103 protein-coding genes and 1 riboswitch (2 of these 104 only partly in view) are annotated in these 115343 nt (G+C 43.3%); of the genes, 32 read left to right on the plus strand and 71 right to left on the minus strand.

Annotation, left to right across the window (positions count from 1 at the left end):
- Positions 1 to 625, plus strand: partial view of a LytR/AlgR family response regulator transcription factor gene (locus LKX84_RS02965; protein ID WP_228235627.1) — the 3' portion only. Its footprint begins 131 nt before the window's first position; only the last 625 of its 756 coding nucleotides appear in the window; its start codon lies beyond the left edge, outside the window; it ends in the stop codon at positions 623 to 625.
- A 91-nt stretch (positions 626 to 716) separates the two neighbouring features.
- Here LKX84_RS02965 and LKX84_RS02970 read toward each other — a convergent pair whose 3' ends face one another.
- On the minus strand, positions 717 to 1907 hold the full coding sequence (locus LKX84_RS02970; protein WP_228235628.1) for an LETM1-related biofilm-associated protein: 1191 nt from the start codon (positions 1905 to 1907) through the stop codon (positions 717 to 719).
- Positions 1908 to 2074: 167 nt separating this feature from the next.
- On the opposite strand from LKX84_RS02970, the gene LKX84_RS17920 reads away from it, so the two are divergent.
- The 3 genes from LKX84_RS17920 to LKX84_RS02980 are packed head-to-tail and all read left to right on the plus strand — an operon-like array spanning position 2075 to position 4826.
- A complete protein-coding gene (locus LKX84_RS17920; RefSeq protein WP_262909054.1) occupies positions 2075 to 2773 on the plus strand; it encodes a DUF4331 domain-containing protein in 699 nt (232 codons plus the stop codon).
- Positions 2774 to 2778: 5 nt separating this feature from the next.
- Complete coding sequence (locus tag LKX84_RS17925; protein ID WP_262909055.1) at positions 2779 to 3480, plus strand: DUF4331 family protein; 702 nt, start codon at positions 2779 to 2781, stop codon at positions 3478 to 3480.
- Positions 3481 to 3539: 59 nt separating this feature from the next.
- Positions 3540 to 4826, plus strand: coding sequence for a tetratricopeptide repeat protein (locus tag LKX84_RS02980; protein ID WP_228235629.1), 1287 nt, complete (start codon positions 3540 to 3542; stop codon positions 4824 to 4826).
- 88 nt (positions 4827 to 4914) lie between these two features.
- Here the strand turns inward: LKX84_RS02980 and LKX84_RS02985 are convergent, their stop codons facing one another.
- Positions 4915 to 5454, minus strand: a complete 540-nt coding sequence (locus LKX84_RS02985) for a mechanosensitive ion channel family protein (RefSeq protein ID WP_228235630.1) — start codon at positions 5452 to 5454, stop codon at positions 4915 to 4917.
- A gap of 66 nt (positions 5455 to 5520) precedes the next feature.
- Here LKX84_RS02985 and LKX84_RS02990 point away from each other — a divergent pair, with 66 nt between their 5' ends.
- Positions 5521 to 6504 carry a CorA family divalent cation transporter gene (locus LKX84_RS02990; RefSeq protein WP_228235631.1) on the plus strand — a complete coding sequence of 328 codons (984 nt, stop codon included), beginning with the start codon at positions 5521 to 5523 and terminating at the stop codon, positions 6502 to 6504.
- A 157-nt stretch (positions 6505 to 6661) separates the two neighbouring features.
- The gene (locus LKX84_RS02995) at positions 6662 to 7309 is read left to right on the plus strand and encodes an OmpW/AlkL family protein (RefSeq protein WP_228235632.1); all 648 of its coding nucleotides are present in this window, start codon (positions 6662 to 6664) and stop codon (positions 7307 to 7309) included.
- A gap of 64 nt (positions 7310 to 7373) precedes the next feature.
- Here LKX84_RS02995 and LKX84_RS03000 read toward each other — a convergent pair whose 3' ends face one another.
- From LKX84_RS03000 to LKX84_RS03070, 15 genes are all read right to left on the minus strand, one after another.
- The gene (locus LKX84_RS03000) at positions 7374 to 8174 is read right to left on the minus strand and encodes an anti-sigma factor (protein ID WP_317206453.1); all 801 of its coding nucleotides are present in this window, start codon (positions 8172 to 8174) and stop codon (positions 7374 to 7376) included.
- Complete coding sequence (locus tag LKX84_RS03005; protein WP_228235633.1) at positions 8171 to 8698, minus strand: RNA polymerase sigma factor; 528 nt, start codon at positions 8696 to 8698, stop codon at positions 8171 to 8173. The genes LKX84_RS03000 and LKX84_RS03005 overlap by 4 nt, the downstream gene beginning before the upstream one ends.
- A gap of 33 nt (positions 8699 to 8731) precedes the next feature.
- Positions 8732 to 9037, minus strand: a complete 306-nt coding sequence (locus LKX84_RS03010; protein ID WP_228235634.1) for a GNAT family N-acetyltransferase — start codon at positions 9035 to 9037, stop codon at positions 8732 to 8734.
- Positions 9034 to 9252, minus strand: a complete 219-nt coding sequence (locus LKX84_RS03015) for a (4Fe-4S)-binding protein (RefSeq protein ID WP_228235635.1) — start codon at positions 9250 to 9252, stop codon at positions 9034 to 9036. Before LKX84_RS03015 ends, LKX84_RS03010 begins: the two co-directional genes overlap by 4 nt.
- Before the next feature lie 98 nt (positions 9253 to 9350).
- A complete protein-coding gene (locus LKX84_RS03020; RefSeq protein ID WP_228235636.1) occupies positions 9351 to 9974 on the minus strand; it encodes a YceI family protein in 624 nt (207 codons plus the stop codon).
- A 175-nt stretch (positions 9975 to 10149) separates the two neighbouring features.
- Positions 10150 to 10836 carry a DUF2490 domain-containing protein gene (locus LKX84_RS03025; protein ID WP_228235637.1) on the minus strand — a complete coding sequence of 229 codons (687 nt, stop codon included), beginning with the start codon at positions 10834 to 10836 and terminating at the stop codon, positions 10150 to 10152.
- Positions 10833 to 12758, minus strand: a complete 1926-nt coding sequence (locus LKX84_RS03030) for a S9 family peptidase (protein WP_228235638.1) — start codon at positions 12756 to 12758, stop codon at positions 10833 to 10835. Before LKX84_RS03030 ends, LKX84_RS03025 begins: the two co-directional genes overlap by 4 nt.
- A 65-nt stretch (positions 12759 to 12823) precedes the next feature.
- Positions 12824 to 16108: an amidohydrolase family protein gene (locus LKX84_RS03035; protein WP_228235639.1), complete on the minus strand. Its 3285-nt coding sequence runs from the start codon at positions 16106 to 16108 to the stop codon at positions 12824 to 12826.
- Positions 16109 to 16221: 113 nt separating this feature from the next.
- Complete coding sequence (locus LKX84_RS03040; RefSeq protein WP_228235640.1) at positions 16222 to 17493, minus strand: metal-dependent hydrolase family protein; 1272 nt, start codon at positions 17491 to 17493, stop codon at positions 16222 to 16224.
- A 10-nt stretch (positions 17494 to 17503) separates the two neighbouring features.
- A complete protein-coding gene (locus LKX84_RS03045; protein WP_228235641.1) occupies positions 17504 to 18928 on the minus strand; it encodes an amidohydrolase family protein in 1425 nt (474 codons plus the stop codon).
- Positions 18928 to 19503, minus strand: coding sequence for a YdeI/OmpD-associated family protein (locus LKX84_RS03050; protein ID WP_228235642.1), 576 nt, complete (start codon positions 19501 to 19503; stop codon positions 18928 to 18930). Before LKX84_RS03050 ends, LKX84_RS03045 begins: the two co-directional genes overlap by 1 nt.
- Before the next feature lies 1 nt (position 19504).
- On the minus strand, positions 19505 to 21127 hold the full coding sequence (locus tag LKX84_RS03055; RefSeq protein ID WP_228235643.1) for a M1 family metallopeptidase: 1623 nt from the start codon (positions 21125 to 21127) through the stop codon (positions 19505 to 19507).
- A gap of 3 nt (positions 21128 to 21130) precedes the next feature.
- Complete coding sequence (locus tag LKX84_RS03060; RefSeq protein ID WP_228235644.1) at positions 21131 to 22465, minus strand: M28 family metallopeptidase; 1335 nt, start codon at positions 22463 to 22465, stop codon at positions 21131 to 21133.
- 104 nt (positions 22466 to 22569) lie between these two features.
- Positions 22570 to 23754 carry a nuclear transport factor 2 family protein gene (locus LKX84_RS03065; RefSeq protein ID WP_228235645.1) on the minus strand — a complete coding sequence of 395 codons (1185 nt, stop codon included), beginning with the start codon at positions 23752 to 23754 and terminating at the stop codon, positions 22570 to 22572.
- Complete coding sequence (locus LKX84_RS03070) at positions 23751 to 25961, minus strand: bifunctional alpha,alpha-trehalose-phosphate synthase (UDP-forming)/trehalose-phosphatase (RefSeq protein WP_228235646.1); 2211 nt, start codon at positions 25959 to 25961, stop codon at positions 23751 to 23753. Before LKX84_RS03070 ends, LKX84_RS03065 begins: the two co-directional genes overlap by 4 nt.
- A gap of 102 nt (positions 25962 to 26063) precedes the next feature.
- On the opposite strand from LKX84_RS03070, the gene LKX84_RS03075 reads away from it, so the two are divergent.
- Positions 26064 to 27863, plus strand: a complete 1800-nt coding sequence (locus tag LKX84_RS03075) for a glycoside hydrolase family 15 protein (protein ID WP_228235647.1) — start codon at positions 26064 to 26066, stop codon at positions 27861 to 27863.
- 66 nt (positions 27864 to 27929) lie between these two features.
- On the opposite strand, the gene LKX84_RS03080 is transcribed toward LKX84_RS03075, so the two are convergent.
- The 8 genes from LKX84_RS03080 to rhuM form a co-directional block, all read right to left on the minus strand.
- On the minus strand, positions 27930 to 29735 hold the full coding sequence (locus LKX84_RS03080) for an acyl-CoA dehydrogenase family protein (RefSeq protein ID WP_228235648.1): 1806 nt from the start codon (positions 29733 to 29735) through the stop codon (positions 27930 to 27932).
- Between the two features lie 43 nt (positions 29736 to 29778).
- Positions 29779 to 30129: a four helix bundle protein gene (locus tag LKX84_RS03085; RefSeq protein ID WP_228235649.1), complete on the minus strand. Its 351-nt coding sequence runs from the start codon at positions 30127 to 30129 to the stop codon at positions 29779 to 29781.
- A 38-nt stretch (positions 30130 to 30167) separates the two neighbouring features.
- Positions 30168 to 31358, minus strand: coding sequence for an acetyl-CoA C-acyltransferase (locus LKX84_RS03090; protein ID WP_228235650.1), 1191 nt, complete (start codon positions 31356 to 31358; stop codon positions 30168 to 30170).
- 84 nt (positions 31359 to 31442) lie between these two features.
- On the minus strand, positions 31443 to 33848 hold the full coding sequence (locus tag LKX84_RS03095; RefSeq protein ID WP_228235651.1) for a 3-hydroxyacyl-CoA dehydrogenase/enoyl-CoA hydratase family protein: 2406 nt from the start codon (positions 33846 to 33848) through the stop codon (positions 31443 to 31445).
- A 15-nt stretch (positions 33849 to 33863) separates the two neighbouring features.
- Positions 33864 to 34313, minus strand: coding sequence for a MarR family winged helix-turn-helix transcriptional regulator (locus LKX84_RS03100; RefSeq protein WP_228235652.1), 450 nt, complete (start codon positions 34311 to 34313; stop codon positions 33864 to 33866).
- 558 nt (positions 34314 to 34871) lie between these two features.
- Complete coding sequence (locus tag LKX84_RS03105; protein WP_228235653.1) at positions 34872 to 36641, minus strand: AMP-dependent synthetase/ligase; 1770 nt, start codon at positions 36639 to 36641, stop codon at positions 34872 to 34874.
- 127 nt (positions 36642 to 36768) lie between these two features.
- Positions 36769 to 40461 (minus strand): phosphoribosylformylglycinamidine synthase, encoded by a 3693-nt coding sequence (gene purL / locus LKX84_RS03110; RefSeq protein ID WP_228235654.1) that lies wholly within the window; start codon positions 40459 to 40461, stop codon positions 36769 to 36771.
- 130 nt (positions 40462 to 40591) lie between these two features.
- Entirely contained in the window at positions 40592 to 41575 is a 984-nt protein-coding gene (rhuM, locus tag LKX84_RS03115) for a virulence protein RhuM/Fic/DOC family protein (RefSeq protein WP_228235655.1), read from the minus strand.
- A 247-nt stretch (positions 41576 to 41822) separates the two neighbouring features.
- On the opposite strand from rhuM, the gene LKX84_RS03120 reads away from it, so the two are divergent.
- Positions 41823 to 43415: an amidohydrolase gene (locus tag LKX84_RS03120; RefSeq protein ID WP_228235656.1), complete on the plus strand. Its 1593-nt coding sequence runs from the start codon at positions 41823 to 41825 to the stop codon at positions 43413 to 43415.
- 78 nt (positions 43416 to 43493) lie between these two features.
- On the opposite strand, the gene LKX84_RS03125 is transcribed toward LKX84_RS03120, so the two are convergent.
- From LKX84_RS03125 to LKX84_RS03135, 3 genes are all read right to left on the minus strand, one after another.
- Positions 43494 to 44396: a helix-turn-helix domain-containing protein gene (locus tag LKX84_RS03125; RefSeq protein ID WP_228235657.1), complete on the minus strand. Its 903-nt coding sequence runs from the start codon at positions 44394 to 44396 to the stop codon at positions 43494 to 43496.
- Between the two features lie 58 nt (positions 44397 to 44454).
- Positions 44455 to 45297, minus strand: a complete 843-nt coding sequence (locus LKX84_RS03130; protein WP_228235658.1) for an SDR family NAD(P)-dependent oxidoreductase — start codon at positions 45295 to 45297, stop codon at positions 44455 to 44457.
- 118 nt (positions 45298 to 45415) lie between these two features.
- A complete protein-coding gene (locus LKX84_RS03135; protein WP_228235659.1) occupies positions 45416 to 46627 on the minus strand; it encodes an RsmB/NOP family class I SAM-dependent RNA methyltransferase in 1212 nt (403 codons plus the stop codon).
- A gap of 59 nt (positions 46628 to 46686) precedes the next feature.
- On the opposite strand from LKX84_RS03135, the gene LKX84_RS03140 reads away from it, so the two are divergent.
- Positions 46687 to 47718 carry a WD40/YVTN/BNR-like repeat-containing protein gene (locus tag LKX84_RS03140; protein WP_228235660.1) on the plus strand — a complete coding sequence of 344 codons (1032 nt, stop codon included), beginning with the start codon at positions 46687 to 46689 and terminating at the stop codon, positions 47716 to 47718.
- Positions 47719 to 47778: 60 nt separating this feature from the next.
- Here the strand turns inward: LKX84_RS03140 and LKX84_RS03145 are convergent, their stop codons facing one another.
- The 8 genes from LKX84_RS03145 to LKX84_RS03180 form a co-directional block, all read right to left on the minus strand.
- Entirely contained in the window at positions 47779 to 48132 is a 354-nt protein-coding gene (locus LKX84_RS03145) for a DUF6515 family protein (RefSeq protein ID WP_228235661.1), read from the minus strand.
- Positions 48133 to 48241: 109 nt separating this feature from the next.
- The gene (locus LKX84_RS03150; protein ID WP_228235662.1) at positions 48242 to 48682 is read right to left on the minus strand and encodes a hypothetical protein; all 441 of its coding nucleotides are present in this window, start codon (positions 48680 to 48682) and stop codon (positions 48242 to 48244) included.
- Positions 48675 to 49208, minus strand: a complete 534-nt coding sequence (locus LKX84_RS03155) for a hypothetical protein (RefSeq protein WP_228235663.1) — start codon at positions 49206 to 49208, stop codon at positions 48675 to 48677. The genes LKX84_RS03150 and LKX84_RS03155 overlap by 8 nt, the downstream gene beginning before the upstream one ends.
- A 33-nt stretch (positions 49209 to 49241) precedes the next feature.
- The gene (locus LKX84_RS03160; RefSeq protein ID WP_228235664.1) at positions 49242 to 49784 is read right to left on the minus strand and encodes an RNA polymerase sigma factor; all 543 of its coding nucleotides are present in this window, start codon (positions 49782 to 49784) and stop codon (positions 49242 to 49244) included.
- Between the two features lie 375 nt (positions 49785 to 50159).
- The gene (locus LKX84_RS03165; protein WP_228235665.1) at positions 50160 to 51986 is read right to left on the minus strand and encodes an ABC transporter ATP-binding protein; all 1827 of its coding nucleotides are present in this window, start codon (positions 51984 to 51986) and stop codon (positions 50160 to 50162) included.
- Positions 51987 to 51989: 3 nt separating this feature from the next.
- The gene (locus LKX84_RS03170; protein WP_228235666.1) at positions 51990 to 53696 is read right to left on the minus strand and encodes a phospho-sugar mutase; all 1707 of its coding nucleotides are present in this window, start codon (positions 53694 to 53696) and stop codon (positions 51990 to 51992) included.
- 61 nt (positions 53697 to 53757) lie between these two features.
- Complete coding sequence (locus tag LKX84_RS03175) at positions 53758 to 54705, minus strand: glycosyltransferase family 2 protein (protein ID WP_228235667.1); 948 nt, start codon at positions 54703 to 54705, stop codon at positions 53758 to 53760.
- A 42-nt stretch (positions 54706 to 54747) separates the two neighbouring features.
- Positions 54748 to 55269: a DUF4199 domain-containing protein gene (locus LKX84_RS03180; RefSeq protein WP_228235668.1), complete on the minus strand. Its 522-nt coding sequence runs from the start codon at positions 55267 to 55269 to the stop codon at positions 54748 to 54750.
- 158 nt (positions 55270 to 55427) lie between these two features.
- Here LKX84_RS03180 and LKX84_RS03185 point away from each other — a divergent pair, with 158 nt between their 5' ends.
- Positions 55428 to 55679 (plus strand): type B 50S ribosomal protein L31, encoded by a 252-nt coding sequence (locus LKX84_RS03185; protein ID WP_228235669.1) that lies wholly within the window; start codon positions 55428 to 55430, stop codon positions 55677 to 55679.
- Positions 55680 to 55780: 101 nt separating this feature from the next.
- The gene (locus LKX84_RS03190; RefSeq protein ID WP_228235670.1) at positions 55781 to 56956 is read left to right on the plus strand and encodes a GlmU family protein; all 1176 of its coding nucleotides are present in this window, start codon (positions 55781 to 55783) and stop codon (positions 56954 to 56956) included.
- A 7-nt stretch (positions 56957 to 56963) separates the two neighbouring features.
- On the opposite strand, the gene LKX84_RS03195 is transcribed toward LKX84_RS03190, so the two are convergent.
- Positions 56964 to 58610, minus strand: a complete 1647-nt coding sequence (locus LKX84_RS03195; RefSeq protein WP_228235671.1) for a SulP family inorganic anion transporter — start codon at positions 58608 to 58610, stop codon at positions 56964 to 56966.
- Positions 58611 to 58938: 328 nt separating this feature from the next.
- Here LKX84_RS03195 and LKX84_RS03200 point away from each other — a divergent pair, with 328 nt between their 5' ends.
- The 4 genes from LKX84_RS03200 to LKX84_RS03215 all read left to right on the plus strand — a co-directional run bounded on the left by LKX84_RS03200 (position 58939) and on the right by LKX84_RS03215 (position 63247).
- Positions 58939 to 59520 carry a hypothetical protein gene (locus LKX84_RS03200; RefSeq protein WP_228235672.1) on the plus strand — a complete coding sequence of 194 codons (582 nt, stop codon included), beginning with the start codon at positions 58939 to 58941 and terminating at the stop codon, positions 59518 to 59520.
- 41 nt (positions 59521 to 59561) lie between these two features.
- Positions 59562 to 60623 (plus strand): sensor histidine kinase, encoded by a 1062-nt coding sequence (locus LKX84_RS03205; protein WP_228235673.1) that lies wholly within the window; start codon positions 59562 to 59564, stop codon positions 60621 to 60623.
- Positions 60620 to 61345, plus strand: coding sequence for a LytR/AlgR family response regulator transcription factor (locus LKX84_RS03210; protein WP_228235674.1), 726 nt, complete (start codon positions 60620 to 60622; stop codon positions 61343 to 61345). The genes LKX84_RS03205 and LKX84_RS03210 overlap by 4 nt, the downstream gene beginning before the upstream one ends.
- 87 nt (positions 61346 to 61432) lie before the next feature.
- Positions 61433 to 63247 (plus strand): CocE/NonD family hydrolase, encoded by a 1815-nt coding sequence (locus tag LKX84_RS03215; RefSeq protein WP_228235675.1) that lies wholly within the window; start codon positions 61433 to 61435, stop codon positions 63245 to 63247.
- Positions 63248 to 63257: 10 nt separating this feature from the next.
- Here the strand turns inward: LKX84_RS03215 and LKX84_RS03220 are convergent, their stop codons facing one another.
- The 13 genes from LKX84_RS03220 to LKX84_RS03280 all read right to left on the minus strand — a co-directional run bounded on the left by LKX84_RS03220 (position 63258) and on the right by LKX84_RS03280 (position 75477).
- Complete coding sequence (locus LKX84_RS03220) at positions 63258 to 64115, minus strand: hypothetical protein (RefSeq protein ID WP_228235676.1); 858 nt, start codon at positions 64113 to 64115, stop codon at positions 63258 to 63260.
- 146 nt (positions 64116 to 64261) lie between these two features.
- Entirely contained in the window at positions 64262 to 64687 is a 426-nt protein-coding gene (locus tag LKX84_RS03225; protein WP_228235677.1) for a sulfur reduction protein DsrE, read from the minus strand.
- Between the two features lie 2 nt (positions 64688 to 64689).
- On the minus strand, positions 64690 to 65088 hold the full coding sequence (locus tag LKX84_RS03230; RefSeq protein ID WP_228235678.1) for a DoxX family protein: 399 nt from the start codon (positions 65086 to 65088) through the stop codon (positions 64690 to 64692).
- An 11-nt stretch (positions 65089 to 65099) separates the two neighbouring features.
- Positions 65100 to 66728 carry a bifunctional metallophosphatase/5'-nucleotidase gene (locus LKX84_RS03235; protein WP_228235679.1) on the minus strand — a complete coding sequence of 543 codons (1629 nt, stop codon included), beginning with the start codon at positions 66726 to 66728 and terminating at the stop codon, positions 65100 to 65102.
- Between the two features lie 52 nt (positions 66729 to 66780).
- On the minus strand, positions 66781 to 67158 hold the full coding sequence (locus tag LKX84_RS03240) for a hypothetical protein (protein WP_228235680.1): 378 nt from the start codon (positions 67156 to 67158) through the stop codon (positions 66781 to 66783).
- A gap of 112 nt (positions 67159 to 67270) precedes the next feature.
- Positions 67271 to 68359, minus strand: a complete 1089-nt coding sequence (locus tag LKX84_RS03245; RefSeq protein WP_228235681.1) for a hypothetical protein — start codon at positions 68357 to 68359, stop codon at positions 67271 to 67273.
- The gene (locus LKX84_RS03250; RefSeq protein WP_228235682.1) at positions 68343 to 68576 is read right to left on the minus strand and encodes a hypothetical protein; all 234 of its coding nucleotides are present in this window, start codon (positions 68574 to 68576) and stop codon (positions 68343 to 68345) included. The genes LKX84_RS03245 and LKX84_RS03250 overlap by 17 nt, the downstream gene beginning before the upstream one ends.
- Before the next feature lie 204 nt (positions 68577 to 68780).
- Positions 68781 to 69647: a polysaccharide deacetylase family protein gene (locus tag LKX84_RS03255; RefSeq protein ID WP_228235683.1), complete on the minus strand. Its 867-nt coding sequence runs from the start codon at positions 69645 to 69647 to the stop codon at positions 68781 to 68783.
- A gap of 29 nt (positions 69648 to 69676) precedes the next feature.
- Positions 69677 to 70723, minus strand: a complete 1047-nt coding sequence (locus LKX84_RS03260; protein ID WP_228235684.1) for a DUF6090 family protein — start codon at positions 70721 to 70723, stop codon at positions 69677 to 69679.
- Positions 70724 to 70822: 99 nt separating this feature from the next.
- Positions 70823 to 72868 carry an amidohydrolase family protein gene (locus LKX84_RS03265; RefSeq protein ID WP_228235685.1) on the minus strand — a complete coding sequence of 682 codons (2046 nt, stop codon included), beginning with the start codon at positions 72866 to 72868 and terminating at the stop codon, positions 70823 to 70825.
- A gap of 221 nt (positions 72869 to 73089) precedes the next feature.
- Entirely contained in the window at positions 73090 to 73971 is an 882-nt protein-coding gene (ygiD, locus tag LKX84_RS03270) for a 4,5-DOPA dioxygenase extradiol (protein WP_228235686.1), read from the minus strand.
- 67 nt (positions 73972 to 74038) lie between these two features.
- A complete protein-coding gene (locus LKX84_RS03275) occupies positions 74039 to 74563 on the minus strand; it encodes a YceI family protein (RefSeq protein ID WP_228235687.1) in 525 nt (174 codons plus the stop codon).
- Between the two features lie 86 nt (positions 74564 to 74649).
- On the minus strand, positions 74650 to 75477 hold the full coding sequence (locus tag LKX84_RS03280; RefSeq protein ID WP_228235688.1) for a helix-turn-helix transcriptional regulator: 828 nt from the start codon (positions 75475 to 75477) through the stop codon (positions 74650 to 74652).
- Between the two features lie 216 nt (positions 75478 to 75693).
- On the opposite strand from LKX84_RS03280, the gene mtaB reads away from it, so the two are divergent.
- On the plus strand, positions 75694 to 77022 hold the full coding sequence (gene mtaB / locus LKX84_RS03285) for a tRNA (N(6)-L-threonylcarbamoyladenosine(37)-C(2))-methylthiotransferase MtaB (RefSeq protein WP_228235689.1): 1329 nt from the start codon (positions 75694 to 75696) through the stop codon (positions 77020 to 77022).
- Positions 77023 to 77071: 49 nt separating this feature from the next.
- On the opposite strand, the gene LKX84_RS03290 is transcribed toward mtaB, so the two are convergent.
- A complete protein-coding gene (locus LKX84_RS03290) occupies positions 77072 to 77365 on the minus strand; it encodes a GNAT family N-acetyltransferase (protein ID WP_228235690.1) in 294 nt (97 codons plus the stop codon).
- A gap of 161 nt (positions 77366 to 77526) precedes the next feature.
- On the opposite strand from LKX84_RS03290, the gene LKX84_RS03295 reads away from it, so the two are divergent.
- Together LKX84_RS03295 and LKX84_RS03300 are read left to right on the plus strand one after the other, a co-directional pair.
- Positions 77527 to 78189, plus strand: a complete 663-nt coding sequence (locus tag LKX84_RS03295) for an alpha/beta hydrolase (RefSeq protein WP_228235691.1) — start codon at positions 77527 to 77529, stop codon at positions 78187 to 78189.
- A gap of 50 nt (positions 78190 to 78239) precedes the next feature.
- The gene (locus tag LKX84_RS03300; RefSeq protein ID WP_228235692.1) at positions 78240 to 79211 is read left to right on the plus strand and encodes a lytic transglycosylase domain-containing protein; all 972 of its coding nucleotides are present in this window, start codon (positions 78240 to 78242) and stop codon (positions 79209 to 79211) included.
- 3 nt (positions 79212 to 79214) lie between these two features.
- Here the strand turns inward: LKX84_RS03300 and LKX84_RS03305 are convergent, their stop codons facing one another.
- The 4 genes from LKX84_RS03305 to LKX84_RS03320 form a co-directional block, all read right to left on the minus strand.
- Positions 79215 to 79874, minus strand: coding sequence for a peptidoglycan DD-metalloendopeptidase family protein (locus LKX84_RS03305; protein WP_228235693.1), 660 nt, complete (start codon positions 79872 to 79874; stop codon positions 79215 to 79217).
- A gap of 119 nt (positions 79875 to 79993) precedes the next feature.
- Positions 79994 to 80641: a hypothetical protein gene (locus tag LKX84_RS03310; protein ID WP_228235694.1), complete on the minus strand. Its 648-nt coding sequence runs from the start codon at positions 80639 to 80641 to the stop codon at positions 79994 to 79996.
- Positions 80642 to 80643: 2 nt separating this feature from the next.
- A complete protein-coding gene (locus LKX84_RS03315; protein ID WP_228235695.1) occupies positions 80644 to 80874 on the minus strand; it encodes a DUF2188 domain-containing protein in 231 nt (76 codons plus the stop codon).
- Positions 80875 to 81154: 280 nt separating this feature from the next.
- Entirely contained in the window at positions 81155 to 81670 is a 516-nt protein-coding gene (locus LKX84_RS03320) for a DUF2892 domain-containing protein (RefSeq protein WP_163635391.1), read from the minus strand.
- Between the two features lie 168 nt (positions 81671 to 81838).
- On the opposite strand from LKX84_RS03320, the gene rpmH reads away from it, so the two are divergent.
- Positions 81839 to 81997 carry a 50S ribosomal protein L34 gene (rpmH, locus tag LKX84_RS03325; protein WP_072882462.1) on the plus strand — a complete coding sequence of 53 codons (159 nt, stop codon included), beginning with the start codon at positions 81839 to 81841 and terminating at the stop codon, positions 81995 to 81997.
- A gap of 92 nt (positions 81998 to 82089) precedes the next feature.
- Positions 82090 to 84942: a carbamoyl-phosphate synthase large subunit gene (gene carB, locus LKX84_RS03330; protein ID WP_228235696.1), complete on the plus strand. Its 2853-nt coding sequence runs from the start codon at positions 82090 to 82092 to the stop codon at positions 84940 to 84942.
- 12 nt (positions 84943 to 84954) lie between these two features.
- Here carB and LKX84_RS03335 read toward each other — a convergent pair whose 3' ends face one another.
- A complete protein-coding gene (locus LKX84_RS03335; protein ID WP_228235697.1) occupies positions 84955 to 85557 on the minus strand; it encodes a hypothetical protein in 603 nt (200 codons plus the stop codon).
- 299 nt (positions 85558 to 85856) lie between these two features.
- On the opposite strand from LKX84_RS03335, the gene LKX84_RS03340 reads away from it, so the two are divergent.
- The 4 genes from LKX84_RS03340 (at position 85857) to LKX84_RS03355 (ending at position 92202) form a co-directional block, all read left to right on the plus strand.
- A complete protein-coding gene (locus tag LKX84_RS03340; RefSeq protein ID WP_228235698.1) occupies positions 85857 to 86261 on the plus strand; it encodes a hypothetical protein in 405 nt (134 codons plus the stop codon).
- Between the two features lie 147 nt (positions 86262 to 86408).
- The gene (locus tag LKX84_RS03345; RefSeq protein WP_228235699.1) at positions 86409 to 87494 is read left to right on the plus strand and encodes an efflux RND transporter periplasmic adaptor subunit; all 1086 of its coding nucleotides are present in this window, start codon (positions 86409 to 86411) and stop codon (positions 87492 to 87494) included.
- Between the two features lie 21 nt (positions 87495 to 87515).
- On the plus strand, positions 87516 to 90764 hold the full coding sequence (locus LKX84_RS03350; protein WP_228235700.1) for an efflux RND transporter permease subunit: 3249 nt from the start codon (positions 87516 to 87518) through the stop codon (positions 90762 to 90764).
- 10 nt (positions 90765 to 90774) lie between these two features.
- Positions 90775 to 92202, plus strand: coding sequence for a TolC family protein (locus tag LKX84_RS03355; RefSeq protein ID WP_228235701.1), 1428 nt, complete (start codon positions 90775 to 90777; stop codon positions 92200 to 92202).
- A 119-nt stretch (positions 92203 to 92321) separates the two neighbouring features.
- Here the strand turns inward: LKX84_RS03355 and LKX84_RS03360 are convergent, their stop codons facing one another.
- The 6 genes from LKX84_RS03360 to gndA form a co-directional block, all read right to left on the minus strand.
- Positions 92322 to 92726: a Dabb family protein gene (locus LKX84_RS03360; protein WP_228235702.1), complete on the minus strand. Its 405-nt coding sequence runs from the start codon at positions 92724 to 92726 to the stop codon at positions 92322 to 92324.
- A gap of 51 nt (positions 92727 to 92777) precedes the next feature.
- Positions 92778 to 93146, minus strand: a complete 369-nt coding sequence (locus tag LKX84_RS03365) for a DMT family protein (RefSeq protein ID WP_228235703.1) — start codon at positions 93144 to 93146, stop codon at positions 92778 to 92780.
- A gap of 58 nt (positions 93147 to 93204) precedes the next feature.
- Positions 93205 to 95229: a S9 family peptidase gene (locus LKX84_RS03370; RefSeq protein ID WP_228235704.1), complete on the minus strand. Its 2025-nt coding sequence runs from the start codon at positions 95227 to 95229 to the stop codon at positions 93205 to 93207.
- A 67-nt stretch (positions 95230 to 95296) separates the two neighbouring features.
- Positions 95297 to 96223 carry a mechanosensitive ion channel family protein gene (locus LKX84_RS03375; RefSeq protein WP_228235705.1) on the minus strand — a complete coding sequence of 309 codons (927 nt, stop codon included), beginning with the start codon at positions 96221 to 96223 and terminating at the stop codon, positions 95297 to 95299.
- A 129-nt stretch (positions 96224 to 96352) separates the two neighbouring features.
- Positions 96353 to 97204: a ChaN family lipoprotein gene (locus LKX84_RS03380; protein WP_228235706.1), complete on the minus strand. Its 852-nt coding sequence runs from the start codon at positions 97202 to 97204 to the stop codon at positions 96353 to 96355.
- Between the two features lie 19 nt (positions 97205 to 97223).
- Positions 97224 to 98636 carry an NADP-dependent phosphogluconate dehydrogenase gene (gndA, locus tag LKX84_RS03385; protein ID WP_228235707.1) on the minus strand — a complete coding sequence of 471 codons (1413 nt, stop codon included), beginning with the start codon at positions 98634 to 98636 and terminating at the stop codon, positions 97224 to 97226.
- 168 nt (positions 98637 to 98804) lie between these two features.
- On the opposite strand from gndA, the gene zwf reads away from it, so the two are divergent.
- Both zwf and pgl read left to right on the plus strand, forming a co-directional pair.
- Positions 98805 to 100337, plus strand: a complete 1533-nt coding sequence (gene zwf / locus LKX84_RS03390; RefSeq protein ID WP_228236077.1) for a glucose-6-phosphate dehydrogenase — start codon at positions 98805 to 98807, stop codon at positions 100335 to 100337.
- Between the two features lie 79 nt (positions 100338 to 100416).
- Positions 100417 to 101142 carry a 6-phosphogluconolactonase gene (gene pgl / locus LKX84_RS03395; protein WP_228235708.1) on the plus strand — a complete coding sequence of 242 codons (726 nt, stop codon included), beginning with the start codon at positions 100417 to 100419 and terminating at the stop codon, positions 101140 to 101142.
- Here pgl and LKX84_RS03400 read toward each other — a convergent pair.
- The 6 genes from LKX84_RS03400 to LKX84_RS03425 form a co-directional block, all read right to left on the minus strand.
- A complete protein-coding gene (locus tag LKX84_RS03400; RefSeq protein ID WP_228235709.1) occupies positions 101123 to 101668 on the minus strand; it encodes an acyl-CoA thioesterase in 546 nt (181 codons plus the stop codon). The genes pgl and LKX84_RS03400 overlap by 20 nt on opposite strands.
- A gap of 2 nt (positions 101669 to 101670) precedes the next feature.
- On the minus strand, positions 101671 to 102036 hold the full coding sequence (locus LKX84_RS03405; protein WP_228235710.1) for a 6-phosphogluconate dehydrogenase: 366 nt from the start codon (positions 102034 to 102036) through the stop codon (positions 101671 to 101673).
- A gap of 12 nt (positions 102037 to 102048) precedes the next feature.
- Entirely contained in the window at positions 102049 to 103350 is a 1302-nt protein-coding gene (rmuC, locus tag LKX84_RS03410) for a DNA recombination protein RmuC (RefSeq protein ID WP_228235711.1), read from the minus strand.
- Positions 103351 to 103638: 288 nt separating this feature from the next.
- Positions 103639 to 104418 (minus strand): ABC transporter ATP-binding protein, encoded by a 780-nt coding sequence (locus LKX84_RS03415; RefSeq protein ID WP_228235712.1) that lies wholly within the window; start codon positions 104416 to 104418, stop codon positions 103639 to 103641.
- Entirely contained in the window at positions 104418 to 105449 is a 1032-nt protein-coding gene (locus LKX84_RS03420) for a FecCD family ABC transporter permease (protein WP_228235713.1), read from the minus strand. The genes LKX84_RS03415 and LKX84_RS03420 overlap by 1 nt, the downstream gene beginning before the upstream one ends.
- Positions 105450 to 106607 (minus strand): ABC transporter substrate-binding protein, encoded by a 1158-nt coding sequence (locus LKX84_RS03425; RefSeq protein ID WP_228235714.1) that lies wholly within the window; start codon positions 106605 to 106607, stop codon positions 105450 to 105452.
- A gap of 55 nt (positions 106608 to 106662) precedes the next feature.
- A riboswitch (cobalamin riboswitch) is annotated at positions 106663 to 106887 on the plus strand.
- 68 nt (positions 106888 to 106955) lie between these two features.
- On the opposite strand from LKX84_RS03425, the gene LKX84_RS03430 reads away from it, so the two are divergent.
- A complete protein-coding gene (locus LKX84_RS03430) occupies positions 106956 to 108818 on the plus strand; it encodes a TonB-dependent receptor plug domain-containing protein (protein WP_228235715.1) in 1863 nt (620 codons plus the stop codon).
- 31 nt (positions 108819 to 108849) lie between these two features.
- Here LKX84_RS03430 and LKX84_RS03435 read toward each other — a convergent pair whose 3' ends face one another.
- Entirely contained in the window at positions 108850 to 110322 is a 1473-nt protein-coding gene (locus LKX84_RS03435; RefSeq protein ID WP_228235716.1) for a S41 family peptidase, read from the minus strand.
- Between the two features lie 213 nt (positions 110323 to 110535).
- On the opposite strand from LKX84_RS03435, the gene LKX84_RS03440 reads away from it, so the two are divergent.
- From LKX84_RS03440 to LKX84_RS03455, 4 genes are all read left to right on the plus strand, one after another.
- On the plus strand, positions 110536 to 111045 hold the full coding sequence (locus LKX84_RS03440) for an RNA polymerase sigma factor (RefSeq protein ID WP_108422966.1): 510 nt from the start codon (positions 110536 to 110538) through the stop codon (positions 111043 to 111045).
- Positions 111032 to 111451, plus strand: coding sequence for a hypothetical protein (locus tag LKX84_RS03445; protein ID WP_228235717.1), 420 nt, complete (start codon positions 111032 to 111034; stop codon positions 111449 to 111451). The genes LKX84_RS03440 and LKX84_RS03445 overlap by 14 nt, the downstream gene beginning before the upstream one ends.
- Positions 111452 to 111463: 12 nt before the next feature.
- Positions 111464 to 112003 (plus strand): DUF4252 domain-containing protein, encoded by a 540-nt coding sequence (locus tag LKX84_RS03450; protein WP_228235718.1) that lies wholly within the window; start codon positions 111464 to 111466, stop codon positions 112001 to 112003.
- 115 nt (positions 112004 to 112118) lie between these two features.
- Positions 112119 to 112658 carry a DUF4252 domain-containing protein gene (locus tag LKX84_RS03455; RefSeq protein WP_228235719.1) on the plus strand — a complete coding sequence of 180 codons (540 nt, stop codon included), beginning with the start codon at positions 112119 to 112121 and terminating at the stop codon, positions 112656 to 112658.
- A 417-nt stretch (positions 112659 to 113075) separates the two neighbouring features.
- On the opposite strand, the gene purB is transcribed toward LKX84_RS03455, so the two are convergent.
- On the minus strand, positions 113076 to 114419 hold the full coding sequence (purB, locus tag LKX84_RS03460; RefSeq protein WP_228235720.1) for an adenylosuccinate lyase: 1344 nt from the start codon (positions 114417 to 114419) through the stop codon (positions 113076 to 113078).
- A 46-nt stretch (positions 114420 to 114465) separates the two neighbouring features.
- Complete coding sequence (locus LKX84_RS03465) at positions 114466 to 115038, minus strand: hypothetical protein (protein WP_228235721.1); 573 nt, start codon at positions 115036 to 115038, stop codon at positions 114466 to 114468.
- 31 nt (positions 115039 to 115069) lie between these two features.
- On the opposite strand from LKX84_RS03465, the gene LKX84_RS03470 reads away from it, so the two are divergent.
- Positions 115070 to 115343, plus strand: partial view of a heme-binding domain-containing protein gene (locus LKX84_RS03470; RefSeq protein ID WP_228235722.1) — the 5' portion only. Its footprint extends 179 nt past the window's final position; 274 of the gene's 453 nt are visible here — the first part of the coding sequence; its start codon is at positions 115070 to 115072; its stop codon lies beyond the right edge, outside the window.

The following is a 115343-nucleotide window of genomic DNA, read 5'->3' on the forward strand; positions in this document are numbered from 1 at the left end:
TCCACACCCCGATCTGATCTTTTTGGACATCCAATTATCGGACGGACTTTCGTTCGAAATCTTCGATGTGGTAGAGGTGAAAAGTGCCATCATTTTTACCACTGCTTATGACGAATATGCACTCCAAGCTTTCAAGTTGAACAGCATCGATTATCTCCTAAAACCGATCGATGATGAAGAGCTCGAAACGGCTGTAAAAAAGTACCGGAATTTTAAACCGGAAAGCCAAAAAATTTCGGTCGATTTTAACGACATAAAAAAGCTTTTGGTGAACCCCTTGGAGCGTGAATACAAAAAACGATTTACGGTGAGGGTAGGGCAACATTTGAAGATCATCAATGCCGATGATGTGGAATGTTTTTACAGTGAGAACAAGGGTACCTATGCGGCCACTTCCGATGGTAGAAATTATTTGTTGGATACCACCCTTGAACAATTGGACGAGGAACTTTCGCCTCAATTATTTTTCAGGGTCAGTCGTAAATTCTATGTGAACGTCAACCACATAGGAGACATCATTTCATACACCAATTCAAGGCTCCAGATCAAGTTGAACCGCTTTAACGAGCAGGAAATCATAGTAAGCAGGGAGCGCGTAAAAGACTTTAAGTTATGGTTGGAATGATGTAATTCAATATCCTGATAATCAGTATAAATATAAAATTAAAAAAGCCACTATAAGTTTTTCTTATAGTGGCTTTTTTGAGTGAAAAACACTAGTTTTCCTCTATTCTGTTGTCGTCAAAAGCAGATGGAAGCAGTTTGGGGATAAGCTTGATGAAAATGGGCAGGAGAACTGCTCCGCCGGGCAACATAAAAATGGCCAAGGAAGGAATGCTTTTAAATATGTCGAGCAGTTGGTTTTGTACTTTTTTCTTCTCTTCGGCACTCAGATCTTTTACGGTAGATTTGGATAAAAGTGCGACCAATTCCCTACTTTCGGCAAGTTCTTTTTTGAGTCTTTTGCTGTTTCTCAAAATGAGTTTGCTTACGTTTTTGGACATCCCTTCATAGAATTGGACGGCCAAATTTTTGTCGTTCAAATAGGCGATTTTTTCTCGATTTTTTTCGAAGAAATCCATCACAAAATCGAGCTCGATTCGCACCTCTTTTTCGGTCTTCCCAAGGTTCTTTCCAAGACCAAAAATATAGTCCGATTCGGTATAGTCAATTGACTTATCTTCCCATATGGTCAAGCAGGCCATATCCAAAAAATAATCCTTCTCAAAAGCGTTGAAATTTTGATCCAAAAGGTCAAGATACGAGCCATCAAATTTTGCCTTGTCGAGGTCTACAAAACTCAAAGATGAACCTAATAATTGGATGAGTTTTGCATCGGTTTCATGTTCCTCTTTTGAGTTCAATGCATGGTAAGCAATGTTGATCGTGACATATTCCAAAAGTTGGCCGTGTTGTTTCACATTCATTTTACCTTGGAGGTAGATCATGAAGATCAACACATCAACATAGAGCAAAGAATTGGTCAAGCTATTTCCAAAGGCACGGTTGAAGGTATTGCCACTCAAGTAGATCCGTGAATCGATTAATTTTTCCAATTGTGCCTCGGTTTTGGTACCGGTCAAAATCTTGTTCAGGAATGAAATCCTTCCCACTTCCAACGATTGGTAATAAGCAAAAACGGTATCCACAAAAAGGGTAAAATCTGTTTTTCCCTTTTCAAAAGTATAGGTGAAATAAAGGGCGGTAAGGAGGTTAATCTTGGCAATTTCATCTTCACTAAGGATGTGTTCCACCTCAAGAAAGGAGGGTATGCCAAGGTGGACCCCATAAATAAAACCATGTTCTTTTAGGTCTTGGTATAGGCTTTCAAAGTTCTCATAGGGAGAGGACTCCTGGTCAACCAAGTGACCAAACTTATTGATCCATCCGGAGGCAGAGGGGTTCATTGATCCAAATTTGCGGGTCAAAGTAAAACAAAATATAGGACATTCTTAGGATGATTTCCTTGTAGGACCATGAAAATTAGGTTAAGATTTTTTTAACAGAAAAAACCAAACCACTCTACAAAAGGTTCCGTAGGTAGGGGTGTATGAAACTTAAAACTTACATCATTATGAAACAATCATTCAAATTTACTTTAGGTTTATCTGGCTTAGTTGTGGTTCTTGCCGCCTTGGTAGCAGCGGACCACATCGATGCTCCTTCATCGGCTGGAACCACTGCGGATATTGCCGATTTTTATGCATTTGAACCAACGGAAGGTTCCAATAACACCGTATTTGTTGTTGACTTGCAATCCAATGTCTTGCCAGATTTGGCATATGGAACCTTTGATGAGGAGGTGTTGACCGAAATCAATATTGATTTGGATGGCGACCTGGTTGAAGATAGGGTTATCCAAGCCATTGCTAGAAATGGAAGGATGTACTTTTTTGGACCAACGACCCCATCACAAACAGGACTTTCAAGTATGATCAACACAGATTCGCCATTGGGAGATGTGGAAATTTCAGGTTCAACTGCAATTATGGAGACCACAGATAGTGGAGTTTCCCTTTTTGCCGGTCCTAGACAAGATCCCTTTTTCTTTGATTTTTTTCAGTTCAATGCGGTCATTTCACCTGAACTGGATTCTGCACCTGGCGGATTCCTTCCCGCAGGGGAGGCAGCTGATACCTTCGACGGGGCCAATACCATGTCTATCATAGTGGAAATTCCCAATAGCATGCTTGGTACACCCACTGCCACCAATGCGTTGGGACTTTCGGTATATAAAACTTGGGTAACAACTAATAAAAACAATAAATCATGAAAGGTATGAAACTTAGATATTTAAATTACTTGACAGCTGTTGTGTTGGGTTCAATTTTATTGGGATGCAGTGACAATGATAATTCCTATATGTATGACGACATGATGGATGATGATATGAGCGTAGACTTTTCAGGAACTTTTGTCCAAGTTGATCATTTGGGAAGACCAGGGATCAATACCACCCTAAGTTATGATATGGAAGGGCAACCCAGTATCAAGGATGCGCATAATACAACAATTCCCTCAGAAATGACCGCTGCGTTCCAAGCTGGATTTCAAGCACGGTTGGAACAGTACCATGATGTGTATGCCATAAAATTGGGATTGGATCCCGCCGATGTGAATTATGAAAACAACATTCTTGGGTTGGATGCGGCTACTTTGACCACTGTTTTGGCAGCCGATGTTTTGGAAGTGGCACCAAATCTACCAACTACCTATTTTGATCCTGGTACTGACTTTGACAATGATGGACGGATCCTTGTGCCGGATGGTGATGAAGTGGCCTTGACGGGAAGACGACCCAGTGACGATATTATTGATGTGTCGTTGATCCTGTTCTTTGGCGGGATGGAAGGAAATCGCTTTAGTGGGCAAGATTTAGATGATGATGGCATGGCCGATCTACCAAGGCTTACCTCTGACGGCGTTTCATTGACCGCCACCATATCAACAATGTTCCCCTATTTGGGAGCTCCTGAGTAATTGCTATGAAAGGGAAGAGGGAGGGGAGCAATCCCCTCCTTTTTTAAAACAACAACACCATGAAAAATATTCATTTGAAAAATATAGCCTTGATCATTGCTTCATTTTATTTAATGTCCTGTGATCAGGAAGTTGGGTTTAAAACCAAACGATTGGATTATGATCGGTATTTGGCCCAAAACAGTATGGAACCAACCTCCAAATATTTTGAGCTTTGGAATAATAAGATCAAACCTGACAGCTTACAAGTACTAAGTCTTGTCAACGTTTCAGGTGAGTATGATCGCTTTTTTAAAGGAACGGGAGATATTGAGTTTCTGAAAAAGGCGGAACGGTCATTAAAAAAGGCAGTTGAGGTAGCGGCGGTTGGCAAAGCAGGTTATTTAAGGGCATTGGCCCGTAATTATATTTCCCAACACAGATTTAGGGAAGCATTGGATTTAGCAACCAGAGCTAGGAGTTTTGATAGCGGCGTCAAAGAATCCCAATCTCTTTTGTTCGATCTTCAAATGGAATTGGGCAATTACGATCTGGCCAAACAATATCTGGACAGTACCCAGAACATGTCCGATTTTGGATATTTGATACGTGTTGCCAAATGGAACGACCATAAAGGTGATTTGGATACCGCTATTCGGTTTATGGAAAAAGCAAAGCAAAAAGCCGAATCATCAAAAAATAGGGGTCTGTTATTATGGTCCTATTCCAATTTGGCCGATTATTATGGTCATGCCGGACGCATTGAAGAATCCTACAACCTCTATCTCAAAACCTTGGAACTCGATCCATACAGCGCCCACGCCAAAAAAGGAATAGCTTGGATTGTCTATTCCCACGAACGGAATGGACATGAAGCTCTTAGGATTTTGGATTCCATCATCCACAAAAACAAATCCCCGGAATATTATCTATTAAAAGCAGAAGTGGCTTCATATTTGGAAGATGACATGACTCATGTTCAGGCACTTGACGACTTTTATAGACTTGTGTTGAATAAAAAATATGGGGATATGTACAATGCTTACACCGTTGATTTTTACTTGAATCTAGATTTTAAAGAGAAAGCTTTAGACATGGCACAAGAGGAAGTTAGGAACAGGCCCACTCCAGAATCGTATGGATGGTTGGCATACAGTTTACTTAAAAAAGGGGAGAAAGAAAAAGCCCTTGAATTGGTCGAAGACCATATTGCAAACGAAACTTTTGAGCCTGCCATACTTTATAGGGCAGCAGAAATTTACAAGGCAAATGGAAAATTCCAAAAAGTAGAAGCCTTAAAAAAAGAACTTATGGGGTCCGTATATGAACTTGGACCGCTAATGGAATCCCAGATTGTTGGATTGTAAGGAAGAAAATTGATGGTGGTGCAGAGATTTGATTGATCTGTGCTTGGTTGTTGTTTAGCAGGCGCCATGGTAATTTCCATGGCGTTCGCTATGATGGATTTTCTTCAATTGAGGAAGTTTCTTCATCCTGTTTCAATATCTCAATACCCTTTTGGATGACCAGGTTCGTGGGGATGGTGATACGTCTACCATCATCTGTCCGCATAAAAAGATAAAATCCGCTGATGTCCTCCACTTTGCCGGTCCAATCAAAATCCTTGTCCATGACCCGTATACGGTCACCAAGTCGTAAAGGATGGCTAAAAAACAAGATCACACTGGCGGTCAGGTTGGAAAGTATAGACCATTGCGCTACAAAACCGATACCCACAATGGCAAGTATGGAGGAAAGGAAAAGCGAAAAATCCTTCAGGTTAACACCCCAGATCAAGGAAATACCCACAAAGGCCAAGATATAGAACAACAGGTTACTCAGGTAGAAAATTATTTTTCTACTGTTCATGTCAATGGAACTGGTCTTCCCATATCTTCTAATAGCTCTTCTGCTTAATGTGTTGAGCGTGAGGATGATCACCAGGTGAATTACGGTGAGCAAAATTTCGGTCTTAAAGGACATTGGGTCTATCATGGGGAGTTCTTGTAAATTTGGATTAACTTATGGTCTAAACTACAAATAACCCGTTTCACTTATACTATGATGGAAACAGAATTTGAAAAAAATACGTGGGTCATCAACTACTCCCCAGAAGGCTATTACAATCGCAAATTTTCTCTCACAGAAGACACCAAACTATGCAAAGGGGACAACTCGATCACTTGGGTGAATACCTATGGATTGGAATTTATGGATGAGTTCCGGACCATGGTGAGTGGCAATGATCTTGATGATTTCTTGCTCAGATTGCTTCTTAACCAAAAGATGGGCAACAAGGTCATCGAATTGGAGGAACAGTTGTTTGTAGCGGCCCGGATCGTGAAAACAGAACACCATAATTTGGAATCCGAACAGATGTTTTTTATTGTGGCAAAGGATTTTGTTTGGTGCATACAGGAAAAATGGGGCGATCATTTTGATTGGATCCGAAACCGGATTTTTGAAAACAAGGGCATCATCCGTAAAAAGAAGGCAGATTATCTTTTGTTCTTCATCCTGGAAACCCTGATATCCAATTACAAGGAGAAATATGAGGAACTGGTTTTGATGAACAATACCTTGGATGCCATTATCAAACAAGAGCCAACGCCTGAGTTTATGTTCGAGGTGGAGCAAAAAAAGGCAATGATCAACGAGTTTAAAAGGGCTTCCCACGGTATCAGGGACATCGTAATCAAATTGGAAAGGGTCAAGGTAAAAGGCTTTCATAATAAATATTTCAGTGAGCTTAGGGAGCAAATCGGTGGCTTGATCAACGACATCGATTCCGATATCATGGAACTGGAAAGCCAGATCAACCTCTTTTTCAGCGTTCAGGGACATCGCCTCAACGAAGTGATGAAGACCCTGACCATATTTTCCGTCATCTTTATACCATTGACGTTTATGGCGGGCATCTATGGAATGAATTTTGACAATATTCCTGAATTGAAATGGCCGTACGGCTATTTTATCCTCCTTGGCCTTATGTTGATTGTCACTGTCATCTCCGTCATCATCTTTAAAAGGAAAAAATGGTTTTAGAGGTTCTTTCTTGATTTTATAGGCCTGTTTTCTGGATTCCATTCTAATTCCATGAGATTGGTTTGAAAAGTGTTTTCTCTGAAAACTGGCCAATGATAAACATCATATTCTTGGAATATTCCACTTGGTAGTTTTGTCACATCTTAAATATTCTACAATGAGAAAGACAATACTTTTAGCAGTGGCAACACTATTGGGGTTTTCAAATTTGATGATGTCCCAAGACACACCAACAACCGATTTTAGCAAATGGCAATTTAGATTGAGGGGCATTGTGGTTTCCCCGGATGAAAGTGCCGATATTGAGGCCATTGGCGGGGATGTGTCCATATCTACTGCTGTTGTCCCAGAGTTTGATATCACCTATTTTTTTGATGAGAACTGGTCTGCCGAATTGATTTTGGGCACCACAAAACACGATGTGGAGGCTGTAGACACCGCAGCAGGGAATATTGATTTGGGAAGTGTGTGGCTTTTGCCTCCTACCTTGACCGGGCAATATCATTTTACCGGAGGCAATTTTGTTCCTTATTTGGGTGCAGGGATAAATCTGACGCTTTTTTATGGAGTGGACGAAGGACCCGTTGCCGATGATGTAGAGTACGATACCGCTGTTGGGTTTGCTCTTCAAGGTGGCTTTGACTACATGCTGAACGATAAATGGTTTTTAAATTTTGATGTAAAAAAGCTATTCCTGAACACTACCGCAACCGTTGATGCTACCACCGCACTTGGTGCCACAGTTGACGCGGATGTGGACATTAACCCATGGATATTCGGATTTGGAGTGGGTTTAAAACTATAAGTTGTTTTTTTAGGTCAATTTTGAATGCCAAAAGCGGTCGGGAATATTCCCGACCGCTTTCTTTTTATCTTCCAACTGCCCCCAAAGTGTAGAGTTGTTCCAGGGTGGGAGATTCGCTGCCACCATCGGGTTCCAGGGTGATGCCAAATGCTTCGGAAGTATTGGGGTTTTCCAATACGAACAATTTATCGTTTTCACCTGAAAAATCATTCAATAGACCAATACTGGTAGGGGTAAGCGGGTCCAATTTTAGCGACCATACTTGATAGGTGTAACCTGCAGGGGGTTCCGGAAGGCCTTGGGCATCTATGATGACCTTGCTATCTTCCCTGTTCCAATAGGCTTTTGCATAGGAAGAGGGCGAAACAGTTTGACCGCCCAATGTAATGACCGTTACGTTTTGATCCCTCAATTGTTCTAAAAGGGACTCTTTGCGAACAATGGCCTCTTGGGTATTGGACAAGGTTTCTTCCAACCTCAATTTATCTTGACTAGAAATTTCGATTTCCGATTTTAGGTTTCGGTTTTCAGAATAGAGCCAGAACAGGCCAATGGCCAAAATGATAGAGGCGGCCCACCCCAAATAAGGGGTCCATAGCGCCTTCCTTTTAGATTGCACAGGGGTGAATTGAATGGTATTGTTCAATTCGGCTTTTATTTTTTCAAAACCGTTCTCGGGCATTTTTGGGGAAACAGAGGCAGTAAGTTTCAAAATGGCAAGTTCAATAGCTTCAATTTCCTTCTGAATCTCAGGATATTGAAGCGCATAGTGCTGCACCTCCAAATTTTGCTCAGGCGTTAGTGCGCCTGCAACATAGAGTTCCAAAATTCCTGATGCTATGTATTTATCAACCTCCATGCTCATGCCATGTTTTTCCTGATTTCGGAAATACAGCTCCTTAACCTAGTTTTTATAGTGCCAATGGGAGTTTTCAACTCTTTTGCCACCTCTTTTTGTGTAAATCCTTTAAAATAAAGCAAATCTATCAAAAGGATGCACTTGTCCTTAAGTCCCTTTAAAAGGGACTGCAGGCCAATGGTATCTATTTTGCCGTTCAAATCCTCACTATTTTCATATATACCTACGAGAGTTTCAACGGAGAGGTTTTTCTTTTGATTTTTATGTGATTTTGAACGCAGTTCGTCGATCGCGGTATTCCTGGCTATGTTGATGATCCAAGTGAAAAATCGACCTTTGGATGTGTCGTACTGGTCTGATTTTTCCCAAATCTTGATGAAAACATCATGGCAAAGCTCCTGTGATCTTTCAGGATCCTTTAAAATTACATTGATCACCCCACATATATTGTCCGCATACATTTGGTACAAGGTAGCAAAAGCAGTCTTGTCCTTTTTTTGAAATTGCTGTATGAGGCTGTCCAATTCCATAGCTAGTTGGCTAAAGATATGAAAACTGAAAGGTTATGCAATGTTGATGCCCTTAAGAACCAATTCTTTCCATTCGGGATGGCGTTTGATGTACATGGCCACAAAGGGACAAAGGGGGATGAGGGTCCAGCCTTCTTTTTTGATGTGTTCCAAGGTCTGACGGATGAGTTCCGATCCTATACCCTTGCCCTCATAGGCCTGGGGTACCTCGGTATGGGTAAGGTAGATTTTTTCTTTTGCCTTGATGTATTCGATTTTGGCAATACCCTTTTCCAATACAAATTGAAACTGTTTGGCATCGATATTGTCTTCTAAAATATGATTGTGTTCGGTGCTCATGCTTTCAACTCATAATAGGTTAAAGCTCCTGAAGGACATTTTGAGATCTGTTCCTTTAATTCAGCGGTGGTGGCATTTTCCACGGTTATCCAGGGTCTTGCCTTAGGATTATAGACCTTGGGAAGCATTTTCACGCAGATGCCGGCATGTTGACAGAGTTCCGCTTTCCATACTACCGAGATTTCTCCGTTCGGATATTCCTTTATGTTTTCCATTTGATTCGAGATTGATATAGGTAAGATATGAAAAAAGGCTGCATCGATTGCAGCCTTTTGTCCTTGAGATATATGTTTCGCTGGAAGCACCAGATCGACTACATTTTTTTCAGGAATACGGTTGCATTGATGGCAACATCTTCCCAAGTCTTGCTCACGCCATCAGGTCCTGTGTGTAAAACCTCGCAGGCTTTGTTCAAAGAAGCAAGCGCATCCAATGCGTTCCAGTTTTTAAGGTCCATGGTCCCCGAGAAATTTACATGGCCATCATCAGAAATCACATAGGTCATGGGCAGGTCTGCGGTCATTCCGTTCATGGTCAATTTAACCGAACATTTTTGATTTGCATCAAAAGCGAAGGTCCCTTTTATGGATTGGGTTTCCATCATTTTGTCAAAGAAAAAATGGATGATCTTGGGGTCCCGGGTATTGGTGGTATCGTTCGTGAATAGACTGTTTACGGGAATCGTGAATTGCATGCCATTAATAGTTTCCATTGGGGTCTCGCCACCTTCGTAACTAAGTTCCACTTCTTTAAAAGTACCTCCAACCGGTTTCTTTTCAGTGGTTTTGTAGGCGGTAAAACGGACATTGGTAGAATCTTGTACGATACTGTAAGTTGCAACCGCTTCTTCAGTTTTTTGCTCTTCCTTGCTGGCTTGTTTGCAGCTAAAGGCCGTTACCATGAGTAGCGCCAAAGCTGCTACTTGTATTTTTTTCATTTTGAAATTTTTTAGGTTCAGTACTAAGGTACTTATTATTTGGGCAGGTATCAATCAAATAGGGGTCAATAACACAATTTTAGCAATATAAAGTTGGTGGGTGAAATAGTATTGCCAAACGCTGAATCCATAATGGATAGACCACTTTGGATTTTCCTTTTGCATTATATCGACTTCACTTTTTCTTGAACAACCCCCTCAAATCCGGATTAAAGAAAAAAGCCACCTGAAGCCTGTCATACACCGCATTGGCAAACTGGTTTCGCATGTATCCAATTTGAAGACTACTGTTTTCGGTGATGTTTACGCCAACTGCACCATACAACCTGTTTTGTCCAAAAAGGTCATCCTGGAGATTGATGAACAGTTCATCATAAAAATTGAGAAAGAAGGTGTCCGTTAGCGGCAGGGTCATCTGCAGTCGATATCGGGCCCTGTGTTGGGTGTCCGTTACGTCGCCTAAATCCAAAAAGCGTTGCTCCAAACGGTAGCGGTGCTCAAATAGAAATTCCCAGACTTTATTCTTTAGAATAAATTGCTCAAAAATCCGATGTTCCTTACTATCCACTTCCTCCGGAAATTCAAAAAAGGTATTATCGGTGCCGATATATCCATAACCCATCGTGGCAATCGCATCTGGATTGATGTGATAATTCAGTCCGGTACGTAGTAACAGTTGGTTAAAGTTAGAAGTGGTCTCATATAATCGAATTTGGGCTTCGGTATGGATACTGAACTTTTCAGAAACCTTGTTGGTCCCAAAATACATGTACCATGCGCCGAGCTTGTCCTCTCCCGGTTGCTGGGCCTTTGCAGCCAAGCAACCGAACAAGAACATAAAAACCATTATTTTTTTAATCATAAATTTCCATCTTTAATGGGTGTACCTTCCTCTCCTTCACCTTTGAGGTACACATCCAAAAATTCCAATATTTTACTGTAAGCGGTAATCTGGTTTTCTTTTTTCACAAACCCATGGCCTTCGTCTTCAAACAGTACGTATTCCACGGGAGCACCATTTTTGCGTACCCCTGCCACAATTTCGTCCGACTCGGCCTGAAGCACCCTTGGGTCTTGGGATCCTTGTAATACGATCAACGGCTTGGTCACCTTATCGGTATGAAATAAGGGTGAAATCTGCTTCAACCGAACGGAATCGGCACTATAGGGATCGCCCAATTCTTTATAAAGGGCATCCTTGAATGATTCCCACCAAGGCGGAATACTTTTCAAGGTCCTGATCCAGTTGGTGACCCCAAATAGGTTCACGCCTACATCAAATTCTTCTGGGGCATACGTAAGGGCGGCCATGGTCATGTAACCCCCGTAGGAACCACCAATGATCCCAATTTTTTCCCCATCGATGCCCGGTTGTTGTGCCAGCCAATTTTTGCCTTCCACACAATCCTTAAGGTCTTTGTCACCGTGGTTCAGGTCGTCCATTTGATAGAAAGATTTGCCATATCCACTACTGCCACGGTTGTTCACGGCCAATACCGCATACCCGTGGTTCACTAAATACTGGATAAAGGCACTGAAATTTTGGGTAGATTGGCCTCCCGGGCCTCCGTGTACCCAAACCAAGGCCGGCACTGGATTTTCAGTCGATGCTTGATGGGGTTTGTAATAAATGGCCGGAATTTCAAGTCCGTCAAAGGATTTGAAGCGAATCACTTCTGCCTTGACCAAATCCTGTGCTTGGATTTCAGGATTTAGTACATCGGTCAATTTCGTTTGTTCCTTGGTTTCCAAATTGTACACATACAAATTGGAAGGGGTAAAGGATCCCCCAGCATAAAATCGCATCATGGTTTCATCATCCGAAAAACTTACGCTGGTGATTTCCATGTTTTCCACAGTTGGCAAGTCAATGTTTTTTCCTGTGGCCACTTCCATGACCTCAATGGTGCTCTTAGCGTCTTCATTGATATAGGTAACCTGATAGGTTCCATTGTGGGTGAAATAGCTCCCGACGATGTCCCAGTCACGGGCCATGGCTTTTTCATGGGACCCGTCCTCCATTTTGTACTTCATCAAATAGGCAAACTCGCTGCCATCGTCCGTAGTGTAATAAAAAGCCGAACCATCATGGGAAAAATCTTGGCCACTATTGCCACTTTGGGTTTCGTTGATTTTGGTCAATTCCTTGGTTTCCAAATTATAAAGGAAGAGGTCGCTATCGTTAGTATTGATGGATTTGCTCAAGGAAACAAATTTTTTATCGGGTGAAATGGCGCTGACATCATACCCATCCTCATTTTGATAGACCAATTTAGGTTCCATGGTTCCCAAATCCATTTCGTAAAGATCCATAAAGCGTTTGTCCCTTTTGTTGGAACCGTAAAAGAAAGAGGCCCTGTCCTGTGACCATTGGTAAAACAGGGAGCGGGCACCTTCTTCAGGGGTAAGGTCTTTATGTGTGCCATCGGTTTCCATGACGAAAATGTGGAAAATCTCATCCCCGTTATTATCCATTCGGAAAAGCATCCTCTCATCCTTTGGAAAATAGGAAATGGAATACACGGAAGAACTATCCGATTGGGTTACTGGTACCATTTCACCTCCGGTAGATGGAATAGTGTACATGTTGTAGATGCCCGAGCGGTTGCTAGAGATCAACAACTTGCTTTTGTCAGGGGAAAAACTTCCACCACCAATAGCCTCATTGTCCATCATTTGGCCAATGGTATAGGTTTTCATGGTTTCCGCTATGGAAGGTGTTTTCTCCTCCTTTTTACAGCTCCATATCAGGGCTATGGCGGCAATGGCTATAATTTTTTTCATGTTTTGTTTATTTACATTGATGATATGTACACTTCCTAATTTATAGGAATCAAGGGTCTATGATATCAATTGTGGCCGATAAGGCATCCGCAACCGGGTGTTGTAAAGCTATGCGCTTCTTCATGCCAGGGGAATGCTGTATTGTATTTGTTGTTTTCCCACCAGAATTTGGTGCGTTTTGTTTCTGTATTTCCAATTTCGTCCATGGTTTCTGTATCAAATAAGCGGCCATTAACCATGGTGTATTTCACGGATTCCGAATTTCTAATATCTTCCAATGGATTTTTGTCCAACACAATAAGGTCTGCCAGTTTTCCCACCTTCAAGGAGCCGATGTCATTCCCGGCACCGATATATTTGGCTCCGTTAATGGTTGCGGCATGCAGGGCTTCCATATTCGTCATCCCGCCTTGCTGCAACATCCAAAGTTCCCAATGCGCACCAAGTCCCTGAAGCTGTCCATGGGCTCCCAAATTTACTTTCACCCCTTCGTGAGCTAGATTGGTTACCGTTTTGGAAACAAGGATATGGCCGTTTTCATATTCCTCATCAGGCACCATGGTACGGAACCTTGCACGGGAATCGATGATTTCCCTTGGGGTATATTTCAACAATTTTTCATTTTCCCAAACATTGTCTTTTTGGTAGAAGTAGTATTCTCCACTGGGCCCTCCATAGTTAACAATAAGGGTAGGGGTATAGCCCGAATTACTGGTTTTCCAAAGCTCGGTCACATCTTTATAAACGGGGGCTACTGGAATGTTGTGTTCCACTCCTGTGTGTCCGTCCATGACCATGGACATGTTGGTGTAAAAGGTTGAACCACCTTCCGGTACCACATTGATACCCAATTCCCTTGCTGCTTGCACGATCTGTTGCCGTTGCTCCCTTCGGGGTTGGTTGTAACTTTTTACGGAATGGGCTCCAAATGCCTTGGTTCTACGGATGGCAGATCGAGCATCGTCCAAATTATTGATCACGGCCTTAAAATCCCCATCGGCACCATAAAGGATAATACCTGTGGAATACAATCTAGGACCGATCATGTCACCATTTTTGATGAGTTCGGACATGGCAAAAATAGATTCCGTATTGGCAGATGGATCGTGTGAAGTAGTGACCCCAAAGGCCAAATTTGCATAGAGTTGCCAATGTTTCTGGGTGGTCAATCCATATCTAAAACCTCCCACGTGGGCATGGGCATCCACTATGCCAGGCATGATGGTCTTGCCGGCAACATCGTACACTTTTGCGTTGGAAGGTACATTGATTTCATCCGATTTACCCAAATATTCAATACGGTTTTCATTGACGACAATGGTACCGTTCTCAATGACCTCGTCACCTTCCATGGTGATGATTCGGGCATTGGTGAAGGCAATCCTTCCCGAAGGTTTGTAGGTTTTGGATACCAACCCCACCTTGATGCCGACACTGTCCATTTTGGCCACTTTTTCTGGGGAACCGGGCAAAAAGGTGAACCTGTCCTTAATGTCGTTTTGAAAATAATCCTCTCCCAAAGTCCAAAAAATCTTCTGGCTATCGCTGGACCAATGCAGGTTGATACCGGCATCTTTGGAAATTTGCGAAACAGGAACCGCTTTGGAATTGTTATCAAGGTCTACCTCCTGACCATTGAGCACCAAAGGTGCAATGTAGGCCTTGTGTAAAATGGTGAAGGCAATCCAGTTGTTGTCTGGGCTGGGGACCAATCGGTTGGCGTATTTGGATTTGATATGGGTTCTTTCATCTTTCCCATTCAAATCAACGGATTTCAGCGATTTGGTCAGGTTCCCAAAATAGGTACCTCCCGTTTGGTAGAAAATACGTTTACCATCTTTGGTGTAAACGGGATATTCCCCATCCTCCAGTATCCACTTGGCATTTGTGCCATCGGCATTCATGGTATAGATTCCCGATTTATTGGTAAAAACTCGGCCTTGGTCATTGTTGCCTGATTCTTTTTGATAGGCAATTGTCTTTCCGTCAGGACTAAAGGAAGGAGTTCTGTAAATGCCTTTCTCTGCTGTGAGTTTGGTCATCGTTCCACCAGAAACTGGAATTTTATAAATAGCTCCCAAGTTTTCATCGTTCCAGGTAACAAAGGCAATCGTATTTCCATCAGGTGAAAAGGCAGGTTCAAACTCAAAATCTTCCCCTTTGGTCAAACGGGTAGGTTTTCCATTGGGCAATTTCTTTGCCCAAATGTGCCCCAACGCATTAAAAACCAACGTTTTTTGGTCAGGAGAGGTAACCGCATGCCGAATCACTTTGGCTGTAAATTGGTCAGGTGCCGCTAGTGAATTCACATGCAGGGTTTCCGCAATTTGAATCTTGGCATCGACAGTATATGGGATATTGGTTACTGCCAACGAGTTAATGTCGATTTTGAAGATCTTACCTTTGTTCCAAAAAACGATTTCCTGGTCATTGGGCATCCAACTAAAGTTGGGGTACACCCCAAAAATAGCCCAAGCCTCTTGCTGGTCTTTGCTTAAATCATCAAAAAGGGGCCACTCTTCACCTGTTTCCAAATTGTGAAGAAAGAGAACCGTTTTGGTTCGGACGCGTTTTATAAAAGCAAGGGTTTTGCCATCGTGTGAAATTTGTGGCCTTGCAGCACCTCCTGGACCTCCAGTAACGGTAGTGGTTTCTCCTGTTTCAAAATCATATCTTTTGATGACATAAATCTGTGAGTTGGGGTCTTTGTTGTACTGAAAATAGCCTCCTGGATACACATCTTCACTGTAATACAAATATTTGCCGTCCAGGGAAATTACGGGTTCGTTCACATCTTGCTGGTCGTTCTTTCTTTTGGTCAATTGTATCCCTGAACCTCCCGTGATGTGGTACTGCCAAATTTCCCCGGCACCTAGTGAACGTCCTGAGGTAAAGTGTTTTCGGGCCACCAAGTAGTTGCCATCGGGTAACCAGTAGGAATTGTTCAATAACCTAAAATTCTCTTCGGTAACTTGTTTGGCATTGGAACCATCGGCATCCATCACCCAAATATTGTCCCCGCCGCCAGCATCGCTGGTAAAAGCAATTTTTTTGCCATCGGGACTAAAATGGGGTTGCACCTCAAAAGGAATCCCGGTTCGCAAGGCCTTTGCTTTTCCTCCGGTTATAGGCATAGAATAGATATCACCCAAAAGGTCGAATACAATCGTTTTTCCATCTGGACTTACATCCAGGTTCATCCATGTACCCTCATCTGTGGTAAATTGATGTTCCTTAAAGTTAAATTCACCCTCGGGATTAGCAACATCCCACTTGGTATCATCCTTTTTATCTTGGGAAAAAAGTGAAGTCGATGCCATAAGCACCAACAGGAAAAGAGGCTTTTTCATTTTTGGTCGTTAATTAGTCGCTTAAAGATACCAAAAAGCCTAGCCTGATTTCTTAAAAAGATGTTAATGGATTTACTTCGATGAGTTGAAGCGAATAGGTAAAATCCACTTTATCAATCATTTTTATAGATGACCCCATCCTTCATCACAAACCGGACCTTTTCCATTTGCTTTATATTTTGGGAGGGGTCGCCTTCCACGGCAATGATATCGGCCAAAAAGCCATTTTGAAGAGTCCCTAATCCTTCCAAATGCAAAACCCTTGCATTTACGGAAGTAGCCGCCTGTAATACCTTAATGGGCTCCATTCCGTACTCGACCATAAGTTCCATTTCCCTGTAATTTTCGCCATGTGGAAAGACCCCCACGTCGCCTCCAAAGACAATGTCCACACCGGATTCCAGTGCCAGTTTAAAAGATTTTTTCTTTTGAATGATGCGGTCCGTGTCAGGTTCGGTGCCTTTTTTCCAACCTTTATACTGTTCCGTGGCATCACCTGCCGCCAGGGTAGGGCAGAGAGCTACGTTTTTTTCTTTCATCAGGGCAAAGATTTCTGCGGTACCACCATCACCGTGTTCAATGGTTTCCACGCCACCCATTATGGCACGTCGCATGCCTTCAACTGTCCCGGCATGGGCCACTACATAACGACCTGCCGTGGTTGCCGTGGCTACCATGGCATCAATTTCTTCTTGCAGAAAAGTAGGTTGGGAGGGTTCACCTTTTCCCCAGCGATAATCGACATATATTTTAATAAGATTGGCGCCATTGCCCATTTGAGTGCGGACCTCCTTGATCGCTTCGTCCCTTCCACTCACAGGAACTGCACCAAGGGGTACCGTTACCCCATCATGAAACCCTTTTGGCCCATAGGCCCCAGTCGCCACAATGGCGGGTCCGGCAACCAACAATCGCGGACCGGGAATGATGCCGTCATCTATGGTTTTCTTAAGATAGACATCGGTATACCCAGCACCTTCGGAACCCAAGTCGCGCATAGTAGTGACCCCGGCCATCAACGAATTTTTGGCATGGACCACTCCGCGAATGGCCCTTTCGGTCGGGGATTCCTTCAATACCTGATCGTTCCATTCGGTTTCATTGTAGGGGTGCAAAAGGACATGGGAATGGCCCTCAATGATTCCTGGCATTAAAGTGGTCCCATCCAAATTGATTCTTGTATAAGAATTGGCACGTTTTAACCCATTTTCTGGCCCTGAATACACAATTTTGTTTTCCACTACGGCCACTACCCAATCTGAATGCATCCCTTCCCCATCAAATACCCGATCCGGGACCAATAAGGTCTGTGCCTGTATTGATGTGGTCATCCAAAGTAGCAGTAGTAGGAGGCAGGTGCGGATTGAAAGAAATTTGTTCATCATGGTACTTGTTTTATGGCATTACGGCTTCATCCAAAAGGGTGTTCAATTGCTCTTTGGAAAACACTTGTGTCCCTTTGATGACAGAATATATGTGTTGGGTATTTTCGATATTTTCCAACGGATTGGCATCCAAAATCACCAAATCGGATACTTTTCCTTCTGAAATGCTCCCGTATCTATCGGTTTGCCCTAAAAATTTGGCTCCATTATGGGCTGAGGTCCGAAGTGCCTCCAAAGGAGAAATACCATTTTCAACCATCGCCTGCAGTTCCCCATGCAATGAAATTCCTGGGTAGGTATAGGAATTGAAGGCTCCACTATCCGATCCGGCCAAAAGTTGTACTCCTGCATCATTTAACGACTTGGCCAAATGCCCAAAGAAGGTATCCAGCTCTTTTCTACTTTTTCTAGCCTCTTCGGAAGCAGTTAAAGCGCCACGGATACGACCTTCATAGGTTTTGATAAGTCCTTTTCCCATGAATTTTAAATAAAGGTCATTGCTGTGACCCACTTCATCCAAATAGCTCAAAGTCTTGCCAATATGAAGGGTCGGCACTACAAAGACATTGTTGTCTATTAAGGTTTTGAAGGTGGCTTGGGCCGTACTGTCCGAGTATGCGCCCATCAAAGCTGGCATGGCTCCCCAAAAGCCCATTTCACCACTTTTCAATTTTTCGGTTATCTCCGTTTCGTTGCTGGCGCAGCCTTTCATGATGTAGTATAGGTGTTCAATGCCGTCCATTCCGGCAGCAACAGTTTCATCCAAAGTGACCGTAAAAGGCATATGTCCCGATACGGTAAACCCTCTTTTTTTTGCCTCTTGGATGGATTTCAGATAATTTTCCCCAGAAATTCGGCTATCGTAGATTTTTACAAAATCGACCTTAAGTTTCTCCAAGGAATCAAACGCGTGAACGATATCCTCATCGGTTTCCACTTCCAAGGAACCTGCCCAAGTGGAATTGGGACCATCAATTTTAGGTCCGGCCGTAAAAATGGTGGGACCTACCAATTTCTCGTCAGCAATTTGTTGTTTCCAGTCCATGACCGAATGGGTCAAGTCCCCACCGGCATCCCGCACGGTGGTGATCCCATTGGTAATGAAGAGTTTCAGGAAATTCTTGTTGTTGGCAATCAAGGAATCGCCGCCCCTTAAATGGATGTGGTTGTCCCAAAAGCCGGGCAATACATATTTTCCAGAGGCATCGACGGTGGTATCGGCTGCAAAATCACTTTTGGCACCAGCTTCCAATATGGCCTGTATCTTTCCTTCGGAAAGGTATAGGTCTTTTGGGGCAATGTCCCCAGTTTCAAGGTCGATGACATTTGCATTGGTTATGGCAATATCTGCATGGTGTTTTGCTGTTTTAGTCTGACATGAGGCCAAAAAGATCAGCACTAAACTAAATAGCCAAAATTTTATATTTTCTTTCATTACCACGTATTTCTGGATTTAATGTTTTGCTCCGATAGGGAGATGATTTCTTCGATTCTTTTTTGACGGGTATCTTCCCGTTTGGCTTGGTTCAACCAATACAGGTAACTTTTTCGTTGTCCGCGGGTAAACCCTTGAAAGTTCTGATAGGCTTTCTTGTTCTTTTTGAAAGCCTTTTGAAGATCTTCGGGGACCACACCATTTTCAACATCGTCAAGCACGGACCATGACCCATTTTCCTTCGCCAATTGAATGGCATCCAGACCACTTTGGTGCATGAGTTCTTCTGCCATCAATTCCTCTATGTGGTCTTTATTGACCTTGCTCCAGGTGCTTTTGGGCTTTCTGGGACAGAAATACTGACGTCGTTTTCCATCGCCCAAACTTTTTACGGTGCTATCGATCCAACCGTAACACAATGCCACTCGTACTGCTTCTTCCCAACGCATACTATCCATATGATGATCCACTGCATAAAAGATGAGGTGTATTCCATCCGTCGTTTGATGGTTTTCATGCAACCATTCGCGCCATTCGGCATCGGAAGAAAAGTAATGCTCGTTCAGTTCGTCCAAATCAACGTTTTTCGGTGTCTATGTAAAAGTTCTTATCGATGACCAATTCAGAACCTTCCAATTTCTCTGTTTTCCATTCGGCATTAGGAAAGATCCAATGTTCTTTATCTTCCACAAAAACGCGAATGGGCATATCAAAATCTTCCACAATGTTGGTATATCGATACGTCATTTCATCACCTTCGATTTTGTATTCCAACTTTGGAACCATGGTGGTGCGCAAGTATTGGTTGAAAAATGCCGAAAGGTCCTTGTCGCTTTTTTCGCTCAAATAATTTTCAATCTGAGCAGAAGTAACGGTTTGATGGTAAAAATCTGCATTCAGTCCGCGTAGCATCCGTCTCCAAAGTTCATCATCCTCAACCAATTGTCGAAGGGTATGCAGGATATTGGCGCCTTTGTAGTACATGTCACCTGAGCCACTGGTGTTGACATCGTATGGCCCAATAATAGGTTTATCGTTACGAATATTCGCCCGCGTACCGATCACATATTCTGCGGACGCCTTAGTGCCAAAATGATAATCAAGGTACAGATTTTCGGAATAGGCCGTAAAGCCTTCGTGTACCCACATATCAGCAATGTCTTTGTAGGTAATGTTGTTGGCAAACCACTCATGACCCGATTCGTGGATGATGATGAAATCGAACAGCAATCCCCATCCTGTTCCGGAAAGGTCGCGACCCAAATACCCGTTTGCATATTTGTTGCCATAGGTAACGGAGCTTTGGTGTTCCATGCCCAGATAGGGCACTTCTACCAGTTTAAAACCGTCTTCATAAAAAGGGTAGGGGCCGAACCAATGTTCAAAGGCACGCAGCATCATATCGGCCTGGGTGAATTGCATCTTGGCTTTTTCCAAATTCTCGGGCAGCACATAAAAATCCATGTCCAATAGACCTTTTTCTCCTTGGTAGATTTCATGGAAATGCGCATAACGGGCAATGTTCACATTTACGCCATAGTTGTTGATGGGATTGTCCACAAACCAATGATAGGTCTTGTAATCCCCATTTTCTTCCACCCGTTCCAAACGACCGTTTGATACATCCATCAGATCTTTTGGAACGGTGACACTGATACGCATACTGTCCACTTCGTCATACATATGATCTTTATTGGGCCACCATACACTGGCCCCCAATCCTTGGCAAGATGTGGCCACAAACGGTTGTCCGTTAGCATCCTCTTTCCATGAAAAACCACCATCCCATGGGGCGCGAACCGCTTCCTTTGGGTGACCGGAATATTCAATCTTGATTTCATTGAAATCACCAGGAACTTGCTTTTTCTTTAGGTGAATGAAATGTGCATTTCCTTCTGAAGTAAACTTCAATTTTTTGCCTTCTTGGGTGATGGTCGAAATTTTCATCGGTTCCTGAAGATCAATCTGAAGCACATTGGAAGCTTTCAACACTTTATACCGAACCACGTTATGGCCCGAAAGGAACTTTTCACTGGGATCAACCTTAACGTTCAAATCGTAATAGTGTAGGTCCCACCATTCCCGCTCAGGGGTAATGCTGCCCCGAAGGGTATCCTGTCTTGTGAAATTTTGGGCGGAGCCCGAGTAATGGGCCACCACTAGAATGCTGATGGCGATGAGATATTTGCTGAATTTCATGTTTTATCTAAATATTTTATTTGGGAAAACCACTGGACTTTCGTGTCCGTCCTTGCCAATTGCCGCAACCCCGAAGAAGGAGTTATCCAACACAATGCCCTTCAAAACAAATTCGGTCACATTACCCACAAATCGGGCATTGTCCCAAGTTGGGGAAGTGGTATCTCGCCAATAAATTTTATAACCAACGGCACCGTCTACCTTGCTCCAACGCAATTTGGCATTGGGCTCTACGATTCCGCCTATTTCCACCGTGGTAGGTGCGGCAGGGGCCCAAGCAATGGAGGCCAAATTGATGGCGTTTACCGCAGTCAGTTTTTTGGCATATCCAAAGTTTACGTGCTCCAACTTGTCGCCATATGCGATGCCGTCTTCCACACGGATATCCTGATGTTGCTGGGTGTAATTTTCATGGGCTTCCATGATTCGAATACCCGCAAAACCTGCATCATTAAAAGGTCTGTGGTGACCTCCACGACCAAAACGATCCAATCGGTAGACCATCATTGGGTTCATCTCGGGCATGTATGTTTTGGTAGTGGTGTAAACATATCGAGCCAATTGACGCGAAATGCCATCTACTTCACCACCATAAAAACGGCGGGCATTTCGTTCTTGTTCGGTTTCAGTAGGAGGTACGGGTTCTGAAAAAATGCGAAAATCGACATTGCTCACCACGCCATCAACTCCTGTAATGTTTCCAATCATATCGTTGTTGAGGATGCCCACAACGTCCCATCCTTTTTCCTTGGCATATTCGGCCAATCCTTTTCCGCCGTAAAGACCCTGCTCCTCTCCGGAAAGGCCAACATAAATGATGCTGCTTTCAAATTTATATTTGGAAAGTACTCTTGCAGCCTCAATAGTTCCGGCCATACCACTGGCATTGTCATTGGCACCGGGAGAATCGGAAGTGAAATTGGCCGGATCACTGACCCTGGAATCAATGTCTCCACTCATGATGATGTAGCGGTTGGGATATTTGGTCCCTTTCTGTACCGCAACCACGTTCACTACCCAAACATCATGTACAATTCGGGCATTGTCACCTTTGGGTACCAAGTTTTTTTGGTAGAACACATCCAAACAGTCACTACATTCGGATGAGATTTTCTCAAATTCCGATTTGATCCATCGACGGGCAGCACCAATCCCACGAGTTTTAGAAATAGTATCGCTCAAAGTATGTCTGGTGCCGAAATTCACCAAGGTGGTCACATCTTTTTCAATCCGTTCCGCCGAAACATTGTTGATGATGTCATAAATACGAAGGTCGGTTTGGGAATAAAGCATCGGGATGCTCAGAAGAGCAACCAAAAGCATGGAAAACTTTTTCATTTTAGTAAGGTTTTGTTTCTTAAATGCCCAATGGATAAAGGAGCATAATTTCTTATGATTAATTGAGGTTTAGTTTTGATCCGTTGAAAGTAGAAAAAAAGGGATCAACGTAAAAATGTAACTTTTACAATTTTGCCATTTGCTACTTCATAAATAGCCACAGCAGAGAATGTGGAGCCATTTGCGGTCACCGATTCCTCGTCAATAACCTTGTTCCCGATCACGATCCTATTTTTAATGGAGCAATGCAGATCAGGGGTATTTTCAAAGAAACTTCCATATTGACTTTCCATAGCGGTTTTGCCTTCAGACAAAAGCTGGTTAGGAAAAGTATACAATTTTACATTTTCCGAATAGGTGTCCAAAAAAGCATCAATGTCCCTGGCATTATAGGCATCCAGTTGTTTTTGGACAATTTTGGACGGCGAATCTTCAGCTACGAAGGCCAATCGTGTTTTACTTGAATTAACGGCAATCCGGGAGATTTTGTTGATTTCCTCTTGATCAAAAGTTATCAAGGGTTTCCAATCCACACCATTTTTGATGTTAAAAGTCAAAAGTGATTTTTCATGACCCGTGATAAGGGTGTTTTCATTCAACCAGCTGATATCTTCCTCATTTTCATAGGTTTTTCCAATGATGCTCGTGGCGCCAGAAACCGGGTCCATGGATTTGATTTCCCATTGTTTCTTGCTTTTGTCAATATAGCTGACAAGATCGGTGCCCGGAATTTTATGTAACGATCGCCCCACATTTTTTTGAACGATGCGATGCTTTTTATCCTTCATATTGATGACGGCCAAATCCATTCGATTTTCAACCAAAACCGTGGCCACCAAAAGATCTTTGTTTATCCAAACGTGATACCCAATCTTTAGATTGGTGATTGGGGTGGAGTCGCCAGTTTTCAGGTCGTATTCATACAATCGTTGAAGTCCATCCAAATCCAATCGAATGGCAGAAAAGGAATTTTTACCAGGAATTTTCAATGGGGAATATTCACTGCCCGTTGGGGTGTTGGTCAACCATTTGTAAGTACTTCCTTCATTAATGTTCAATCTTTTTACATCGGTTTGGTCGTCTCTTGTCGAAGCGAACAAAACCGTATCGTCATCCCAAAAAGAAGGTTGGTTGTCATATCCGTCATTATTGGAAATGTTCTTTGGGTTGGACAGAAAAATGGCCGAATTACTAAAGGATAGGTCAAAAAGATAAATTTCGGTATTGGGTTGGGCGCATAATTGGCCTAAACCTAATAGGATTGCTGAAATGAAAATTCTGGAGGTCATGGTTTGGCAAACCGTGTTAAAAGTTCCCGTACTCTTCTTGTATTTTCCACATGGTATCTGGCGTGGGTCTTTTTCAGCCCTACCTTAACCGTTACCGCGGATTCGGGCAATTCTTGGAACATAAATTCATCCGTCCAATCGTCCCCAATGGCAAAGACAAAATCATATTCATCTTCACTCAGCATCCGAGTAGCGGCACGACCCTTGTTCACATTGCTGCTCTTGATTTCCAACACCTTATTGCCATTTAAAACACTAATGTCGTCATTTCCGATCAAACTTCTGAGTACCGTATTAAGCTCGGTGGCCCGCTTTTCACCAAAATCTGGATCAGTGTTCCGATAATGCCAAGCAAGCGAATAGTTTTTCTCTTCAATAAAGGATCCCGGGGTCCGGTCCACAAAAGATTCCAGAACGGGTCTGATCTTGGCCATCCATTCGCCTTTTACCTGTTCCAGCATCTTAAATTCGTGACCTTCTTTGGAAATCCAAACCCCGTGTTCCACGATCATGTTGTATTTTTTGGGAAGAAACCACCGCCCAAAGGTTTGCTTGTCCCTACCACTAATCAGGAACAGGGTAGTATTTTCTTGATTTTGAAGACTATCCAACAACTCGTACAGATCTTCATCAGGGGAAGCTTTTTGGGGATCCTTGTGAAATCCGACCAAGGTTCCGTCATAATCCAAGAACAGTAATCGTTTTTTAGATTTAGCATAGTCCTGACCAATAGTATTCAAGATATCCGTTGACATTTTTTGGGAAACAAACGCTTTCCCGGTATCCCTTTTTTCGTTCAAGGCGCTCATGAATTCCTTGGCCCAGACTTCCACATTGTAGCGCTCCAATCTATTTTGAAGAAACTCGTTTCGGGAAACTTGCTCTTCCACAGGCATATTAATAGCTCTTTTTAAAGTGTCTGCCTGTTCCTCAAAATTGTTTGGGTTGATCAATAGGGCTTCGTTCATTTCATATGCAGAACCGGCCATTTCACTCAAGATCAAGACTCCGGTTTTATCGGTTCTCGTGGCGATATATTCTTTGGCAACCAGGTTCATACCATCCCGAAGCGGGGTCAACCAAGCTATGTCGCTGCTGGTGTAAAGGTCGATCAGGCTTTCAAATGGAAGTGAACGATAAAAGTACCAGATAGGAGTCCAATTAACTGTGGAAAGCTCTCCATTTATACGACCCACCAACTCATCGATTTCCTTTTTGAGCAATTGGTACTGGGGCACGTTGGAACGGGAAGGAACGGCCAAAATAATCAACCTGACCTTTTCCTTGTACTCCGGATATTTGTTCAAGAAATATTCAAAGGCGTTTAAGCGCTTTGCAATTCCCTTGCTATAATCCAATCGGTCTATGGAAAGAATGAGTTTGGTGTCCGGTGCAGAGGCTTTGTGACTATCCAACCGCATTTGCAGGTCACTGCGTTCACTTTCCCTTTTTGAAGAATGCAGGATGGCCGCATCCTTGAATTTTTTATAATCGATACCCATGGGGAAGGAATCCACTTTGATTACCCGGTTATCTTGATAAATTTCATTGAAACTGACATCAAGGCCCAAAAGTCTTCGGACCGAGCTTAAAAAATGTCGTTCGTAATCATACGTATGGAACCCGATCAAATCGGAACCCAACAAACCTTCCAATACTTCTTCCCGCCAAGGTAGCGTTCTAAAGATTTCATAGGAAGGGAAGGGGATATGTAAAAAGAAGCCAATAGTGGTGTCAGGTCTTTTTTCCCGGACCATTTGCGGAACCAACATCAATTGGTAATCGTGGACCCAAATGGTATCGTCTTCATTTGATTTTTCAATAATGGCATCCGCGAATTTTTGGTTCACGGCTTTGTAGGTGTTCCAAAAATCGAGTTCAAATTCGGAATATTCCAAAAAATAATGGAAAAGGGGCCAAACCGTCCTGTTGCTAAATCCGAAGTAAAAACCGTCGATTTCTTCTGCATTGAGGTTGACCTTTGCACAGCCGTTTTCGGCCAATGCCTTGTCGATATCGTCTTCGAGTTCGGGAGGGGTTTCTTCATCGGTGAGCCCCGACCAACCTATCCAGAGGCCATCACTTCCACTGTGAACAGATTTCATTCCGGTGGCCAAACCTCCTACACTTGGAATTGCATTGATGGTTCCATTGCTAATTTGTAATTGTACGGGTAGTCGATTTGAAATAATGATAGTTTTGCCCATAAAAGGATGGTTTTGCCTGCTTTTCGTTTTTAGTTTCTTTAAATTTCGGGAAATTCAACCGTTTAACCAATTTGTTCTAACCCTTTTGAGAATATTTAGCCTATGGATAACTTGAATTATGGAATTATCGGCAACTGCAGGAGTGCGGCATTGATCTCCAAGGAAGGTTCCTTGGATTGGTGCTGTTTGCCTGAATTTGATTCAACTTCAGTGTTCGCCAAATTGCTGGACGAGCAAAAAGGGGGCAGTTTTGAGATACTTCCAAAAGGAAACTATACCGTGGACCAATACTATCATAAGGACACCGCTATTTTGATAACGCGGTTTGCCAATGGTGACGATGTTTTTGAGGTACATGATTTTATGCCGAGACATCATAAAATGAACGGCAAGTATTTGGCACCGCCTGAGATCATCCGGTTTGTGAAGTATATTTCAGGTTGTCCCAAATTTTCGGTGAAGTACGATCCCAAATTGGAATATGCCATGGGGGAGACCAAACACTTCATCAAAAGTGATTTTATTGCCAGTATTACCCATGAACAGAAGTACGACACCCTTTTTCTGTACACCTCTTTCGAAAAAGGCAAAGTATTGGAAGGAAAGGAAATCAATCTAACAGAAGATGGATACTTCCTTATTTGCTATCATGAGAAAATCCTGAAACCGACCACGGAAAAAATGGCCTTGGAGTTGGAAAGGACCAAGGTATATTGGTTGGATTGGGTGGACAAGACCCCGACCTATAAAAAGTTTAACGACCAGATTGTGAGGAGTGCCATTACCCTTAAAATGCTCACGTATGATAAAACAGGTGCCGTGTTGGCGGCAGCAACCACATCCCTGCCTGAAACTATTGGGGAGGTTCGTAATTGGGATTACCGTTTCTGTTGGATTCGGGATGCTTCCATGGTGATTAAGGTAGTATCGGAACTTGGACACAAGAATTCCGCCAAGCGCTTTCTTCAATTCATTATTGACCTGATGCCCGATAAGGATGAGAAGTTGCAGATCATGTACGGCATCAACAAAGAAAAAAACCTGACCGAGATTTCGTTGGATCATTTGGCAGGATATAAGGGATCTAAACCGGTTAGAATTGGGAATGCGGCCTACATGCAAAAGCAGAACGACATCTATGGTATTCTGATGGATGTGATCTACGAACAGATTCGCTCTTTTAGTAACGACATTGAAAATGTGGAAGAACTGTGGAGCATCACCAAAGGGATCGTTTGGATTGTTAGCAACCACTGGCAAGAACCTGACAAGGGTATTTGGGAGTTTAGGGGAGAAGATAGGCATTTTACCTTTTCCAAAGTTTTATGCTGGGTGGCCTTGGACCGGGCTATTAAAGTGGCCAAGATGTTTAGGAAGACGCACAAGATTGAAAAATGGACAGCCTTGGAACAACAGATCAAGGAAGACATCCACAAGAATGCCTGGAACCCTGATATCAATGCCTTTGTACAATCCTACGGTTCCCGTCATTTGGATGCTTCGGTGCTGTTGATGGAATCTTACGGGTTCATCCATGCAAGAGATCCCAAATTTGTCAATACTGTAAAGGCAATAGAGGAAGGTCTGAGCAATGATGGCCTTTTATATCGATACAAGAACGAGGATGACTTTGGATTGCCTTCATCTTCCTTTACCATTTGTACGTTTTGGTTCATCAATAGTTTGTTCAAAATTGGGGAAGAAGAGAAAGCCTTGGAGCAGTTTGAGCGGTTATTGAGCTACAGCAACCATTTGGGATTGTTCAGTGAGGATATCGATTTTAAGACGAAAAGATTGTTGGGGAACATGCCCCAAGCCTATTCCCATTTGGCATTGATCGAATGTGCCATCAATTTTTCCCGTAAAGAAAGTGATGAACGGATTTTGGAGTCCATTAGTTAAATAAAAAACGCCCCAATTTGAGGCGTTTTTCAAATCCTATGGGTTTTCATCCCAGCAAAATTTGAATTAGTCAAAGGTATACCCGTTATCCGCAGCTACCTTGTCCGCAATTTGCGTTCGAAGGGCCACAACATTGGGTTGGTTCGTATACTTGGTGAAGCGTTTCAATCCCATCAACATCATGCGTTGTTCATCACCTTCTGCAAAGGAAACTACGGCTTCCTTGGCTTTTTGTTGGATGATGTCAACGGCCCTGTACAAATACAGTTTGGACATGGCTATTTGGGTTGCTTGGGCTTCTTCACCAAAGCGTTTTGCATTTTTCTCGGTACGAAGAATGGCAGATTCGGCCATATATACCTGGATCAAGATATCCGAAGCGGCCATCAACAACATTTGATGTTCTTCCAAGTCTGGGCCAAATTTCTGCACGGCACTTCCGGCTACCATCAGGAAGACTTTTTTCAAACGGGCGATCATATCCTTTTCTTCAGCAAAAAGAGCTGAAAAATCGGGCGTGTCGAAAGAAGGGATTCCCATCAACTCTTCACCAACGGCAGTTGCCGGACCTAAAAGATCCACATGGCCTTTCATGGCTTTTTTCACCAACATACCAACGGATAACATCCGGTTAATTTCGTTGGTTCCCTCATAAATTCTTGAGATACGGGCATCTCTCCACGCTTTTTCCATAGGCGTATCGGCACTAAAGCCCATCCCCCCAAAGATCTGGATTCCTTCATCCGTGGTTTGTTGCACGTGTTCGGAAACGGCTACTTTCAAAATGGAACATTCGATGGCGTATTCTTCCACGCCTTTAAGTTCTGCTTCTTGGTGAGTGTTACCACTGGCTTCGCGAAGGGTAATTCGATCTTCGATATTTTTGGCAGCTCTATAACAAGCCGATTCATCCACATAAGCATTCGTGGTCATATCGGCTATTTTAGCCTTGATGGCCCCAAAGTTCATGATAGGAGTCTTGAACTGGATGCGCTCGTTGGCATATTTGGTGGCTTCGTTCACAATGCGACGTTGGGCTTCCAAACAGGCAGCAGCCAATTTAATCCTACCGATGTTAAGGGCGTTCATGGCAATCTTGAAACCATTTCCTCTTTCGGAAAGCATGTTTTCCACAGGTACTTTGGTCTCGTTGAAGAACACCTGACGAGTAGAGGAGGAGTGGATGCCCAACTTTTTCTCTTCGTCACCCAAAGTGATGCCATTGCTAGGGTCGTTCTCCACGATGAAACCAGTAATGTTTTTATCGTCCTCGATACGGGCGAATACAATGAACATATTACAGAACCCTGCATTGGAGATCCACATTTTTTGTCCAGTAATGCTGTAATATTTACCATCCGCAGAAAGTACGGCCTTTGTTTTTCCAGAGTTGGCATCGGAACCTGCACCGGGTTCTGTCAAACAATAGGCGCCAAACCATTCGCCAGTGGCCAATCTAGGTACATATTTTTGTTTTTGCTCCTCAGTACCGTACAGAGTGATGGGCATGGTGCCAATCCCGGTGTGCGCCCCAAAGGCGGTACTAAAAGAACCTGTGGCCCCAGAAATGTAGTCGCAGACCAACATTGTGGACACGAATCCCATTCCCATACCACCGTAAGCTTCAGGAACAGCAACGCTCAAAAGTCCCAATTCCCCAGCCTTTTTCATACACTCTTCGGTGTAGGCGTAATCTTTTTTCTCAAATCGTTCCCAATGTGCCCAAAGCTCCCGGTCCACAAATTCCTTGGTGCTTTCGCGCATCATTTTTTGTTCTTCGTTGAGGTCTTCCAAGGTAAACACATCTTCGCAGTTGGTTTCCTTGACCAAGAATTGGCCACCTCTCAATATGTCTTTTTCTGTTGTTTCCATTTTTATGTTGATTAAAGAAGATAGAAAATAGAGGATAGGCTTTTTACAACCTGTTTTGAAACACCATGGTCATCTTTTGCCATTCTTCAATCTTATCTTCAAGTTTGTTTAAATTTTCAGTGTCAATATAGTTACGATGTTTAGCGATTAAAATTTGTGTTCCCAGTTCAAATGAAGACCCCAATGCAACATCAATAAAGTACTTAAAGGATTTATCGGTTCTTGAAGAGCCCTCTGCTATGTTGCTCGGTATTGAAACTGAACACCTGCTTATTTGGGAACTTAAATCATACCGCTCATGCACAGGGAAGTTGAGAAGTAAATCTGAAATATCATTTGCTATTTCCAATCCAAGAGACCAAATCTTCAAGTTTTTATAGTTATGTCTTTTCATTAGGAGGAATCTCTTTTTCTCTATTCTCTTTTCGAATACTAGGATAAAAACTCGTAGATGCCCGCTGCACCTTGACCTGTACCTACGCACATGGTAACCATGCCGTATTTGCCTTTCATGTTGCGCTTCCGCATCTCATCAAAAAGTTGCACGGATAGTTTGGCACCGGTACAACCCAGTGGGTGTCCCAAAGCAATGGCTCCTCCATTAACGTTTACAATTTCTTGGTTGAGTCCAAGTTCTCTGATGACCGCCAATGATTGGGAAGCAAAGGCTTCGTTGAGTTCAATTAATTCGATATCGTTTTTATGCAGCCCAGCTTGTTTCAATGCCTTCGGAATGGCTTTCACAGGTCCAATACCCATGATACGTGGTTCCACACCTGCTGCGGCATAGTTGACCAAACGGGCAATAGGTTCCAAATTGAGTTCCTTGACCATTTCCTCACTCATGACCATCACGAATGCGGCACCATCACTCATCTGGGATGAGTTTCCTGCGGTAACACTTCCATTTGCAGCAAAAACAGGTCTCAATTTATTTAGGGTAGCAACATTGGTATCAGCCCTTGGTCCTTCATCTTTGTTGACAGTATACGTTGTCGTTTCTTTTTTACCAGCGGCGTTCACAAAAGTATGTTCCACTTCAATCGGCACAATTTGATCCTGGAAACGATTTTCTTCTTGGGCCTTCAAGGCCTTCATATGGGAATTGTAGGCAAAAATATCCTGGTCTTCCCGAGAAACATTGAACTGTTTTGCCACTGCTTCCGCAGTTAGGCCCATTCCCCAATAATAGTCCTCATGACCTTCTTTGGCCGTGGCATAATCGGGTGTAGGTTTGTAACCACCCATGGGAATGTAGCTCATGCTTTCCGCACCCCCGGCAATGATGCAATCCGCCATTCCCGATTGGATTTTGGCCGTTGCGATACCGATGGTCTCCAATCCTGAAGCACAGTAGCGATTAACGGTTACTCCGGGAACATCGTCAATATTGAGTCCCATCAAGGAAATCAATCGGGCCATGTTAAGTCCTTGTTCCGCCTCTGGCATAGCATTTCCCACTATCACGTCATCAATGCGTTTTTTGTCCAGTTGTGGCAGTTCCTTCATCATATATTCAATGGTCTCGGCGGCCAATTCATCGGGTCGCTTGAACCTGAACAATCCTCTTGGCGCCTTGCCTACGGCTGTTCTGTATGCTTTTACTATATATGCTGTTTTCATTTTTTTGGATTCTTTGATTTTTGGATTACTGGATAATCAGATGGGTCTGTTCGAATAATCGAACAATCTAATCATCCAGTTCATCTAATTCCTGAGCGGTTTTCCGGTTTTCAACATGTGTTGTATACGTTCCAAGGTCTTTCTTTCCGTACAAAGGGAAAGGAAAGCTTCTCGTTCAAGGTCCAACAGGTATTGCTCTGTCACCAACGTAGGTTCTGATAGGTCTCCACCGGCCATGACATAGGCCAATTTATCGGCAATTTTCTTGTCGTGTTCCGAAATGTAATGACCCGCTTCCATGGAATCGGTTCCAACCAAGAACATACCCAAGGCTTGTTTGCCCAGTACTTTTACGTCCTTACGCTTCACAGGTTTGGTGTAGCCTGCTTCGGCCATCAATTTGGCATGTGCCTTGGCAGTCGCAATTTGTCGGTCTTTGTTGACCACAACCACATCCTTGCCATGTTGAAGGACACCCAAATCAAACGCTTCATAAGCAGAAGTGGATACCTTGGCCATACCAATGGTCAAGAAATATTCTTGCAAAACGTTCAATTCCACATCATTTTTACGGAAGGTATCGGAAGCCCTCAAGGCCATTTCCTTGGAACCACCTCCGCCGGGGATCACCCCAACACCAAATTCCACCAATCCGATATACGTTTCAGCGGCAGCTACTATTTTATCAGCGTGCATGGAAAGCTCACAACCACCACCTAAGCACATGCCGTGTGGGGCTGAAATGGTGGGGATGGAAGAGTATCGCATCCGCATCATAGTATCCTGAAAGTATTTTATGGCCATGTTGAGTTCGTCATATTCCTGCTCCACCGCCATCATAAAGATCATGCCAATATTGGCCCCCACGGAGAAATTGGCTCCTTGGTTACCGATGACCAATCCCTGAAAATCCTTTTCAGCAAGGTCCACGGCTTTGTTCAATCCGGCCAAGACATCACCGCCAATGGTGTTCATTTTGGATTGGAATTCGCAGTTGAGGATTCCATCGCCCAAATCTTCAATGACCACACCACTGTTTTTGAACACTTCGTTGGATTTTCTGATGTTGTCCAAAATGATGAAAGCATCCTGCCCTGGAACTTTCTCCATGGATTTTTTGGAGATGTCATAGAAATAGGTAGCGCCATCTTTTACGGTGTAGAAGGAATTGATTCCGGTAGCCTTCATTTCGGCTACCCATGCGGCCGCTTCCAAACCTTCGGCCTTGATGAGTTCCAGACCTTTTTCCAGTCCCACGGCATCCCAAATCTGGAAAGGACCATGTTCCCAGCCGAAACCGGCCTTCATGGCATCATCTATTTTATAAAGCTCATCCGAAATTTCAGGAATCCTGTGTGTCACATAAGCAAAAAGGGCACCGAAACTTTTTCTGTAAAACTCCCCGGCTTTGTCTTTTCCATTTACCAAGACAGGAAAACGGTCGATAACTTTGTCAATGGTTTTGGTGAGCTCCAAAGTGGCGAACTTTGCACTTTTTTTTGTGCGATAGTCCATGGTGTCCAGGTCCAGGGTGAGAATATCGCTTTTCCCATCATCACCAGTTACCTTTTTGTAGAAACCTTGCCCGGTTTTACTGCCCAACCATTTGTTTTCCATCATGGTTTTGATGAAATCGGGAAGTTGGAAGAGTTCGTGACGTTCATCATCCGTACAGTTTTCACTGATACCATTGGCCACATGGACCAGCGTATCCAACCCCACAACATCTACAGTCCTGAAAGTGGCCGATTTTGGCCTCCCGATTACAGGTCCGGTAAGTTTATCCACTTCTTCCACGGTCATGCCTAGGTCTTTAACGGCATGAAAAAGACTTTGAATACTGAAAATCCCGATGCGGTTCCCAATAAAGGCAGGGGTATCTTTGGCTACCACAGAGGTCTTGCCCAAGAATTGCTCCCCATAACCGTTCAAAAAGTCCAACACTTCCGGTGAGGTTTTCGGACCAGGGATGATTTCAAAAAGTTTTAAATATCTCGCAGGGTTGAAAAAGTGCGTTCCACAAAAATGCTTTTGAAAATCCTCACTTCGGCCTTCACTCATAAAGTGGATCGGAATACCCGAAGTGTTGGAGGTGATCAGAGTACCTGGGGTCCTGTGCTTGTCCAGATTTTCAAAAACTTGTTTTTTAATGTTCAACCGTTCCACCACCACTTCAATGATCCAATCCACTTGGGAAACTTTGGCAATGTCATCTTCCAAGTTTCCGGTGGTAATGCGGTCAGCAAATTTTTGATGGTAGATAGGGGATGGTTTGGACTTGAGTGCGGCAGTCAAGGAATCGTTCACCAAACGGTTACGGACCGCTTTATCTGCCAAGGTAAGCCCTTTTGCCTTTTCTTTGTCGTTAGGTTCACGCGGAACAATATCCAACAACAGAACCTCGACCCCGATGTTGGCAAAATGGCAGGCAATGCCACTTCCCATGATTCCAGAGCCGATTACGGCAACTTTGTTTATACGCCTTTTCATGTGCGGGTTTGTAAATTAATTATTAGTTGTTTTTATATAGATTTTCTTATCGGTGATAAGTTTGTTGATGATATCGATAGTCTTAAAAAAACCATGTAAATCCTGTTCGGATACATGCTCTTTGACCACTTCGTTGAATCGTAACACCACTTCTTTGGAGGCTTCCCTTTTTTCGAGCCCCAACGCAGTGAGATAAATCAAGACTCCACGCCCATCATTTGGGTTGGGTCTTCGTTCTATATAGCCTCTTTCTTCAATCGTCTTCAATATCCTTGACAAGCTTGTGGCTTCCATGCCCATTTTAGGCCCAAGGGTAGTACTGGGTGTGCCGCCTTTTGGGTCCATACTCAACAATGTAAAACCAATTGCCATGGTAAGCTCATGATTTTTAGCCTCTTCATTGTACATTTTGCTTACCGCTTGCCATGTGGCCCGAAGGGCATAATCTATGGTCAAATCTTTCATAGAACCGGTTTGGTGTTTTCAAATATAACAAAATTTATTATGCATGCATAATAAATTAGAGTTAAGAGGATGGTAATTTTTGTCTTGAGGAAAGAAATTGTAGCTAGGTAGGGTAAATAAAGATATTTATACCCTTGAACATGTATTTGGATTCTTCGCTTTGCTCAGAATAATGATAGCACCCTTTATATTAAGATGTCATGCTGAACGCCGTGAAGCATCTAAAACCAATCCTAACAAAAGGAGATTCTTCGTTTCACTCAGGATGACATTGATTATTGTTAACTGTCAATTGTTCATTGCTAATTGTTCACTTGAGGAAGATACTCAAGAATCAAGAAACAAGATATAAGAGGTTTGGGATTCTTGGCCTTGCTCAGAATGACAATAGTGCCAATTGCATCAAAATGTCATGCTGAACACCGTGAAGCATCTAAAACCAATCCTAACAAAAGGAGATTCTTCGTCCCGATAGCTATCGGGATGCTCAGAATGACATTGATTATTGGTGATTGATAACTGTCAATTGTTCATTGCTAATTGAAAATTGCCTTTTGTTCAATATCCATAAATGTCATTGTAAAGCGCGATGTATTTTTCCTTGATAATTTTTCGTTTCAATTTCATGGTAGGGGTCAGGTGGCGGGCATCCACACTCCATACATCGGGTGTTAGGCGGAATGCTTTCACTTTTTCCCATTTGGCAAATTCTTCATTGGCCAAATCCACTTCTTCCTGTAAACGGGCTATCACTTTTTCGTTTTTGACAAGGTCGGCATTATTCAAAAGTTCCATGCCATGTCTTTTGGCCCATTCCCTAACAAATTCAAAATTGGGCTGGATCAGGGCAGCAGGCATTTTTTCACCCTCGCCAATGACCATGATCTGTTCAATAAAACGGGATTGTTTAAATCGATTCTCCAAAATCTGTGGGGCCACATATTTTCCGCCTGAGGTTTTGAACATTTCCTTTTTACGGTCGGTTATCTTTAAAAATCCTTCCGCATCTACTTCACCAATATCCCCGGTATGGAAATAATCCCCGGTCATGACTTCGGCAGTTTTCTCCGTATCTTTGTAATACCCCATCATTACATTGGGGCCTTTGCATAGGATTTCGCCATCCTCGGCAATCTTTACCTCAACGCCATCAATGATCCTTCCCACTGTACCAATTTTCCAGCCTTTGTTGCGTTGGTCGTTTACGGCAATCACAGGAGAAGTTTCTGTCAACCCATAACCTTCCATCACGGGCATTCCGGCAGCTCCGAAAACCCGTGCAAGTCTGGTCTGTAATGCCGCGCTTCCGGATACCATGATTTCCAGATTTCCGCCCAAACCTTCTTTCCATTTACTAAAGATGAGTTTGCGGGCCAATGCCAATTTCTTTTCATACCACCATCCGTTTGCGCCGTAGGGTTCAAATTTGAGACCCTCCTCAACGGCCCAGAAAAACAGTTTCTTTTTAATCCCTGTCAATAAGGTGCCTTTGGCAATGATGGCATCATAGACCTTCTCCAACAATCGGGGAACCACGGTCATGACGGTGGGTTTAACTTCTTTTACATTATCACTGATCTTGTCCAAACCTTCTGCGAAATAGATTTCCACACCGCAATATTGATATAGGTACAAAATCATACGTTCAAAAATGTGACAAACAGGCAAAAAGCTCAAGGCAGTTGCCCCGGACTCAAAAGGCACCCTTTTTTCACTAGTGATAACGTTGGAAACAATATTGTCATGGGATAACATGACCCCTTTTGGTCTTCCCGTAGTGCCGGAAGTGTAGATTAAGGTGGCCAAATCCAAAGGATTGACCGAATCTTTCAATTTTTCAACCTCCTCTTGGTTGGAGGTATCGGCACCCAATTCCAATACAGATTGCCAATTTTTGCAATTGGTCAGTTCGTCAAAGGAATACACTTCCTTCAAATGCTTCAAGTTGGAGCTTATCATCAGCACCTTTTCCAATACTTCGGCACAGGAAACAAAGCAATATTTGGCCTCGGAATGGTTCAAAATGTATTCGTAATCCTCTTCGGAAATAGTGGGATAGATGGGAACCGTTTGTGCCCCAATCTGTAAAACCCCAATATCCATGATGTTCCACTCTGTTCTGTTGGTCATGGAAATGATGGCAACCTTATCATTGGGCTGCACACCCATGCGAAGTAGGGCCCTGCTGATGGAATTTGCCTTGTTCACATATTCCTGAGTGGAAGTGGCTACCCATTTGCCATTGTATTTGGTGACCAATGACTTTTCTAAGGGGCGTTTTTCAAGTTGGTAATAGGGGAAATCAAATAATCGGGTAACAGATTGCATAGTAAGTTTTATGTAAAGCGATTGCAAATTAGCAAATCAGAGCTTAACAAAGAAAACGATTTAACAATTACCATAGGGAAATTTTGAAAAATCCCTAAATAATTCACAATCTGATGTCCTTAAATTACTAATTGTCCAAGGCTTCCAACCATTCCCTTGCATTTACAAAGGCCTGTAGCCAAGGTGAAACCACATCTTGCCTATCCTTTGGATAGTGGGCCCAGTTCCAAGGGAATGTAGATCGCTCAATATGGGGCATGGTCACCAAATGTCTTCCTGTTTTATCGCAAAGCATGGCCGTGTTGTAATCACTTCCATTAGGATTGGCAGGATAGCCTTCATAACCATACTTTGCAACAATGTGGTATTGGTCTTCATTGTGTGGCAAACTGAATTTTCCTTCGCCATGACTGATCCAAACGCCCAAAGTAGTGCCAGCCATGTTCGAAAGCATCACAGAATTGTTCTCCTGAATTTTTACCGAAGTAAAATTGCTTTCGTGTTTGTGCGACTCGTTGTAGGTCATTCTGCCATGCGTCTCATGTTCTGGATTGATGAGATCCAACTCCATGAACAACTGGCAACCGTTACAAATACCCACGGAAAGGGTATCGGGTCTCGCAAAGAAATCCTTCAAGGCCTTATTGGCTTTTTCGTTGTATTTGAAGGCTCCGGCCCAACCTTTGGCGCTTCCGAGCACGTCCGAGTTGGAAAAGCCGCCCACGGCACCAATAAATTGGATATCCTCCAAAGTTTCCCTACCCGTGATGAGGTCGGTCATGTGCACGTCCTTCACATCAAATCCGGCCAAGAACATGGCATTGGCCATTTCGCGTTCCGAATTGCTTCCTTTTTCGCGGAGAATGGCTGCTTTCGGCCTTTCACCACCTCTCGACTGCGCTCGAGATGACAGTTTTCCTGTAAAATTGGAAGGGAAAACATATTTGAGTGGTTGCTCTTTGTAATTGGCATAACGGTCCTTGGCCAAACCATTGGCAGTCTGTTTGCTGTCCAATAAATAGGACGTTTTGAACCAAGTATCGCGAAGTGATTCGATATTTAGGCCGATTTCCACACCATTGTTCTTGATATGCAGAATGTTACCTTTGGAAACGCTTCCGATTTTATTGAATTTGATGCCACTTTCTTCCAAAACTTTTTCGATGGAACTGTCCTTGGATTGAAGTACCACTCCAATATTTTCAGAGAACAATAGTTTGATGATGTCCGATTCGCCAACTGAGGTCAAATCCAGTTCGGCACTAAGGTCAATATCGGCAAAACACATTTCCAACAAGGTGGTAATCAAACCTCCTGAACCAATATCGTGGCCGGCCAAAATTTGTCTGTCCTTTATCAATTGTTGAAGTGTATTGAAAACCGTTTTCACATAGGCTGCATCCAAAACCGAAGGGGCTTCATCCCCAATGCCATTCAAGATTTGTGCAAAGGACGATCCACCCAATTTATGGGCATCTTTGGAAAAATTGATATAATAAATGTCCCCGCCCTCTTTTTGAAGAACAGGTTCGACAATTTTGGTAATATCATCGCAATGTGCTGCTGCAGAAATGATTACGGTACCAGGGGAAAGTACTTCCCCGTCCTTATATTTTTGTTTCATGGAAAGGGAATCCTTCCCAGTAGGCACATTGATACCCAGTTCGATCACAAAATCCGAAAGCGATTTTACCGCCTCGTACAAACGAGCATCTTCACCTTTGTTGCGGCAGGGCCACATCCAATTGGCGGACAGGGAAACGGATTTCAAACCATCCTGTAAAGGGGCCCAGACTATGTTGGTTAACGATTCCGCCACGCTGTTTCTACTTCCAGCAGTTGGGTCGATCAATGCTGATACAGGGGAGTGCCCAATGCTGGTCGCAATCCCTTCCTTTCCTTTAAAATCGAGGGCCATAACGCCAACGTTATTCAACGGCAATTGCAGTGGTCCGGCACATTGTTGTTTGGCCACTCTACCACCCACGCATCGGTCCACTTTGTTGGTCAACCAATCCTTACTTGCCACAGCTTCCAGTTGAAGTACTTGTTCCAAATAATCGTGGAAAAATTCCAACGAATAGGAAAGGACAGGGTAGGTTTGTTGTGATTTGGTGTCGGCCATGATGGTCTTGGGAGAACTTCCAAACATATCCGAAAGTTCCAGGTTCATCGGGGTTTCACCTGTGGTACTGGAGGTAAAGGTGAATTTGTGGTCCCCAGTTACGGTTCCTACCTGATAAATGGGTGAACGCTCCCTTGCGGCCAAACGATCTAACAATGCCATATCTTTTTCACCGATGACCAATCCCATGCGTTCTTGGGATTCGTTGCCGATCAATTCTTTTTTGGATAGGGTAGGGTCTCCGATGGGGAGTTTGTCCGTATCGATTTTCCCTCCGGTTTCTTCCACCAATTCCGATAGACAGTTCAAGTGTCCACCTGCACCGTGATCGTGAATGGAAACGATCGGGTTGTCATGACTTTCCACCAAACCTCGGATGGCATTGGAAGCCCTTTTTTGCATTTCAGGATTGGAACGTTGTACGGCATTCAACTCGATTGCAGAACTGAATTCTCCTGTATCAGCGCTGGATACGGCAGCTCCGCCCATTCCGATGCGATAATTATCACCACCTAGAACGACTATTCTGTCTCCTGTTTTTGGGGTGTCCTTCAATGCCTGTTCGGATTTTCCATACCCAATTCCACCAGCCATCATGATGACCTTATCAAAACCTAATTTTCGGGCTTCTTCTTGGTGTTCAAAGGTCAAAACAGATCCCGCGATCAGGGGTTGTCCAAATTTATTTCCGAAGTCAGAAGCACCATTGGATGCCTTAATCAAAATATCCATAGGGGTTTGGTACAACCAATCCCTTTCTGCCATTCCTTTTTCCCAAGGACGTTCCTGAGCGGAGTCGAACGGGTCTTCCAAACGGGAGTAGGAGGTCATATACACTGCGGTTCCGGCCAAGGGCAGAGAACCTTTTCCTCCGGCCAAACGGTCACGGATTTCTCCTCCAGAACCTGTCGCAGCACCGTTGAAGGGTTCTACCGTGGTAGGGAAGTTGTGGGTCTCCGCTTTTAACGAAAGCACGGAATTGAATTCCTTTTCCTCATAAAAATCAGGTTTATCGGCAGTTTTCGGGGCAAATTGGATGGCTTTTGGACCTTTGATGAAGGCCACGTTATCCTTGTAGGCCGAAACAATATCATTAGGGTGGGCTTCCGAAGTCTTTTTGATCAACTTGAATAGGGAAGAAGGCATCTCTTCGCCATCGATTACAAAAGTCCCGTTGAAAATTTTATGTCGGCAGTGCTCCGAGTTCACTTGACTGAAACCGAACACCTCGGAATCCGTTAATTTTCGACCTAGTTTTTTAGACAATCCTTCCAGATAGTCCACTTCCTCATCACTCAAGGCCAAACCTTCCTTTTGGTTGTAGGCGGCAATGTCCTCAATATCCAAAATGGGCTCGGGAACAATGTTGATGGTAAAAATATCCTGTCCAAGGCTCCTATATTTTTGGGAGAGCATGGGGTCGTAATCCGAAAAGTCTTCTGAAACAGCATGATACTCCTCAATCCGAATGATACCCGAAATACCCATGTTCTGCGTAATCTCTGTGGCATTGGTACTCCAAGGGGTTACCATGGCGGCACGTGGGCCAACAAAAAAGGCGTCGAGTGACGCCGCTTCTATCTTGGGTTGGTTGCCGAACAACCATGTCAGTTTACTGTTGTCTTCCTGAGCAATTTCCTGTGTGGTTTGGACGGCAAAAACCTTGGTAGCCTTGTCCCCAAAAAAATGGATCATACGAGTGGTGCGTTGAGCGGTTTAAGAAAGTGCAAATTTACGATTTTGGAGTGGAAAATAACGTATCGGATTTTGGATTTGTTAACTACCAGTGTTGATAGTGATAGGTGTGGGATGAACAACATTCCTTTTATGTCCTATTTCTATTCAAAATACTGACTGTCAGTTTTTTGACCATTTCCATTTCTTCAGGCTTACTTGAAGCTATGAACAGGGTAAGACTAGCTAAGGTATCGTTGGAAATTATAATGGTTCCATTTTTACGGTACAACATGTTGTTTTCGTTCAAAAACTTCAAAAAGCAAGCCGCGGCGATGCGTTTATTTCCGTCTACAAAGGAATGGTTCTTCACTATAAAATATAGTAACATGGCCGCTTTTTCTTCAATGCTCGCATAGAAATCATTCTTGCCGTACCCTTTGGATATTTGGGTTATGGAACTTTGAAAATTTTGATCTTTTTCTTTCCCGAAAACATCGGAGTCAAATTCACTCTTCATTTGTTTCACCAAACGTTGATAATTTTCCATACTTGGATAATGAGCTTTAACCATGGTACTACCTTTACTATCCAAATTTTCATGGTCGTAATCATCCAAAAGCTCCAATCCCTTTGAAAAATGCCCCAACCACTCATTGTCATCCAATTCGGATTTTGCTTTAATTGCCCTGTGCAGAATAGAAATGCCATTTTTAAGGATTTGTATTTCTTCATTCTTTTGGGCCAATCGCTTTTCGTTCATGGCAAAACCTTTAACCAAATAATCGTTAAGTCTTTTTGTGGCCCATTGTCTGAACTTTGTTCCTTGTATTGATTTTACCCGGTATCCTACCGAGATAATAACATCAAGGTTATAATATTTGGTTACTTGCTGCTGTTGTTTACCTTGTATGGCACCATGTTGGGTGGTATGTGCAAAATTTGCACTCACCACATCCTCATCTAATTCGCCTTCCTTAAAAATATTTCGGATATGTCGTCCGATCACCGTTCTGTCCCTATTAAAGAGATTACCGAGTTGTTCTTGATTCAACCAAACGGTTTCATTGTTAAACTGCACCGATATTTCGGTTTGACCATCATTTCCTTGATAGATTTCTATTTGATTTTCCATGATAGGGTAATTCAAAAATGAACCTTGAATGGCTTGAATATCGTCAAATTATTCCAAAAGGACAGGATGATAGCTTGGAAGAAATTAGGCATATGTTTTTTCAAGGGAAAATTGTGCTTTGGATAAAAAAACAAAGTAGGATTTTGTCGACTTCATAAAATTGCAGGTACAAGTCTTTGGATTGGTGTTGGTTTTCAACTGATTTCATATCTTAGAAGAATTGTAACTAACTCAAATAGCCAACCTTATGAAAAATGCCAAGATCCTGTTGTCCGGGATAATGATCCTGAGCAGTGTCACCTTTGCATCCGCTCAAAAAAAATACTCCAAAAAACAGATTGAAAAACTAAAAAGCGAAGCCGCTGCTATTGTGGAGGCCCATAAAAAGCAGTCCCAAGTGATGGTGGACAAGGTTTTCAGCTTTGCCGAACTCGGTTTTCAGGAAGAAGAAAGTTCCAAGTACCTTACTGGCATTTTGGAAAGCAACGGTTTTACCATCGAGCATTCCATTTCAGGGATTCCAACCGCATGGTTCGCCACGTGGAGCAATGGCGAAGGTCCCGTAATTGCTTTAGGTAGTGATGTGGACTGTATTCCAAAAGCATCCCAATACCCAGGAGTGGCCTACCACAAACCTATTGTAGATGGTGCACCAGGACACGGGGAAGGCCACAATGCCGGTAACCCGTTAAACATTACTTCCGCTTTGGCCGTGAAAGAAATCATGGAACGCGAAAATATTGGTGGCACCTTGATTTTGTGGCCCGGTATTGCCGAAGAATTGGTAGCTGCCAAGGCTTGGTACGTTCGAGATGGCCTTTTTGATAAAATTGATATGTGCATCTTTACCCACGTAGGCAATAACTTGGGTGTTTCCTGGGGACCTACCAGCGGTACAGGACTTATTTCGGTGGAATACCTTTTTGAAGGAGAAGCCGCCCACTCCGCTGGAGCACCTTGGAGAGGCCGTAGTGCCTTGGATGCCGCTGAATTGATGAACATTGGATGGAACTACAAAAGAGAGCATTTAGATCCCTTAAAGCGTTCCCACTCCATTTTTACGGATGCTGGAGACCAACCTAACGTGGTACCTTCCAAAGCTGCCATTTGGTTCTATTTTAGGGATGTGAGCTACGAAGGTATCATGGATATGTATGCCGTAGCCAACGATATGGCCAAAGGAGCTGCTCTAATGACCAGTACGACCATGACTTCCCGAGTTTTGGGTACCGCTTGGCCACGGCACTACAACAAGGTGATTGCCGAGACCATGTACGAAAACATCAAAGATGTGGGACTTCCTACTTGGACAGAAGCCGATCAGCAATTGGCAAAGGCCGTTCAAACTGAAGTAAAGGCCAAAAAAATTGAAGGACTGCCAACAGAATTGTCCGAATTGGGATTACCGGTTTTGGAGCCCATCAGCGGTGGTTCAGATGACATTGGTGATATTTCATGGAAGGTACCTACCGTGACCATGCGTTTTCCTTCCAATATTCCGGGATTGCCAGGCCACCACTGGGCCAATGCCATTGCCATGGCCACGCCTATTGCACACAAAGGGGTAACTGCAGGTGCTAAAGCCGAGGCCATGACCATTTTGGATTTCTTGTTGAAACCGGAATTGTTGACCCAAGCTTGGGATTATTTCAATAACGAACAGACCAAGGAGACCAAATACCAGCCGATGATTGCTGGAGATGATATGCCTCCCGTCTATCTGAACAAGGAAAAACAGGACACCTTCCGTCCTGCATTGGAGAAGTTTTACTACGATGAGACCAAATATGACTCCTATTTGGAGCAATTGGGGGTTGAATATCCTACGGTAAAACCTTAAGGTTACAGAATACCGTTATATCGAGCGCAGTCGAGAACTCAAAAGAGCTTATCTCGACTCCGCTCGATATGATAAAAATTAATTGAATGACGCCCTAAAAGCCAGCGGTGATTGCTTGGTCTTACTTTTGAACAACTTACTGAATGATTGGGAATGCTCGAACCCTAAAGTGTAAGCAATTTCACTGATGGAAAGTTGGGTAGTGGATAATTTTTCCTTGGCTTTCTCTATCAATTTTTCATGGATGTGCTGCTGGGTACTTTGTCCCGTCAAGACTTTAAGCAAACTGCTCAGGTAATTGGAAGAAACATTCAGGGTGTCCGCTACGAATTGGACGGTCGGTATCCCTTTGTCAATGGCTTCCTCTCCGTTGAAATAGGTGTCGAGAAGATTCTCCAACCGAACCAAAACCTCGTGGTTGTTGATCTTTCTCGTAAGAAACTGTCTTTGATAATATCGTTCGGCATAATTGAGCAATAATTCAAGCTGGGCAATGATAATGTTCTGACTGAATTTGTCGATGTTGGACCGATATTCTTGCTGAATATGCAATAAAACATCGACCAAGGTCTTTTCCTCCTTTTCTGAAAGAAATAGGGCTTCGTTGATGGCATAGCCAAAGAATTCATAGTTTTTGATGGTTTTAGCCAACGGGGTATTCCACAAGAAATCAGGATGGATGAGCAACAACCAGCCTGAAGGTTTCCTTTCCATTGGAAGCATTTCAAACTGCAGTACCTGTCTTGGGCCGATGAAACTCAACAAACCTTCATCAAAATCATATTCCTGTTGTCCGTATCTAACTTTGGCCTGTATGTCCCGTTTCAACCCTATGGAATAAAAATTTTGCGTCCAAGTGATTTGCTTTTCAATGGTCTGGTAGTCCACTTGACCATAATTGACCACACTGATCAAAGGATGTTCGGGTTTTGGGAGTGCACAAAAGTTGTGGAACTCACTTAAGGTATTAAAAGTATGCATACGCTATTGATAGGTATGGGGCAAGGAGGAAAGCCTTGCCCCATTTTCAAATTACACATTAATTTTTAAAGTCCGTGGAATAACTCAATGCTTTGTTGGCCTCCAGTGCAGTTTCCAAGGTTTTCAACTTTTGGTGTGCCATGCCATAAGCGTCGCTGCCCAAGAACAAATGTAGGGCGGGGTCATCACTTTCGGCTACCTTGATGAGTACCTCTGCAGCTTTTTCGGGATCTCCGAGTTGGTTTCCGGCAATCTCTTCTTTATGCAAGCGTTCCGATTCCCTAGCTTGGGCATACACATCCATACGGTTTTTGGCCAATTTCAGGGAATCATCGGATAGAAACTCGGTGCGAAAATACCCTGGGTATACCACTGTGGCATGTACCCCAAAAGGTCCTCCTTCAGTATACAAAGCCTCTGTTAAACCAACGACGGCAAACTTTGTTGCACAATACACGCCAAATCCAGGAAAAGTAGCGACCATGCCCCCAATGGATGCAATGTTGAAAAAATGCCCCGATTGCTGTGCCCTTAAATGGGGCATGGACTTACGGATGACGTTCAACAGGCCAAAAACATTCACGTCAAAATTTTGTCTTGATTCCGCATCAGTAATCTCTTCCAACGTTCCATTTTGACCATATCCGGCATTATTGACGACCACATCGAGATGACCAAAAGTTTCCAGTACCTGCGAAATAGAAGATTCTACACTTTCCTCGTCCATTAAATCTACTTGGAGTGGTAGGAAAGCTTCCTGTTTTCCCACGGCATTTTCCAAAGCGTCTAAGCTTCTGGAAGTGGCCGCTACCTGGTATCCGTGGTTCAACAATGTTTTTACCAATGCTAGTCCCAATCCTTTAGAGGTTCCGGTGACCAACCATACTTTTTTTGTGTCCATTTTCTTATAATTTTTATTGTTATGAATTGACACAGCAAAGTTGCCCCGAAACGAGAGGGGAGATGTAGTCTAATCTACGGTTGTTGTAGCCGAAATTTTGAAAAGGGAATGAAACAGATTAAAGTTTCTTCAAAAGCGCCATGTAAAATCCGTCGAAACCGCTTTGGGAGGCATAAACATTCTGCTCCCTAACCAATTCAAATTCTTTTCCGGCTTCGGAAGCCAAGAATTTTTTGACTTGATCCGTATTTTCCTGCGGAAGGATGGAACAAGTGGCATAGACCATTTGTCCACCTTTTTTCAGCATTTTACTGTAGTTCTGAAGAATGTTCTGTTGTACGTCCATGATACGGTCGATGAACTCAGGTTCCAGTTTCCATTTGGAATCAGGATTTCGTTTGATGACCCCCAAACCGGAACAAGGTGCATCCAGCAATAATCGGTCGGCACTGTTGTGCAGTTTTTTGATGACTTTATTGGAATCGATAACACGGGTTTCCACATTGTGGACCCCATTGCGTCTAGCCCTGATTTTTAGTTTTTTCAACTTGCTCTCATAGATGTCGAGGGCAATGAGTTGTCCTTTATTCTGCATCATCGAAGCCAAGTGCAGCGTTTTCCCTCCGGCTCCGGCGCAGGCATCGATAACGCGTTGACCGGGTTCCACTTCCAAATAGGGTGCCACCAATTGTGAAGATGCATCCTGCACTTCAAAAAGGCCATCCTTAAAAGCTTCGGTGGTGAAAACGTTTTTCCGTTCCTTCAATTTTAAAGCATCGGGATAACCCTTTAAGGTCTCCGTTTCAATCTCTTCCTTCTCTAAAAAAGATTGCAACTGGGGTTTTGGTATTCTCAGGGTGTTGGTGCGAAGAATGACTTCCGCCTGTTGGTTGAGTGCCGCAATTTCCTTGGTCCATAGTTCGTTGCCCAAGGATTTTTCGCCCAATTCATCCATCCAATCAGGAACGGATTCCCTAAACTTCCTGATTTTGGAAAGCTCATCGAACCGTCCTTTGATCCTTCGCTCAGGTGTCCCATCCAATTGTTTCCAATCCGGTAATTTTATGCCGCGCAACACGCACCAAACTCCGAACAATCGGAACAAATGGGGGCGGGTATAGGGTTCGTGGGCTTCCGCAATTTCGGTATACAACCGTTTCCAACGGACAATGTCATAGGTTGTTTCAGCAATAAAGGCACGATCCCTGGCACCCCAACGTTTGTCATACTTCAATACTTTTTCAATGACCTTATCGGCATATTCCCCTTCATTAAAGATCAAGTGTAGGGCATCAATTACGGCAAATACCAAGTTTCTGTGTAGACGCATGACATAAAATAAGGTTGCAAAGGTATCATTTCTCCTTACTTTTGGGGAAAATAAATGTAATGAGGTTATCCATTGTACTTCTGTCGCTATTGGTATTGGCGTCCTGTTCCACTGAAAAAAAGCAACAACCCTTTCAAACGGTCTCTGTCACCCCTGTTTTTGAAGATTCCGTGAGTATCAGGGCGATAACGTTTTTAGATGGCCAAACCTTGGCATTTGCTGGGAGTGGAGGGGTTTATGGTACAGTTGATGTAAACAGTAATAAAGTGCGCTCCAACATCCAAACTTACGATTCATTGACCCCAAGTTTTAGGGCAGTGGGTAAAACATCAAAAGATTTTTTCATGTTATCCATTGAAAGTCCGGCCTTGCTCTATAAAACGGGCGGAAACGGCAAAATGGTAGTAGTTTATAAAGAAGAAGGGGAGGGCGTTTTTTATGATGCCATGACTTTTTGGAACGATATGGAAGGTATTGCAGTAGGTGATACCGTTGATGGTTGTCTTTCCATCATTTTGACCAAGGATGGAGGGGAAAGCTGGGCGAAAATTCCTTGTTCGTCATTACCTGAAGGGATTGAAGGAGAGGGTGCTTTTGCGGCAAGCAACAGTAATATTGCAGTGGCAGGCAACCAAGTTTGGATTGGCACTACAGAAGGACGGATTTATCATTCTGCAGATAAAGGGACGACTTGGAATATTCAACAAACCCCGATCATTCATGAAGAACCAACCCAAGGCATCTATTCCATGGATTTTTATGATGAAAACCTTGGCTTTGCTATTGGTGGGGATTATACATCACCGGAATCCAACGAAAAGAACAAAATCATTACGGTTGATGGTGGAAAAACCTGGAACTTGATTGCCGATGGACAGGAACCGGATTATAAAAGCTGTGTGCAATTTGTGCCCAATTCCGAGGGCAAGGGATTGGTGACCATAGGATTCACAGGTATTTCGTATTCTGCCGATGGCGGGGAAAATTGGAAAGAACTGAGTGAGGAGTCCTTCTTCACGCTTCGCTTTTTGAACGATTCCATTGCGTATGCTGCTGGTAGCAATCGAATAGCCAAACTCGAATTCAAATAAAAAAGAGCGGCGATATCATCGCCGCTCCAGAATCAATAACCAACCAAAAAACAATTAAAACTATACGGTAACGACTACATATTGTCGTCCTGTTCTTTTATACCAAACCCCTCTGTATTTATAGAGTCTGCGTCCGTTCACATATACCACTTTGCTTCCTCTTGGCAAGGTGTTCACGATTACTCCACGTGGTGCGGCGCAGACCACATATTTTCTTCCCCGAGGTTTGTACCATACGCCATCGGCATAATAAAAATTGTTGCTATTGTGCACCACAATTGTGGGACTTGAAATGGTGGTGACAACAGTTCCATATTTTGGATACACCTTCACCACGGTTCTTCTTTGTGCTTGTGCAGCCAAAATGGTTCCCAAAAAGGCAACGATAACCAAAAGTGTCTTCATACGTTTCATAATCTGGATTTTTATGGTTTCTGTATCTAAGACTTTATAATTTTAATATGGTTTAATAAAAAAAGAGCCAATTTGGCTCTTTTCTTGTTTTTTGTTGATTTAGAATAGGTTATCCACCCCCTCGACGTTTTTGATAGGTTTGTAGCAATTGCTTCTTAAAATCTTCTTCTGCCTTGATGAGCAACAGTACTTTTTTGGCTGGAATCACTTTTCTAATATCCCCAATGAATTGCTGTTCAGCATTGTGGCGTTCGTTTTGAAGGGAAAGCAGATTGTTCAACAGTTCTTCCGAATCTGCATCCGATAGCCCTTGTGCCATAGAAATTTTGGATTGCAATTCGGCGCGTTCCCGTCTCCGGATGTTTTCCAAAACATCTTCATGTTCGTTATAAATGGGCCAGAATTGCTGGGCTTCCTTACTGGTCAAACCTACCTTTTCGGTAATAAAGGCCACTTTAAGGGTTTTGATGCGATCCCTTACCGGTCCTTGGGCCTGCATCCAAAAGGTGCCGATCAAAAATGCGATCAGTATGGGTATTTTTTTACTCATAATCAATGTATTCTATGTTTAGGTCTCTTAGGTCGTCAACATTGGCATCAAGATATTCCAAAATGACTTCGCCGCTAAGATCATCTTCCAAAATGTCGTTCAATTGAACGTTTTCAAAAGAGACCATTTCGGCCAGTTCATAGGAGCTCATCCCAATACGGTTGTTGTCAAAGTAGGCATCAATTTCGGTATTCGCCAAATCATCAAAAGTAACAGGTGAAGTCTCTGTTTTCCAATTGAATCCAAAGATTAGCAGGAAAACAGCAGCTATGGCGGCCGCTCCGTAATATATTTTCCTGTACGATTTAAGCTGAATTACCTTGCCCTTTTCTTCAGTGGTTCTAGACAAAATTTTAGGAGTTAGACCATCAAAATAGCTTTCTGGCACACCAAAACCATCCGTTTTCGGGATGATGGACTTCGTTTCGCTGCCCGTTTCTTGTTGGATTCTGGCCATCAAACGTTCGTTGAAGTTTTCAAAGAAACCTTCAGGGGTGTTAAAGCTATTTTTTTTGTCCTTTTTCATGATATGGTTTTGACATCAATTTTTGCCAAAGGTTTAATCTGCTTTAAGATACGTTTCAATTTTCTTTACCGCCAAATGGTAGGAAGCTTTTAGTGCACCCACGGACGTCTCCAGTACCTCCGATATATCCTCATATTTCATTTCCTGGAAATACTTCATGGTAAAGACCAGCTTCTGCTTATCTGGGAGTTCGGCCAATGCTTTTTGCAATTTGAGTTGGATCTCGTCCCCTTCAAAATACACATCGGCCTCCAAGTTTTTTACCATACGGTCCTTGAGTTCTTGGTCACCAATCCCCATTTTTTTTGATTTTTGCTTCAAAAAAGTAAGGGATTCATTGGTGGCAATCCGGTACAACCAGGAGTACAATTTGCTATCTCCTTTAAACCCATCAATGTTTTTATATACTTTGATGAAGGTGTTCTGCAAAACATCATCGGCATCGTCATGATCCAGTACAATCCTTCGGATATGCCAATAGAGGCGTTCTTTGTAAGTGTTCACCAACACCTCAAAGGCCTTTGCCTGGCTATTTTTGTCCTTAAGTTCTTGTACTAAGGTTTCCTCAGCGATCAATGGTCTGCGTAATTTGATACTTTGACTAAGGTAAGGGGAAAAGGTTTAATTATTCAATGGACAATTATCAATTAGCAATGAACAATAATCAATTAACAATTGCCTGCCTTGTCATTCTGAGCAAAGCGAAGAATCTCAACACGGCAGAATTAGTTTTAGATGCTTCACAGTGTTCAGTATGACATTTTGAACCAAATTATTCTTCTGTCATTCTGAACGTCCCGATAGCTATCGGGACGAAGAATCTCTTTTCGTGACGATTCAATTGAGATGCTTCACGGCGTTCAGCATGACATTTTAGGGCTAGATTATTCTACTGTCATTCTGAACGTCCCGATAGCTATCGGGACGAAGAATCTCTAGTTTACTAATTTATTAAATGCCGAACGACTGCATCTCCACCAGTTTTTTGTAACTGTTCTGTACTTTCATAAGCTCTTCATGGGTGCCTTGTTCCACAATTTTTCCTTTGCTCATGACCACAATGGTATCGGCATTTTGGATGGTAGATAGGCGGTGTGCAATGACGATTGAAGTGCGGTTCTGCATCATTTTTTCCAACGCATCCTGTACCAATCGTTCGCTTTCGGTATCGAGGGCCGAAGTAGCCTCGTCCAAGATCATGATCGGTGGATTTTTGAGTACGGCCCTGGCAATGGATAGTCGCTGTTTTTGACCGCCACTCAATTTATTTCCGCTGTCACCAATATTGGTGTCATAACCATGGGGGAGGTCCATGATAAATTCGTGGGCATTGGCCACTTTGGCGGCCGCCACAATTTCTTCCATGCTGGCATTTTCTTTGCCCAGGGCGATGTTATTTTTCACAGAATCATTGAAAAGGATGGAATCTTGGGTCACCAATCCCATAAGTCCGCGAAGGGATTTTTTGGTAATATCCTTGATGTTGGTGCCATCTATCAAGATCTCACCTTTGTTAACATCATAGAATCGGGTGACCAAATTGGCCAAGGTACTTTTTCCACTTCCAGATTGACCCACCAATGCAACGGTCTTGCCTTTTTCAACCTTAAGGTTGAAATCCTTCAACACGTAATCATTTTCATATTTGAAACCGATATTGCTCAACTCGATACCCGAGTTGAAATCCGATTTCTCGATAGCTCCATCTTTGTCCTTGATCGGATTTTCGGATTCCAGAATTTCCAATACCCGTTCTGCGGCGGAATTACCCTTTTTAACCCCGTAAGAAGCTTTGCTAATGGCTTTGGCTGGGGTTAGGATATTGAAGGCAAGTCCCATATAGGTAATGAATGAAGCTGGATCCAAATCATTTTCAATAAGTACCATATGCCCACCATACCATAGCAACACACCAAAAACTACAATCCCAAGGAATTCACTGATGGGAGAGGAAAGGTTTTGTCTGTTCAACAAGGAATTGGAAAATTTAAAAAAGCGATCGGTTGATTTTTTAAAAGTGCTGTAGAACTTAGATTCCGCATTGAAAGCCTTGATTACCTTAAGTCCTCCCAAGGTTTCCTCTACAATGGACAAAAATTCGCCTTGTTCCTTTTGTACCTTGTCCGATTTTCGTTTCAAGGATTTACCAATTCTTGAAATCAACATCCCCGCGATGGGAATGAAAATAAATACAAAAATGGTCAGTTTTACACTGATCAGGAACATCACGATAATGGTAAACAAAATAGTAAGGGGTTCCCGGACAATCAGTTCTAAAACGGACAAAAGGGAATGCTGAATTTCCAACACATCGGAAGTGATTCGCGCGATAACATCTCCTTTTCGTTTTTCGGAGAAGTAGGAAATCGGCAAATCCACAATTTTCTCGTACATCTTATTACGGATATCCTTGAGTACGCCATTCCTTAAAAAGGTGATGTAATACATGGCCAAGTAGTTGAAGACATTTTTCAAGAAGAACAAGGCCAATATCAACCCGATTGCCAGCAAAAGTCCCTTCATGGGATCATCTCCTGAAAACTGGGTCACTTTATAACCCATGTAATCCGTAAAATAATCTTTAAGTTTTCCTATGCCTTGATATGTTGGTGGGCTGGTAACGCTTTTGGTTTTGTCGAACAGCACATTCAACATCGGAATTAAAGCAGCATAGGACAATGCACTGAAAAGCGCATATAAAATGTTGAAGAAAATATTCAAATACCCAAATTTGCGGTAAGGACCTGCAAACCGGAGAATTTTTTTAAAATAGTTCATTCACTATAAATTCAGTTCGGATAGGATACCATCCAATTTGGTTTCCAGCTGCGAATTTACGGAATAATAATCGGCAGCCTTGTCCAATTTAGCATTTGTGCTGATGTAGAACTTTACCTTGGGTTCGGTACCACTAGGTCGGGCCGCGATACGGGTGCCATCTTCGGTCTCATAGATCAATACGTTGGATTTTGGAATATTGATCGGCTTTTCTTCCCCTGTCTGCACGTTTTTAGCTGTGGAAGTATTGTAGTCCTCGATCCAAAGCAATTTGGAACCTTGCACCACCTTAACCGGATTTTCCTTGAAATCCTTGAGCATCTGCTTGATTTCCTCGGCACCACTCATCCCTTTTTTGGTCAAGGAGATCAGTTTTTCCTTGTAAAAGCCAAATTGTACGTAGGCATCGATCAAATCCTTATAAAAAGAGCTGCCATTGGCTTTGGCGTTGGCTGCAATTTCGCAGGCCAATAGGGTAGAAGTGACCGCATCTTTATCACGCACAAAGTCGCCCACCATGTAACCAAAGCTTTCCTCCCCGCCACCGATAAAGGTTGAGTTCGGAAAATCCTTGATCATTTTACCGATCCATTTAAAACCGGTCAAAGCCGTTTTGAATTCCACACCGTATGCTTTGGCCATTTGCTCCATCATTGGAGTGGAAACAATGGTCGTAGCCACAAATTCGTTCCCTTTAAAGCCTTTGGTCTTATATTGGTCCAAAAGGAATTTGGTCATCAAAACCATGGTCTGGTTGCCGTTCAACAATTCCATTTTGCCTTCCAAGTTGCGCACGGCAATACCCAAACGATCACTGTCGGGGTCGGTGCCCACCACCATGTCCGCGCCAATTTCTTCGGCCTTTTTAATGGCCATTTCCAGAGCTTCGGGTTCTTCCGGGTTGGGCGATTTCACCGTTGGGAAATCTCCGTTGGGAACGGCCTGCTCTTCGATGATAGTCACATTTTTGTATCCGGCACGCTTCAACACTTCAGGAATGGCGGTGATGGAGGTTCCATGCAATGAGGTAAATACAATCTTGAAATTGTCCTTGCCCTTGGCATTGAAATTTCCATTCTTCACCGATGCTTCAAAAAAAGCTTCATCCACTTCCTTATCGATCAAATGGATCAACGATTCATTTTTGTTGAAGTTGATATCCTCAAAAGAAAGGGAATCGATTTCCGCTATGATTTCTCCATCTTGTGGGGGAACGATCTGTCCGCCATCAGCCCAATACACTTTATATCCGTTGTATTCAGGTGGATTGTGGGAGGCAGTCAACACGATGCCCACATGGCAACCCAAATATTTTACGGCAAAAGATAGTTCGGGCGTGGTCCTCAAATCCGAAAACAGGTACACGTGGATACCATTTGCGGAAAACACTTCTGCCACGGTCTTTGCCAACGTTTTGGAGTTATGCCTGCAATCATAGGCGATCACCACCTTCAGGTCGTTATCGGAATAGCATTTTTTAATATAATTGCTCAAGCCCTGGGTGTTTTTTCCCAAAGTGTATTTGTTGATTCTATTGGTGCCAACACCCATAACGCCGCGCATGCCCCCTGTTCCGAATTCCAAATCCTTGTAAAAACGTTCCTTGAGTTCTTCGGGGTCGTTTTTCATTAAATGTTGGATTTCTTTTTTGGTATCTGCGTCAAAAAAGTCGGTCAACCAAGACTGTGCGGTAGCGGTAATGGACTCCATAGTGTTTTATGCTTGTTTAGATGTCTTTAAAAATACAAAGATTAAAGGGTTTGGATACCCCTTACAGATTAATTTTATCGGAGATGGTGTATCGGGTATCATTTTTTCGGGAACGCACCATGATCTCTCCCAAGAAACCGGCCAAAAACAACTGCGTACCTATGATCATGGCGGTCAAGGCGATGTAAAACTGTGGTCGTTGTGTGATCAATCTACCTGTTGGGTTCAAGAAGAGTTTATCGATTCCCAAATAAAGGGCAAAACCAAAACCTACAATGAACATGAGCACGCCCAAAGCCCCGAATAGGTGCATGGGCCTACGCCCAAACTTGGAAACGAACCAAATGGTGATCAGATCCAAAAAGCCATTGATGAACCGTTCCATGCCAAATTTGGTGGTGCCATATTTTCGGGCCTGGTGTTGTACCACTTTTTCGGAAATATTGGAAAATCCTGCGTTTTTCGCCAAAACAGGAATGTAACGGTGCATTTCGCCATGCACCTCAATGGCCTTCACCACGTTTTGATCGAAGGCTTTCAAGCCACAGTTGAAGTCGTGTAATTTAACCCCTGAAGTTTTTCGGGCGGCCCAGTTGAACAATTTGGAAGGGATATTTTTGGTGATGACGGAATCGTACCGTTTTTTTTTCCAGCCGGAAACCACTTGGTTGCCTTCTTGGGTAATCATACGATACATTTCAGGGATTTCCTCGGGATTGTCCTGTAGATCGGCGTCCATGGTGATGACCACATCGCCTTCCGCCGCCTTAAACCCGGCATGAAGGGCTTGCGACTTGCCAAAATTCTTCAAAAATCGGATGCCCTTAACGTTTTCATTTTGTTGGGAAAGTGCGGTAATGGTCTCCCAAGAGCCATCGGTACTGCCATCATCAATAAAGATGATCTCATATAAAAAATGATTGGATTGCATCACCTGTACAATCCAATCATGTAGTTCTTTAAGCGATTCTTGCTCGTTGAGTAAAGGAATTACAATGGAAATCTGCATTGTTAGTTTCTCGAATTCCTTTCAAAAGTAGCATTTTTTGGCTTAGTATTCCGGCTTGGACTTTTTTAGGATAAGCCCAGTGATGACTCCCACGACCAAACCGATGATACAACTGAAGATCAAACCGATCGGATAACGCAACCATCCTAGTTTTTTCTGCATGGCCACACCTTGTTGCCATTGTTCCTCCGTCATGGAAGGATTCTGTGCCATGGCCTTTGGTTTTGCCATTTCAATGGCCTTGTCCATAAAATCGGGCTCAATAAAGTTGATGAGCACATACTGGTAGGCCAAAGAGATAATGGTAGAGACCAAAGCGATTCCGACCGCAATCTTTAATGCCTCGGAAATTTTAAGATAGCCTCCGTTGGCTTTTTTGTAGGCATTCACCCCAAGGAAAACGGCCACCACGGTCAAAAGAACCGAGATGATGATAACTGGAGTGCTCATTTCATAGTGCATCTTTTGGGTGTAGAGCATAACCCCGAAGATTACGGAAACCACGCCTAAAATAAGGCCGTAGTTCAACATAAATTTACTGGCTTTTGGTTGTTGTTCTTCCATTTTTTTAATTTTTGTGTTGATTGTAATTTGTTAGTATTGGCTAAATGGATTTTGTTACATAAATTTACTTTTTTATTTTTTACCATATTTCAGTTGGAGGAATCAAAGAAATCATTAAATTTGCACCTCGAAAATTCTGAGATTAAGCATTTAAGACGATGAGAAAAGGTATACACCCAGAAAACTATAGATTGGTAGCTTTTAAAGATATGTCCAACGAGGATGTATTTATTACCAAATCCGCAGCCGAAGCAAGAGAGACCATCACTGTGGATGGTGTTGAGTATCCTTTGGTGAAATTGGAGATTTCCAGAACTTCCCACCCATTCTACACTGGTAAGACCAAATTGGTTGATACTGCTGGTAGGATCGATAAGTTCAAGAACAAGTATCAAAAATTCAGCAAGTAATGGGATTAGGCCGATAAGGGTCTTCTCTTCAACGAAATATACAAGCGCTCCTGAAACTTTTCAGGGGCGTTTTTTATTTTTGTCCTATCCAAAGTAACACCATGAACTATATTCTTTCTGACGGATACCACCGCGAAAATCTTTTCCCCTTCACTTTTACCAGACCCGTTTGCGACATTCGGATCGGGATACTGACCATGCGGGAGAAATGGGAAAAATGGTTGGGCAATTCTGTTAGCAGCCTTACCGAGGAATATCTTTCTGAAAAATTTCCTGTGGTGATTGGACAGGAGAATATTGTAATCAATGGCAGTTACTTGCCCAATGCAGATGTCTTGGCCGCTATCCAGAGTTTAAAAAAAGGGGAGGCCTTGATGGATCAAGAACAATACATCGCCTATGCTGCGGATGATGTCAAGATGCCTTTTAATAGTGATGATTTTGTTTTGATTCCCTTCAAATCACCAGTGTTGACCGTCAAGAATACCTGGGATATCTTTTCCAAAAATGGGGAAGCCCTGCAGTCCGATTTTGAACTTTTGACCAAGGGTAGAAAAAGTCAACCCATTTCAGACACCAACCAAGTATTGAACCCTGAAAATATTTTTATTGAAGAAGGCGCAATTGTTGAATTCTGTATTTTGAACGCCTCCATAGGACCCATCTATATTGGCAAAAATGCCTTGATGATGGAAGGTTGTATGGTTCGCGGGGGATTTGCCCTTTGTGATGGGGCCATTTTAAAAATGGGAGCCAAAATTTATGGACCGACCACGGCCGGACCAGGTTGTAAACTGGGGGGCGAAGTGAACAATTCCGTGTTGTTCGCCAATTCCAATAAGGGACACGATGGCTTTTTGGGTAATTCCGTGTTGGGGGAGTGGTGCAATATTGGTGCTGATACCAACACATCCAATCTCAAGAATAATTATGCCGAAGTGCGCCTTTGGAGTTACAAAACCGAAGGGTTTGCCAGAACCGGACTTCAGTTTTGCGGGTTGATGATGGGAGATCACAGCAAATGTGGTATCAACGTTATGTTCAATACAGGAACTGTGGTTGGGGTGAGCGCCAATATTTTTGGCGGTGGGTTCCCTAGAAATTTTATCCCCAGTTTCAGTTGGGGCGGAGCTTCAGGATTCACCACTTTTTTACCGAAAAAAGCTTTTGAGGTAGCCACGGCCATGATGGAACGACGTGGGATGCAGTTCAACGAGACCGAGGCCCGAATCCTGGAACACGTTTTTGAGATTACCCAAAAATGGAGGAATTATTGAATCCATTTCAAATAATTTCAGCTTTCTTCAAGGCAGCTTGAATATCCTTTACAACCAATTCCTTTGGAATGGTTTCATATAGATTGAACTTTTCAAAATCTTTCTCCAAACCATCATTGACCCCCGAAATGATGACCTGGATTCCTTTGGATTTAAAAGTTTTGATGATTTCCTTCAATCCTTGAAAACCTGTGGCATCTATCAATGGAACATAGCGCATCCGTATGATCACGGCCTTGGGCTGGATGTGGGTTTGGGTGATGGTTTCCTGAAATTGCCTTGCCGCGCCAAAGAAAAGAGGGCCGTTGATCTCATATAAAACCACATTCTTGGGTATTGCTAGGTTTTCGTTCTCAAAAAGTTGTTCCGCTTCTTGACTTTCGTATGTAATGTTTTGTATTTGAACAGATTCACTCATTCTTTTCATGAACAAAAAACTTGCGAGTACCACGCCGACCTCAATGGCAATAATCAAATCGAATAGAACGGTAAGCAAAAAGGTGGTCAATAGAATGATAATGTCCATTCGGTTTCCTTTGAGAATGGATACAAACTGCCTCCATTCGCTCATGTGGTAGGCGACCACTACCAAGATACCTGCCAGGCAGGAAAGCGGTATCAATTTGGCATAAGGGGCGAATAACAACATGATGGCCAACAGGACCAGTCCATGCACGATGCCGGCAATTGGGGTACGTCCGCCGTTCTTTACGTTGGTTGCGGTTCTGGCAATGGCACCTGTGGCAGGGATTCCACCCAAAAGCGCAGAAAAAATATTGGCAGTTCCCTGTGCCACCAGCTCCATGTTGGAGCGGTGTTTTCCACCAATCATGGAATCGGAGACCACAGCGGAGAGCAAGGATTCGATGCCGCCCAACAATGCAATGGCAAATGCAGGCTGAATGAGGGATTTCACGGTTTCAAAATCGATGGAAGGAAAAGAGGAAAAATCAAATTGGTTCGGGATTTCCCCAAAATTACTTGCGATGGTATCCACAGGAATATCAAAAACACTGACAGCAATGGTGGACAACAATATGGCCACAATGGACCCGGGGACTTTTGCTATCCACTTTTGGAAAAACAGCGTCAGCAAGACCGTACCCACTGCAATAGCGATGGCATATCCGTTGATATGACTGAAATTTTGAAAGTAAACGGTCCATTTCTCCAAAAAATCGGAAGGAACCTCTTTGACCCCCAATCCCAAAAAATCGTTTACCTGCGAAGATAGAATGATCAGGGCAATGGCACTGGTGAACCCTACGATCAGCGAATAGGGGATAAATTTCAAGAGATTGCCCAATTTGGCAAGTCCGAACCCGATCAAGATAAAACCTGCCATAAAAGTAGCTATGGTCAAACCGGAAAGGCCAAACTCTTGCACAATGCCGTACACGATGACAATAAAGGCACCGGTAGGTCCTCCGATCTGTACCCGACTTCCGCCAAACGCAGAAATAATGATTCCGGCTATGATGGCAGTAATCAGACCTTTTTCAGGGGAGACCCCAGAAGCAATGGCAAACGCAATGGCCAATGGCAGTGCCACGATTCCCACAATGGAGCCAGAAATAATATCTTTAGACAGTGTTTCCTTGGATATGCCTCCTTTTAGGAGCGAAAACAATTTAGGAGTGAATTCCGTATTCATTTTTCAGGGACTTTGACCAATACTTCTATTTGTGAAGACCAATTTCGAATTTAGTAGAAAAAAAATATGGTTGAAACCAAAACTCAAGAAGGTTATCACCCTTTTTGTCAACCATGGTGGCATTTAAATGGGAGAGCCAAATTTTGGAAAAAGGTCTTTGGAATTATCAAAAGTGGCATAGATCAGGTTAATTTCATACGCTTGACCCCAACTTTTTTACGTCCATGTACTTTCCATTCCCCAGGTAGGATGTTTTCTGTTGCTTTGTACCGGTTGTGAATGATACGACCAAAACTTTTACTATACATCAATCAAAAAATCAAAAGAGATGAAAAAAAATGTACTATTCCATATGGCACTCCTACTGATCTTCGGTAATTGTGCAACAACAAAAACCAATCCGCCCATTTTAAAGGATTATACTCTTGGAGAGAAATGGATTTGGAAATGGGAACGCGCAGTTGAAGGAGAGGTTCGCGCTGAAGGGGAAGATATTCAGGAAGTGGTGAGGCATAAGGGAACGTTAGGGCTATGGAACGGTATTGATACCGTTCAAATTTCAAAAACGATTCATCAAGAGCAGAGTGATACCCCTTTCCGCAATTGGCCGTTGGAGGTAGGAAAAAAATGGAAATATGTGTCGGAATGGGCAAACAACGAGGGTACTACCGGAAAAACCAGTCAAGACGTTGAAATTATCGCCTTTGAAGAGTTACATGTGGTAGCCGGTACATTCAAGGCATATAAAATTGAATACAAGGGAATTGTAACAAATTCCAGAGGTTTTAAAGGCGAGATGACCGATATTTGGTGGTATGCCCCGGAATTGAAAACCTACATCAAACATGTCAACGATGATGGTTATGGCTTATATACCAATGAATTGACTAGCTATTCAAAAGCCAATTAAGATAACCTTAGCCTAAATCCAGTATATTTCAAACCAGAACTTTGGGAGCAAAAAAATCAAATACAGGAATATCGCTTTATTGGAAATGCCAAATCGTATGTTGGGGTGTGGTTTCCTTGTTGTGGTTGTACATTGCTTTGGACAGAGATCATTTTACGGTTCCCCATGCCATTGTCAATTATGTGTTGGACGTTTCCGTTTGCATTGGCCTAACCCACGCGTACAGGGCCGTTGCGTTAAGGTCAGGATGGAATCAACTGGGGATTAAACAACTGTTAAAAAGGATCATTCCGTCCATATTGATTTTGGCCGTTTTGTTTATGCAGTTGATGAATCTAAAAACCTCGGCCTATATCTATTTAGTGCATCACAACAACACCTTTGAGGACAACGTATGGATTTGGAACCCAGTTTTGATAACAGGGTTGAGGCATATGGCCATTTGGGTGCTGGCCTATCATGCTTATCATTTTTACCAAAGAGAGGTAAAAACGACAAAGGCGAATGCACAGCTTTCGGTCATTGCAAAGCAGACCCAGCTGGACAATCTGGCGGCACAGTTGAACCCTCACTTCCTATTCAATTCCCTTAATTCCATTAAAGCATTGGTCATTGAAAACCCTAAAAGTGCACGGAGGGCTATCGATCTATTGTCCGATCTATTGCGTTCATCACTTTATGAAAAAGAGCATACCACCATATCCATTGTGGAAGAAATGGCATTGGTAAAGGATTATGTGGAGTTGGAAAAACTACGATTTGAGGAACGTCTCAATATTCAATTCAATGTGGACCAGACCCTTGAACACTTTAAAATCCCGCCATTGAGTATTCAACTTTTGGTGGAAAACGCCATCAAACACGGGATAGATAAACAGTTGGAAGGAGGGACCGTTGCTATTTTGGTGCAAAAGGAGAACGACCATGTGGTGATAACCGTCAAAAACCCTGGAAATCTTTCCAAAGATGATCATATTGGGGTTGGATTAAAAAATCTAAAGCAACGCCTTTTGTTGCAATATGAAGGGAAGGCGGATTTTAAGATGGAGTCTCCTTCCGAAAACGAGGTGGTTGCCACCTTAATGATACCGATTGAAAAATGAAGGATAGATATACAACTTTGATCATAGATGATGAGCGTTTGGCCCGTGAAGAGGTCCGAAGGGCGCTTGAAGGCTATCCAGAATTTGAAATTGTGGGAGAAGCGAACAATGCGGAAGCTGCCATCAGTTTGATCGAAAAAGAACATCCTGACATCATCTTTTTGGATATCCACATGCCGGGGAAATCAGGGTTTGATTTGTTGGAGGAACTGGGAACCGTTCCCGAAGTGGTGTTCACAACGGCTTATGATCAATATGCGGTACAAGCTTTTGAGGTAAATGCGCTGGATTATTTGGTAAAACCGCTTAGGGACGAGCGTTTCGTCAAAACCATTGAAAAGGTAAAGGTTGAATTACAAAAGAAGGAAGAGGCACAGAAAGCACCGTTGGCAAGCCATCAAAAAATCTTTATCAAGGATGGTGAAAAGGTCTATTTCATCACATTGGCAGAGATACGTTTAGTAGAGTCCATGGACAATTATGTGCGCCTATATTTTGGTAATCAAAAAGCCATGGTGAAGCGTTCCCTGAACCAACTGGAGGAAAAATTGGACCCCAATACGTTTTTCAGGGCCAACAGGAGCCAAATCATCAACACGGAATACATCAAGGAAATACAACCTTATTTCAATAACAAACTACGAATTGTAATGACTACTGGGGAAACGGTGGACCTCTCGACAAGACAATCAGTAGCGTTCAAAAACCGAAACAGTTTATAGCGGTTTAACATGTAATCATATCAAAAAACGAATAGCAAAAGCATATAGCTATAGGGCGGTTATGCCCTAAAATCAAAATCAATCAAAATGAAAAAATCGATTATCAAAGCATACAGTATAGCAGTTCTGGCTCTATGTTTCGTAGCTTCTTGTAAGGAACAGAACCCAGTTCAAACCCCAAGGACTGTTACCGAAAATGGCACAACGTATCTGATTCAGGACAGTGTGTTGATTTCAACACAAGATGGTGCCAAAATACATGCGATCGTGGTTCGGAACGCCCAAAATGAGGAACCCACTCCCGCGGTGTTGTTCCATACTATCTATGCACGTAAAAGCGACCTGAAAAGAGCGAAAATAGCAGCGGACCATGGGTATGTGGGGGTTATTTCCTATACCCGTGGTAAAGGTTTGAGCCCTGATTCCATTGTACCCTATAAACATGAAACAACCGACACCTATGCGGTCATCGATTGGATCAGTAAGCAAGATTGGAGCAACCAAAAAGTGGGGATGTATGGAGGAAGTTATGTAGGCTTCACACAATGGGCCGCTGTAAAAAACAAGGTGCATCCCGCCTTAAAAACGATCGTTCCTTCGGTGTCTGCAGCGCCAGGTATTGCGGAGCCCATGGAAAACGGGGTCTATTTCAATTTTCATTTTCCGTGGCACCATTATGTTTCCAACAACAAGTATTTGGATACCACCCTGTATTACAATGGGCAACGTTGGCAGGATTTGAACATGGAATGGTATCAAAAAGGAGTGGCCTATAGTGCTATGGATAGTTTGGACGGATTGCCCAACCCCCAGTTTCGGGAGCGATTGTTGCACCCGACGATAGATAGCTATTGGCAAGATATGATCCCTTATAAAGAAGATTTTGACCATATCAACATACCCGTTTTGGCCACGACCGGATATTATGATGGGGGACAAATCGGCACGCAGTACTATTTAAGGGAACATACCAAATACAACAAAAACGCGGAACATTATCTGGTCATTGGGCCGTACACCCATTTTGGCGCCCAACAAAAACCAGACGCCCATGTAATGGGTTATGACATCGATTCCGTGGCACAAATTGATATCACGGAGTTGATTTTTGAGTGGTTTGATTACGTCATGAAGGGTAAGGCCAAACCGGCATTGCTTCAAGACAAGATCAATTACGAGGTCATGGGAGCCAACAAATGGGGACACGCTGCTTCCTTGGAGCAAATGGCCAATGATACGCTCAACTTTTATTTGAGCAACAAGCGTTCGGGAGTGGCCTTTTCCTCGCTGTTTGGTACGGGAAACAACGGGGAGGATATCCACTATACGCTATCTGAACAATCAGGAGACCCCAATGCATTTTTGGAGCAGACCATTGATTTTGCGGACCGAAGTAACCTCACCTGGAATTCAAGCGGTTGGAGGAACATTATTACTGACAGCTTGATGGTGGGACATGGTTTTTCCTTTGCTACCGAACCTTTCGACTCCGATTTTGAACTGAACGGTTCTTTCGGAGGGGAGATCTCGGTCTCCATCAACAAAAAGGATTTTGATTATAAAGTGGTGTTGTTCGAGCAGACCCCTGATGGCAAATTCTTTGCACTGGCATTGCCTTATGTGGGTAGGGCGAGTTATGTGCGAGATCGGGAGCACCAACAATTGTTGACGCCAAATGAAAAGACCAAACTTCCTTTTGGCATCGTCCGGATGACGAGCAAGAAAATAAGTAAGGGCAGTAGATTGGTAGTGGTGATCAATGGCATCAAGGATCCCTTTACTGAAATCAATTATGGAACGGGCAAAAGTGTGGCGGAAGAAACCATCAAAGATGCCCAGGAACCCTTGATCATCAAATGGTATGGCGACAGTTATCTGGAAATTCCGGTGAAGAAAGATTGATGTTCCTTTTTCACGACACCTTTTTGGCCGTAATGGTGATATCCGGTTCGGTAAGGGTCAAGGATTTTACCATACCTTCCTGAATATCAAAGGAAACGGTGACCGAAGGCGTGCCGTTGTAGGTGAATCGGTTGTCCCCGATTTTATACAGACCGCCACCAAACCCACCAATCGGCCCTAATGAAAGCAGTTTCCGCATGTTCACGGAAATGGTAAATCCTTCGTTTTCAGATGCCCCGTAAAGGTAATTCCCCAAGTATTGTTGTTGTTCCTCTGGGCTCACTTCGATATAGGTTGGGCCACCGGCATTGCCCAAATTTTTTAAATAGTCAATGGTCTGTTCCAATTGCCCTATTTCCGAAGCGGTCATTTTGTCCTTCATGCGCTCGCCTGCGTACGCGTGATCCAACAAACTGATGCCATGAGGACCCGTAACTTCCTGTATTCCAGGAGCTGCTTCAATAGCTGATTTAATAACCTGATAATGCCCCAACATGGCAAAGGTGAAAAGGGTAGGTCGGGCACCCATTTGCATCAGGTATTGGGCAATATCCCTTCGCCCCACATGAGAACACGCGCCAATTGCGGACTCAAAATCCCCAAATCGCCATTCCCATACCGACCGTGAAAGTTCCGGTCTTTTGTCCACCAAAGATTTTACTTTATCCAAATCGAAATGGGAACTGCCAACCACCTCAGAAATGACTTCGGGAGCAATATTGGGAAAGTGTTCGGGAATTTCAGCGCTGCCTGGCCCAATTTCAATTTTAGGTGGATGCGATATGCCGATACTAGGTATGGAAAGTCCCAATATCCCCAAGGAATAGGCTTTTACTGCGGTTCTTCTGTTGACGGTTTCGTTTTTCATGGTGTTGCTTTTGAGGATAAAAAGAGAAATTTTGGATTTTGGGGCGATTCCAAATATCTCCATCATCCAGCCATCTTGAAAGTACCAAAAAAAGAAAAGGGACGGTCCAAAAACCGCCCCTTTAACAAAATAAAAACCTGGTTTCTCTATAGCGTAATACTCAAAAAACCATCTTTTTGCAAGTTGAACCCGTATAAAATGCCGTTTTCCACAACACCCATTTCCTTAGGAAGTTTGGAAGCGTCCACCCCGAACTTTTTCAACGAAAAACCACAGGCCAACAACTTGATGTTCTTGTCTTTGGCCATATCCAGATAGGGTTGCATGGTTTCTAAATTCGTAAGGTCGGAAACGGTCTGCCCACAGATCACCACATGGAATTCCCCGAACTTTTCCCCGTCATCCGCCGCCAATTGATCGGCGGCCAAGATGATGGCCTTCAGTTGGGGAACGCTTCGGGTTAGGACAAAATAGTTGCTCTGCTCTTTGTTGTAAGTGGTCTGGGCTTTCCCTTCTTGAAGCCCGGTCATAAAAGTGATGGCCACCAAGGCCAAGGTCAATACATGTTTCATATTTAATTTTTTAAGGATTTTGGATTCAGTACAAAAAATAGCAGTCCACCTAAAATGGCGATGTTCTTGAACAACGGGCCGATCGTGGCCATTTGTCCCACTTGAACGGATATCGTGATGGGCACCAACACGCAAATGAGCACGATGGCCGACAAACGGGGCTTAAAACCAGCAAAAAAAGCAATCCCGAACACGAACATCACCACGCCGGACACCATGATAGAAATTTCCGGGGGACCCAACAAATGGCCCAAGGAACCGAATCGGCTCTGGTCCATTTTGGCGATGGTCTTGTCCACATTCAACATATGGTTCAGGCTGGCCACAATAAAGATCAGGCTTACCAACATCCGCAGAACGGTTACCGAAGTACGACTGACCGTAATCGACTTATTTTCCATATCGGTTGGTTTTAGTGGAATTGATAATTGGTTCCCGGCAATTGCGACAATACATTATCACCTAGATCCAAAGCTTTGGCCCGACCATCCATCGCTGGGGCAATGGTGCCCTTCGCTTTTAGATATTCCACGATCACATCATGCACGGTGTAGTCCATCACTTCGGTTTCCACAGTGTTCGGCATGCGGCAGAGGGTAGGTAACGGCTCGCCTTCACGCCTACAGGCAGAAAGGGTATACAGTTTATCCTCCTGCATGGGCTCGCCACCGATCATGATCGACGCCACGCGTTCCCCTTTGGGTTTGTTGGCATAAAAGGTGAGTTCCATGCCCGAAAAGCGCACCAGCCAACCGCCAAAGCGCTGCATGGGGTTTTCGGCAAAAACATTATGGATTTCCTGTTCCAGCCAATCCTTGATCTGCTTGCCCGTAGCCTTGCCCACTTTTACCTTTTCGTTCACGGGGAGCATGCTCCACAGATCGGCCCGGGTAATGGGCGCCTGGCCACTTTCCCCAATGGAAATGGGTGTACTGAACCTAAATCCGTTGGAAATGGAAATATCGGCCCCGGTCTTCCAGCGGGCGGCATCCGTGATGAAGTTGTCCATGGGATTTTCCACCACAAAATAGCGGTAGAGGGGGGTGCTGGTATAGCCCAACACTTCTTCAATTTCTTCCTTGTACGGAGCGGTTTCCTGATCAATGAACTGGGCCACCTGTGCATCGGCGGGATAGGAGTTGGGATCTACTTCCATGAGGTCGTAATCTTCCTTGATGATCTTGCCATCTTTCACCGTTAAGGTCAGTTTGCCCACAAAGGAGGCAAAGGCCCCGGGTTCCGTCACTTTGGTGTATTGCGCCTTAAGCGGTTTGCGGATGCGTTCGTGGGTGTCGTTCCCCAAGATGTAATCCACACGCTGCAGGGCAGGGTGGTTGGCCAGATTGTATTGTTTGCTGATGCCGATATGCGTCACCAAAAAGAGCAGGTCTACCTTTTGGTTGTCCTTGAGTTCGGTGATCAAAGCTTCCAAGTTTTTGTCGATGGGATCAAAACGGATGCCTTTGCTGAAGGATGGGTTCTGGCGCACGGGAATCTCGGGATCGTTGTAGGAGATAAAACCGAGTTTCACCCCTTTGAGTTCCTTGATGAAATATTGGGGAAACAGGGTTTCGCCCGAAGCCTCATCATACATATTGGCCGAAATGACCGGGGTGTCGTAGTGTTGCAGCACATCCATCATGGTCTGTTTGCCATACACGACCTCCCAGTTGCCGGGAATCAGAAAATCGTAGCCCATGGCCTTGATGATGGGGGCAAAGGCCTTCCCGCGCGAAAGGGCCGCCACGGCACTCCCTTGGATCATGTCGCCACCGTCCAAGATCAGGGTGCCTTCGGGGTCTTTGCTGCGTTCCTGCTCAAAAAGGGTCTTCATATGGGCCAATCCGCCCAATTGGCGAAAGGTAATCTCATTGTTTTCCCAAAACAGTTCGTCATGGGGCTGCAATTGCCCGTGAATGTCGGCGGTTTGCAATATGGTGATAGTCTGCTCGGGGCTTTCTTTTGGGGTCTCCTTGCACGAAAACAGGGTTCCGCCGAGGAGGGCCAGGGCCGCCAAGCCCAAGGTTTTATGTGGTATCATGTGTGTTGTGTTTGTAATGAAACGTAAGCGGTAAAACGGGGTCTTTGAATGCTTACAGGTAGCCCTTAAATTGATGATACAGGATGTACAAGGGTACCGAAGGGGGCAATCCCAATTCCTTGTTGGAGTGCAGTTGTTGTTGAGCGCTTGTTGACCCAAGGTCTGCCAAAACCGTTGTGGAAACGGGCAAATAGGGCAGGGGTTGGGCGTTGACTTCCTTGGCTTTGGCCGAGGAAATCGTAACAAAGGACGCACAACAGGTTTTGGAGGCCACGGTGGCCTTGATCTTGTTGGTGACCTTGGTGGTGGTGAGGCCCAGAGAAGACTCTATGGTGTTCCGGACCTTGCAGGGCGCCAAAAGGAGCAGCCCGATCAACAGAACGGACAGCCATTTTTTAGTGCTAGATTGTGATGTGCGGATTCCCTGCATATTTCAAATAAAAGAAGAAAAAGGCAAAGGGGCTGTAACTAAAGTTACAGAGGAAGGAGAATTTGGAAGAACTTACTAGTTAAAAAAATCATTATTGTCATTAATGATTTTTTTAACTTTTATGATAAACCTTAATAGAATTATTCCTGATGGTCATCATGTAATTTTTAACTTCAATTGGCTCGCCTTCAGGATCCTTTATTATAGCTTTATAAGTTTCTTCTTGAATCAAAGAATAATTCAAATCCAATTGACAACTTTTAAAGACTTTTTTCATAAATTTCTTATGCTCCTTATTTCCAATTAGATACATAGTTTCATTTTTGCCTGCCACCTTCTTTAAATGATTCACATATACTCTTTCACCATCTCTATTAATTACTAAGCTTCTTCCAATAATTCTAATACCGAATTTGCAGTATTCTCCAGAGAAGTCATTGATATTGTCCTCCCTTAATTTTCTATTTGCATATCTGTATAAAAAATTTACTAGATCTGTAACTTCTTTATGTATTTTTTGAGTATCTCTTTTATTTGCAAATACTTTTTCACCTAAAAATGTTAATTCTTGAACAAGAACAGGATAGAAAATACCGACATCATCAATATCTGTATACTTTTCAAAAAAGTCGGCAATTTTTTCATTGTCCATCTTGTTTTTCATGAAGTCTTGTACAAACTGATCTAGGATTTCAGATTTCTCCTCTTTTAAAAGGTCATAGCAAGCAAAAAGATCCATTGACTCTCTTTGATATTTGGCAATATACGATTTAGCTTTCTTTAAAAAGGCATGAGAAATAAAGGCCATTGACGCTTTTACAATATTTTCATTTTGGTGATCTCCTTTTTTGAGTCTAATGATCATTTCACCATCTTGTATATATTGCTTTTCAGTTTGTGCACTAACATCTATCCATTCTATTTTAATGTTTTTGATGTCAATATGTTTTACTCTTTTGGATACTTTTTTTAAATAATCGTTGATTTTCCCCTGTAAATCATACTTTACATATGTCCTATCCACTTTGGAAGAGATAAATCTTAATAATCTGCTTAAAAGAGCAATTAATTTTTCAAACTTTTCTGGGTTTAGTAAAAAGTATATAAAAGCCCCAGCTAGCGAAAAAGTGGACACTTCCCAAAGTGAGAAATCGAAGTCAAAGAAAAAATTAAAGTCAATTTTATTATAGATTTCTTTCATTTATATATTCCGATAATAATTTGATTGCTTCGGGGCTGTCAGAAACCAACTTTATTGTTCCTTCTTCTGGGAAAATTGAATGTAGATTGTCAAAAGTTATGACCTCTTGGGTGAATTTGCATTTTAATTCACCTTGTTTAAGTTTTTCAAGCAGGTTTAATTTTGCTAATAGTTTTTCCAAGTCATTGTCATGAACTGCATTTAGTTTGGCTTTCATTTATTATATTTCTGATAAAACTAAAGAGGAAGATTTATAATTATTTTTCTCATCCATAAAATTATTTAGCCCGGTGGATTACTAAGATAGTGTAAAATAATCCTCAATCCTTTACGCTTTTCCGTAAGGTTTTGTCGTTTTATCAACATAAAAAGGTGTTTATAAGAAAGTTATAAAAGTTGGGTGCGCAGAAAACTCTTATGTTCAACCTTGCCAGCGTTGAGCAATGTCGCTCCAAGTCACCAATGCAATTTTATGCTTTTCGAGGGTTTTCCTTGTTTCTTCACTGGTAAAAAAATCAAAGTCCATTTGCCTCCATTCGGCCCCAAAATTGGGATGGTTTATGGCAATGGCCTGCATTTCGGGCTCATCAAAAGCGGGGTGGATCAAGATCAGGTTCAGGCCTGGTTGGAGGTTTTCCAAAATGTGTTGGTACCCTTGGGTAAACTGGCCTTTTTCAAAGTCGGCAATGGCACCCAAATAGGTATGGTCGATCGTCAGGTCGTTGGGGCCTATATGGGTTTTGGGGTCCAGTCCCACCATTTCCATCATCTGTTTGTTGATCAACACGGGGAGGCCATATGCTTCGCCCAACTTTTTGTACACGGTAAAAAAATCGGGGTGGGATCCCACGCTGTACATGTGGGAGTCCAAATGGGTAGGTCGCAGCCCCATCCGAAGGGCTTTTTCCATCTGGGCCCTCAGTTCTTTTTCCACTTCTTCCGCGGTGGCCTTTTCACGCAATTGTTCCCTTTTTCTAAAGAAATGTCCGTGCCCGTCCACCAAACCGGGTACTTCCGAAACGGGCAACACGGGACCAAAACGGTAGGTTTCCCATTCACAGGTGAGGGTAAGGTGCAAGCCCATATCGTATTGCGGGTGGTCTTTGGCAAAGAGGGCCATTTCATGAAACCAAGGGCAGGGCACCATAATGCTGTAGGAGTTCACCATGCCTTTTTCCAAGGCCTGTATGGTGGCCCGGTTTTCTGCATGGGACAGTCCGGCATCATCGGCATGGATCATCAAAAGTTTGGCCTGGGGATCATAACCCAATTGCTGTGCTTTGTTCATAGTTCAAGAATGATGACTTAAGAATGGGGTCATTGGACCACGGGAATAAATTCATAGTTTTTTTCGGAGAGATTAACGATCAACCGAAACGTTCCGGGTTCCGTGATGATATCCGGGCCAAACCATTCCAGTTGTCCCTTTGGGAAAGTGGCCCCGCCCCAGTTTACGTTCCAGCTCTTGTTTTCCCTAATCTTAACCCCGCCTCCCTTTAAGGTAACAACGGCTTCCCAAATGGCCTTCTTTTCGTCCACCAAGGTTAGGGGAGTATCATCCACCCAGTTTTGGTAGGTGGTTCCCTGGCCGATGATGCCAATATTTTCATACAGGAGCCTCACCTCGGGATACAGATCGCGAATTTGGGCCATGGAGTTGGTGGAGAGTTCAAGCAATTGACCTAATTCATTTTTTAAAAATTCCTTTTGTTGGGCCAGTTGCACCAATCCGGACCGGATTTCAGGTGTTTGCAGCAGGGATTTGGCCTTTTCCCAATCCTTTTGTTTAAAGTAGGCTGTATCGTTCAACATCCCCATAAAGAGCGAATACCCAAAGTTAACAGCTGGGACAGGCAAACCTTCCTTAATCAAAATGGCTGAAATGGGTTTGTCATTGGTTGATACATCTGAAGAGGCCAGGGATAGGTAATTGGTCAAGTTCCTTGCCAACAAGTTTTCATTCTTGTCCTTTGGGTTCACCACCATATTTTGAATATGAAATCCTATGGATGAGGTAAAAGCCTGAGGTTCGGATTCCAAATAAAAAAGAAGTCCGGGGATTTGTTCTATGTGCAGGGAGTCCGAAAAGTTGTATAGGCTATCCGCATACCGTTGTTGCAGGTATAATCCTGCCACATTTATGTTTAATAGTTGGGTTTCCAATTCCAGACCATTGTAGATCTGTTCAATAGTGGCTTGGTAATTTTCCTTTCGTTTTCGCTCCTCGTTCCAATTATTGATCTGCAGTGCGATCAAGATGCCAATGACCACAAGTACAATTTCCCCCGTAGCATAAACGAGGTATTTGGTGAACCTATTTTGGGCAAGTAATCGTTGCCTTATGGTGCGAAAGAATCGGATCACGCGAGGTTGGTTTCCCTAAATATATGATTTTTATGAATTTAGGGGATAAAAAAAGCCAGTAACAACAGCTACTGGCTTTTACATGCTATTTTGAAGGGGTTACTCCTTTACTTCGGGTTTTTCGGTGAAAGGGGTAATGCCAAATTCAGGATATACCTCGGAAGGGTAGTAGAACGTACCGCCCTTGCTCACCATGCCAATGGTCTTGATGGCCTTGATGTCTTCCACGGGATTGCCGGGCACCAAGAAAAAGTCGGCCAACTTGCCGGGTTCCAAGGTTCCCAAATCCGCTTGGCCAAGGTATTGGGCCATGTCGTAGGTGGCACGTTTCAACACTTCACCATTGGTAAAGCCCAATTGGTTTACGTACAGTTCCAATTCGCGGTGTAGGTTAAAGGCACCGCCCAAATCGGTTCCGGGCACAATAAAGATGCCTTTGTCCTTCATCATTTTAAGCGTCTCCACGATCTTTTCATAGGCTTCGCGATAGGCTTTGTCCTCCTCGTCATCGGCAATCTGGGCCATGGCCACTTTCAATCCCCGTTGGGCGTTCGGCGGCATATGGTCGATATAATCCTCGGAACCAGGAGAAACGGACCCGTTGCGGGAAAGCATCAATTTTTCATGGATGGCCAAGGTAGGATCGATCGCCGTTTCGTTTTTCACGAACAAACCTAGGGTTTCTTGCACTTTTGGACTGTTGAGGTCCAAACTTGGAAAGCGTTTCATAGCCGTTAAACGTAGCAAGGTACGGGTATCCTCTTCGGGATCCAACACCCAACCCAACATGGTCTGGTTGATGTGCGTCATCTCATCAAACCCTGCATTGAGCATGGCATTGGCGTTGGAGAAGGCAGGCACGTGTCCGGTCACGAAAAGTCCTTTTTCATGGGCTTTTTTCACGATAGCGGGTGCCCAATCGCCGTTCATGCTGTTGTAGAGTTTCACGCCATAGTACCCAAGACTGTCATAGGTATCCACAGCAGACAAGGCTTCGGCCTCACTGGTCACCACAATACCGTTGTTGGCGTTGTATTGGCTTTTTCCTTCAATAAAGCCCAAACGGGTAATGCGGGGTCCGGCCAAAACACCGTTCTCGATCTTGGAAATCAAGTCGGCCAGCACCTCGTTGTCGTTGCCCATATCTCGGAAGGAGGTCACCCCTGCCAACACGTTCAACAGGGCTCCATTATCGCCGGAGTGGGCGTGCATTTCGAATAGTCCGGGTACCAAGGTGCCACCGTTGCCAGAAATCACCACTTCGTTGTCGCCAGAGGCATCGGCCGCTTCAATGGCAGTGATCTTATCGCCTTCCACTACTACGGAAACAGGGTCGGAAACGGTCATGTTCTTCGCATCGAACACATGCACGTTCTGGATGCGCACCTTTTTGCCATAATTGTGGGCATATTGTTTTTGAAGAGTCTCGTAGCGTTGGGTAGAATAGTTTTCCGCAAGTTCACGCATGTCCTTTTCCACATTTTCATAGCCTTCACGGATCAGGATGAACCTTGGGGTGATGGCCGCAAAAAAGCGGTTGTCCCCATCCAAAATGAAATAAGAAGGGTTCAAGTCGGCCCCGGTAATAGCGTAGGTGGTCAAGGCCAATTCCCCATCCCCAGAAAGTTTAGGGATCAGTAGGTCTTCCATTTTGGTCAATTTCAGGTTACCTGCTGGCAAAACTGGAAGGGTGTTCTCTGGAGCGGCCAATAGCAAACGGGCGGCCAAAACGGTGGAGTAGGGGCTGCCAAATTGGTTTACGTACAGTTGGGGAGTGGTAACAGTTGCAGTACCAGATCCAGTGGCATCGGTCCAAGAGGCATTGCCACCTTCAATAGTAAAATGTTCGTCCACGGCGTTGCCAAAAGTGGTGTTCCCGGTGATTTTCCAATCGATGGGGTACCCTTCGGCATTCAGCACAATGGATTCCTTCATTGTCGGGCCTCGGCCATTGTTCTTGTAATCATAGTCGATGTTGATGGTGTCCCCAGCAGTGTTTGTCTTGAGGTACCCCACCTTGTTCTCGCCAAGGATCACGGTATAACTTTCATCGCCTTGGTAGTTGGCCAGGGATGAAATGGTTTCTTTTTTACAGGATTGGATCGCCAAAACGGTCAGGGCGATCACCAAAAATCGAAGTTTCATAAGGTTGGTTTTTTAAAGGTTTCAAGGTAACGATTTCCCTTCTATTTTGGGCGGTGGAGTTGTTAAGATATTCCTTAATTTCAGGGATTGAAAAGTATCAAAAAACCCCAGCGCCACTGGTACGTTGGCAACTGGGGCTTCCATCATCAATCAAAGTAAAGACGGTAATAATCCGAGGCGAAAGGATTACCTGATCTTGCTTTTAAATTTTTAAATATCCATTACGCAATCCGCAGGGACATCATACTGATCGAACCCCCTACGGTCTTGTCGTTGAATAGTTCCACTTCCTCTTTTTTATCCTTCAACGCCAGTGTGTAAAGCAGCGGTAAATAGTGCTCTGGAGTGGGAATGGACATTGCAAAACTACTCCCTTGCTTGTGGTATTGGATGAGGGCATCGTGATTGCCGTCCAAAATGAAACCTCTCATCTTGTCATTGGCCTCCTGGGCCCAATCCCAGGCGTAAGTGTCGTTCAGTTTTTGCCATGCTACCCTGCGCAGGTTGTGCACTACGTTCCCACTTCCAACTATCAATACCCCTTTATGTCGAAGACGTTCCAATTGCTGGGCCAGTTCGTAGTGGTATTGCGGGTCTTTGGTGTAGTCCAAACTCAATTGAATGACAGGCACATCCGCATCGGGGTACATATGTTTGATTACGCTCCAAGCCCCATGATCCAAGCCCCAATGATGGTCCAATTCCACTTCGGTCTTGGTGATCATGTCCTTGGTCTCTTGAGCCAGTTCAGGACTGCCGGGTGCAGGATATTGCACATCGAACAAAGCTTGCGGAAATCCCCCAAAATCATGTATGGTGGGCGGGTTCTGCATGGCCGTTACCTTGGTGCCACGGGTTTCCCAGTGGGCCGAAATACAAAGGATGACCTTGGGTTTTGCCACTTCCTTGCCCAGTTTGCGGAAAGAGGAAACAAATTCATTTTCCTCAATGGCATTCATGGGACTACCGTGTCCTAAAAAGAGCACTGGCATCTTTTCTGATAGGGGAAGGCTCTGATCGAGCGACCGTAATGTGCTTAAATTGTTCATGGTAGTGGTTAAAGGTACAATTCCCAAGATTTTGATAAATTCCTTTCTGTTCATTAAAGGGGGAACTTTAATTGACCCGGACCCTTTTGGAATCCGGGCAACTGGTATATCATAATTAGGCTTAGGCCTTTACAAATTGAACCTCGGCAGCAATTTTAACTTCATCGCTTACCAAAACACCACCGGTTTCCAAGGCAGCATTCCAGTTAAGTCCAAAATCCTTACGATTGATCTTTCCATTAAAGGAGAACCCGGCCTTTTCATTGCCATAAGGGTCTTTCATGAATCCACCGAACTCCACATCGAGCTCCACAGATTTGGTGATTCCCTTGATGGTCAAATCCCCGATCAGGGTATATTCGCCGTCATCGGTCTTGGTGATGCTGGTGCTTTCAAATTTCAATACGGGAAACGTTTCCACCTCGAAAAAATCGGCACTCTTCAAGTGTCCGTCCCTATCGGTATTGTTGGTAAAGATAGAGTCGGCATCTACGGAAGCGGTGATTTTGGCATTTTCAAAATCTTCTCCTTCGATTTTTGCATTGAATTTGGTGAACGATCCCTTTACATTGGAGATCATCAAGTGTTTTACTTTAAAGGTAAGTTCGCTATGGGTTGGGTCTAAATTCCAAACGGTTGTTGACATTGTATTACTTTTTATGTTTTAATGATGGTACAAAGATCCTGCAAGAAGTTGGGCAGGGGGTAATACCATTTGGAAGAAGGGTTGTACTATTTGGAAATGAGCTCTTTCATTTCGTCCCTAAAGTCGGAAGGGGTCTGGCCAGTCTTGCGTTTGAAGACCTTGGAGAAGTAGGCTTTTTCGTTGTAGCCCAGTTCAAAACCGATTTCGGCAATGGTCTTGTTGCTGTTGATGAGCAGATTTTTTGCCTCTGTCAATTTGCGCGTTTCTATGATTTCGCCAACGCTTTGTTGCATCACTTCCTGACAGATGAGGTTGAGGTTGCGCTCGCTCATGAACAGTTTTTCGGCATAGAAGGAGATTTTCTCCGGTCTCCTAAAATTTTCCTCCAAAATGCGCAAAAAATTGGCATACGTCTGGGAATGCGCATTGCTCGACTCCAGCTCCGGGTCTTCCGGTTTTTCGTTGTAGACCATGGTTAGCAAGGTAGTAAGTAGTTGTTTGATGACAGATAGGTTGGGGTTGGGGCGATTCACCTCGTCATGCATCATCTCACAAAGTGAAGTAAGTCTCCCAAAACAGCGATTGGTGGGCAGGGTTATGTTGGCCCTGATGTGAAAGTAGCTATACAGATTAAAGATGGTCTCCGACATGAACTCGCTCCTAAACCGGATGACCCAAAGGTCGCATTTGCCTTCATGGGTTTGAGGACGGAGCAGGTGGGGTTTTCCCTGGGTGACAAAGCTCACGAACGGGGCATAGACGGTCTCGTCATCAAAATCGATAAAATGGGAAATCTTGCCTTCGGCACCAATGATCAATTCCTCAAAATCGTGGACATGCGGTTCAATGCTCTGACCTTCGAGGGCTTTTGCGTCCGTTTCCGTAAACCTGAATATTTTGAAGAGTTTGTCCAAGGCGGTATTCCATTTTTTGCAGACTACGAAGGTAAGCCAAATGGCTCAAATCGACTCTTTGTTAAAATTGGAGTTAGCTTAACAACTCAAATGATGGAATGGTGGTTCCATACAACCTGTTGTTTCAATAAAGGGAGTGAGATTTTTCTAGAACAAACCAATACTTATAACTTCCAACAAATCACTATCTTTGCGGCCCTGAAACGCAAAAGGCATATGAACAAAAAGGTCGCTTTTTACACCCTCGGCTGTAAGCTCAACTTTTCCGAAACTTCCACGATTGCAAGGAGTTTTGAAAAGGAGGACTTTGAGCGTGTTGACTTTTCCGAAAAGGCGGATGTGTATGTGATCAATACCTGTTCCGTGACCGAGAATGCGGACAAGCGTTTCAAGACCATCGTAAAACAGGCCCAAAAGAGCAATCCCGATGCCTTTGTGGCCGCGGTGGGGTGTTATGCACAGTTGAAACCCGAAGAACTGGCCGCTGTGGACGGGGTGGATTTGGTGTTGGGAGCTACCGAAAAGTTCAAGATTACGGATTACCTAAACGATTTGACCAAGAACGACAAGGGTGAAGTACATTCCTGTGAGATTGAGGAAGCCGATTTTTATGTAGGCAGTTATGCCATCGGCGACCGTACCCGTGCTTTTTTGAAGGTTCAGGACGGATGCGATTACAAATGCACCTATTGTACCATTCCTTTGGCGCGAGGCATTTCGCGTAGCGACACCTTGGAAAATGTATTGCACAATGCGAAAGAAATTGCCTCAAAGGATATCAAGGAAATTGTATTGACAGGTGTTAATATTGGTGACTATGGGAAAGGCGAGTTTGGTAACAAACGCCATGAACATACCTTTTTTGATTTGGTAAAAGCTTTGGATACTGTGGAAGGTATTCATCGGTTACGAATCTCCTCCATAGAACCTAATCTTTTAAAAAATGAGACCATCGATTTTGTGTCGCAAAGCAATTCTTTTGTGCCTCACTTCCACGTGCCATTGCAAAGTGGTAGCGATGAGATCTTGAAGAAAATGCGTCGCAGGTACTTGACCAATCTCTATGTGGATCGGGTAAAGCGTATCAAGAAAGCGATGCCACATGCCTGTATCGGGGTAGATGTGATCGTAGGTTTTCCTGGAGAGACCGATGAGCATTTCCTCGAAACCTATCATTTCCTCAACCAATTGGATATTTCCTATCTGCACGTGTTCACCTATTCCGAACGGGATAATACGGTTGCCGCTGAAATGGGCGAAGTGGTTCCCATGAACGTGCGCAACAAGCGCAGCAAAATGCTTCGAGGTCTATCCGTTAAGAAAAGAAGGGCTTTTTATGAAAGTCAATTGGGTTGCGTGAGAACTGTTCTTTTCGAGGGAGAAAACAAAATGGGCTACATTCATGGATTTACCGAGAACTACGTGAAGGTAAAGGCTCTTTGGAACCCTGAATTGGTAAATACCCTGCGCCAGGTGGAATTGACCTCCATTGACGAGGATGGTCTGGTGCGTTTCGAATTTGTCCCTGAAAAAGTTATGGCATAAAAAAACCTCCCGGTTGTGAGAGGTTTTGCTTTTAGGGTGTTGTGTTGGCTCAGATACGGATGCCAACCGGCAACATTTCCTTATACTGTCTGTTTTTTCTCAAGAAACCTGCAATTTGAGGGCTGGTAGGTACCACTCTTAGGTTTTTTTCTTGGATTTCGTTTAATACGGCTTTGATGAATTCTTCTCTAAAGCCTTCTTGTTCAATTTCTTCTGGAATGACCAGTTTGGTAAGGAATACTTTGCGCTCTTGTGAAGAGTACTCGATTTTGGCTAAATGCCCATTGACCCTAGTTTCAAACTGGCGCAGGAAACTATTGTCATTGATTTCCATTTGTGTCATATAGTACTGTTTTGTTAATGACTCTGTAAAACCATCAAAGCGATGATTTTGGTGATCCCCATTAAATAAAATAATCCGTTAAGTGGGGTTAACTGCAAAAGGGGTACAAATTTAGTCAAAATATTGCTAATTTCCTAGGGCTTATCGATATTTGGTGTGATATGCCCGATAACAAAATCCATGTGTACCTTATGCCGGGAATGGCTGCGAACCCTTCCATATTTGATGGTATACACCTTCCTTCTGAAACATTTGAAACACATACCCTGGAATGGTTTGTTCCCGAAAAGGGGATGAGCCTACACGATTATGCCCAAAAGATGTGCGATAAGATTGCACACCCCAATCCAGTTTTGTTGGGGGTTTCCTTTGGGGGCATGTTGGTGCAGGAAATGGCCAAATGTATGTTGGTGCAAAAGGTCATTGTGGTGTCTGCCGTAACAAACAAGCACGAACTACCTAAAAAAATGCTCTTTGCCAAATACACCAAGGTGCATAAGCTATTGCCCACGGGTCTGGTAAACAATGTGGAACTGTTGGCCAAGTATGCCTTTGGGGAAACTGTGACCAAGCGTTTGCATTTGTACGAACAATATCTATCGGTTCGGGACAAGCATTATATCGATTGGGCCATTGACCAGATCGTCAACTGGAATCAGGAGGAGGAATTGCCCAATGTGGTGCACATTCATGGGGAGAAAGACAGCGTTTTTCCGATAAACAACATGAAGCATTGTATTCCAGTGAAAAACGGTACGCATACCATGATCATTCATCGGGCAAAATGGTTTAATGAACACCTCCCAACAATTATTTTACAGTAATTTCGTCTTTATAATAGTATCTTTAGGGTACTTTTTAAAAAAGTTAGGCTATGAAACACATCAAGAACATATTTGCATTTATAGGATTATTGGCAGTGGCAGGCACTTTTATTTTTGCAGTTCAATCCACGGATATTGAGGAAAAACCACAACAACCTGAAGTGGTCCAAGAAGAGGTTACTGACAAAAGCGTGCCAGACACCTATCAGATCAGCGCCATTGAAATTCCTGAAGACCTCAATTTTGCAGGAGAGCCTGTTCCGTTGGAAGATCCCGAGATTATGGAGCGTGTAGACCGCGAGTTTTTGGTGAACACCTATTGGCAATCCAATGCCGTGTTGATCATTAAACGTGCCAACAAATATTTTCCCATCATTGAGCCCATTTTAAAAAAGAACGGTATTCCGGATGATTTCAAATATTTGGCCGTGGCCGAAAGCGGATTGTTGAACGTGGTTTCTCCTGCCGGTGCAACGGGATTTTGGCAGATCATGAAAGATACGGGCAAGGAATACGGGCTTGAAGTGAACGCCAACGTAGATGAACGTTACCATGTGGAAAAATCTACCCAAGTGGCCTGTGATTATATCAAAAAATGGAAAGAACGCTTCGGTACCTGGACCTTGACCGCAGCCGCTTACAATGCAGGTCCGGCAGGCGTCCAAAAATACATGAACATTCAAAAGGTGGATGATTACTACAATCTTTTATTAGGCGATGAAACCGGTCGTTATGTGTTCCGTATCATGGCGATAAAGGAGATTATTTCCAACCCTGAAAAATATGGGTTTAAGGTAGAGGAGGAAGATATGTACAGCAAGGTGCCCACGTTTACCGTTGAGGTGGACAGTGCGGTGACCAGTTGGGCCGATTTTGCCAACCTTTACGAAATCAACTATAAAGTATTGAAGCGCCATAATCCTTGGTTGCGCGAACCCCATTTGAACAATACCACCCATAAAAAATACGTAATCGAGATTCCGAACAAAGGGTATTACCGTATTGGAAACGTTGGGAAATAGAGTCTAATATTTGAACAGAAAGTAAGGCGAAGGGAAATACGTTTCCACTTTCGGCAATAGTTCAGGTGAAATATATCCCCAATCCGTATATCCAGCATCGATGGCTTCCTGGGTCAGGATTTGAAGATGTACATGGCAGAACCAGCCGCCACTATCACTTTCTTTTCCTATAAAAGCAAACTCTTGCCCCGCTTTGATTTGGTCACCCACACTGCACAAATGTGGAGTTTTCAAGTGTCCATAGAACGAATAAAACACCACATCGTTGATGTCATGTTTTAGGATGAGGTAGCCACCATAGTTCCCAACCGTAGTTTCTTTCCCGGTTTTGTATACCTCGGCATCCAAAGGGGAAAACATTGGAGTGTTGTAGGGAACGACAATATCCAACCCGAGATGGTAATACCGTTGTTCTTCAATAATATTAGGATAAGCCCTTAAAAGGGTTTTGCGTTCTTCCAGATATTTGCCAATGCCCCATTGATGAGGGGAGGCGTCCAGTTCCTCAAAAATCATGTCGTTAAACTCCTCAAAATCAAATAGATTGTAATCCAAAACTTTTGGATTGTTGGAAGAAAAATCAAAGATGTACGGTTTTCCTTTTAGGAAATCACCAAATAAGGGATGGACGGTTACACCATTAAGGTTGAGGGGGTAGTACATAAAGCTGGCAAGTGAAATGTAAATCTAGTGAATGTGTAGTTATACAACGATTGTTGAATATTGATTCAATTATTTTGTAGAAAACAATATCTTTTTTTGAACTGTGAAATATTTACTTTTTAAGAATTCCAACTTTTTATTTCTCCAATATATTCGGCCATAGTCATTTCTTCAATTTCTTTTTTGGCAAAATCTTCGGCGTCGGTCGTATTATGGGTTGGAAAATATTTCAACATTTTTGTTTGGAATAATTCTGTGTTGAAATCAATGAAATCAGTATAGATTTTATTAGAACCGTTTAAATTTTCAAGCTTAATAGTTTCAGAAAACCATGCTCTTAAACAGCTAATTACTTTCACTGGGTTATCTTCATGATTTTTTATGTCAAAACCATTAATGTCAGAAATAGCTTTCATATACTCATACTTGTTGGTTTCAAGAATGAGAGATCTTTTGTCTTTAAACTCAGAGTCAAATTTTCTTAAGCCATAATCAACCCCGAGTTCAAAAGGCATATTTAGCCTATAATATTCATCTATAGATTTTGCTTGCAATCTGGAAAGATCATGAATTGAGTACTTTGACTCTTTCATTAAATTGATAATCTTATCTAACCTTGAAACTCCAGAATCTGATTCTTCAAGACTGATTCTTGGATTATAGCCGAAATAACAAATTGTAAATAATATTACTTGTAGAAGGTCAAAATATTTATCATCAAATGGGCAATTGATGAAAACGTTCTTTTCGTAGGTTTCAACTTTCATGCTTATCCTTTGGGCGGGAAAGGATCTCTTCCATATGAGTTTCTGTCTTGGATTCTGCCATCTTTTTTATGGATGTAAAGCTCGGTCTTTTCTTTTTTACTTAACTCTCTTCCGTATTTCACCGCATCTGATTTTCTGTCAAACGATTTGGAAACTCTTGTTGATCCTGACTTTTTTACGGCCCAACCACCTTTTTCACTTGAAGGAACCACATGATTAGATTTTTTAGCCATGATTTTTAATTTACTAATTAAATATACAACAAAAATTAAACCAAAAAGGTGAATGACTTATATAGATACCCTTCGTTTTTAAATTGTATGGACTAATATTGTAGCTATTTTGATACAGGTAAGTAAAGTAAAATGTTTTTACATATAAATTCGTAGCGGATTGACAGATTCTCTATTTGAATTGATGGATAGGGCTTATTGCGTGCAACCTTCCGGACGTGTCCAAAAATCAATGAAAACCAGGAATAATCCTTGGGATTATAAAAAGATAAGGAAATTTCTAAATCTTCTTCATCTGCTGTTGCATCATCTTGATTTGCTCGGTCAACATGTTGTTTTTGTCCAGTTTTTTGGCTTCCTGTAACAATTGGGTAGCTTCGCGTTTTCTGCGCTTTTGCATGGCAATACCCGCCAAGCTCAACTTGGCCATGGCCACATCGTAATCCATGGTCAGTCCAAACTGCAACGCCTTTTTGAAGAATTTTTCGGCCTGGGTCAAATTTTTCTGGGAGTAGATGATCCCCTGTAGATAGTTAAAGTACCCTTGCTGCTTGGTGATCAGGGCAGCGCTGGGGTTCTTTATCTTATCAAGCCATTTTTGGGTGCCTTCCAAGTCCTGTTTCCTCATCCTCAAGAAAGCCAATAAAATGAACTCGTTCCTGAAGTAAAGGAAGATGAAAACAAGGGAGAACAAGATCAAGGCAATGCCATTGCCAATGTTGCCTTCCACAAATTGATAAACGGCATAGGCAATGATAAGACCTGCGATAACGAGCTTGATATTTTTATTGAACATATCTCTGGAAATTTTTCCTAGGGTTAAGAGGTTGCAAAAGTACTAAAAACTAATTTAAATATTTTCCTTTTGGGCTTGCCAAAGTAAAAAGTCTTTGTATATTTGCGCCCAGAATTTTTCGGGAAGGTCAACTTTCCCAAACAACAAAATCCATAAAAGAGTTCCGAAATGAAAAGAACGTATCAGCCGTCAAAAAGGAAGAGAAGAAACAAGCATGGTTTTAGGGAGCGCATGGCGACTGCCAATGGTAGAAAAGTTCTTGCGAGAAGAAGAGCCAAAGGAAGAAAGAGATTAACTGTTTCCTCTGAGCCAAGACATAAAAAATAATGATAGTTTTTAAAACTAAATAAAAGGTGTTACTTTTCTAGGTAACACCTTTTTTTTGACTTAAAAGGAAATAACGAGAAACACCAACTAGAATGCCCAAAAGAAAAGATTTAAAATCCATTTTGATTATTGGTTCTGGTCCTATCATCATTGGCCAGGCATGTGAGTTCGACTATTCTGGTTCCCAGGCACTTAGGTCGTTGCGTGAAGACGGTATCGAGACTGTTTTGATCAATAGCAACCCCGCTACGATCATGACCGACCCTTCCATGGCGGACCATGTGTACCTGAAGCCGTTGACCACTAAATCCATTGTGGAAATTTTAAAGAATCATCCAAATATTGATGCCGTGCTACCTACCATGGGTGGACAAACGGCCTTGAACCTTTGTATCGAAGCTGATGAAAAAGGGATTTGGAAAGATTTTGGAGTAGAGATCATTGGAGTGGATATTGATGCTATCAACATTACCGAGGACCGTGAGAAATTCAGGGAACTCATGTTGAAGATTGGGATAGGCATGCCTCCACAGGCTTCGGCCACTTCTTTCCTAAAAGGAAAAGAAATTGCCCAAGAATTCGGTTTCCCCTTGGTCATCCGTGCTTCTTTTACTTTGGGAGGTGCTGGTGCGGGTATTGTTTATGATCCAGAGGACTTTGACCATATGTTGAGTCACGGTCTGGAAGTATCACCTATCCATGAAGTAATGATCGATAAGGCCTTGATGGGCTGGAAGGAGTACGAGTTGGAGCTTCTGCGTGATAAGAACGATAACGTGGTCATCATCTGTACCATTGAAAATATGGACCCGATGGGTATCCACACTGGGGATTCCATTACCGTGGCCCCAGCCATGACGCTTTCTGACAGGACGTTCCAAAGAATGCGGGACATGGCCATCCATATGATGCGCAGTATCGGGGATTTTGCAGGTGGTTGTAATGTGCAGTTTGCTGTGAGTCCAGATGAAAAAGAGGACATCATTGCCATTGAGATCAACCCAAGGGTTTCCCGTTCGTCTGCCTTGGCATCCAAAGCAACAGGTTACCCTATCGCTAAGATTGCTGCTAAATTGGCCATCGGTTATACGTTGGATGAATTGGACAACCAGATTACAAAATCCACTTCAGCATTGTTCGAGCCTACGTTGGACTACGTGATCGTAAAAATACCCCGTTGGAATTTTGATAAGTTTGAAGGTTCCGACAGGACGTTGGGACTTCAGATGAAGTCGGTAGGAGAGGTAATGGGTATTGGCCGTTCGTTCCAAGAAGCGTTGCATAAAGCCACGCAATCCCTTGAAATTAAGCGTAATGGATTAGGTGCTGATGGAAAGGGATATAAAGATTACGACACCATCATCGAGAAACTCCGTGTTCCAAGTTGGGACAGGGTGTTTGTCATCTATGATGCCATTCAGTTGGGTATTCCGTTGAAGAGGATCCATGAGATCACCAAAATTGATATGTGGTTCTTGAAGCAATATGAAGAATTGCATTATCTGGAATTGGAGGTTTCCAAATATACTATCGAGAGCCTTCCAAAGGATTTGTTGCTCGAAGCCAAACAAAAAGGATTTGCCGATCGTCAAATTGCCCACATGTTGGATTGCTACGAAAGTGAAGTCCATTCCAAGCGTATGGATTTGGGAATCAACAGGGTATATAAATTGGTAGATACCTGTGCGGCAGAGTTCAAAGCCGTAACACCTTACTATTATTCCACTTTTGAGGAAGAGATTGAAACACCGGACGGAAAACGCTACGTGGCCAACGACAGCGAGGTTACCGATAAGAAAAAAGTGGTGGTATTGGGCTCAGGGCCAAACCGAATCGGGCAGGGAATCGAGTTTGATTACTGCTGTGTGCACGGGGTTTTGGCCGCTGCCGAATGTGGGTATGAGACCATCATGATCAACTGTAACCCCGAAACCGTTTCCACGGATTTTGATACCGCTGACAAGCTCTATTTTGAACCTGTTTTCTGGGAACACATTTACGATATCATCCTTCATGAAAAACCAGAAGGGGTAATCGTTCAATTGGGTGGCCAAACAGCATTGAAATTGGCCGAGAAATTGGATAAATACGGCATCAATATCATCGGAACCAGTTTCAAATCCTTGGATTTGGCCGAAGATAGGGGAAGTTTCTCCACGTTGCTGAAAGACAACAACATTCCTTACCCAAGGTTCGGAGTAGCAGAAACCGCTGATGAAGCCTTGGATTTGGCAGATCAGTTGAACTTTCCATTATTGGTAAGGCCTTCCTATGTATTAGGTGGTCAAGGGATGAAGATCGTGATCAATAAGGAAGAACTGGAATCACACGTAGTTTCCTTGTTAAAAAGCATCCCGAACAACAAATTGCTCCTAGATCATTATTTAGATGGTGCCATTGAGGCAGAGGCCGATGCCATTTGTGATGGAGAGGATGTGTATATCATTGGTATCATGGAGCATATTGAGCCTTGTGGTATCCACTCCGGGGATTCCAATGCCACCTTGCCACCCTTCAATTTGGGAGAGTTTGTGTTGCAGCAGATCAAGGACCATACCAAGAAGATTGCCTTGGCCTTGAATACGGTTGGATTGATCAACATCCAGTTTGCCATCAAAGATGACATTGTGTACATCATCGAGGCAAACCCAAGGGCATCCCGTACTGTACCTTTTATTGCGAAAGCATATGGGGAACCGTATGTGAATTATGCCACCAAGGTGATGTTAGGGGAGAAGAAGGTGAAGGATTTTGTGTTCAACCCACAATTGGAAGGATATGCCATTAAACAGCCTGTGTTCTCCTTTAATAAATTCCCGAATGTGAACAAGAATTTGGGACCGGAGATGAAGAGCACCGGGGAGAGTATTTTGTTCATCGATAGTTTGAAGGACGATGAGTTCTACAACCTGTACTCTCGAAGAAAAATGTACTTGAGCAAATAAGCTAAACTTGAATTAAACCTTTGTAACGGTTTCTTGATCAATCAGTTCGAAAGATTGGGCAATCGTTTCAAAGGTTTTTTTATGCTCTTCCTTTTTGCTCTGTAGCGTCCAGGACATCATCATATAAATATTGTCCGTTCCTTCCACGAAGGTTAAAAAATAGGCGATTTCCTCATCGATGCCTTCTACGCTCCCATCAATTTGGACAGACTCAGCATCCAAACCATTTATGTTTAAGGGCTTTATTTCGGACTCGTAACTGATAGAAATGGTACTGGTGAAGGATTGCAATTGTATTTCTCGGTAATTTTCTAAAAGACTGATGTTGTCATTGTATTGGTCCAATTCCTTGAAAACATCCACGAATTCCTGTTTGGGCTCGTCAATAATGATGGTATAGGTTTCTTTGAAGGCGTTTTGGAATTGCAGGGCGGCTTGATCGTTCAAACCCGTGGTACTCCTCATGAACTTTGGAATGTTCACTTGGTATTCGTCATGAATGGAAACGGTGTTGTAGTTTTCAGCTCCTGAATCATCCGCATCTTTTTTGTTGAATTTGATGCACGAGGTGGTCATAAAAAAAAGGGAAAGCAATAGAAAAGATACTTGCTTCATAATAGAATGTGTCTTTTGGTTAGGTTATAAATCGAAGATACATTTTAAAACCTTAAATATTTGAAGGTTGGGATGAAGAAATCATACGAATTTGAGAGGGATTCCTTAAAAAATCATTGAGATTAAGGATTAGGTGGTAAATTTTTGTTAAAACTCCTGTGTTTATTTTGCACTTAATGAATAATTGCGGGTCTGCAACGAACTATTCAATAAAAATAGTTTAGTGCCAAACAATTTTAACCTTTATTAACAACCTGTATTTGTTGGAATTGTTTGCGTGACCTAGTTTTGTTCCCCAAATGAAAAAAGCGTTAAGGCGATATTTACTTCCCCTTTGCCTTCTCCTTTTGGGAGGGTTCATCAATCTTTATGCTGATGCTCAGAATGGGATTGAAGATGAAAACGCTTGTTATTTAGAAGCTGACCAAAATCTTGATTATGTAGATTCCATTGGGTCACTTCAATCTAACCCTGAAAAAAAGTATTGTACCGAAACTGAGGTTGAGGAAAAAGAAGAAAGGGAAGAAGAGGCAGCTTCACAGGATTTGGATTTAGAGTTTGGCAGTTATTCAACTGCCTTTTTTTGTGCCTCACAATCAGGGCAACTAACCTATTTGTCTGATAATGAATTAGGTGTCGTTCCTTTTGGTTCCCAATCCACACCACTTAAGCGGCACATCAGGTTCCAGGTGTTCCGAATTTAGAATTTTCTTTTCCGATGGACACCTGTTTGCACAGGCCCATTCTTGCAAAGCACTTTGAGTAATCATCAATAACCAGGGGGCAGGTCCATGTTAAAGGATCAGGACTTCCCTAAATCATTTCAAAAACCATTTTTAAACATTAAAACTATGAGGAGAATTCCCATCTTCATTGGCTTGGTTGTGCTGCTATGTTACAATACGAGCTGCGAATCCAAAAAACATGAAACCGAGGTCGAGACCAAATTCCTTGTTTCCAGTCCAATTGTAAAAGATACATCCATCACCAAAGATTATGTATGTCAGATTCACTCCGTAAGGCATATTGAGTTGAGGGCCTTGGAAAAAGGTTACCTACAACATATTTATGTAGATGAAGGTCAGACCGTGACCAAAGGCCAGAAAATGTTCTACATCATGCCCAATGTCTACCAAGCCGATCTTCAAAAGGCCAAGGCCGAGGCAGAGGTTGCCGAAATTCAATATAAAAACACCCAATTGCTTGCTGATGGTAACGTGGTTTCCGCCAATGAATTGGCCATGGCCAAAGCAGAATTTGATAGGGCCAAGGCAGAAGTGGCCCTGGCCGAGACCCATTTGGGCTTTACCGATATCCGTGCCCCATTTGATGGTATCATGGACCATTTGGAAGCCCGGGAGGGCAGCCTTTTGGATGAAGGGGAGTTGTTGACCACTCTTTCCGATAACAGCAAAATGTGGGTCTACTTTAACGTTCCCGAAGCCGAGTATTTGGATTATATCACCAGTGCGGACAAGAATAGCAAAAAAGCTGTTGAACTATTGATGGCCAACAACAAAAAATTCAATCAAGGCGGTATTGTTGAAACCATCGAAGGTGAATTCAACAACGAAACCGGAAACATCGCGTTCCGTGCCACTTTCCCTAATCCTGATGGTATACTTAGACACGGTGAAACCGGTAGTATCCTAATGACAGTCCCCCTTAAAAATGCCATGTTGATCCCACAAAAGGCAACCTTTGAGGTGTTGGACAAAAAGTATGTTTTTGTCATAGATAAAGAAGGTAAGGTAACCCAAAGAGAAATAGAGATTGGTGCCGAACTGCAACATTTATTTGTAGTGGTAAAAGGACTTTCCAAAGATGATAAAGTATTGTTGGAAGGTATCCGTATGGTCAAGAACGGAGAGAAAATTCACTATACGTTCGAGAAGCCGGACAAAATTTTGTCCAGTTTGGACTTGTACGCAGAGTAACAACCTAAATCTTCTAAAAAGATGTTTAAAAAGTTCATACACAGGCCAGTATTGGCCATAGTAATCTCTGTGATCATTGTGTTCACGGGTATGCTTGCGATCAAGCAGTTGCCTATTTCACAGTTTCCACAGATTGCCCCAACAACAGTAAACATATTCATTGCCTACCCCGGAGCGAGTGCCGACGTATTGGTGAAATCAACTTTGATTCCCTTGGAAACGGCCATCAATGGCGTGCAGGGCATGCGCTATATTGCTTCAGATGCCACCAGTGCCGGGGAAGGAACCGTTCGTATCATTTTTGATCCAGGTACCGATCCCAACGAAGCGGTGGTACGGGTCAAAACAAGAGTAGACCAGGTTATGCCCTTGTTGCCCGATCTGGTGCAGCGCGAAGGGGTCATCATTACCCCGGTAATCCCCAGTATGCTGATGTACGTGAACCTCTATAGCAGGGAGGACAATGCAGATGAGCTGTTCCTGTACAACTATGCCTACACCAAAATGATTCCCGAAATCCAAAGGATCAATGGTATAGCCACGGCCCAAATTTTGGGAAGTAGAAAGTTTGCTATGCGAATTTGGTTGAAACCGGATCGTATGCGGGCCTATAGTGTGTCTGCGGAAGAAATCTTGGAGGCAATGGAGGAGCAGAGTATTATTGCCCGTCCCGGTAGATTGGGTCAGAGTTCCGGTAAAAATGCCCAATCCCTGGAGTATGTGTTGGTCTACCAAGACCGGTATAGTGAACCCGAGCAGTACAAGGATATTATCATAAAAGCCAATGAAGAAGGTGAAATCCTAAAATTAGGCGATCTGGCGGATGTGGAGTTGGGTAGTGAGTTTTTCGATATTTATTCCAATTTGGACGGAAGGCCCTCCGCTTCCATTGTGTTAAAACAGACGTTTGGCAGTAATGGTAGTGAAGTGATCAAGGAGGTGAAGGCAAAATTGAAGGAATTGGAAGCCGATCTACCCCCAGGGTTGGACTATCAGATCAGTTACGATGTATCCAACTTCTTGGATGCTTCCATAGACCAGGTGCTCCACACCCTTCGGGATGCCTTTATTTTGGTGGCCATAGTGGTGTTCCTTTTCTTGGGCGACTGGCGTTCTACCCTTATCCCGATTATTGCCGTACCGGTTTCCTTGATCGGTGCCTTCTTTGTAATGCAAATGTTTGGGTTGTCCATCAACCTGATTACACTCTTTGCCTTGGTATTGGCCATTGGTATTGTGGTGGATAACGCGATTGTGGTGGTGGAAGCGGTGCACGTGAAAATGCACGAGGAAAACCTTACGCCATACAAAGCCTCATACGAAGTTTTGGGTGAGATTGGGGGTGCGATCATTGCCATTACCTTGGTAATGACATCGGTGTTTATCCCAATTTCATTTATGACCGGACCGGTTGGGGTCTTCTACCGACAGTTCTCCATCACCATGGCAGGATCCATTGTGATTTCGGCCATTGTGGCCCTTACCTTGACCCCGGTACTTTGTGCCATGATGTTGAAGAGCACCCATGGCCAGGCCAGGAAAAAATCCCCCGTGAACCGCTTTATCGATTGGTTCAATGGCAAGTTTGAAAAACTAACGGGCAGATATGTAGGCGTCTTGAACAAGATCGTAAATCGACGAGTGGTCACTTTTGGTATTCTTATCGCTTTCTGCGCCGGAATCTTCTTTACAAACCAAGTTTTACCTGCCGGATTCATCCCGAATGAGGACCAAGGTATGATCTATGCGATCATCCAAACCCCTCCGGGAGCCACTTTGGAACGTACCAATGCCGTGGCACGAAAACTTCAGCAGATATGTGAGGAAACCGAAGGTGTGGAATCCGTTTCTTCCTTGGCCGGTTATGAGATCATGACCGAGGGTAGGGGTTCCAATGCCGGAACCTGTTTGATCAACCTAAAACCATGGTCAGAAAGGGAACACACCGTTCACGAAATCATGGAAGAATTGGAGGAAGAAACCAAAGACCTGGGAGCGGTCATTGAATACTTTGAACCCCCCGCCGTTCCTGGGTTCGGTTCTTCCGGTGGCTTTGCCATGCGTTTGTTGGACAAGACCAACGGTACCGATTACCATGAGTTTGAAAAGGTGAACAACAACTTTATGGATGCCCTAAGACAACGTAAGGAGTTGACAGGTCTGTTTACTTTCTATGCGGCCAATTATCCTCAGTATGAGCTGAAAATCAACAACAAGGCAGCTATGCAGAAGGGTGTTTCCATAGGAAAGGCCATGGAGAACCTGAACATTTTGATCGGTAGTACCTATGAACAAGGTTTCATTCGTTTCGGTCGATTCTTTAAGGTATATACCCAAGCAGCACCTGAATACCGTGCACTTCCATCGGATTTGGAGAAACTCTTTGTGAAGAATGAAGAGGGGGAAATGGTGCCGTATTCCGCTTTCATGACCATGGAAAAACGTTTGGGTCCTAACGAGATTACCCGTTATAACCTGTATAACTCCGCAGCCATCAACGGTTTGCCAGCCAAAGGCTACACAACTGGTGATGCCATTGCGGCCATCAAAGAGGTTGCGGCGAAAACGTTGCCACGTGGTTATGACATTGCATGGGAAGGACTTTCTTTCGATGAGGCTCAACGCGGAAACGAATCGCTATACATTTTCATAGTGGTATTGATCTTCGTGTATTTGGTATTGGCTGCGCAGTACGAAAGCTTCTTGCTTCCAATGGCGGTAATCCTTTCATTGCCTGTTGGGGTATTCGGTTCCTTCTTCCTGTTGAAGGTGATGGGATTGGCTAACGACGTGTATGCACAGATCGGTGTGATCATGTTGGTGGGACTTCTGGGTAAAAATGCGGTATTGATCGTGGAATTCGCCGTACAGAAACACCGGCAGGGAGCTACGATTTTGGAAGCGGCCATCGAAGGGTCCAAACAACGATTCCGACCTATTTTGATGACCTCCTTTGCCTTTATCGCTGGTTTGATCCCATTGGTAGTGGCTTCCGGTGCAGGAGCTATCGGTAACCGTACCATCGGTGGTTCTGCCCTTGGAGGGATGCTTATCGGTACCATTTTCGGGGTATTGTTGATTCCGGGATTGTACTTCTTCTTCGCCAAGTTGGCTGAAGGGAAAAGTCTTATCAAGGATGAACATGACGAACCGATTTCCGAAGAATTGTTCAAGGAGAATGATACGGAAAGTAGACTTCGTGCCCGTTTGCGTGAGGTGAACAAACTGTTGAAAAAAATGACCACAAGAAATGGAAATAAAAAACAATAAGGTGACAACGATGAAGAATAGTAAATCAATATTGATAGGCATTCTCGCGATAGTGGCCCTATATTCTTGTGTGCCCACCCGCGAGATCCGGAACGAGAATACCTCGGTTCCCGAGCAGTACCAAAATCAGTCTACGGATACCGTAAACTCTGGTTTGGTGCAGTGGAAGGACTTTTTTAAAGACCCCAACTTGATTGCATTGATCGATACGGCTTTGGTTAAAAACCAGGAGTTGAACATCATGCTACAACAAGTGGATATGTCCAAGAACGTAATCCGGGTCAAGACAGGGGAATATTTGCCTTTTGTGAACTTTCAAGCTGGTGCCGAAGTGGAAAAAGTAGGCGAGTATACCCGTAACGGCGCTGTGGAGAAGAACCTTGAAATCAAGGAAGGTGAAGAATTCCCTGAACCCCTTACCAATTATGGTCTGGGTGCCTTTGCCACATGGGAACTCGACGTTTGGAAAAAGCTTCGCAATGAGAAAAAGGCGGCCGTGTACGAATACCTTTCCAGTGTGGAAGGGAAGAACTTCATGGTCACCAATTTGGTTGCGGAGATTGCGGATTCGTACTACGAACTGATGGCATTGGACAACCAGTTGGCCATCATCGACCAAAACTTGGAAATTCAGCAGAATGCCCTTAAAATGGTAAAACTGCAGAAGCAAGCTGCACGTGCCACCGAATTGGCGGTTCAGCGTTTTCAGGCAGAGGTGTTGAAGAACCAAAGCCATAAGTACGAGATCCAACAGGAAATCGTGGAGACCGAAAACAAGCTCAATTTCTTGATAGGAAGGTCGCCACAACACATCAATAGGATCTCTGATAGTTTTATCGATACTCCTATTGATCATCTGTATGCAGGTATTCCTTCGCAATTGCTACAAAACCGTCCTGATGTTCGTCAGGCTGAATTGGAATTGGCAGCAGCCAAATTGGATACCAAGGCAGCTAAGGCCAGTTTTTATCCCCAATTTACCATCAAGGCAGGTTTGGGATTGGAAGCCTTCGATACCAAATACCTGACAACTACCCCAGAATCGGTTTTGTATTCTGTAATGGGCGATATGGTGGCTCCATTGATCAACCGTAATGCAATCAAGGCTCAGTATCTGAATGCTACGGATAGACAGTTGCAAGCAGTTTACGAATATGAAAAGGCCATTTTGAACGCTTATATCGAAGTGGCCAATCAGTTGTCCAACATCGACAATTTGAAGAAAAGCTATGAATTGAAAGATGGTCAAGTACAGGCCCTTACCCAATCCATTGACCTTTCCACTCGTTTGTTCCAATCCGCAAGGGTGGAATACATTGAGGTGCTTTTGGCACAACGGGAGGCCTTGGAATCGAAAATGGAGCTTGTGGAGACCAAAAAGGACCAGATGCTAGCCCAGGTGAACATGTACCGGGCTTTGGGCGGCGGCTGGAATTAAGAACCCCCAAATCAATGGTTTGGCCTACTGACCTTGGCTATTGATTTACCCAAAGCGAAAACCCGATTTACAAATGTAAATCGGGTTTTTAATTATTTGGAAATTTTATAAGTTGGATATCATTTCATCCAATAATCCACTACCACTACATCTTGGATGTGTGGCCCTGCCACATCTCCAAAAGCTACATGCGCAGGGTGGGTAAGGTAGGTATCCCGGTCCTTTTCACTATCAAATGTCAGAAAAAAACAATGGGTCAACCCCTTGTTCAGGTTTTCGGGACTGTTGTTCAGACCCCACTCAAAACCTTTGATTTCTGAAATTTTGGAGGGGAGCTCCTCAAATGCGGCTTCTACCGTGTCAACATCTTCGGGGGTTGAGGTATCCTTAAATTGAAATAGGACCACGTGTCGTAATTGGGAAGTCGGCTTTTCCATTTCAGTTTCGTTTTGCTGTACTTCTTTGTTGGAGGAATTGCATCCTACCAAAACGAGAAGGAATAAAATTAAAAGATTTGTTTTCATAATGTTTTTGGTTAGTTACTTACCTGAATGTTTCTGTCTTTCTGCTGAATCCTACTTTTTGAACATAAAATATACGGCCAAGATTAAAAATACAAATGAGATGATATGGTTAAATCGAAACGTTTCAGTTTTAAAAACGATAAGCGTAAAAACCGCAAAGACAACCAGCGTGATGACTTCTTGAATGACCTTTAATTGAATAAGGTTGAACGGACCACCGTTTTCCTTAAAACCGATTTTGTTCGCAGGAACCTGAAAGGCATATTCGAACAGGGCAATGCCCCAACTGATTAAAATGATGGAAACCAATCCAAGTTTGTTGAACCATTTCCACTCGGAAAACTTTAAATGGCCATACCATGCCATCACCATGAAGGTGTTGCTTATGATCAGCAACCCTATTGTTAAAAATGCTTTCATTGGCAGCAGTTGACTTACAATGGAGTGAATAAATGAGTGCCTTTCATCTTCATTATCCTTAGTTCTTATATTTATCGAACCAAGCCAATACACTAGCAATCTTGGCGATCAAGTTACTGGGTGTGTTAGCGATTCCGTGACCGGAATTAGGAATACGCACCATGGCGGTTTCCACATTTTGTAACTTTAAGGCTGCATAAAATTGTTCCGATTCTGCAATTGGCGTACGGTAATCATCCTCTCCCGTCATCAACATGGTAGGGGTGGTCACATTGCCCACATAGGTCAACGGGGATCGGCGCATGTAGTTTTCAGGATCTTCCCAAGGTTTTTTACCAAACCAATATTTGGAGAAAAATTGAATCCCGTCCGCATACAACACAAAGCTATACCAGTTGATTACGGGCTTGGCCACCACGGCGGCTTTAAATCGGTCTGTTTTGCCTACGATCCATGCCGTAAGTACACCGCCACCGCTACCACCGGTAACGAATAGGTTGTCCTTATCCACAAAGCCTTTGGCAAGCACGGCATCTACACCGGACATCAAGTCGTCATAATCATGGTTCGGGTAATCGTGGTGGATCAAGTTCCCGAATTCCTCCCCGTAACTAGTACTTCCGCGCGGATTGGTATAAAGTACCACATAACCGGCCGCGGCATAAGCCTGAATCTCTGCGGAATAAACGGAGCCATAACTAGTGAACGGTCCTCCGTGGATTTCCAAGATCATCGGGTATTTTTTGGCAGGGTCAAAATCAGGTGGAGTGACCACCCAACCTTGAATTTTTCGTTGGTCATAGGAGGACTCCCACCAAATTTCTTCCACTTTACCCAATTTCCTAAAGGAAAAGAGGTCGTCGTTCAAAGCCGTGAGGCGTTTGCTGCTTTTAGTATCCGTAACTCCCAAATCGGAAGGATGATTGGTATCTCCAATGGTGTAGGCAAATTTGTTATTGCTTGAAGCCGAAAAACTGGCCGCATTGTAGGGGCGTCCTAAAGAAAGCCCGCCAAGCCCGTCGGTAATATCATCCACTTTTCCGGAAAGGTTGATGGATGCCAATTTGCCCATTCCTTTATCTGTATAAATGAAGTTAAGGCCGGTACCTTTATTGTTCCAAACCATGTCTTCCACATCGCGGTCAAAGCCCCCTGAAATCAATTGGGAATTGGAACCGTCAGCATTCATCACATACAACTGCGTCAACTGATACCCTTGGTAGCGGTCATCAAAACCCAAGTAGGCAATTTTGGAACCGTCGGGTGACAAAACGGGGTGCACATCGGGTCCATAACGGTCGGTCAACGCCTTGATCTCGCCATTATTGATGTTGATGGTGTAGATTTCGCTATCAGTTGGTTCAAATTCTTCCTCCTTATGAAAATTGGCACTAAAATACAGATGGGCATTGTCCTTGGCCCAAACCGGACCATCATGGTCGAATTCAGTAAATGTCAACTGTTTTGGGGTGCCACCGCTGACAGGAAGTGTAAACAATTGCATGTTCCCGCCTTTTAGATAGCCTTGACCATCACCGCGGTAGTTGATTTTATCGATGTATTTGGGAGGGGCATTCCATTTGGCACCTTCCGGTTTGGCAGGCAGTTTTATGATGGATTTTTCCTCAGCAGGCACAAACATGTTGAATGCCAAAAAATTATCGTCATAGGACCATGACACTTGACCAGGAGATTGGGGAGTATTGGTCAAAGCCATGGTTTCCTTGGTGTCCAACCACATGAGATACAGCTTCATTTTCTCATCTGCCATATTGGATTTGAATACAATTTTTTTGCCGTCGTGTGACCAAACGGGGGAGAAATCGTTGTGGTTTCCAGTCGTCAACGGACGGTTGTTGGAACCATCGAAATTTACGATCCAAAGATTGGATAGGTTACGGTCCGTCATTACGTCCTTGAAGTTACGGACGTAGATGATTTTGGTTCCATCCGGTGAAATCTGAGGATCGGAAACAAACTCCATGTTGAAGATGTCCAACAGTTCCAAGTTGGATTGCACTTGGCCAAACCCTAAAGGGTTTGCGGCCACCAAGAGAAGCAGGGTATAGATTATTTTTTTCATAGGGTTGGATTTTAATGTGTTAGCATCACAAAGGACTTTTGCCATGCCTTTTGCATTGGTGAACAGTTTAAGGGTTATCGGATGTATGCTTTGTTTCATTGATGTTGAGCGTTGGTATTTTGACAATTTCGAACGTGGCCGAAGCCCATGTCACCTTTCCATTGGTTTCCCGGATTCTTTTTCCAATCTCCTCAAAGAGCAAATGTTTGGTAGCTCTCCTTTTTTTGTAATCCACAATATACCTTAAGTTGAATTGAATCCAATTATCGCTCATGGTGATGGCGAGGGTGGGTTCCACTTGGGCATCTTCAATATAGTACTTGTTTACCACGTCCTTCCATCCCGCAATGGAGTTTTTTACATATTCCGACAGTATTTCCTGTGCCGCCGAAATAATAATTTCTTTGGCCAGTTCTATGTCGGACTCATACCGGATGGGCATATTGAATTCATCCCAAACAAATGGGAAATCGAGGGAATAATTATACACAGGGCCTTTAAAAACAAAGGCGTTGCTCAATTTCACAATGCGTCCGCTGTAATTGTCACTGGAAACCCATTCGCCAATTTCCATCATGGTGGTGTACATGCTGTCTATATCGATGACATCCCCTTTGATCCCATTGAGTTCTATGCGATCACCGGGTTTGTACACGCGCACAAAAAAGATATAGAACGAACCTGCAATACTCAAGATCAGTTCTTGGAGTGTTATGGTGATGCCAGCCGTAAGCAGACCAACGGCAAGTCCAAAATCCTGAATGCTTCCGGTGAAGTAAGAAATGGTGATCAGAATGATAAATAGGTAACCGATTATCTGAATCGCCTTCTGTACTTTGTATTTGATGGTATTATCATGCAGATTTTTTTTCATCCAACGTCTTATCCATGCAATGATGAAAAATACCAGTGCGACCCAGACCAAATATTTGATGATATTTGATGCTACAGGGTAATCCGAAAACCAATTTTTTACACTTTCAATCAGTTCCATTTAGATTCTTTACGGTTTGATTCCACTTAACCAATCGAGTATTTTGAAGTCGTGTATGGGCGGCGTGTCAACTCTTAAAAATATGGAATTTATCCCTTAAAAAGATATAGGAGAACAAGTAATTCCAACCTAATACGTTGTGGTCATGTTACTATCCACACAAATGATGAAGTCCGCAATACCTTGATTTTCATCTTCCAAGTGGTGTACATCGTCCTGCGTCACCGTGGAAATGGTCCCATACTGCAAATCGGGGCGGTCTTTTTTCAGGTACCACAAAATGCCTTCATAATCATTGGAGTGGTAGGCACCATTGTAGTGGAGGAACAGACTTCCGTTCTTATAATTTTTTAGGATGAAATGTGCCATGGTAGCATCTTTGATGGCCTGAGCCATCACCAAGGTAGGACTGCCGTGGTCGCCCATCATTTTTAAGATGTTCTTATAACCGGGTAAATTAGGGTCAAAGGCAATGGGTAGGGGAGCGATCCATGCTTTTTCTTGTGCGGATAGGGTGTCCAGGGCTTCAAATCCACCTTTGTACACCATGCTTGCGTAACGACGGGGCACATTGGAGGCCACAAAGACCAGTTTTTTTTCCTTGGCGAAATCCACCAATGGGGCATAATCGGTTTTGTGGTTGTTCCAAAGTCGGGCTGTGGAATCCAAAGCCTTGTAATCGATGTTGCCAGCCAAATAGGCATCCAACCCATCCTGATTGTCGGCTTCCACCATTTCGGCACCGAGAATCAGTTGTCTTTTGGCATACAGGTCGGAAGTGAGCTCGTACTGCAACCAATGCGCAATGGGGTTGTTGTGCAGTTCCCCGAAGAGGACCATATCCTTTTGCTCCAACTTCTTCAACATTTTTTCATACGATACCTTTTTGCCCTTGGCATTGTATATGGCATAGGGAGCTTTTTGGGCTGAAACGGAAAAGAGGTAAAAGGTGAAGGCAAAAAGGAAGAGGAGGTTTTTCATTTCTATTTCAACTTTAGAATTAATTGTCCTCCCACTCCGTATGGAAAATTCCCTCATGGTCCACACGCTCATAGGTGTGTGATCCAAAATAGTCACGTTGCGCCTGGATCAAGTTCAGCGGTAATCTACTGCTGGTATAGGCATCAAAATAGGTGAGGGCATTGGAGAGTCCCGCCAATGGAATTCCGTTCAACGCTCCATATGCGGTCATTTCCCTGGCGGCGGCAACTGTTCCTTTTACTTTTTCCACGAAGGATGGAGAAAGCAACAGGTTTTCTAGATTTTCATTGGCTCGGTAAGCATCGGTAATGTCTGCCAACAATGCAGCGCGTATGATACAACCTGCCCTCCAAATTTTGGCGATTTCACCCAGTTCCAGTTCGTAGCCGTATTCCTTGGAGGCATCGGCCAATTGGTGCATACCTTGGGCATAGGTGATGATAAAGGCAAAGTATAACGCTTGTTCGGCTTTGGAGATAAAATCGGCTTTATCAATTGCCGATGGGGTTGGACGATCGTAAAGGGCATCCGCTTTAACACGTTCTTCCTTTAAGGCAGAAAGTTCCCGCATGCTTACGGCTACATCTATGGTAGGTACTGGAATACCAAGGTCCATAGCGTTTTGGGAGGTCCATTTTCCAGTTCCCTTTTGTTTGGCCTTGTCCAAAATCTTGTCCACAAGTTCGCCATCACCCAAATCGTCTTTTTGCTTAAAGATTTCCGAAGTAATCTCCACCAAAAAGGATTGCAATCGGCCTTCGTTCCATTGACCAAAGGTTTGGTACAGTTCCGCATTGGAGAGTCCGCCTGCTTTTTTCAAGAGGTCATAGATTTCCGAAGTAAGCTGCATCAACCCGTATTCGATACCGTTGTGCACCATTTTCACGTAGTTTCCAGCCGATTTCGGACCCAGATAGGCCACACAGGGCTCACCTTTATATTTGGCGGAAACCGCCTCAAAAATGGGTTTTACATGCTGATACGCCTCTTTGGAGCCTCCTGGCATAATGCTTGGGCCACGTCGCGCACCTTTGGCACCCCCGGAAACCCCGGCACCAAAAAAGTTGATGCCTTTTTCTTTTAAATAGGCTTCGCGACGGTCGGTATCAGTGAAAAAAGAATTTCCACCATCGATAATGATGTCGCCATTGTCCAAATGGGGCAACAAACTTTCAATCACAATGTCCACCACTTTTCCGGCCGGCACCAAAAGCATAATTTTTCGGGGTGTGGTCAGGGCATTTACGAAGGTTTTTACATCGGAAGAGGCATTTACTTTGTCCGTATTGCCCCCTTCTTTGATCAATACACCTACCTTTTCTTCATCCAAATCGTTACCAAAAGCGGTAAATCCATTATCGGCCACATTCAAAATAAAATTGCGTCCCATTACCCCAAGGCCCACAAGGCCAAAATCATACGTATCTGCCATCTTGTATTTTTATCTACTTCCGTTGTTAAGACAACCCTAAGGTTGTGCTTTCTTGAATTACGAACCTAAAATAAACCTTATATTCGTTATGCTCAAAAAATAAACGGCTTCATTGGAATAACCTTGGAGCGCGTGTTGGATTCAATCAGCCAGAAACCAAAAAAGATGATGAAAAAGACCGAAAACCAGATGCTCGTAATTTTTGGGGCTTCGGGAGATTTGACCGCAAGAAAACTGATTCCAGCCCTTTTTAACTTGTATGTTGCCAAACACCTTCCCGAAAATTTTGTGGTATTGGGAGTTAGCCGTAGCACATTGACCGATGAATCGTTCAGGGACCATGTGGTATATGAAAGTGATTATTTGAAGGAAAAGCTCAAAAAACTGGGCAAGGAAGAGATCAAGGGATTTGCCGATAAACTTTTCTACGAAGATCTAGGAGAAAGCTATGATACGGATTATCAAACCTTGCGCAAACGGGTGGAAGATCTGAAGGCGACAAATAAGACTTCAGGGAATATCATTTATTACCTTTCCACTCCGCCAACCCTTTATGAAACTATTGCACATAACCTTGCCGAGGCTGGCATGAACACCCAAAACAATGGGTGGAAGCGTTTGGTTGTGGAAAAACCATTTGGTTATAGCTTGGAAACGGCCAAAAACCTGAACAAAGGGATACATCAATATTTTACTGAGCCACAGATTTATCGTATCGATCATTATTTGGGTAAGGAAACGGTGCAAAACCTTTTGGTAACGCGATTTGCCAATAGCATTTTTGAACCGCTTTGGAACCGTAATTATATTGAACATGTTGAAATCACCAATGCCGAAAGTGTAGGGGTGGAAAAGCGTGGCGGTTATTATGACAAATCGGGTGCATTGCGAGATATGTTCCAGAACCACTTGCTCCAAATTGTTTCATTGGTTGTTATGGAGCCACCAATTGGGGCTGAAGCTGAAGAAATTAGGAATGAAAAGGTAAAGGCATTGAAATCGTTACGAGTGATGAGGGATGAAAAGGCCCTTTTCCAAAATACCATTCGAGCCCAGTATGTAGAATCTGTTGTAGACGGAAAAAAGGTGAAAGGATACCGCGAAGAAGATGGGGTAGACCCGGATTCCACCACAGAAACCTATGCGGCCATCAAATTTTATGTGGATAACTGGAGATGGCACGGCGTACCCTTTTATGTAAGAACCGCCAAACGGATGCCAACCAAGGTTACGGAGGTGGTCATTCATTTTAAGGAACCCCACCACCAGATCTTTAACGAGCCTGGCATGCATCGAAAGGACAACAAATTGATCATTAGAATTCAGCCTGATGAAGGTATTTTGATCAAGTTCGGTGTTAAGGTGCCCGGGCAAGGATTTAAAGTGGAAAGGGCGAATTTGGATTTTTACTATTCCAGTTTGGCCGAAACGTATGTCATGGAAGCCTACGAACGACTTTTGTTGGATGCCATGCAGGGAGATGCTACCTTATATGCCCGTGCCGATGAGGTGGAGGCGGCTTGGGAGTTTGTGGATCCCATCCTTAATTATTGGCAAAAAGGAAAGGATGTTCGCATGTACGGCTACGCAGCAGGAGTTTGGGGGCCAGAAAATGCAGATGAACTCTTTGAAGGAAAAGGATTCTGGCGTAATCCAGGGGAGAATTTGGCAGATGATCCGGGGTATTGTGTGATTTGCTGATTTCAGTATCCAATGAACAATTAGCAATAAACAATAATCAATGAACAACTGGATTACTGAAGACAAAATTAAGAAGTAGATGGAGCTTAAGATTTATAAAGACAAATTTGAAGTTGCGGAGCAGTTTTCGGCCTATTTTGTGGAGAAGGCCGCGCATAGTGATGCGTTTCATGTAGCCCTTTCAGGAGGAAGCACTCCAAAAATTGTTTTTGATGTGCTGGCAGAGAAATTTGCCGATAAGGTGGATTGGAACAAGGTGCATTTTTATTGGGGAGATGAACGTTGTGTTCCCCCTTCGGATGATGAGAGTAACTATAAAATGACGGTTGAACATTTGTTTTCCAAGATTGATGTCCCACATGAAAACATCAACCGAATTTTAGGCGAAAATGACCCCAAAGGTGAAGCCATGCGTTATGCCAATCTGTTGGAAATTAATTTGGATAGAGTGGAAGATGTCCCCCAATTTGACTTGGTGATTCTGGGTATGGGTGATGACGGGCATACCGCTTCCATTTTCCCGCACGAGATCGAACTTTGGAACGCCGAGGACCATTGTGTGGTGGCAACCCATCCCGATTCAGGACAAAAGAGGGTATCTATCAACGGAAAGGTCATCAATACGGCCAAGGAAGTAGCTTTTTTGGTCACTGGTACTTCCAAAGCGGAAAAAGTGGAAGCTATCATTGAAAAAACGGAAGGTTCCAAGGTGTATCCAGCATCTTTGGTCAACCCAAAATCAGGGAAATTGGTGTGGTTTTTGGATGAAGGTGCTGCGGCTAAACTCAATCAAAATCCATCATAGCATTTTCGCCTTGTAGAAAATCCAGAAAATCATTTACCTTAAAGTTGGCGGATTCGTATTTATTATCCCGTTGAAAGGCAGATTCTTTATGTTCCTTACTTCTTGCAAACCGTCGGATATCCTGTTTGGTTTTTAGGATCAATCCAGGAACGGTATTGTTTTTACCATCCTTACCCTTGGCCACCATGGTGAAATAACTGGAATTGCAATGTTTTACCAACCCTGTGGTCACGTTTTCGGATTCCACACGTACTCCAACAACCATGGAAGTTTTTCCGGTATAATTGATCGAAGCCTTAAGGGTTACCAATTCTCCAACCTCAATGGGATTAAGGAAATCGACCCTATTTACGGACGCTGTAACGCAGTAGCTTTGGGAATGTTTTGAAGCACATGCGAAAGCAATTTGATCCATAAGGTTGAGGATGTGTCCACCATGTACTTTGCCACCAAAATTGGAATGGGAGGGAAGCATCAGTTCGGTGATGGAGACCCTACTTTCTTTGGACGATTTGAAATTTTTCATAGTCAATTTCTAAAAAGAGGGGATTTTTCGACTTCTACTTCGGTGATAAAATATTTGGTGTCTCCCAACCAAAAGAAAGTGGCATATCGCTCTTTATAGGTAACTTTGATGTACTGTCCTTGGTATTCCTTCAATTTTTCCACAATATCCTGTTCCTTGTCTTCAACGGAAAAGGAAAATACATTGGTACCTCCTAGTCCTTGGGTAATCTCTCCTTCCCAAGTTTTGACCATGACCCCTTTTCTACTGAATTTGATAAGCTCGCCAGAGCGGTACCCAACGCTGTAGGGCACATAGTAAATGAAAGTAAAATAAGCTCCAATACCAAGCACAATGACGGCAATAAATATGGTCAGGAATTTTTTCATGGTTAATAATTTTTAATCTTCATCATCTTCTAGAGCCCTTTTCAAAAGTTTCTCGTCTATACTTTTGCTGGCTTTTGCGCCAAGGGACTTGAGGTTCTCCACTCTTTTTATCAAATTTCCTTTACCCGTTAATTTTTTCATTGCACTTTGGTACGTGTTCTGAACCGTTCCAATCTGATTGCCAACTTTTAGTAGTTCATCCGTTAAATTGGTAAATGAATCATAAAGGTTACCTGCCTGTGTGGCAATTTCTATGGCAAACCGTTTCTGTTTGTCGTTCTTCCATAGGTTATCCACCAATTTTAATGCCGCCAATAGTGTAGAAGGCGTAACAATAATGACATCTTTTACGAAAGCATCCTCATAAAGATTCGGTTCGAAAGATGAGGCAATTGCAAAGGCAGGCTCGGTCGGAATAAACATAAAAACAGTATCCGGACTTTCTTCAATTAACAACTGATAGCTCTTTTTACTAAGTTCATCAACATGTCTCTTGATAGAATCTATGTGCTGTCTAAGATAACGTTCCTTTAATGTCTCGTCCTCTTCGGAAACATATCTTTCAAAGCTGACGATTGACACCTTGCTGTCGATGATCATTTTCTTTCCATCAGGTAAATGGATTAGGACATCCGTTTGAAGTCGTTTACCTTCCTCGTTTTTGAAACTATCTTGTAAAGTATATTCTCTGTCTTTAGTAAGTCCAGACTTTTCCAAGATTCTTGTCAAAATCACTTCTCCCCAGTTTCCTTGCATTTTGCTGTCCCCTTTCAACGCTTTGGTCAAGTTCTCGGCTTCTTGGGTAATTTTGAGGTTCTGGTTTCGTAAATCAAGCAGTTGTTGTTTTAGTGATGAATGTAGACCAAAATTTTCTTTTTGATTTTCCTCAACCTTCTTTTCGAACAACTGGATTTTTTCCTGAAGCGGATTTAAAATCAGTTTGATGTTTTGTTGGTTCTGTTCCGTAAACTTGGTGCTTTTCTCATCCAGAATCTTATTGGCCAGATTCTCGAACTCTTTGGTGAATTTTTCCTGAAGTTTTTCAACTTCTTCCTTTTGTTCGTTGATTTTCAGCTCCAAATTGCTGGAATTGGCTTCTTCCCGTGCCAATTTTATTTCCAAACCTGAATTTTTCTCCCGAATGCCGTCCAATTCTTTCTTGAGTTCCGCAATCTGGTATTCGGATTTCTGGTTCCTATCTTCCCAAATACTTTCGGTGGATTTGGTCTTCAACTTTTGGATATACATGCCCACAAAAAGGCCGATGACCAAAGTGATGACCCCAACAATGACATAGATAAGTTCAGTGCTCATGTTCTAATTTCTTCAGGATAAAGATAACGGATTGGAAAATTAAAAAGTCATTTCAACAAAAGCAGAAATCCACAAAATGGTTGATTAAAAGATAATGTTTGTTGTTAATGGTGAATGGAAAATGATAAGATCAAACTAAGAAGAGATTCTTCGGTCGCCATGCTTCCTCAGAATGACAAGGGGAATGGAATAGTATTGTGATATTGGTTAAAGGTTAAAGGTTAAAGGTTGAAGGGTATTGAATCAATGTGTCCAACAATCCAACAATCCAACAATCCATATCAATAATTACTTCGATACCTTAAACGACCCGGTCTTGGCATCAAATGCAACCATTTCTGAAGGGAAGAGTTTTTCAAAGTGTTTTTGCTCGATCAGTTCACAAGGATCTCCGAAGGGATTTTCATTTCCATCCAAAATCAAGATTTTATCACACAATTGAATAGCCAGCTCTATTTCATGTGTGGTGAAGAGAACGGTTTTTTGTTGGTCATGTGCCAACTGCTGCAACATTTTCAAAATCTGCACTTTGTGGTACAAATCCAGATGGGTGGTGGGCTCATCCAGTAAAATAATTGGTGTATCCTGCGCCATGGCCCGTGCAATCAGAACACGTTGTAGTTGACCGTCGCTCAGTTCGTGGCATTTTCGATGTTTGAGGTCATTCAACAAAAAGGCGTCCAAGGCAAAATGAATGTGTTTTTCATCTTCGGCAGACAAGGTGCCCAACCAATTGGTATAGGGTTGTCTTCCCAAAGCGATGATTTCGAGCACCGTCAGGTTTTGGGAAGCAGGCTGCTCGGTCAATACCACACTGAGGTTTTTGGAGCGTTCCAACGGGGAATATTGGTCCAATTCTTTACCATTCAATTGGATGTTGCCTGATAATTGGGTTTGAAATCTTCCCATGGTTCGCAAAAGGGTTGACTTGCCAATGCCGTTCACGCCCACAATGGCGCAAAGGGTCCCAAGATGTAGTTCAAAATTAATGTGTTGTCCAACTACATTTTTTCCATAACCAATGGCAAGGTCATGTGTTGATAGACTTTTTTGAACCCCTTTTTCCATCAGAACAGCATTTTACGTTTTCTGACCAACAACCATATCACCACGGGTGCACCCACCAAAGAAGTGATAGCGTTGATGGGCAACACACTGGCCGAATTGGGCCATTGCGCCAAGGTATCGCAAAGCAACATCAAAATGGCTCCGTAAAGAAACACGGCCGGAATCAACACTTTGTGTTCCATGGTATCGAATATTTGCCGGGTTAGGTGCGGGACCGCTAATCCTACAAATGCAATAGGGCCAGCAAAAGCGGTAATACCCCCTGCCAAAAGTCCGGTTGCGATAATAATGACCAACCTCGATTTTTTAAGGGAAACACCCAGACTTTGGGCGTAATGTTCACCCAAGAGAAAAGCATTCAAGGGTTTCAGGGAAAGAATGCTGAGCAAAAGGCCAATCATGACAATGCCAGCCAAAAGCAAAATCTGATTGGGAGTGAGGTTGCCTACGCTTCCAAAAGACCAAAAGATGAACCGTTGCAAGCTTTCGGCACTTGAAAAATAAGCCAGTACACTTACTATGGCCGAAGTAATACTTCCGAACATCAATCCAATGATCAGAAGGGCCATGGTATCCTTCACCCGTTGCGCTACGATCATCACCACAGCAAGCACCAAAAAACTCCCGATGCTGGCAGCCAAGGCTAGGGAAACATCTCCTAGGAAAGAGAAGGATGCCATTCCAGTAATTAAAGTCATGCCCATGAGCAATAAGGCGGCCCCCAAACTCGCCCCTGAACTGATTCCTAACACAAAAGGCCCGGCCAAGGGGTTTCGGAATAAGGTCTGCATCAACAATCCGCTTAACGACAACCCTCCACCAACCAGAATAGCGGTAAAGGATTTGGGCAATCGATAGTTCCAAACAATGTAGCTCCATGCCTCCACTTTTGGAATGCCGCCAAAAAGAATGGACACCGTTTCTTCAAAGGGAATTTGCACCGACCCGGATGACAGGTTCAAAATCCAGGAGCATAGCAATGCCAGACCAATTAGGATAAAGGAAATGCGATATGTCCTTGATTGCTGCATTTATTGTAATGGCTTAATGAAGCGAAGTTGATGATTAGGGAGCAATTCCGGGTGTAGAATGGCAATAAAGTCTTTCAGGACGATGTCTGGCCTTTGGGGGGCCTGTTCATAAAAGATTAGTCCTCCTTTGGCTCCCTTTTCCATGGCATTGGAGTAGATTTTTTTATTGGTGAAAGCCACAAATTGCCTGTGATGGGGATTTACATTTTCCAGATCCGTATAGGAAGTCTCGGCCGATGGATTGAACCAGAAATTGGCTTGTTGCCCTTTTTCCAGCACAGATTCCAGACTCAAACCAATGCTGCCTGTTTCCGGCGTGTCTGCCCACAAATAATTGGCATTCGCATCTTCAATAAATTGGGCCATCCAACTTTTTCCTCCGGCCACGTACCAAACATCTTTATAAAGTCCGCCGGTAATGACCGTTGGTTTTTTGGCAGCTTTTTGGGCAAGCTCCTTGGCTTCCAAATAATCAGTTTCAATCTTTTTGAAAATGCTGCCCGCCTCTGCTTCTTTTTGAAAAAAAGGTGCGAAAAACTTGATCCATTCCGCCTTGCCCAACGGGGTCTGTTCCACCCAATCACCATTGTAGATTATGGGCATTCCGGCCCTTTTGATAATGTCATACGAATTGTTATCCTCATTAATGCTGAAGCCAATAATCAAATCGGGATTCAGCAACAAAACCATTTCGGTGTTGATGGTCTCGTTCATGCCCAAATCCTTGATTTGGCCTTCATCCACCAGTTTTCTGGCGTCTGGGGAGGAAATATAATCGGTATCAGGAAATCCGACCAACGTTTTGAGTTCCCCCAATGCCTCAATAGCGGCAATGTGGGTGGTGGATGTAACTACAATCTTCTCCACTGGGGTGCCAACAATGGCATCATATTCCCCTTTTGGGAAGGACATGGCCGCCAATTTTTCCTTTGGAACCAAGGCATATTTGTAATAGGTTTTGGCGCCAACCCAAGGTTGAGTCACTTCCAAAACAGTGTAATCCTTCAACTTTTGAATAGTGAAGCCCAGAGCATAAACAATACTCGATTTTGTTACTTCAGTCTGGGAAATATCTGCGCTTTGTTTCTCCTTGCATCCAACAAATAAGATGCAGAAAAGGAACAACACCCATGCTGTAATATTATGTTTGCGAACCATGCTCCCAAAAGTAAGATTATTTAACTTTTGCCAAAAAAGATTAAACAGATTGATTACTTTCGTGCCGAATTTAGGTTCATGCAGGGATTCATTCTTGCATGATTAAAAGGGAATCCGGTGTAAATCCGGAGCTGTTCCCGCAACTGTAAGTCCATGCCAAAATTACTTTGGCACCCCTTTGGGGATGTTGCTTTCTTCAAAACCACTGTTCGGTTTCCGGATGGGAAGGTGAGGTAACATAAAACGAGTCAGGAGACCTGCCAAATTCAAACAAACAATGTTAAACTTTCGGGATAAAAGTTTACGTATGGAAACCATACTATTCTCCCGTTTATTCACGTAAACGAAATGAAAAAAAATCATTTTTGGTTATTGGCCGCCGTACTGGCGGGTAAGGGACTTTTTGCGCAAAATGTACAGCAAGACTCCCTAAAAGTGCACCAGCTCGACGAAGTGGTGGTAAGCGATTCAAAATTTGAATTGAAAAGAGAAAACTCGGGTAAAACGGTGATCAAGATCACAGCCCAAGAGTTGGAACGCAACCAAGGCAAAACGGTAGCGGAAATCATCAACACCAAAAGCGGTATTGAGATTACGGGCAGTCGCGGTCGCGATGGTGATGTGCTGGGTGTGTTTGCGCGTGGTGGTCGGGGCAGACAGGTGTTGATTGTAATTGATGGCGTTCGGGTGTCGGACCCATCCTCTTTCTCACAAGAATATGACCTGAGATTGCTTTCTCCTTCCAACATCGAATCCATTGAGATCATTAAAGGTGCGGCAAGTACACTCTATGGAACCAATGCAGCCACGGCGGTGATCAACATCACCACGAAAAAAAGTTCCAAAGAAAAGATTGCCGGAAATTTTCAGAGCAGTGTGGGAACCAACCAAACTGCTGACGATCAAAACTATGATTTGGGAAGCATCAGCAATGCCGTCAATGTGAACGGTACATTGAACAGGTTCAAGTATGCCGTCGATTTTTCAAACCGACACAAAAGTGGCTTGTCCGCGGCGGTCACACCGGATAATGAAGAGGATGTGTTTTCCCATTATAGTACCAATGTGAGGTTAGGGTATGCATTTTCAAAGGATTTTGAGGTTTCGGTTTATGGCAACCAAACCAAGTTCAGCAATGAATACGATGCTTCCTATGCCGATGCATCCAATATCGGCAAGAGCGAACAGGAGCGAGTTGGACTTTCTTCAAAGTTTGGCTATGGTAATGGGTCCGTTCACTTGAATGCCGCCTATACGGATTATGAGACCAACTCCAAAGACACCTATGGTGAAAGCACCACTGAAGGGAAAAACTGGGTTTTAGACCTTTACAATAAGTATACCTTCGGGAAACAGTGGCATACCATTTTAGGGGTAAATTACATTAAGGACGAAGCGGTTTTTGCTGAAAACGCTGAATTCACCATTATAGACCCATATGCCAATGTGGTCTATGTTTCCGATTTTGGCCTGAACCTGAATATGGGTGGACGATTGAATCACCATTCGGAATATGGGAATCATTTGGTGTGCAATTTGAACCCGTCCTTTGTTTTTCCAACTCAAAAGGGATATGTGAAAGTGTTGGGGTCCTATGCTACTTCCTATATCACACCTAACCTGACCCAATTGTTCGGGGCCTTTGGTGGCAATCCGGATTTGGAACCTGAAGAAAATAGGACCATTGAAGGCGGTTTGGAAGTGAAACTGAACAACAAACTTCGATTCAGTACGGTCTATTTTGACCGAAACGAGCAAAACACCATCGGCTATGATGTGAATTATACCAGTATCAACCTAGCGGACGAAATCAATGCGAATGGGGTAGAGGTAGAGGCCATTTGGTTGCCGTTTGGTTCGTTCCATGTGAATGCCAACTACACTTTTACGGAACGCAAAGGGGATAGTGCCATCCGAATTCCTAGACATAAGGCCAATTTGTTTTTGGGTTATGATTTGAATGAAAATACCAATTTATCATTGATCTATGCTTACACCGGAGAACGGTTGGACACCGATTTCATGACGTTCAGCAATGTGTCTTTGGATGCCTTTTCATTGGTGAATTTTTATGTGGGACATGAATTGATTCCCAATAAACTGAATATTTTCTTGAATGCAGAAAACCTATTGAATGAAAAGTTCACTGAAATTGTGGAGTACACCACAAGGGGAAGAAATTTCCGGATAGGAATGAACCTAAATTTTTAGAAAAGAAAAGCGGCCTTAAGGGCCGCTTTTTTTATTGTATCGATAATGTTGTTGGCAATGGTTTATCCAAATACATATTATCCTTCAGCGGAGTTTGTAATCTTGAAGAGGTAAACGATTCGGCCTTCATCTGTACAGTGAAATCCTTTTTGGCACCAACGCCTGAGATTTCCTGTAGGGCACGGGCCAATAAAGGTTCATTTATATCACCAAGAACACCAAGGTTTGTTAAATCTTCCGGCAATGCAATGTCAGGAGCAAGACCACTGGTATAGTCGTAGAAACCGTCGGCATTCTCATTGCGACCTACCAAGGGTTGCAAGCCCCAAAGATTATCCGGGTTGATTTCATCTTCCCTATCACTGGAGTAAATAAAGGCATTGGCCTCATCGTCCACCAAAGTGATGGAAAACTCGTTTTTACCTCTTGTGGTCTCCCCAATGTGGATTACATCAATATAAGGGGCCAATCCGTTCATGACCAATTCACTGGCAGATGCCGAGCCGTATGTGGCCAAAACAAAAACCCTACTTAGGTTTAAGGTGTTAATGGCCGAGACTCCAGTGGTATTGGCAAAATAATCCGTTAAGTAATCTTCGCTTAATTGGGATTGGATCTTGTCGTTCCATCGTTGTCTAATAAATACATCGGTGGTATTGGTGCCATAAATCATACTGGAAAGAAGTCTTGCAGTATTTACGGAACCTCCAGGGTTGTAGCGCATGTCCAAAACCAATTCAGTGACCCCATCGGCCTTAAATTGGGCAAATACATCGTTTAAATCTTCATTAAAACTACTCAAAAAACGATTATACATCAAATAGCCGACCTTGGTTCCGCTCACATCAAACGTTTCAGTAATGTAAATAGGGTCCTCTGCCTGATTCTCAATTTTGGTCAGTTCAACTGCTTTGGTATCATCATAAATGGTATTACCACTTATGTAGGCCATCCCAAGGGTATAAGTGTCATTATTTCCAAAAAGAAGGTTGATATAATTGTTAACGGTCAACTGTACTCCATCCACGCGTGTGAATAAATCTCCGCGTTGAATGTCCTTTGTGGAGGCATCAGAATCGGCAACAATATATTGCACATATCCAAATATGTCATCACTATTGGAAAGCCTCACCAATCCAAATTCCAATCCGTTACTTTTGGAAACGCCTGAAAGGTTGTTCACCAATTCGGCGTAATCCTCGTAAACTTCACTGAAACGGTCTTCGCTATATAAAAGGATATCTCTGTAAAAACTTTCTGGGTCATCATATGTTTGTAAAAATTCGGTATAAGCTGCGTCAGTAGCAAAACGATCGTCTGCAAGGTCATTTACATCGGCCTGCCAAAAATACCAGAGGTTCATTGCCTGCCACATAAAGTTTTGTACCGTTACATCATCTGCATTTGGGTCCGGGGTTTCCCCATTTTTAATGGAATTATCGTCTTTGCTGCAAGAAGTGAACACAAAAGAGAATCCCAAAAACAATAAAAAGAATTTTTTCATAGCCTATTTTTTAATTAAAATCCCACAACTTTCGTTCCAATTCATGCTGATCACGCCGGAAGTTAATCAATGGAATCCCTGTATAACCGTATACATTTGCTATGCAAAATAGGTACATATAAGGAGATTGCAAATTTTTTGTAACAATTTTCGATATGCGTCGTCGTGATATTGTAGGGCGATAATTGAGCCTGAAACAACTAAGACAACCAAATGAAACAAACAGAATTTTTAAACGTGGTGATGCCCTTCAAGGACAAGCTTTACCGAATGGCCAAAAGGCTGTTGGTGTCCAGGGAGGAAGCGGAAGACGCCACACAGGAAATTTTGTTGAAGCTTTGGTCGAAAAATGAGTCGATGGGAGAGTACAAAAATGTAGAGGCCTTTGCCATGACCATGACCAAAAACTTTTGTTTGGACCGTTTAAAGTCCAAGCAAGCTGGTAACCTGAAATTGGTGCACAGCAACTACACGGACGAAACCGTGTCGCTACAGAAGCAATTGGAAGCCGAAGATAGCATAGGTTGGATGGAGCGCATAATGGAAGAACTGCCGGAACAACAAAAAATGGTATTACAACTGCGCGATGTGGAGCAATACGAATTTGAGGAGATCTGTGATCTACTCGACATGAAACCTACGGCAGTGCGCGTGGCACTGTCCAGGGCAAGAAAAACAGTTAGGGACGAATTAACAAAAAAACATAGCTATGGAATTGGGTAACATAGAAAAAATATTGGAAAAGTATTTCGAGGCCACTACCACTGTAGCCGAGGAAAAAAAACTTAGGGAGTATTTTGCACAGGAAAGCGTAGCATCGCACCTGGAACAATATAGGCCCATGTTCAACTACTTTTCCATCGCCAAGGAAGAAAGGTACACCAAGCAGGTTCCATTAAAACCTAGAGTAAACTATTACAAGTGGCTATCCGTTGCAGCGGCAGTAGTTTTAACCTTTGGCATCTATTTTGGTAAACAATACCAAGAAAGAAAAGAGGCAGAATATGCCTACCAGGAAACCAAAAAAGCGTTCGAGCTCTTAGCGGAGAATTTTGGCCGTGGAACAGAAAAAGTGGCCTATCTGAAAGAGTTTCAAGAAGCAAAAGAGAAAATTTACAACAACAATTAAAAAACGAAAAAGATGAAAAAGCATATTTTAATCCTATTGATGACCGTACTACCGCTTGCCGGATTTTCACAATCCCTTTTTGACAAGTTCGAGGACATGGACGATGTGACCTCTGTGGTAGTGAACAAGAGCATGTTCAACCTATTGTCGAAAATAGAGGTGGAAGTGGATGACCCAGATGCAAGGGATTTTATGGACATTGCCAGCAGCCTGAAGAGTTTGAAGGTATTTACCACCGATAACAAAAACATCGGTGCCGATATGAAATCCGCTGTGAACAGTTACTTGGGTTCAGCTAAGATGGAAGAGTTGATGCGCGTGAAGGATAAGGACGCCAATGTAAAGTTCTACATTAAGCAAGGTAGGGATGATGATCACGTAAGTGAACTGTTGATGTTCATTACAGGAATCAACAATGTAGAATCCAATGGACGTCAGTTTGAGACCGTAATCTTATCCCTTACAGGTGACATCGATTTGAACAAGATCAATTCGTTGACCAAAAAGATGAACCTGCCCGAAGAGTTGAACAAAGCGGGCAAGAATAACTAAAAACACACTTTCGGTTGGCAGTAATTGGTTCGGGATTGTAACAAAAAGCAATCATTCGCAACTAATTACTGTCAGCTGATTTGTTGACATCCATATCAATCAAAAAGACATAGCAATGAAAAATATTATAAAAAGTATCGCAGTATTGGGAGCCGTACTTTTGGCTTCCTGCTCTTCGCAACAAAGTTTGCAAGAGTATTATGTGGACAATTCCGAGAACCCCAATTTTTTGTCCATTGATGTTCCGGCCAGTATCCTTAAAATGGAAGGTATCGATTTGACCCCCACCCAAAGAGAGGCTGTAGAATCCTTGCGTAAGTTCAACTTGTTGGCATTTAGAAAGAATGACAGCAATGAGGCCGAGTACGAATTGGAGAGGAAAAAGGTGAAAGAGATATTGAAAGGCGATGAATTTGTGGAACTCATGAAGATCAACTCCAAATATGGTAAAGGCGTAATCAAATATTTGGGTGAGGAAGATGCCATTGATGAGGTAATCATTTATGGCGATAGCAGCGATAAGGGATTTGCATTGGTGCGCGTTTTGGGTAAGGATATGAACCCCGCACATATAATGCAATTGATGCAGGCCATCCAAAAATCCGAATACAAAGGAGAAGGTTTGGGTGAGATCGGCGCATTTTTGAAAGGCTAAGACCAATCATCATAAATTTTGGGTAGGGCGACATATGTCGCCCTTTTCAACTATGTCATTCTGAACGTCCCGATAGCTATCGGGACGAAGAATCTCAAAGATTTCTCAATCAAGCTTCGCATTCATATCGAAATGACACGGTACTTTTCCTTATGTCATTCTGAACCAAGTGAAGAATCTAAAGGATTTCTCACGCTCCACCAATTGTTATTGGTTTCGGTTCGAAATGACACGGATTACATTGTCATTCTGAGCGTCCCGATAGCTATCGGGACGAAGAATCCAACAGATTTCTCAATCAAGCTTCGCATTCATGTCGAAATGATACATTGCATTGTCATTCTGAACGTCCCGATAGCTATCGGGACGAAGAATCTCATCACCCATGGATTCCTGCTTTGGCAGGAATGACAATAATTAGACCCCCGTATAATTTGCTGGTGTGATTTGCTTCAGTTCAGTTTTAATGGTATCCGAAACATCCAATGTTCCAATAAAATCCGCTATGGATTTTTGGGTGATTTTTTCATTGGTTCGGGTCAGTCCTTTCAAAGCTTCGTAGGGGTTCGGGTAGCCTTCTCTGCGTAGAATGGTTTGTATGGCTTCGGCCACCACGGCCCAGTTGTCCTCCAAATCCTTTTCAAACTTTACTTGGTTCAAAACCAATTTGTTCAATCCCTTCAAGGTAGATTGGAACCCAACCAAGGTATGGGCAAACGGAACGCCCACATTTCGGAGTACGGTACTGTCCGTCAAGTCGCGTTGCAAGCGGGAAATGGGCAATTTGGCGGACAAATGTTCAAAAATGGCATTGGCCAAGCCTAAATTTCCTTCAGAGTTTTCAAAATCGATGGGGTTCACCTTATGCGGCATAGCCGATGATCCCACTTCACCCTTTTTGATCTTTTGTTTGAAGTAATCCATGGATATATAGGTCCAAAAATCACGATCAAGGTCGATCAAAATGGTATTGATGCGTTTTAGGCAATCGAACAAGGCGGCCATATGGTCATAATGCTCAATTTGCGTGGTAGGAAAGGAGTGGTGAAGCCCCAATTTCCCCTGAACGAATTGTTGTCCAAAAAAGCGCCAATCCTGATCGGGATAAGCCACTTTATGCGCGTTGTAATTTCCGGTTGCACCTCCAAATTTGGCGGCACTGGGAATATCGTTCAATAAATTGAACTGTTCCTTGAATCGCTCCAAAAACACCTCTATCTCCTTGCCCAAACGGGTTGGGGAAGCCGGTTGTCCGTGGGTTCTGGCCAACATGGGGATGTTTTCCCATTCCTTGGCCAAAGCCTTCAATTTGTCGATTACTTCAAAATAGGCCGGAACATAAACATCGTTCATGGCCTCCTTAATCGAAAGGGGAATGGCAGTGTTGTTGATATCCTGAGAAGTCAATCCGAAGTGGATAAACTCCTTATGTTTTTGAAGGCCCAACCCATCAAACTTTTGCTTGATGAAATATTCAACGGCCTTTACGTCGTGGTTGGTGGTCTTTTCAATCTCTTTGATGGTCAATGCATCTTCCGCAGAAAAATCCTTGTAAATTTTTTGAAGTTCGGGGAACAATGCCGTGTTGAAATCGGCCAACTGTGGCAAGGGAATCTCGCAAAGGGCGATAAAATATTCAATCTCTACCTGAACCCGATATTTGATCAGGGCCTCTTCGGAAAAGTAGTGCTGAAGGGCCTCGGTTTTGTTTCGATATCTACCGTCAATGGGCGAAATGGCATTTAGTTGGGTCAACGACATGGTCACTAAAATTTTGAAAGCATCAAAGATACTTAAACCGTTGGGTTTAGACCCCCAATTGGTCCAACTTATCCAGTGTTTTTTTGGCACGGTTTTGATAGCCCGTAGATCCCGTTGGGTAAGTGTCCAACAATACTTGCTTCAGTTCGGGGTGGACCCAAGAAAATTTCAATCCCAAATAATACAGGCTGGTCATGGCAAATACTTTGGGTGCCATGTTCATCGGGCTGATCAGCCAATCGAAACAGCAAGTCATCATTTGTTCCAATTGGTCATCAGAAATATGGTTCACAAATACTGGGTCTTTCTTTTTAAAATAAGCCAAACACACCATTTCACAAACATGTGCCAAGGGACGAATACACGATTCCGTTTTTAACTGGGGAAGATGTTCCACAAAAGTCCCGAAAATGGGCAACAGGTAATCCAACCTTTTGCGCAGGAGATTGTCGAAAGTCCAGCTGGCGTTGAATGTACCTTCCTTGTCTTCCAGTAAAACTTGTTTAAAAAGGATTGGTGCCAGTTCGGGTTGAGGAAGTAATTTCTCCACCAGAACATCTACATCTGACTTGGATAACCTGCCCGAAGTAAGTGCGATATGTAGTTCCTTTTCTGTCACAAAAGTGTATATTTACTAAAACCGTTGAGCGATGAAAATAGTAAAAAAAATAGCAATTGCACTGTTGGTCATTTTTGTGGGAATGCAATTTTACAGACCTGAAAAAAACCAGGCCGAAGGCGATTATGTGGCCGCTTTTGAAGCAGAGACCCAACCCAGTGCGGAAGTGAAAACCATATTGCAAACGGCCTGTTATGACTGCCACAGTGCCAATACCGAATATCCTTGGTACAATAACATCGCTCCGGTGTCCTATTGGATGGCCGGTCACGTGAATGATGGCAAAAGGCACCTCAATTTTTCGG

It is taken from the genome of Allomuricauda sp. M10, from assembly GCF_020782875.1.
Taxonomy (GTDB): Bacteria; Bacteroidota; Bacteroidia; order Flavobacteriales; family Flavobacteriaceae; genus Flagellimonas.

Bases quoted from the DNA above. Each gene is read 5' to 3' on its own strand.
- LKX84_RS03455 (WP_228235719.1), top strand. From the start codon at position 112,119: ATGAAAAATATTATAAAAAGTATCGCAGTATTGGGAGCCGTACTTTTG.
- LKX84_RS03030 (WP_228235638.1), bottom strand. From the start codon at position 12,758: ATGAAAAAAATTATAGCCATTGCCGCCATAGCCCTGATATGGAGCTGT.
- LKX84_RS03095 (WP_228235651.1), bottom strand. From the start codon at position 33,848: ATGAAAAGGCGTATAAACAAAGTTGCCGTAATCGGCTCTGGAATCATG.
- LKX84_RS03195 (WP_228235671.1), bottom strand. From the start codon at position 58,610: ATGAATACGGAATTCACTCCTAAATTGTTTTCGCTCCTAAAAGGAGGC.
- LKX84_RS03425 (WP_228235714.1), bottom strand. From the start codon at position 106,607: ATGGTTCGCAAACATAATATTACAGCATGGGTGTTGTTCCTTTTCTGC.
- LKX84_RS03035 (WP_228235639.1), bottom strand. From the start codon at position 16,108: ATGAAAAAGCCTCTTTTCCTGTTGGTGCTTATGGCATCGACTTCACTT.
- rpmH (WP_072882462.1), top strand. From the start codon at position 81,839: ATGAAAAGAACGTATCAGCCGTCAAAAAGGAAGAGAAGAAACAAGCAT.
- LKX84_RS03120 (WP_228235656.1), top strand. From the start codon at position 41,823: ATGAAAAATGCCAAGATCCTGTTGTCCGGGATAATGATCCTGAGCAGT.
- LKX84_RS03335 (WP_228235697.1), bottom strand. From the start codon at position 85,557: ATGAAGCAAGTATCTTTTCTATTGCTTTCCCTTTTTTTTATGACCACC.
- LKX84_RS03265 (WP_228235685.1), bottom strand. From the start codon at position 72,868: ATGAAACTTCGATTTTTGGTGATCGCCCTGACCGTTTTGGCGATCCAA.
- mtaB (WP_228235689.1), top strand. From the start codon at position 75,694: ATGAACAAAAAGGTCGCTTTTTACACCCTCGGCTGTAAGCTCAACTTT.
- LKX84_RS03045 (WP_228235641.1), bottom strand. From the start codon at position 18,928: ATGAAAGAAAATATAAAATTTTGGCTATTTAGTTTAGTGCTGATCTTT.
- LKX84_RS03320 (WP_163635391.1), bottom strand. From the start codon at position 81,670: ATGTTCAATAAAAATATCAAGCTCGTTATCGCAGGTCTTATCATTGCC.
- LKX84_RS03185 (WP_228235669.1), top strand. From the start codon at position 55,428: ATGAGAAAAGGTATACACCCAGAAAACTATAGATTGGTAGCTTTTAAA.
- LKX84_RS03065 (WP_228235645.1), bottom strand. From the start codon at position 23,754: ATGACCTCCAGAATTTTCATTTCAGCAATCCTATTAGGTTTAGGCCAA.
- LKX84_RS03135 (WP_228235659.1), bottom strand. From the start codon at position 46,627: ATGCGTCTACACAGAAACTTGGTATTTGCCGTAATTGATGCCCTACAC.
- LKX84_RS03230 (WP_228235678.1), bottom strand. From the start codon at position 65,088: ATGGAAAATAAGTCGATTACGGTCAGTCGTACTTCGGTAACCGTTCTG.
- LKX84_RS03235 (WP_228235679.1), bottom strand. From the start codon at position 66,728: ATGATACCACATAAAACCTTGGGCTTGGCGGCCCTGGCCCTCCTCGGC.
- LKX84_RS03370 (WP_228235704.1), bottom strand. From the start codon at position 95,229: ATGAAAAAAATAATCTATACCCTGCTTCTCTTGGTGGCCGCAAACCCT.
- LKX84_RS03310 (WP_228235694.1), bottom strand. From the start codon at position 80,641: ATGAAAGTTGAAACCTACGAAAAGAACGTTTTCATCAATTGCCCATTT.
- LKX84_RS03125 (WP_228235657.1), bottom strand. From the start codon at position 44,396: ATGCATACTTTTAATACCTTAAGTGAGTTCCACAACTTTTGTGCACTC.
- LKX84_RS03190 (WP_228235670.1), top strand. From the start codon at position 55,781: ATGAACTATATTCTTTCTGACGGATACCACCGCGAAAATCTTTTCCCC.
- LKX84_RS03240 (WP_228235680.1), bottom strand. From the start codon at position 67,158: ATGCAGGGAATCCGCACATCACAATCTAGCACTAAAAAATGGCTGTCC.
- LKX84_RS03100 (WP_228235652.1), bottom strand. From the start codon at position 34,313: ATGAAAGATTTGACCATAGATTATGCCCTTCGGGCCACATGGCAAGCG.
- LKX84_RS03005 (WP_228235633.1), bottom strand. From the start codon at position 8,698: ATGGAATTGGACAGCCTCATACAGCAATTTCAAAAAAAGGACAAGACT.
- LKX84_RS03375 (WP_228235705.1), bottom strand. From the start codon at position 96,223: ATGGAACTGATTGAAAGTGTAAAAAATTGGTTTTCGGATTACCCTGTA.
- LKX84_RS03175 (WP_228235667.1), bottom strand. From the start codon at position 54,705: ATGCAGATTTCCATTGTAATTCCTTTACTCAACGAGCAAGAATCGCTT.
- LKX84_RS03400 (WP_228235709.1), bottom strand. From the start codon at position 101,668: ATGAAAAATTTCAAATCGTCCAAAGAAAGTAGGGTCTCCATCACCGAA.
- LKX84_RS02990 (WP_228235631.1), top strand. From the start codon at position 5,521: ATGATGGAAACAGAATTTGAAAAAAATACGTGGGTCATCAACTACTCC.
- LKX84_RS03245 (WP_228235681.1), bottom strand. From the start codon at position 68,359: ATGAAAGAAATCTATAATAAAATTGACTTTAATTTTTTCTTTGACTTC.
- LKX84_RS03070 (WP_228235646.1), bottom strand. From the start codon at position 25,961: ATGGGCAAAACTATCATTATTTCAAATCGACTACCCGTACAATTACAA.
- LKX84_RS03010 (WP_228235634.1), bottom strand. From the start codon at position 9,037: ATGAGCACCGAACACAATCATATTTTAGAAGACAATATCGATGCCAAA.
- purL (WP_228235654.1), bottom strand. From the start codon at position 40,461: ATGATCCATTTTTTTGGGGACAAGGCTACCAAGGTTTTTGCCGTCCAA.
- LKX84_RS03075 (WP_228235647.1), top strand. From the start codon at position 26,064: ATGGATAACTTGAATTATGGAATTATCGGCAACTGCAGGAGTGCGGCA.
- LKX84_RS03365 (WP_228235703.1), bottom strand. From the start codon at position 93,146: ATGAAAGCATTTTTAACAATAGGGTTGCTGATCATAAGCAACACCTTC.
- LKX84_RS03105 (WP_228235653.1), bottom strand. From the start codon at position 36,641: ATGCAATCTGTTACCCGATTATTTGATTTCCCCTATTACCAACTTGAA.
- LKX84_RS03145 (WP_228235661.1), bottom strand. From the start codon at position 48,132: ATGAAACGTATGAAGACACTTTTGGTTATCGTTGCCTTTTTGGGAACC.
- rmuC (WP_228235711.1), bottom strand. From the start codon at position 103,350: ATGAGCACTGAACTTATCTATGTCATTGTTGGGGTCATCACTTTGGTC.
- LKX84_RS03085 (WP_228235649.1), bottom strand. From the start codon at position 30,129: ATGAAAAGACATAACTATAAAAACTTGAAGATTTGGTCTCTTGGATTG.
- LKX84_RS03300 (WP_228235692.1), top strand. From the start codon at position 78,240: ATGAAACACATCAAGAACATATTTGCATTTATAGGATTATTGGCAGTG.
- LKX84_RS03290 (WP_228235690.1), bottom strand. From the start codon at position 77,365: ATGACACAAATGGAAATCAATGACAATAGTTTCCTGCGCCAGTTTGAA.
- LKX84_RS03340 (WP_228235698.1), top strand. From the start codon at position 85,857: ATGAAAAAAGCGTTAAGGCGATATTTACTTCCCCTTTGCCTTCTCCTT.
- LKX84_RS03170 (WP_228235666.1), bottom strand. From the start codon at position 53,696: ATGGAGTCCATTACCGCTACCGCACAGTCTTGGTTGACCGACTTTTTT.
- pgl (WP_228235708.1), top strand. From the start codon at position 100,417: ATGGAGCTTAAGATTTATAAAGACAAATTTGAAGTTGCGGAGCAGTTT.
- LKX84_RS03445 (WP_228235717.1), top strand. From the start codon at position 111,032: ATGGAATTGGGTAACATAGAAAAAATATTGGAAAAGTATTTCGAGGCC.
- LKX84_RS03200 (WP_228235672.1), top strand. From the start codon at position 58,939: ATGAAAAAAAATGTACTATTCCATATGGCACTCCTACTGATCTTCGGT.
- LKX84_RS03355 (WP_228235701.1), top strand. From the start codon at position 90,775: ATGAAGAATAGTAAATCAATATTGATAGGCATTCTCGCGATAGTGGCC.
- LKX84_RS03155 (WP_228235663.1), bottom strand. From the start codon at position 49,208: ATGAAAAAGGACAAAAAAAATAGCTTTAACACCCCTGAAGGTTTCTTT.
- LKX84_RS03440 (WP_108422966.1), top strand. From the start codon at position 110,536: ATGAAACAAACAGAATTTTTAAACGTGGTGATGCCCTTCAAGGACAAG.
- LKX84_RS03275 (WP_228235687.1), bottom strand. From the start codon at position 74,563: ATGTCAACAACCGTTTGGAATTTAGACCCAACCCATAGCGAACTTACC.
- LKX84_RS03215 (WP_228235675.1), top strand. From the start codon at position 61,433: ATGAAAAAATCGATTATCAAAGCATACAGTATAGCAGTTCTGGCTCTA.
- LKX84_RS02970 (WP_228235628.1), bottom strand. From the start codon at position 1,907: ATGAACCCCTCTGCCTCCGGATGGATCAATAAGTTTGGTCACTTGGTT.
- LKX84_RS03055 (WP_228235643.1), bottom strand. From the start codon at position 21,127: ATGAAATTCAGCAAATATCTCATCGCCATCAGCATTCTAGTGGTGGCC.
- LKX84_RS03415 (WP_228235712.1), bottom strand. From the start codon at position 104,418: ATGGAAAAAGGGGTTCAAAAAAGTCTATCAACACATGACCTTGCCATT.
- rhuM (WP_228235655.1), bottom strand. From the start codon at position 41,575: ATGGAAAATCAAATAGAAATCTATCAAGGAAATGATGGTCAAACCGAA.
- LKX84_RS03225 (WP_228235677.1), bottom strand. From the start codon at position 64,687: ATGAAACATGTATTGACCTTGGCCTTGGTGGCCATCACTTTTATGACC.
- LKX84_RS03360 (WP_228235702.1), bottom strand. From the start codon at position 92,726: ATGAAAACAAATCTTTTAATTTTATTCCTTCTCGTTTTGGTAGGATGC.
- LKX84_RS03420 (WP_228235713.1), bottom strand. From the start codon at position 105,449: ATGCAGCAATCAAGGACATATCGCATTTCCTTTATCCTAATTGGTCTG.
- LKX84_RS02985 (WP_228235630.1), bottom strand. From the start codon at position 5,454: ATGATAGACCCAATGTCCTTTAAGACCGAAATTTTGCTCACCGTAATT.
- LKX84_RS03315 (WP_228235695.1), bottom strand. From the start codon at position 80,874: ATGGCTAAAAAATCTAATCATGTGGTTCCTTCAAGTGAAAAAGGTGGT.
- LKX84_RS03040 (WP_228235640.1), bottom strand. From the start codon at position 17,493: ATGATGAACAAATTTCTTTCAATCCGCACCTGCCTCCTACTACTGCTA.
- LKX84_RS03140 (WP_228235660.1), top strand. From the start codon at position 46,687: ATGAGGTTATCCATTGTACTTCTGTCGCTATTGGTATTGGCGTCCTGT.
- LKX84_RS03255 (WP_228235683.1), bottom strand. From the start codon at position 69,647: ATGAACAAAGCACAGCAATTGGGTTATGATCCCCAGGCCAAACTTTTG.
- LKX84_RS03430 (WP_228235715.1), top strand. From the start codon at position 106,956: ATGAAAAAAAATCATTTTTGGTTATTGGCCGCCGTACTGGCGGGTAAG.
- LKX84_RS03220 (WP_228235676.1), bottom strand. From the start codon at position 64,115: ATGAAAAACGAAACCGTCAACAGAAGAACCGCAGTAAAAGCCTATTCC.
- ygiD (WP_228235686.1), bottom strand. From the start codon at position 73,971: ATGAACAGAAAGGAATTTATCAAAATCTTGGGAATTGTACCTTTAACC.
- LKX84_RS03380 (WP_228235706.1), bottom strand. From the start codon at position 97,204: ATGAAAAACCTCCTCTTCCTTTTTGCCTTCACCTTTTACCTCTTTTCC.
- LKX84_RS03000 (WP_317206453.1), bottom strand. From the start codon at position 8,174: ATGAGCATGGAGGTTGATAAATACATAGCATCAGGAATTTTGGAACTC.
- LKX84_RS03080 (WP_228235648.1), bottom strand. From the start codon at position 29,735: ATGGAAACAACAGAAAAAGACATATTGAGAGGTGGCCAATTCTTGGTC.
- LKX84_RS03210 (WP_228235674.1), top strand. From the start codon at position 60,620: ATGAAGGATAGATATACAACTTTGATCATAGATGATGAGCGTTTGGCC.
- LKX84_RS03150 (WP_228235662.1), bottom strand. From the start codon at position 48,682: ATGAGTAAAAAAATACCCATACTGATCGCATTTTTGATCGGCACCTTT.
- LKX84_RS03345 (WP_228235699.1), top strand. From the start codon at position 86,409: ATGAGGAGAATTCCCATCTTCATTGGCTTGGTTGTGCTGCTATGTTAC.
- LKX84_RS03025 (WP_228235637.1), bottom strand. From the start codon at position 10,836: ATGATTAAAAAAATAATGGTTTTTATGTTCTTGTTCGGTTGCTTGGCT.
- LKX84_RS03165 (WP_228235665.1), bottom strand. From the start codon at position 51,986: ATGAACTATTTTAAAAAAATTCTCCGGTTTGCAGGTCCTTACCGCAAA.
- LKX84_RS03350 (WP_228235700.1), top strand. From the start codon at position 87,516: ATGTTTAAAAAGTTCATACACAGGCCAGTATTGGCCATAGTAATCTCT.
- LKX84_RS03435 (WP_228235716.1), bottom strand. From the start codon at position 110,322: ATGAAAAAATTCTTTTTATTGTTTTTGGGATTCTCTTTTGTGTTCACT.
- zwf (WP_228236077.1), top strand. From the start codon at position 98,805: ATGAAAAAGACCGAAAACCAGATGCTCGTAATTTTTGGGGCTTCGGGA.
- LKX84_RS03250 (WP_228235682.1), bottom strand. From the start codon at position 68,576: ATGAAAGCCAAACTAAATGCAGTTCATGACAATGACTTGGAAAAACTA.
- gndA (WP_228235707.1), bottom strand. From the start codon at position 98,636: ATGGCAGATACGTATGATTTTGGCCTTGTGGGCCTTGGGGTAATGGGA.
- LKX84_RS03130 (WP_228235658.1), bottom strand. From the start codon at position 45,297: ATGGACACAAAAAAAGTATGGTTGGTCACCGGAACCTCTAAAGGATTG.
- LKX84_RS03305 (WP_228235693.1), bottom strand. From the start codon at position 79,874: ATGTACTACCCCCTCAACCTTAATGGTGTAACCGTCCATCCCTTATTT.
- LKX84_RS17920 (WP_262909054.1), top strand. From the start codon at position 2,075: ATGAAACAATCATTCAAATTTACTTTAGGTTTATCTGGCTTAGTTGTG.
- LKX84_RS03180 (WP_228235668.1), bottom strand. From the start codon at position 55,269: ATGGAAGAACAACAACCAAAAGCCAGTAAATTTATGTTGAACTACGGC.
- LKX84_RS03020 (WP_228235636.1), bottom strand. From the start codon at position 9,974: ATGAAAAAAATACAAGTAGCAGCTTTGGCGCTACTCATGGTAACGGCC.
- LKX84_RS03090 (WP_228235650.1), bottom strand. From the start codon at position 31,358: ATGAAAACAGCATATATAGTAAAAGCATACAGAACAGCCGTAGGCAAG.
- LKX84_RS02995 (WP_228235632.1), top strand. From the start codon at position 6,662: ATGAGAAAGACAATACTTTTAGCAGTGGCAACACTATTGGGGTTTTCA.
- purB (WP_228235720.1), bottom strand. From the start codon at position 114,419: ATGTCGTTGACCCAACTAAATGCCATTTCGCCCATTGACGGTAGATAT.
- LKX84_RS17925 (WP_262909055.1), top strand. From the start codon at position 2,779: ATGAAACTTAGATATTTAAATTACTTGACAGCTGTTGTGTTGGGTTCA.
- LKX84_RS03295 (WP_228235691.1), top strand. From the start codon at position 77,527: ATGCCCGATAACAAAATCCATGTGTACCTTATGCCGGGAATGGCTGCG.
- carB (WP_228235696.1), top strand. From the start codon at position 82,090: ATGCCCAAAAGAAAAGATTTAAAATCCATTTTGATTATTGGTTCTGGT.
- LKX84_RS03450 (WP_228235718.1), top strand. From the start codon at position 111,464: ATGAAAAAGCATATTTTAATCCTATTGATGACCGTACTACCGCTTGCC.
- LKX84_RS03060 (WP_228235644.1), bottom strand. From the start codon at position 22,465: ATGAAAAAGTTTTCCATGCTTTTGGTTGCTCTTCTGAGCATCCCGATG.
- LKX84_RS02980 (WP_228235629.1), top strand. From the start codon at position 3,540: ATGAAAAATATTCATTTGAAAAATATAGCCTTGATCATTGCTTCATTT.
- LKX84_RS03015 (WP_228235635.1), bottom strand. From the start codon at position 9,252: ATGGAAAACATAAAGGAATATCCGAACGGAGAAATCTCGGTAGTATGG.
- LKX84_RS03405 (WP_228235710.1), bottom strand. From the start codon at position 102,036: ATGAAAAAATTCCTGACCATATTTATTGCCGTCATTGTGCTTGGTATT.